Source organism: Corallococcus sp. CA047B, from assembly GCF_003612065.1.
In the GTDB taxonomy this organism is placed as follows: domain Bacteria; phylum Myxococcota; class Myxococcia; order Myxococcales; family Myxococcaceae; genus Corallococcus; species Corallococcus praedator.
The window spans coordinates 1-83,432 of sequence record NZ_RAWD01000007.1 but is presented as its reverse complement, the minus strand read 5'-3'; the positions used below and the strand labels follow the sequence as shown (position 1 = coordinate 83,432).

The following is an 83,432-nucleotide window of genomic DNA, read 5'->3' as shown; positions in this document are numbered from 1 at the left end:
GGGCGGTGGGGGTGACCGGGCGCGGATGGCAGGCGGCGAGCGTCAGGAGGAGCAGCAGGGCGGCGTGGCGCATGGGCAAGGGGAAACTCTACCTTGCACGGGTGATTGAGCGACGCGTAGATTGCCGCGCGCTCCATGGCCCGGGAAAAGGACAACATTGCTCTGTCCGATGAGCACAACACCCGCGGCATCGAGCTGGCGGACCGGGGCTGGCTGGACGAGGCCATCAAGGAGTTCCGGAAGGCCATCGACCTGGACCCCACGTCGGCGCACGCGCACGACAACCTGGCCACGGTCTACGCGGAGAAGAAGCAGTTCCGCGAGGCGCTGGGCGAGTACCTCACCGCGCTGAAGCTGGAGCCGGAGAGCGCCACCGCGCACTACAACCTGGCCTGCTTCCTCTCCACCCACGCCAGCGAGATGGCCGTGGAGGAGTACAAGGAGGCCATCGAGCTGGATCCGGAGTACCCGGACGCCCACCTCAACCTGGGCCTCACGTACGCGGATCAGGGCCGGGTGGAGGAGGCGATGCGAGAGCTCCAGTCCGCCATCGAACTGGATCCGCAGGATGCCTTCCCCCGGCATGAGCTGGCGGCGCTGATGATGGACGAGGGCGACTACCGCTCCTCCATCACGCAGCTGAAGGAAGTGGTGCGGCTGGAGCCGGACAACTTCGAGGCGCAGCTGGACCTGGGCATCTGCTACGCCCAGAAGGGCTTCTACGCCGAAGCGGAGCGCGCCTACGAGCGCGCCCGGGCGTTGAATGCGGAAGACCTGTTGCTCAACTACAACCTGGCGGCGCTGTACGCGCTGTGGGGCCGTCCGAAGGACTCCGTCCAGTACCTGCAGAAGGCGCTGGCGGCGGACCGTCAGAAGGTCCTGGGGTGGCTGTCCGCCGACCCCATGTTCGACGTGCTCAAGGGCGATCCGGACTTCGAAGCCCTCTTCTGAGGGAAACACAACATGGAATGGGTTTTCCTGGGGCTGGCGCTGCTGCTGGTCGTCGCGAACGGTTTCTTCGTCGCGACGGAGTTCGCCATCGTGAAGATACGCGCCACGCGCCTGCAGTCCCTGGTGGACGAGGGCACGCCCGGCGCCAGCCAGGCCCTGAAGATGGTCAGCGAGCTGGACGCGTACCTGTCCGCCACGCAGTTCGGCATCACGCTCGCGTCGCTGGGCCTGGGCTGGCTGGGTGAGCCCGCGTTCGCGCACCTGCTGGAGCCGGTGCTGACGCGCATCGTGCCGGAGGGCTCCGCGTCCACGCTCGCGCACAGCGCCGCGGTCGTCATCGCCTTCAGCATCATCACGTTCCTGCACATCGTGCTGGGGGAGCTGGCGCCCAAGAGCCTCGCCATCCAGCGCGCCGAGCAGACGACGCTCGCGGTCGCGCTGCCCATGCGCGCGTTCTACTTCCTGTTCTACCCGGCCATCCGGCTGCTCAACTGGCTGGCGTCGCTGGTGCTCAAGGCCTTCGGCCTGCACTCGGCCGGTGAAGCCCACGAGGCCACGAGCGAGGAGGAGCTGCGCGTCATCCTGCACTCCTCCGCGCAGGCGGGCGCCATCACCACGGCGCGCGCGGAGCTCCTGGAGCGCGCGCTGGAGATGGCGCAGAAGACGGCGCGGCAGGTGATGGTCCCCCGCAACCAGGTGCGCTACCTGGACGTGGAGGAGCCGCTGGACAAGAACGTGGTGGACGCGCGCGCGTCCGGCCACACGTGGCTGCCGGTGTGCCGGGGCAACCTCGACGCGGTCGAGGGCGTGGTCAACGTGAAGGACCTGTTCTTCCTCCTGTCGCGCGGGGAGCTGAGAAGCCTGTCCCAGGTGCAGCGGCCGGTGCTCTTCATCCCGGAGAACGCGACGCTGGAGCAGCTGCTGGCGGAGTTCCGGCGTCGGCGCCGGCAGATCGCCATGGTGGTGGACGAGCACGGCGGTACGTCCGGCCTCGTCACCATCGCGGACGTGGTGTCGGAGGTGGTGGGCGACGTGGCGGAGCTGGGGCGGCGCGTGGAGGAGGTCCGGGCGCTGCCGGGCGGCCGCTTCGAGCTGCCGGGCACCGCGCAGCTGGACGACCTGGAAGCGCAGCTGGACGTGGACTTCGACCTGAGCGACGAGGAGAAGGGCGAGGTCACCACCATCGCCGGCTACCTGATGACGAAGCTGGGCCGGGTGCCGGAGAAGGGCGACAGCCTCAAGCTCGACATGTGGCGCATCCTCGTGGAGGAGGTGGACGGGCCGCGCGTCGTGCGCGTGACGGTGGAGCCGCAGTCGCGCCCCGCCGCCACCGCGCCCGCGGGCAGCCGTCCGTCGGAGACCGCCTAGCGAGGCGGCTTTGGGGCCTCTCAGCCCTTGGTGGCCCGGGCCTTCTTCTTCGCGCCCTTCAGCGCGGCCGGCTGCACCTTGGCGCTGGGCCGGTCCACCTTGAGCAGCTCCAGGTTGGTTTCGCCGTCGGTCGTCAGCTTGATGATGCCGACGTCCGGCGCGAACCACATCAGGCTCTCCATGGAGCGCCCCTCCGAACCGGGGCGGCTGGCGCGGGCCGTGGTGATGTTCTTGATCTTCAGCGCCTTGAAGGTGCCACCCTGGACGGTGATCTCCTCCTCGCCCAGCACCGTGGCCTCCTTGTCGAAGGTGGTGGCGATGGTGGGGCGCAGGCCGCCCTTCTTCGCCGGCGGCTGGAGCTTCACCGACAGGCTGTTCTTCCACGTCCCGCCCGGCACCATCACCGAGGGAGCAGGCACGGCGGCGCCCTCCGCGCTCACCACCTGCACGTCCATGCCGGATGCGGACAGGAGCGTGCCCTCCAGGCCGCCCAGGCCGGTGCGCACGCCCGCGGCGTCACAGGTGAGGTCCGTCTGCCCGCTGCGGCCCTTGAGGCTCACCGCGAGCGTGGCCTTCACCGTCCCGTCCGGGGCCGGCGCGACGTCCTTCGTCGTCAGGACGAGCTCCGAGGACCGGCCGGCGCGGTAGGTCAGTGCCAGCCCCTCCTCCATGGGAAACCAGGGGTTCGGACAGGGGGCCGGCGTGGCCGCCACCACCATGTCAGACCGGGGTGCTACCTGGGACGTCGGGGACGCGCCCACGAGGAGCGACAGGGCTAGCAAGGGCTGAAACGTAGGACGCCTCCAGAAAGATGGAATGAAAGGTAGGGTGGGTCGGCTGCTTTGCAAGGGTGGTGCGAGGCTGCTCGCCCGCCAACCTGTAGCACTGGACGTAGGGTCACGCGGTGCAGTGTCACCCTTGATCACCGGTGGGGTGGCTGGTACTCCTGCCGATCGCTGCGGAGCCGATTTTCCGGCCCCGCGCGTGTTTTCACTCCGCCTCACCGTCGCCTCGTAGGGAGCTCGCTGGCATGCGAATCAAGCGCCTGGACATCACCGGCTTCAAGTCGTTCATGGAGCGGAGCGTCTTCTCGTTCGACGAAGGCGTCACCGGCGTCGTCGGCCCCAACGGGTGTGGCAAATCCAACGTCGTGGACGCCATCCGCTGGGTGATGGGCGAGCAGAGCGCGAAGAACCTGCGCGGCCGGGGCATGGAAGACGTCATCTTCAACGGCTCGGAGAACAAGCCGCCCCTGTCCATGGCGGAGGTGTCGCTCACCTTCCTGGTGGATGACACGGACACGCTGTCGCCGCAGTACCAGGGCTACTCCGAAATCACCGTCACGCGGCGCCTGTTCCGCAACGGCGACTCCGAATACCTCATCAACAAGACCGTCTGCCGCCTGCTGGACATCACGGAGCTGTTCCTGGGCACGGGCGTGGGCACCAAGGCCTACTCCATCATCGAGCAGGGCCGCGTGGGCCTCATCGTCTCCAGCAAGCCGGAGGACCGCCGGCACCTGTTGGAGGAGGCCGCGGGCGTCACCAAGTACAAGGCCCGCCGCAAGGCCGCCGAACGCAAGATGGAGGCCACCGAGGCCAACCTCCTGCGCGTCAACGACATCACGGGCGAGCTGGAGAAGCGGCTCGACACGCTGTCGAAGCAGGCGAAGAAGGCGGAGAAGTACCGCAAGCTCAAGGCGCGCATGCGGGAGATTGATCTGCACTCGGCCAGCCACCGCTCGCTGGAGCTGATGGCGGAGAAGCGCGTGCTCCAGTCGCGGCTGGAGAACCTGGGCGGCGAGGAGCGCGAGGGCCTGGACCGGGTCAAGGAGCTGGAGGAGGTCATCACCCGGCGCCGCGCGGAGCTGGACGCGGAAGGGGCGGCGCTCCAGCAGTTCGCGGGCGAGGTGCACGCGCTGGAGAGCGCCGCGCAGCGCGACGCGCAGGAACTGGCGTACGGCCGGCGCGACTTCGAGGAGACCAGCACCCGCGTGGCGCAGGCGCAGGCGGAGCTGGACGGACTGCTCGCGCGGCAGGCGGAGATGGTGGCGACCATGACGGCCCGCGAGGCGGAGCTGTCGGGCATCGCCGGGTCGTACAAGGAAGACGAAGTGGCCATGGCGGTGGCCCTGGAGGAGCAGCGCCGCGTCTCCGTGCTCCAGACGGAAATCTCGCTGCGCCTGGAGCAGGAGCGGGCGGGGCTGGTCGCCGTGGCCACGCGGCTGGCGAACCACGAGAGCAACCTGACCAACCTGGCGCGCCAGCGCACCGACCTGGAGGCCCGCCGCGCCAAGCTGTCCGGCGAGGTGGAGGCCCTGCGCGCCCAGGAGCAGGAACTGGACAGTGTGCGCACGCAGGCGGCCCGCCACGTGGAGGACACCCGCCACCTGGCGTCCGAACTGGCCGAGCGCCGGGGCCAGGAGGAGGAGGCCCTCACCCGCACGCGCGAGGCCTTCACGGAGAACGAGGTCCAGGTCATCGCGCTGCGCGAGGAGCTGAGCGACAAGCGCAGCCGCCTGTCCTCCCTGGAGGACATCCAGAAGAACTACGACGGCTTCGACCGGGGCGTGCGCGCCGTCATGGTGCGCGCGGCGGAAGCGGCCCGGGACCAGGGCATCTTCGGTCTGGTGGCCGACGTGCTCACGGTGACGTCGCCGCGCTACGAGCGCGCGGTGGAGGCCGCCCTGGGTGAGCGGCTCCAGCACGTCATCGTCGACAGCCGCGACAAGGGCCTGGAGCTGGTGGAGTACCTGAAGGGCCACGCGGAAGGGCGGGGCACCTTCCTGCCCGTGCCCACCGGCGACGCGCTGCGCGCCGTGGTGGAGCCGGACCTGTCGCGCCCGGGCGTCCTCGCGCACGCGCTGCGTGAGGTCTCCTGCGAGCCCGCGCTGGAGCCGGTGATGCGGCTGCTCCTGGGGGACGTGGTCATCGTCCAGGACCTGCTGGCCGCCCGCGAGTACGCGGAGGCCACCCCCGTGCCCTGCACGCTGGTGACGCTGGAGGGCGAAGTCTTCCGCGCCGACGGCACCATCACCGGCGGTGAGCGCGAGGGCGCTGCGGTGGGCGCGCTCCAGAAGAAGCGTGAGATCGCGGAGCTGGCGTCCGAAGTGGCCCGGGTGGAGGAGCGCTACAACGAGATTTTGACCCGCCACTACACGCTCCAGAAGCAGATGGGGCAGGCGGAGGCCGTCCTCAAGGGCCTGGGCAAGGAGCAGCACGCGGAGGAGGTCAACCTGGCCAGCCAGGAGAAGGACCTCCACAAGGCGAGCGAGGACCTGTCCAAGGTGCGCGAGCGGCTGCGCTCGCTGGAGGGCGAGGAGGGGCAGCTGGCCCAGAGCCACACCGCGCTCACCAACGAGGAGGAGTCCAGCCGGGGCGAGGTGGCCCACGGCCAGGCGGACCGCGAGGCGCGCGAGGAGCGCGTGCGCCAGTACGCCGGGGAGCTGGAGGGCCTGCGCCAGCGCGCGGACACGGCGTCCTCGGACCTGATGGGCCTGCGCGTGAAGGTGGCTGCCGGCAGCGAGCGCGGTGAGTCCGCGCGCAAGGAGCTGGAGAGCCTGGTCGCGCAGCGCCGGGACATGGAGGCGCGCACCAGCCGCCTCCAGGGCTCTTCCACGGAAGGCCGCGCCAAGGTGGAGGCCCTGGAGCGCCGGCTCGCGGAGCTGGAGTCCACCCGGGAGCAGCGGGCGGAGGAGCACCGCGTGGCCGCGGAGGCCCTGGAGACGCGCCGCACCGCGCACGCCAGCGCCACCACCGAGGTGCGCGAGCAGGACACCGCCTTCCGCGAGCTGCGCGGCCGGCTGGATGAGCTGATGCAGGGCCTGTCCCAGATTTCGCTGCGCGAGAAGGAGATCGCCCTGGAGCTGGAGCACCTGGCCGCCGGCATCCGCGAGCGCTACCAGCTGGAGCTGGCGACGGAGCTGCACCAGTACCACCTGCTGCCCACGCTCTCCGCGGAGGTGGAAGGGGAGCTCAAGGACCTGCGCGCCCAGGTGGAGAAGATGGGGGAGATCAACCTCACCGCCATCGACGAGCACGCGGAGCTGTCCAAGCGCTTCGACTTCCTGTCCGCGCAGCGCCAGGACCTCCAGGCGTCCATCAGCCAGCTGCGCGAGGCCATCGTCCGCATCGACGCGACGAGCCGCGAGCGCTTCAAGCAGACCTTCGACGTGGTGAACGAGAAGTTCCAGGCCATCTTCCCGCGCCTGTTCGGCGGCGGCCGGGCCAGCCTCATCCTCACCCAGGAAGGCCCCAACGGCGAGCCGGGCGTGGAGATCGTCGCCCAGCCCCCGGGCAAGAAGCTTCAGAGCGTCAACCTGCTGTCCGGCGGCGAGAAGGCGCTCACCGCCGTGGCGCTCATCTTCGGCATCTTCCTCATCAAGCCGACGCCCTTCTGCCTCCTGGACGAGGTCGACGCCCCGTTGGATGAAGGCAACGTGGGCCGCTACAACGACATGGTGAAGGAGATGAGCAGCCAGTCGCAGTTCATCCTCATCACCCACAACAAGCGCACCATGGAGATCGCCGACACGCTGTACGGCGTCACCATGGAGGAGCCCGGCATCTCCAAGCTCGTCAGCGTGAAGATGCGCGAGGCCTCCGCGCACAACGACGACAAGGTCCCCGCCGCCTCTTAAGCACCGGGCCGGCGAAGGCGGAAAGAAGACGGGCGCCCCGGGAAGTTCCCCGGAGCGCCCGTTTCATTTCCAGCCGCCCGCCTTCACGCGGGCGGCTGTCGCCTTGCGCGCCTACTTCTTCTTGGCGGGGGCGTTGTAGCTCTTCTTCGGGCACGCGCCCTGGTCCGCGGCCAGACGCTGCTGGGCGGCCGACAGGTCCTTCTGGGTGTTGGTGAGGGCCTCCTGGCTGGCCGTCTCCACCGGGGCCCAGCTCTCCTCCTTGGCCTTCAGCTCCTGCACCAGCGCGAGCGTCGTCTGGTCCACCGTCTCCTGCGCCTTGAGCGCCGTCACCCACGCGGTGGCGGACTCCACCAGCGCGGTGCACTTGGAGGACAGCTCGTCGAAGAGCCGGTAGTCCTTCGTCTTGGAATACTTCTGCACGACGGCGTCATACGTCTCCGCCGCGTTGGTGCGCGCGCCGAAGGTGATGGCGGACGCCGCGGCGGACTGGGTGCGCGCCAGCTCCAACTGGAAGAAGCGCAGCTCCGGCGGCAGGCTGGCGGCGGTCTCCACCGGGGCCTGCGAGTTGAAGAAGACGAAGCGGAAGGGGAACTTCAGCTCGCTGGAGGACTTCGCGGGCATCGCCGCGACCTTCGCCTGCAGACAGGAGGCGAGCTGGTCGCCCTCGGTGCTGCCGGAGGGCTTGAACTTCACCTCGGTGGGGTTCGGCTGGCCCTGCATGATGTGGATGTCGGCGGCCAGCACCGGCGGCGTGGTGGCCTTGAAGTTGTTGAAGCACTCGCACCAGCTCTTCTCCGCCAGACGCACCGTGCCGGAGAAGTCCGAGCCCTCGTTGATGCCCATGGTGACGGAGGGGTTGTTGGCGGTGGTGTGGTCGTAGGCGTACGTGGCCTCCACCGGCTTGGCGTCCGCCGCCAGCGGCGCGGGCTTCACGTGCGTGTCCAGCACCTGCTGGACGCACTGCGTGCCGGCCGGCGTGAGGTTCTCACCGGTGATGGCGTGCGTGCCGCCCTGGGCGTTGACGGTCGTCTTCACCGTCACCTTGGTGGCGGCCGCGGGGCCGCGGTGGGCCGGGTCCACCAGACATTCCAGCACGTCCGGGCGGACGCTCAGGAGCGCGCCCACGAGGACGCCCTCGTTGGCGGGCGCCGGCAGGGTCTGCTCGCGCGGGAAGCAGGACGCCAGGTCGAAGGGAGGCTGGTTGGTGATGCGCAGCCGCTCTTCCTTCGTCAGCTGCTTCTGACCTTCGGCGGGGGCGTCACCGGTCTTCTGCTGACCGGCACAGGCGGCGGTGAGGACGACGGAGGCAACGGCGAGATGTCTCAGCATGGTGAGGGGTTCTCCCGGTTGGAGTTTGAGGGGACTGGGGACTGCGGCGGGGCTCTTACTTCTCCAGGCCCTCGGCGTTCTTGAGGTCCTTGAGACGAAGCCCGTTCTTCTTCAACAGACGATAGAGGCTCTGCATGGAGAGGCCCGTGCGCTGCTCCGCGGCCTTCATGTCGAAGGCCACCTCGCGCATGATCTCCGCGAAGTACAGGCGCTCGAAGTCCGCGAGCACCCGGTCCTTCGCCTCGTGGTACGGCATGCCGCTGACGATGGCGGCCACGTTGGTGGCGGGCTCGGCCCCTTCCGTGCGCTTGGGCGTGTGCGCCAGGAAGTCCAGCCAGCTGGTGTTGCCCGTCTCCTGCATCAGGGCGCCGCGCTCCAGCACGTTGCGCAGCTCGCGCACGTTGCCCGGCCAGTCGTAGCCCTCGAAGAGCGCCAGCGTCTGGGGCGTCAACTCCAGCGACGCCTTCATGCCGCGCGACAGCGCCTGCGACAGGGTGGGGATGTCGTCGCGCCGGGTGCGCAGGGGCGGCAGCCGCACGCGCGCCACCGCGAGCCGGAAGTAGAGGTCCGCGCGGAAGCGGCCCTGGCGCACGTCCTCCTCCAGGTTGCGGTGCGTGGAGGCGATGACGCGCACGTCCACCGCCACCGGCTGGCCGTCCAGCGAGGGCACCTCGCGCGTCTCCAGCACGCGCAACAGCTTGCCCTGCACGGACAGGGGCAGCTCGCCCACTTCATCCAGGAAGAGGGTGCCGCCGCGCGCCGCCTCGAAGATGCCGCGCGCGCCCTTGTCCTCGTGCTCCCCGGCGCGCAGGCCGCCGAACAGCTCGCGCTCCGCCTTCTCCTCGGAGATGAGGTTGCAGTCGACGACCTTGAAGGCGCCGTGGCGGCGCAGCGAGTGCTGGTGCACCGCGCGGGCGGCCAGCTCCTTGCCGGTGCCTGTTTCGCCCTCGACGAGCAGGTTCATGTCCTCGCGCGCGATGCGGCGCAATTCCGTGAAGACCCAGCGCATCTTCTCCGAGCTGCCCACCAGTTGCCCGAAGGACTCCGTGCCGGTGACCTCCACCTCCGTCGCGCGGGCGGCCAGCTTTACCGCGAGCTTCGTCTTGCCCAGCTCCATCTTGTCGCCGCTGGTGACGAAGGCCTGGAGCACCCGGCGCCCGTCGAGGAACGTGCCGTTGCGGCTGCCCAGGTCGCGCAGCAGCAGGCCCTGCGGCAGCCGCTCCACTTCCAGGTGGCGGCGGCTCACCGTCGGATCGCTCAGGACCAGGTCGCCCGCGGCGTCGGAACCGACGCGCACCAGCGAGTCCCGGGTGGTCACCTTCTTGCCCTTGTCCGGACCCCCCACGACCTCCACCGTCCACTCGTGGAGGGGCACGCGCGTGGCCTGGCCTTCGCGCTCCGCCTGCACGGTTTCGGTGACATCCGGTCTGTCAATCATGGTCCTTCACCCCTCATCGCACGGGTCGCGGGGGGCAAAAGCACCCCTCCCCGCCCTCGTTCCGCCTGTTTAGGGGCGACTGGACACAGGGGGCAAGAGGAAGAAGTGGACTCGGAATCGTCCGTTGAAGGTGAAGACAGGACGACGACAGAAGGAGGCACGCCCACCCCAACCAGGGACGTCGTGCCCCTCTGCCTTCCTGGCCGTGCGCGTCAGTACTTCGAGGGTGCGTCGCTCGCGGGGAAGGACTCCATGGACTCCTCATCCCCCGGGTCGTCGCCTGGGCCGCCGCCGGACTTCACGCTGGCGTTCGTCGGGCCCTTCACCTCGCGCGTGGGCACCTGTTGATCCGCGGTGGTGCCCTTCGCCTTGCCCTTGCCCTTCGCGGGCGCCGCGCGGCCGGTGCCGGCCTGCGCGTTCATCATGCGCGCGCCCAGCAGGTTCTTCGCGCGCTCGGCCAGGTTGCGCTGCTCGTCCTGCCAGTCGCGGAACAACTGCGCCAGCTCCTGGTCGCCCGCGGTCTCCGCGTCACGCAGGTACTGCTCGCTCACCGACGCGCCCTTGAGCAGGTGGTAGAGCGTGCTGATGAGGTCGTGATGCTCGTCCCGGGTTCCCGTTACCGCCTGTCCGCCCGCCATGTGTTCCTCCCGTCAAAGGGGTGGATTCCAATGGGGAGAAAGTAGGCACGGCGGCAGGCGCGGGCGGGCCCGAACCCGGGGCCCGCTCGCCCGGCTGCCCTCAGGCGCTGAGCATCGGGTCCAGCTTCTTCTGCCGGTCCAACTCCGCCAGGTCGGAATAGCCGCCCACGTGCGTGTCCCCGATGAAGATCTGCGGCACGGTGCGCTGGCCGTTGCTCATCTCCACCAGCTTCGCGCGCTCCTCGTCGTTCCCGGTGACGTCCACTTCGGTGTAGTCCACGCCCTTGCGCTTGAGCAGGTCCTTCGCGCGCACGCAAAAGCCACAATAGGTCGTCGTGTAGATCTTCACGGGCTTCACGGAATCCTCCTTCAAGGGCTGTGAGTCCTACGTCGGTCCAGATGCCAAGAGTAAGGGCCGGTTGCGCGGCCTGCCACGGCGGCGTGCGCCTGGCCCCTTGAAACACGACGGCCCCCGGAACCCGAAAAGGGTGCCGGAGGCCACCGGGTTCAACCGATTCCCATCCCCGTGGAACGAAGGGGAGGGGAGGGCGACTACATGCCCATGCCGCCCATACCGCCCATGCCGCCCATGCCGCCCATGCCACCACCGCCGCCGCCCTTGTCGTCGTCCGCCTTCGGACGCTCGGCGACCATGGCCTCCGTGGTCAGCATCAGCGAGGCGACCGACGCGGCGTTCTGCAGCGCGGTGCGGCTCACCTTGGCCGGGTCGATGACGCCCGCGGCCAGCAGGTCCTCGTAGGTCCCGGTCGCGGCGTTGAAGCCGTAGGCGCCCGTGCCCTCCTTGACCTTGTTCACCACCACGCTGCCCTCCAGGCCGCCGTTGCCGACGATCTGACGCAGGGGCTCCTCGACGGAGCGGCGGATGATGTCCACGCCGGACTTCTCACCCTCCAGCAGCTTCAGGCCGTCCAGCGCCTTGAGGCAGCGGATGTAGGCGACGCCGCCGCCGGGCACCACGCCCTCCTCGACGGCCGCGCGGGTCGCGTTGAGCGCGTCCTCCACGCGGGCCTTCTTCTCCTTCATCTCCGTCTCGGTCGCGGCGCCCACGTTGATGACGGCCACGCCGCCCACGAGCTTCGCCAGACGCTCCTGGAGCTTCTCGCGGTCGTAGTCGCTGGACGTGTCCTCCACCTGCGTGCGGATCTGCTTCACGCGCGCTTCGATGGTCTCCTGCTTGCCCGCGCCGTCGACGATGGTCGTGTTGTCCTTGTCGATGGTGATGCGCTTGGCGCGGCCCAGCTGGTTGATGGTCAGCGTGTCCAGCTTGATGCCCAGGTCCTCGGCGATCATCTCACCGCCGGTGAGCGTCGCGATGTCCTCGAGCATGGCCTTGCGGCGGTCGCCGAAGCCGGGCGCCTTCACGGCGGCCACGTTCAGCACGCCACGGATCTTGTTCACCACCAGGGTGGCCAGGGCCTCGCCCTCCACTTCCTCGGCGATGATCAGCAGGGGCTTACCGGCGCGCGCCACCTGCTCCAGGATGGGGAGCAGGTCCTTCATCGACGAGATCTTCTTCTCGTGGATGAGGATGAGCGGGTCCTGCAGGACGACTTCCATGCGCTCCGGATCCGTCACGAAGTACGGGGACAGGTAGCCACGGTCGAACTGCATGCCCTCGACGACGTCCAGGGTCGTCTCAAGGCCCTTGGCCTCCTCGACCGTGATGACGCCCTCCTTGCCGACCTTCTCCATCGCGTCCGCGATGATCTGGCCGATGGTGGTGTCACCGTTCGCGGAGATGGTGCCAACCTGGGCGATCTCCTTGTTGCCCTTGGTCGGCTTCGCCAGCACCTTCAGCTCGGCGGTGATGGCGGCGACGGCCTTGTCGATGCCGCGCTTGATGTCCATCGGGTTGTGGCCCGCGGCGACCAGCTTCGCGCCCTCGCGGAAGATGGCCTGCGCCAGCACGGTGGCCGTCGTGGTGCCGTCACCGGCCACGTCGGAGGTCTTGGAGGCGACCTCCTTGACCATCTGGGCGCCCATGTTCTCGAACTTGTTCTCCAGTTCGATTTCCTTCGCCACCGTCACGCCGTCCTTCGTGATGGTGGGAGAGCCGAAGCTCTTCTCGATGACGACGTTGCGGCCCTTGGGCCCCAGGGTCACCTTGACCGCGTCGGCCAGGATGTTCACGCCGCGCAGGATGGCGTCGCGCGCGCGCACTTCGAAAATGATGTCTTTGGCCATGGTCTGAATCCTCTAGAAGTTGGGAGTGGAAAAGGGTGCGGCGGGCTTCACTTCTCGATGACGCCCAGCACGTCCTCTTCGCGCAGGATCAGGTGATCCTCGCCGTCCAGCTTGATCTCCGTGCCCGCGTACTTGCTGAAGAGGATGGTGTCGCCGGCCTTGATGTCCATGGCGCGCACCTTGCCGTCCTCCAGCACCTTGCCGTTACCGACGGCGACGACCTTGCCCTCGAGGGGCTTCTCCTTGGCCGTGTCGGGGATGAAGAGACCGCCCTTGGTCTTGGTCTCCTCGGCGACGCGCTTGATGATGAGCCGATCCTGCAGGGGACGAATCTTCATGGCTTGCTCCTGTGAACCACGGCCTGGCGGCCCGGATTGCGGTCCGGACCGGGATGCCGTTGGGGTTGAGAAAAGGGCCTGTTGGCCGGTGGTGTTGGCACTCGCACCTCGTGAGTGCTAACGCCAGGTCGCGGCGGATAATAACCAGGGACTTCACCTCGTCAAGCGACGTTGGTCCTTGGGTCGGTGTGCGGCTAAACACCCGTCCTGCCTGCGCTTTTCCCGGAAGATTCTTCGTTCGCCACGCCTGCCCGGCAGGCCGGTGTGAGTGTCGCCGCGTTGGCACTCCCCGGGCCCGAGTGCCAGCGTAAGTACTTGATAAGACTTGGGGGCGTTTTGCCGACGCCCTGCGACATGGCTACGCTTGGTCGTGGAGCCCCTGGAAGCGATGGGCGACTTCCAGGAACCCTCGGGAGGTGTGGTCGATGAGCGGACTTCTGACGTCCTCTTCCTCGCTGAAGGAGTTCTTCCGGGAGCTGCTGCTGGAAGTGACGACGCGGCAGCGGGTGGCGCTGAACGAGTCCACCGAGTTCTACCTGGTGAACCTGCTGGCGGAGTTCGCCGCGTCCGACAAGCTGTTCAGCCGGGATGCCGAAGGCCGGCGCGAGCATGAGCCCCTGGCGGAGCTGTACCACCGCGCGCTGCAGCAGGAGCGCGACGAGCGCATCCGCACGCTGCGGCGGCTGGGCGACGTGTCACTCTACAAGGTCGGCTTCTTCTCCGGCGCGTTGCAGCAGGGGATGGTCGGCCCGGACTACTACATCCAGATGGGCGGCGCGGCGTACGGCCAGGTCGCGGAGCTGGTGCCCGCGGGTGGCTTCACCGGCGTGTACCGGGAGCTGTGCGACAAGTTCCGGTCGCTGGTGGAGGTGCTGGAGGAGATCAGCGCCCGGGGGCTGGTGAGCGCGGGGCCCGCCGGGGCGCTGCGCGTCTACGAGTCCTGGGTGCGCACCGGCAGCGACAGGCTGGAGCGCGTGCTGGTGGACGCCGGATGGGTGCCGCGCAAGGGGCCGCTTGCGAACTGACCCCGCGCAGTCCCCGCTGCTGGTGGGACGGCTCCAGGCCCACCTGGAAGCCATCTACGGCTTCCGGTGCGAGGCGCGCGCGGAGGCCTTCGTGGTGGACGCGGAGGCGGCCGCGCTGCTGGGCGGCACCGGCCGCGCGCCGGAGGAATTGCTGGTGCTGGAGGCCCGGGGCGGCCTGGAGCTGGCGCTCTACCTGTCCCCGGCGCTGCTGGCCCGCCTGGAGCGCTACGACGCAAGCCCCCTGGGCTCCGTCCTGGATGGCGACCTGGACGGCTACTGCCAGGTGACGGAGGGCGTCAGCCACTTCCTCTATGTCGCGCACACGGCGCACTACGAGCGCACGGTGTCGCTCCTGGAGCTGGAGGCCCAGGCGGAGGTGGACAAGTTCGTGGTGTGCCTGCTGCACCGCTGGGGCGAGGGCGTCGTCGGGTGGGCCCGGGAGCTCCTCCAGCGCCTCTTCGACCGCGTGGCGTACCAGCCCCGGCTGTCGTTGGAGGAGCGCTGGCGCTACGAGGAGGCGAACCGGGTGTCGCGCCGCTTCTGCGCGCGGCTGATGGGGCACGTCGTGGCCCGGCGGTTGGACCGGCTCCTCGGCGACCTGCGTTATGCGTACCGGCTGGGAGCGGAGGCCAAGCTGCGCCACTTCGCGCACGGCGGTTGATGGCCCGGCGGGCCTCCGCTTCGGGTAGGGTGGGGGCATGCCGCGCGAGGCATCCTCAGGAGGCATCGTCATCCGGGCCAGCAGCGCCGGCACCTGGGAGGTGGCGGTCATCCGTCCGCACGGTCGCCACCTGTGGGCGCTGCCCAAGGGGCACGTGGACCCGGGTGAGACGCCGGAGCAGACCGCGCACCGGGAGGTGCGGGAGGAGACGGGGCTCTCCGTGGCGCTGCTCGCGCCCCTGGGGGAGATCCGCTACGTCTACCAGTTCCGGGGGCAGCGCATCTTCAAGCGCGTCCACTTCTTCCTCTTCCGCTACGAGGCGGGGGAACTGGGGCCGCTGCCGGGGCCGCGCGTGGAGGTGGACGAGGTGCGCTGGCTGCCCCTGGAGGGGCTGATTCCCGCGCTGGGCTACAAGGGGGAGAAGGCCGTCGCCGGCCGGGCGCTGCGGTGGATGCGCGCCCAGGGCCTGGCGTCCGCGCCTTCCGCCTCGCCCGGGGCCCCTCCCATCACGGGGGAGGGCGCCGGGCTGAAGAAGGAAGGCTAGCGCCTACTTCTTGGCTTCCTCGGCGGTGTACTTGCCGGAGAGCGCCTCGCGCACGTCGCGGTCGAACTTCACGCGCTGGGTGGCGACCTCGCGCAGCGCGAGCACCGGCGGCTTGTTCTTGGAGGTCTCCAGGATGGGCCGGGCGCCGGCCATCAGCTGGCGCGCGCGCTTGGCGCCCAGCAGCACCAGCGCGAACCGGTTGTCCACGTAGGGGAGGCAGTCTTCAACGGTAACGCGGGCCATGGAACATCCTTCTTGGCTTGGGAGCCGGTGGAAGCCTCTGAACCTAAAGAGCACCCCCGGGCGAGTCAAGGAAGGATGGTGGGCCCGCCCGCTGAGCTCCGGCCGACGCTCCAGGGCCTTCCCTGTTCGCTGCCTTACGTCTGATTCTCAGCCTCCGGAATTTGAGACGCAATCGCACAACGGATTCCCGGAGGTGCGTTTTCCGAAGGAGAAATGGGACGCCAGGGTGGGTCCCCGTCACCCCGCATCCCGGGATTCCCGGGGCGCGGTTCGCGAGAGGAGGTCCCGCATGAGCGCGGTGGAATCCTGCGGCGCCGGCCATCCCCGGTGCGTGTCGGGTGGGAGGGGGGCGTCATGGGAGGGGAGGCCGTGAGCGGACCGGTGCTGGTGACGGGCCCGACGGGCAACGTGGGCCGGGCGGTGGTGCGGGCCCTGCTGGCGGAAGGGGTGCCGGTGCGCGCGGCGGTGAAGTCGTCGGAGCACACCGCGGCGCTCCTCAAGGAGATGGATGGAGACGTGACGCCGGTGCCGCTGGACTTCCTGCGCCCGGAGACGTTCCTGCCCGCGCTGGAGGGCGTGCGGGGCGTGTTCCTGATGCGGCCCCCGGCCCTGGCCAACGCGGAGCTGACGCTCAACGCCTTCGTGGACGCGGCCGTCACGCAGGGCGTGAAGCAGGTGGTGTTCCTGTCCATGGCGGGCGCGGAGCGCAGCACGTGGGCGCCGCACCACGCGGTGGAGGAGCACCTGAAGCGCTCGTCGCTGGGGTGGACGCTCCTGCGCCCGGCCTTCTTCGCGCAGAACCTGGGGGATGCGTACCGCGAGGACATCCGCCAGGACGGCCGGCTCTACATGCCCGCGGGCCACGGCAAGGTGGCCTTCGTGGACGTGCGCGACGTGGGCGAGGTGGCGGCGCGGGCGATGCTGGACACGTCCCTGCGCGACCGCGCGTTCACGCTCACCGGCCTGGAGGCGGTGAGCTTCGAGGAGGTGGCCTCCGTGCTGTCGGAGGTGCTGGGCCGGCCCATCCGCTACGTGCCCGCGTCGGTGCCGGGCTACGTGCGCCACCTGCACCAGCGCCGGCTGTCCTGGGGCCAGTTGGGCATGCAGACGCTGATGCACGTGGGACTGCGCTTCGGCCATGCGGAGCAGGTGGACCCCACGCTCACCAACCTGCTCGGACGCCCCACGCGCACGGTGCGCCAGTACATCGAGGACCACGCGCCGCTGTGGCGCTGACGCGGCTCAGGTGTACCAGAGCGCCCACAGGATGAGGACGCCCTGCAGCGGCAGCCGCAGCCAGAGCAGGGCCTTGGGAATCTTCCGGAACTTCTCCGGGTGCCGAGCCATGTGCACGTTCGCGGGGAACACCGCCACGAACAGCGCGACGAGTCCCCAGGCCCCAAGCCGCGTCGTCTGCGGCACCACCAGCAGCACGCCGAGCAGCACCTCCGCCACGCCGCTCAGCAGCACCAGCTCCCGGGGGTACGGGAGGTAGGGCGGCATGATGCTCATGAACATGCGCGGCTTGCGGAAGTGCGTGACCCCCGCGACAACCATGATCAGCGCGAGCACGAACTGGAGGATGAGCTTCACGGACATGGGGGGTGGGACTCCTTGCGGCGGCATCGAAGCGCGGCCCGGAGCCCCCGTCCATGGCTACTTTCCGGCGAAGGCCTCACTGACGATGGCGCGCGCCTCCTGGACGAGGGTGTCCAGGTGCGCCTGGTCCCGGAAGCTCTCCGCGTAGATTTTGTAGACGTCCTCGGTGCCGGAGGGGCGCGCGGCGAACCAGCCGTTCTCCGCCGTCACCTTGAGGCCGCCCAGCTCCGCGTTGTTGCCCGGCGCGCGCGTGAGGCGCTGCTGGATGGGCTCACCGGCCAGCGACGTGGCCTTCACCGCGTCGGGGGACAGCTTCTTGAGCACGGCCTTCTGCTCGGACGTGGCCGGCGCATCGATGCGCGTGTACAGCGGCGCGCCGAACTTCTTCGCCAGCTCCTGGTAGTGCTCGCCGGGGTCCTTGCCGGTGCGCGCCAGGATTTCGGCCGCGAGCAGGTCCAGGATGATGCCGTCCTTGTCGGTGGTCCACACGGTGCCGTCGGTGCGCAGGAAGGACGCGCCCGCGCTCTCCTCGCCCCCGAAGCCCAGCGAGCCGTCCAGGAGCCCGTCCACGAACCACTTGAAGCCCACCGGCACCTCCACCACGCGGCGGCCCAGGTCCTTCGCCACGCGGTCGATGAGGCTGCTGCTCACCAGCGTCTTGCCCACCGCCGCGTCCTTCTTCCAGCCCGGACGGTTGCGGAACAGGTAGTCGATGGAGACGGCCAGGTAGTGGTTCGGGTTCATCAGCCCCTGGCTGCGGGTGACGATGCCGTGGCGGTCGGAGTCCGTGTCGTTGCCGAACGCGAGCGCGTACTTGTCCTTGAGGCCCACCAGGTTCGCCATCGCGTACGGCGACGAGCAGTCCATGCGGATCTTCCCGTCATGGTCCGCGGGCATGAAGCCGAACGTGGGGTCCACCTTGCGGTTCACCACGGAGATCGACAGCTTGTAGCGATCCGCGATGGGGTCCCAATAGTCCAGGTTGGAGCCACCCAGCGGATCCGCGCCCAGCTTCAGCTTCGCGTCCCGGATGACGTCCACGTCCACCACGTTCGCCAGGTCCTTGACGTACGGGGTGATGAAGTCGTGGGCCTTCACCGTGCTGCTGGCGAGCGCCTTCTCGTAGGTGACGCGGCGGACGTCCTTGTTGCCGGCGGCCATCAGCTCGTTGGCGCGGCGCTCCACCAGGGACGTGACGTTCGTATCGGCGGGGCCACCGTTGGGCGGGTTGTACTTGATGCCGCCGTCCTCCGGCGGGTTGTGGGACGGGGTGATGACGATGCCGTCCGCGAGCCCGCTCGTGCGGCCCCGGTTGTACGTGAGGATGGCGTGGGAGATGACCGGCGTGGGCGTGGCGCCGTCGGTGTAGCGGACCTCGACGCCGTGGGCGGCCAGCACCTCCAGCGTGGTGCGCTGGGCGGGTTCGGACAGGGCGTGGGTGTCCTTGCCCAGGAACAGCGGGCCGTCGTAGCCCTGCTGCTTGCGGTACTCGCACAGGGCCTGCGCCACCGCGAGGATGTGCGCTTCGTTGAAGCTCCGGCGCGCGGCGCTTCCGCGGTGGCCAGAGGTGCCGAAGGCGACGCGCTGCTCGGCGACGGACGCGTCCGGCACGTCGGAGGCGTACTGCCTGCGCAGCTTCTCGGGGTTGATCAGCAGGTCGCGCGAAAGGGGCTTGCCAGCGGAAGGATGGGCCATGACCGGGCCACACTAGCCGCGCGGACTGCTCCATGGGGAGGCGAAGTCACGCCCCCTGTCCATCCCCGCACCCGGCCTGACGCGCTCCGTCCAGTAGCGGGCGGGAGCGCGTATCGGCCGGGCGGTGGCGGCTGTCCGGAAGCCGTCAGCGCGCCACGGCGACGGAGGACGCGGGCGCCGCGGGCGGCAGGGCCCCCGGGGCGGGGGGGACATCCTCCAGGGGCTGGGCCGCGTGCTCGGGCAGGAACACCAGCAGCACCAGCGCGGGGATGGCCGCCGCCGCGGTGAAGGCGAAGAACGTGGGCCAGCCCATCCACGTGGCCAAGTAGCCGGACACGGAGCCGATGAGCCGGTTTGCGATGGTGCCCATCGTGGACAGCAGCGCGTACTGCGTGGCGCTGAAGCTCTTGTGGCACAGCGACATCACGAAGGCGGCGAACGCCGTCACGCCCAGGCCCGTGCACACGTTGTCCACGGTGATGGCGGCCGCGAGCATCAGGTCGTTCTTGCCCACGAGCGACAGCGCCAGGAAGGCCAGGTTGGTGAGCCCCTGCGCGGCGCCGAAGATGAACAGCGCGCGGCGCATGCTGAGCTTCACCATCAGCACGCCGCCCAGCAGGCCGCCGCCGATGGTGGCCAGCATGCCCAGCGTCTTGCTGAGCGCGCCAATCTCGGTGTTGGAGAACCCGAGCTCGATGTAGAACGGCGTCACCATGCTGGCGGCGATGGCATCCCCCAGCTTGTAGAGCACCAGGAACGCGAGCACCCCCAGCGCGTACTTCCGGCGGAAGTAGTCCACGAAGGGCTTCACCACCGCGTCCAGAAGGTTGCGCGGAGGCCGCACGCTCTGGGGCTCCGGGGCCAAGAGCGTGGCCACCACGCCCACGCTCATGAGCAGGCCCATCACGTAGTACGTCTTCGACCAGCCCAGGATGTCGGAGAGGATGAACGCCAGTCCGCCCGCGACGAGCATGCCCATCCGGTAGCCGGTGACGTACATGGAGTTGCCCAGCCCGCGCTCCTCCAGGGGGAGGATGTCCGTGCGCCACGCGTCCGCGACGATGTCCTGGCTGGCGGACAGGAACGTCACCACCACCGCCATGCACGCCATCGCGATGGGGGCGTCCTTCGGGTTGACGAGCCCCATGGCGGAGATGGCGCCCATGAGCAGCACCTGCGTGAGCAGCATCCACCCGCGCCGCCGGCCCAGGAAGGGCAGGGTGTAGCGGTCCATCAGCGGCGCCCACAGCACCTTGAACGTGTAGGGCAGCGCCACGAGGCTGAAGATGCCGATGGTCTTGAGGTTCACCCCCTCGTTCTTCATCCACGCGGACAGCGTGACGCCGGTCAGCCACAGGGGGAGGCCGGACGCGAAGCCGACGGCCATCAGGAGCCAGATGCGCCGGCTCTTCAAGACGGTGAGAAGCGAGGGATTGGTCATGGAGGGCGCGGGAGAACAGCCGCCAGCATAGAGAATCCCCCCCGCGCGTCACCTTCCAACGGCCAGGGAATGTCCGCCCGGCTGCTGTCCGGGCACCAACCCGGGCGGCTTTCGCTACGGCCCCAGCGCGGACACGTCCGGGCAGGAGGCCGCGCTTCCCTCGGTGGGGTTGATGAAATCCCAGTTGCGCTGCAGGAAGGTGATCCGCGTCTGCGCGTCCCAGCACTCGGTGTATTTCAGGCCCTTCGCGTCGCCTTCCAGGATGGTCAGCACCAGCTTGCCCCGTCCCTCGGGCGTCCAGCGCGACACGATGTCCAGCGTCTCCAGGAGCCCGCCGGGCACCAGGTCCTGGCCGGGCAGCCGGAACGTCATCTCCCCCAGCCCCTCCGGCACCTGGCGCGACGCATAGCGCGTCAGGGGCAGCGTGGCCCCCGCGCCCGTGAAGAGCAGCTCCACGCTCGTGGGCAGCGCCTTCGTCTGGTAGCGGATGTCCAGCCGGTCCAACCCGTCCGCCTCGCGCGTGTCGAAGCCGTTCGCGCGGGCCTCCTTCAGGTCCAGCGCGAGCGTGCCCGTGCCCTTGCGGATGCCGCCGTCCGCCTTGAAGGTGCCGGGCAGGTAGGTCCACCACCCGTCCTCGCCCGCGCCCCGGGGACGGAACTGGAGGCGGTAGGCGAAGTCGCCGCCCTGGCGCTCCATCACGAGGCGCAGCTCGTGCCCGGGATGGTCGTCCGCGGGGAAGGGGCCCCAGATGCGGCGGTCGGTCTCTCGCGTGGTGGGGGCCACGCCGCGGAACAGCTCCAGCAGGGTCAGCAGGGCGTCCACGCTGGCGTTGAACTGCGTGCCCACCTGATAGGACTGGACCGCCAGCTCCGACGTCGCGCCTGGCACCTGGAGGCCCAGTCGATCCTCGCGGGTGCCGGTTCCCTGGCCGGCGCGTCTGGCGGAGTCCGGCAGCATCGCGGCCAGGTCCTCGCGTTGGGGCAGGGCGTTCTGGAACTCCAGGTCGTCGTTGGAGAAGTCGCCGCCGCACGCGACCGCGAGGAGGCAGAGCAGGGCCGGGATCAGGTTTCGCATCGCGTGCGCTCTCATGGCTCGTACGTGAGGAGCGCCGCCAGTTCCCAGTAGCCCAGGGACCGCTGCGCATCGACGGTGTATTGGAGGTACTGCGCCCGGCCCCGCGCGGTGAGCTGGAGGCGGCGCATGAGCTGGAAGCGCGCGCCGGCCACCAGCCCCGGTGACACCATGGCGAAGCGCTGATCCGGGAACGCCGCGTCCTCGAACTGGCGGCCCAGGATGAGGTACGCCAGCCGGCCGCCCACGAACGGGGACACGCGGCCCAGGGGCCACTCGGTGGTGAGGCTCGTTCCCAGGTTCACCACCGAGTACCGGTACGACGGCCCCGCGAGCGTGGGCAGCGCCAGCACCCCGCGCGTGCCGCCCACGGACGCGTCGAAGCCCCACACCCAGTCGCGGCGGAAGTAGTCGTGCAACTCGGCCTCCGCGCCGAACAGCGGCACGGAGAGAAAGAGCGACTGGCGCGTGGCCGCGTCGAAGAAGGACTGGTAGCCGCCCGTGAGGCCGAAGGCCCACCACGCGTCCTGGCCCCTGCCCGCGCCCTTCACGGGGTCGTCGGAGAAGGGCGCGTCCTTGAGGCGCGGCTCCTCCAGCACGGTGGTCCGTCCGCGAGCAATCTCCACGTCCCCGATGCGCAGCCTGTCGCTGAGCCGGCGCTTCACGCGGTAGGTGCCGGGGGCCAGGGCCACGCGGCGCTCCATGTCCGCGGTCTTGTCCAGCTCCGCGACCACCAGTCCGCCTGGATCCACGAAGTAGTAGGAGCCCGCGGGCGCGCCTCCGGGGACCACGAGGCCCTCGGCGCTCGCGCGCAGGTCGGTGAGGACCAGGTCCCCGTTGCCCGCGAGGTCGTAGCTGAACGTGGGGTGCTGCGGGCCCGCGCTGCTGTCGGCGGTGTCCGCGACGGTGCGCGCGTAGGCGTGCGAATACGCCTCGAAGAGCGTCACGCGTCCGTCGCCGCTGCGGTCCGCGTCACCGAGCAGGCCGCTCGCCAGGTGGTGGGAGAAGTAGCTGCCGCCCAGTGCGTCCGACTCCTGCGAGTCCTCATCCGCCGCGCTGGAGGTGAGGATGACGACGCCCCGGGCATCGCGCGCGGCGCCGGCCTCCACGTCGAAGGCGGGCGCCTTGCGGGCCCCCTTGGTCCGCGTGAGCGCGCCGGAGCGGCACGAGTCCAGGATGGCGATGCGGATGTCCACGGGCGCGTCCGCCAGCCGGCGCTTGAGCGCATCGAAGGCGAGCCGCGAGTCACCCAGGCGCAGGGCTCCGTCCTTCGCGTGGCCGGAGTAGTAGACGAACAGCGCGGTGCGCTCCCCGCGCGTCTGGGCCGCGTGCGCCCGCTGCTCCAGCTCCGACAGGGCGGTGAGGAAGTCCTTCGCGTCATCGTCCAGGAGGAGCTTCGCGTCGGACGGGGCCACGCCGCCCAGGCGGGTGAGCAGGTCGTGCATCTTGCGCGCATCGTCGCGCGCGTAGCTCAAGGGCCGCGTGTCACTGCCCCCGGTGTCGTTGCCGGCGATGAGCGCGAAGCGGCGCAGCGTGTCCGCGTGCGCGGCGGTGGTCAGCAGCGCGCACGCGAGCGCGAGCCCAGGAGCCCATGCACGGGCCGGGACGATGACGGCGCGCAGCCGCGCCAGAGCGCGAAACCCCGCGAGCAGTGCCTGTTCCCGAGCGCCACGCTGCACGGGCAGGTCGCTCATGGCTTCAGCAGGATCCACTGCGTCTGCTCACCCGCGACATCCAGGGGCGCCATGCGCGTGACGTCCCGCCCCGCCGCCGCGAAGGACTTCCGCGCCGCGTCGCTCAGGACGTCCATCGACACCGGCGCATCCGTCAGCACCAGCACCACGCGCTCCGCCCCCGCGCCGGTGAACTCCACGCTCTCCGGCAACCAGTGCTGCCCCGCACCCGGCTCCACCGCGAGGCTGTCCCCCGACTCCGGATACAGCGGCGTCACCTCGCCTTGCGCATCCACCGACAGCGCCGCCACGTAGCGGTGCGCCTCTGGCGTGTAGCCCAGCCGCACGCGCTCACCGGGCCGCAGGGATTCCGGCGCGTCCACGCTGGCCACCCGCTGCGGTTCCACGCCGCCACCGATGCGAAGCTCCGCGCCCGCGCCACCCTTGAGCCGGTTGCCCGTCACGGGCCGCGTCACCGTGCCGGACTCCAGCAGCGGACGCGCCAGCACCAGCACGAACAGGGACGCCGCCACCACCATCAGCGGCCCTGCCCACGCGGGCCGCGTCGCGGGCCTGGCCGAAGTCCTGGCCTGCCGGGCCAGCGAGCGCTCCACGCCCGCCTCGAAGCGCTCGAAGGGAACCTCCGCCTCGAACGCGGTCTGCTCGTTCGTCAAGGACCGGAGCACGGCACCACACGCCTCGCACGCCTCGGCATGCTCACGCGCGCGCAGGGCCTCCGGGGCGAGCAGTTCGCCGACGTGCAGGCGGCGCAATGTCCAGTTCGACTCGTGCGCGCTCATCGGACGTTCAGCTCCTCTCCACCCAGCTGTGCGAACTGTTCCAGCCGCTTTCGCACCGTGGGCACCGAACGCCCCAGCACCACGGCCACCTCTTCCAGCGTCATCCCGTCCACGTGGTAGTGGATGGCCGCCGCCTGCGTCTCCGCGTCCACCCGGGCCAGCAGCTTGCGCACCAGGTCGCGCGTCTCCATCGCCTCCGCACCCCCGTGGCCCTCTGAGCGGGCCGCTTCGTCCCGGGCGAACCACCGCCGCCACGCCGCCCCTTCCGAGCGCAGCTGGTTGAGGCAGTGGTGCGTGGCGATCTTCATCAACCACGTGAGCGGGGAGGCCTCCGCGCGGAACGACTCTCCGTGCACCAGCGCACGGGCGAAGACGTCCTGCATCGCGTCCTCGGCCCGGCTGGCATCCTTCAGCAGGTAGCGGCAGCGCTCCCTCACGCTGCCGCCGTACTTCACATACAGGTCGCTCAGGACGGCCCGCCGGTCCTCGGAAGGACGGGGAGGCACCACCTTCAGGGCCAGCGGGGGAGGTCCGGTCACGTGCGGCTGGAGCCTACCCCGAGCGGGCTCACAGCGACGAGTACACCGCCGTGGTGAAGCCGCCGCAGCTCGTCTGCTCCTCGCCGTACCTCGGGTTCGGTTCCAGGTTGAGCTCCAGATAGGTGCTCAGGAAGTTGGGGTCCCAGCACTCGCTGTACAGAACCTCGAAGCCCAGGCTGCCTCCTGACACCTTGACGTCCGCGCGGCCCGCGCCCGTCAGCGTCCAGCGGCTCTTGATGCCCACCTTCTCCAGCGTGCCGTCCACAGGGGAGTCGACATCCTGGCGGAAGGCGTACTCGAGCTCCCCGCCCGTGGCCGTCGCCTTGAAGCGGTAGTCCGCGTCCGTGCGCTTCTCCGGATTCTTCTCGTCACGCACCTGGCGGAAGTCCGCCTCCACCGTGGTCTCCGCCGTGGCGTTCAGGCGCGAATACCGGATCTCCGCCGTGCCCACGTGCTTCGGATCGGCATCTGGCAGGCTGTGCGCTACGTCCCAGTCGATGTGCAGCTCGCCGGAACCGAAGCCCCGCTGGCGCTCGCCGTTCGCATCCACCGTCACCGTCTGCGAGCCGGACAGCACGGCCTTGAACGCGCTGTCCGCGTCCGCCTTCGCCTTGCCGTCCAGCACCCAGGAGAACGACGCGTCCCCCGACTTCGTCACCGTCAACCGCCACGTCGTCGGGCTGAGCGCGTCCGTGTGCGGACCCCACACGGCCTTGTTCTCCTCCAGCGTCGTCGGCGGATACTTGGCGATCTGCTCGATGAGGTTGAGCACCCACAGCGTGCCGCCGTTCACCGTCACCGTCGCGTCCACCGTCGCCTGGTAGTACTCGGACTTCTGCCCCTGGCCGGCCATCGCGGACGGGCCGCTCGACGTCAGGCCCTGGCCGTTCTCCTTGGGCGCCTTCACCTGCGTCATCTCCTTGGTGGGAAGGCCGTCGCGGAACGTGTCCTCGGAGGGCCCGGCGTCGTCGCCGCAACCGGAGGCGAACAGCAGGGAGGCGGCACACAGCAGGCTCTTGCGCAGCATGGTGAGGTGTCCTTTCGGGGCCCGTCGTGCGGGCCGTGCGGCGGGGAACTCGCTCCCATGGACACAGGCCGTGCGAAAAACAGAAAAGGCGCTCGCTTGAATCAAAAAGTTCCAATGAAACCGGTCGTTTGGAGTCTGCCTGCCTGCCCTCCTGCCGCCCACGCCCGCCTGCCTGACGGTTGAAATGGGGCATCCCTACATTTCGCCCATGGAAAAACGACACCCGAACCATCCCGGGGACATGGGTACGGACGCCTCGCTGGCTGAGCGTGAGCGCGCGCCGGACGAAATCAACGCCCGCGCCAGAGCCGTCGGCCTGCTCCATGAGGCTGGGGTGCCATTCGTGGTGGGCGGGGCCTATGCCTACGCCACCTATACGGGCATCTACCGCGACACCAAGGACCTGGACCTGTTCCCGCGCAAGGCGGACGCCGTCCGCGCGCTGGAGGTCCTGGAGAAGGATGGCTGGCGCACCGAACATCACGACGAGGTGTGGATCTACAAGGCGTACAAGGGCGACTACTTCGTCGACTTCATCTTCTCCTCCGGCAACGGCGTGGCGACGGTGGACGACGAGTGGTTCACGAACGCCAAGAAGGCCAACATCTTCGGCTACGAGTGTCTCATCGCGCCCGCCGAGGAGATGATCTGGTCCAAGGCCTTTGTCACCGAGCGCGAACGCTACGACGGCGCGGACATCAACCACCTCATCCTCAAGGCGGGGCGGGAGATGGACTGGGACCGCATCCTCCGGCGCTTTGATCGCTACTGGGAGGTGCTGCTCAGCCACCTGATGATGTTCCGCTTCGCCTATCCCAGCGAGCGCGACATCGTCCCCAACTACGTCATGACGGAGCTGATGAGCCGCACGCTCCAGACGGTGCGCGACGGCAGCTGGGATGAGCGCCTGTGTCGCGGCAACCTGGTGTCCAAGGTGAACTACCACGTGGACATCCACCACTGGGGCTTTGGGGACGGCAGGGCCTGGGACGAACAAGAACGACCCGAGGGGGACGTGCGTGGCGCGAGATCCGAGCTCGAAAATACGGCTGGCAGCGGTCGGTGACCTCCACTGTCGGGACGACCAGCACGGTCGCTTCCGTCAGCTCGTCAAGCAGGTGAACGCTTCCGCGGACCTGTTGCTGCTGTGCGGCGACCTGACGGATCGCGGCATGCTGGAAGAGGGGAAGGTGCTGGCCGAGGAGCTGTCGGCCCTGCGCGTTCCCTGCGCGGCGGTGCTGGGCAATCACGACTACGAACACGGGCAGGTGAAGGACATCTGCACGGAGCTGTCGAAGGTGGGCGTGCACATCCTCGACGGAGACCACTTCATCTTCGAGAAGGTGCTGGGCGTGGCGGGCGTGAAGGGCTTTGGCGGAGGCTTCGGCAACGCGACGTTGCAGGCCTTCGGCGAGGGGCAGACGAAGTCCTTCGTGCAGGAGGCCGTCACGGAGTCGCTCAAGCTGGAGGCGGCGCTCAGCCACCTGGACACGCCGAAGAAGGTCGTGATCATGCACTACGCGCCAATCCCGGAGACGCTGGAGGGGGAGAACATCGAGATCCGCCCCTTCCTCGGGACGAGCCGCCTGTCGATGCCCATTGACCACTACGGCGCGGCCTACGTCTTCCACGGCCACGCGCACCACGGTGCGCGCGAAGGCAAGACGAAGAGCGGCATCCCGGTGTTCAACGTGGCCATGCCCCTGCTCACCAAGTTCACGCCCGAGCAGCGCTTCGCCCTGATGGAGGTGTAGCGCTTCAGCCTCAGGGCGAAGGGGCCCCGCCGTCCGGACCTCCGGGCGGCGCGTCCTTCAGGTCCGCGGCGCTCGTGGGCAGAGCCGCCACGGCGCTCGCGGAGACCTCCACCAGATCGGGGCCGGAGCCGCGCGCGTAGAGCCGCTCGTCCTGCTCCGGCACGGCGTGGCCCAGCCACAACCGCGCCAGCTCCCGTCCGTCCGCGTCGCGCAGCACCACGCTCCGGGACGCCTCGCTGATGCCATAGCGCTCCCAGCGCTTCACGTTCGCTTCACCGAACGCGGCGGCCCTCAACGACTCCAGCGTGCCCAGCAGCTTCACCACGCGGAAGTGACGCGCGAGTCCGCCGTCGGGACCTTCGATGCGCCACGCGTCGGAGCCGCCATCCAGGGACGAACCGCGCGCCACCACCACGGGAGCGGCCTTGCCTCCGGGATGGAACTCCAACTGGCGCACGGCTTCGCGCGCGAACGCGAGCACGCGTCGGTCCTTCAGCTCCGGCACGCCCACGTCCAGCGTCGTCAGGGCCCGCGCATCCACCTCCGCCAGTGTGGAGCGCGCGCCCTGCTCTCGCAGCGCATGGACGACAGGGGCCCCGTCACGCGTCACCTGCGACAGCCGCACGCGGATGGGTTCGCCCGAGGCGGGGACGAAGCGCGCATCCACGAGGGGCGCGTCCAGGCCCAGGGCCTTCCGGGCGGCGGGGGTGTCCTCGGGGAACGACAGGGCCTGCTGTCCGGCGAACGCGGTGAGCAGGTCCGCCACGCGGCTGGCGTTCGCGCGCGTCGGTTCCGGCTTCACCATCCGCCACGTCTTGCCGTCGGCCTCGCGTGTCAGCAGGTACGCGTGGTCCTTCGCGGTGACTTCGATGGACTGGAGCGACGCGGCGTCCAGCGGCCCCAGGAACTCCTTGGAGCGAAGTTCAAAGGGGCCCTTGTCGAGCGACCACCGCACGGCACCCTCGGCCGCGTAGACGGTCGCGTCCCCGTCGCGGCGCACGTACACGGAGCCGTCGAAGGGATTCTCCTCTCCGCCCGACAGCGTCACGGTGCGCTGGCGGGACGGATCGTCCGCGCCGCCGCCGCTCGCGTCCGGGACATAGGCCCGCGCCGTCACGGTGAACTTCGGGGACGTCAGGCCGAACTTCTTCAGGTCCGCGTCCGACGGCGCCGCGTTCACCGTGGCCTTGAACTTCGCCGTGGTGAGCTGCTGCACCATCGCGTCGACGGCGTAGGGGTCTGCCTTCGCCTCCACGGGCGAGGTGATCCGCCAGCCCTCGGGCGTCCGCTCCAGCTCCGTGGTGGCGCCCCGGGCCTTCACCGTCAGGTGGGTGAAGACGGGGGCCGCCGGGGCCGGGGCGCCGCGCGTCGGCTCCGCGGTCTCCGTCGCGAAGAGCCTGGGCGGGGCCGGCGGCTTCTCCGACTCACGCGAACACGCCCACTGCCCCAGCACCGCGAGCCCGAGCACCACGAACGACGAAGTCCTCACCGGTTCCTCCGAGACAGCCAGACGGCAAGCCCCACGCCCAGAAGAGACAGCGGGAGCAGGTCGGTGGCGACGAAGCGCAGCGTCTGCATCTGGCTGGCGCTCAACTCCAGCGTGGAGGTCTCCCGGTCCGGAGGGCGCAGGGTGATCTTCTCCACCTGATGCGACGCCCAGCCCAGGGCGTTCATCACCAGGTTGCGGTTGGCCTCGTGGCCCCAGTTCGGATCCAACAGCAGCTCCGAATCGCCCAGGACCACCAGCCGTGCCTCATCGAAGCGCTTGTTGTCCGCGCCGCGAGTGTCCCGGGACGCGGCGGCCACGAGCGTGAGCTGTCCCATCTTCTCGCCATCGGATGGGGTGGCATCTTCCTGGGGCCGCGTCTCCACCCACGCATACGGCGAGGTGAGCAGCACGGGCTCCACCGTGACGCCGGGAAGGAAGCCCTCGCGGAACAGGGTGAGGCTGCGCGCGGTGGGAAGCTGCACGTTGAGCGCACGCTCCTGCAGCGGGCGGGTGATGACGTGCTTGCCGAAGAAGTTCGACACGAGGACGAACGGGTTGCCCGCGTTGAACTGCGAGTCCGCCGCCACGCCGTCGTCCACCTGCACGCCGTAGTCCGCCAGGAACAGGCCCAGCCCGTCCGCCGTGCCCACGTCGGTGAAGTACAGCAGCCGTCCGCCCTCACCCAGATAGGTGCGCAGGGCGGCCACTTCCGGAGCCGTGTAGTCCTCCTTGGCGCCCGCGATGATCAGCAGCCCCGCGTCGCGAGGCACTTCCTGCCTGCCCAGCAGGTTGAGGGGTTCGGGGCGGTAGCCTTCACGCAAGAGCTGACGGCGGAACTCCGACAGCCCATCACCGGGACCCTGCGGGCCCTGTGGCGTCTCCAGGGGCCACTCGCCATGCCCTTCGAGGAAGTACACCTTCTGCGCGCCCGCGGCGCCCAACTGGAGCAGGGCGTTGGTCAGCTCCTGCTCGGCGGGAATCGGCAGCAGGGTGTGGGGCGCGCTCTCGCCTTCGCCGCGCGAAACGACCACCAGCGTCTGGCCATCCTTGAGCTGGTACTTCGCGGCCAGGGAGGGCTCACGGCGCGGGTCCACGAAGGTGGCGTCGAACGTCTGGGGCGCGGCCTCGTGGTAGCGCCGGAACAGCTCCTCCAGGTCGCCGTAGGCCGGATGCGTGGGCGGGATGAGCGCCAGCACGTGCACCCGCTCCTTCAAACCGGCGAGCGTCTCGAGCGTCTGCGGCGCGAGCGAGAAGATGCGCGCCCGCGTCAGGTCCCAGCGCTGGTTCTTCCGGAACGCGAGGACGTTGAGCGCCACCAGCACGCCCAGCACGGCCAGCGTGGTGAGCACGGTGGACGCGAGGAACCGCCCCGTGCGGCGTGAGCCCGCGCGGCCAAGCTCCTGCCGGTGCGTGGCGACATAGGCCGCGATCATCGCCGTGCCCAGCACCGCCTTGCCCAGCGCGAGCCCCACGCTGCCGGAGGAGAGGAACAGCGTGAAGGGACTGGACAGCAGGAGCAGCAGGCCGAAGGCCCCCAGCACCCGGGTGACGTGGGTCGCTCTCATGGTCACGCGTAGCGCTGCGCTTCCACCGCGCGGTGGGTGAGCAGCAGCGAGAACAGGATGACGGACGCGAAGAACACCAGTGCCTGCACTTCCAGGACGCCCTGGATCATGCCCTGCAACTGGGTGTCGAAGGACAGGTAGTTCAGGAAGGAGCGCAGCGGCTCCGCCGTGGACTGGGCCACCCCGCGCAGCAGCATCCACGGCAGCAGCACGGTGAAGGTGAGGAAGGCCGCCAGCATCTGGCTCTCCGTCAGCGCGGAGATGAACAGGCCCACCGCCATGCAGGTGGCGCCCCACACGAGCACCGCCCCGTAGCCCAGCAGCACCGTGGGCCACTCCAGCGCGGGCCCGGACGCGCCCGAGCCCACCACCGACAGCAGCACCGGGAACACCAGCGTCAGCCCCAGCGTGACGAAGATGAGCCCGAGGCCGCCCAGGTACTTGCCCAGCACGATGTCCACCGGCCGCACCGGCGTCGTCAGCAGGAGCGCGAACGTCTTCTGGCGCTTCTCCTCCGCGAACAGCCGCATGGACAGGAAGGGCGCGACGAAGAGCGTGATGATCAGCACCACGCCCCACAGCTGCACCACCACGCCGTCGGTGAGGTTGCGGTAGACGATCGAGTCCGGCGGCAGCCGGCTCCAACCATGCTCGCGGGCCAGGGACTGCACCTGCTGGAACTGCTCCAGCAGGCTGACGAAGAAGAACGACGAGAGCGCCGCCATCGCGGTGAACACGGCGTAGGCCCACGGGGTGGTGAAGGCGACGGCCAGCTCCTTGCGGGCGATGGCCAGGGCGGTGCGCATGCGCGGGAGGTCCTCGAAGGGGGAAGGGGAGTGGCGCGCTTCAGGCGGCGGTCAGCTTGATGAAGACTTCTTCCAGCGAGGCGTGCTCCGCCTGGCCATGGGACTTCGCGAGCGTGTCGATGGCGTCGTGGGCCACCACGCGGCCCTGGTGGAGGATGAGCACCGTCTGGCACGTCACGGTGACCTCCGGGAGGATGTGCGTGGAAAGGAGCACGGTGTGCTTGCCCGCGAGGCTCCGGATCAACGCGCGCAGCTCGGCGCGCTGCGCGGGGTCCAGCCCTTCGGTGGGCTCGTCCAGGATGAGCACCGGGGGCGAACCGAGCAGCGCCTGCGCGATGCCCACGCGCTGCTGGAAGCCCTTGGACAGGTTCTGGAGCACGCGGCCCAGCACGTCGCTCACGCCGGTGAGGCCCGCCACGCGCTCCACCTCCGCACGCACCGCGCGGCCGGGCAACTGCTTGAGCGCCGCGACGAACGTCAGGTAGCCGTGCACCGTCAGCTCCGGATACAGCGGAGGCGTCTCCGGCAGGTAGCCGATGCGCCGTTTGACCTCCATCGGGTGCGTGGACACGTCGAAGCCGGCCACCTTCGCGATGCCCTCGGAAGGGGGCAGGAAGCCGGTGAGGATCTTCATCGTGGTGGACTTGCCTGCTCCGTTTGGCCCGAGGAAGCCGAGGATCTCTCCCTCACCCACGGTGAAGGACAGGTCCTGGATGGCCACGCGATCGCGGTAGCGCCGGGTGAGGTTGCGCACCTCGATGATGGGATTCTCGGTGATTGGCATGCGCGGGGGCGGACTTTACACTGCCCGGGAAGCGAGGCGTGGATGCCAATCGTGGTGCAGAAGTACGGCGGCTCATCGGTCGCTGACGCGGAGAAGCTCGGCAAGGTCGCCCGTCGCGTGAAGGAGAAGCGCGACGCGGGGTACCAGGTGGTGGTGGTGGTCAGCGCCATGGGCGACACCACGGACGACCTGCTGGCGCTCGCCAAGGGCGTGTCCGCGGACCCGCCCCGGCGGGAGCTGGACATGCTCCTCACCTGTGGCGAGCGCATCTCCATGGCGCTCCTGTCCATGGCGCTGCAGGAGCACGGCGTGCCGGCCATCAGCTTCACCGGCAGCCAGAGCGGCATCATCACCAACGACGCGCACGCGCAGGCGCGCATCGTGGAGGTGCGCCCCTACCGCATCCAGGACGAGCTGGCGAACGGCAAGGTCGTCATCGTCGCGGGCTACCAGGGCGTGTCCTACAAGAAGGAAGTGACGACGCTGGGGCGCGGCGGCTCGGACACCACGGCGGTCGCGCTGGCGGCGGCGCTGGAGGCGGAGGCGTGTGAAATCTACTCGGACGTGGATGGCGTCTTCAGCGCGGATCCGCGCGTGGTGCCGGACGCCCGCAAGCTGGAGTCCCTGAGCTACGACGAGATGCAGGAGCTGGCGAGCGCCGGCGCCAAGGTGCTCAACGCCCAGGCGGTGGAGTGGGCCAAGGCGCGCGGCATCACCATCCTCGCGCGCACCGCGCACGGCCAGGGCACCGGCACCGCCGTGCAGGAGCTGGCCGTGCCCACCGACAGCCGCGTCAAGGGCGTGACGGCGGACGCGGAGATGGCCGTGCTCGTCGCCAACGCCAGCGTGCCCCTGCAGGAGCTGCTGGAGTTCCTGGACGCTCGCGCCGTGCGCGGCCGCACGCTCGCACATGACGGGCTGCCGGGGGCCCCGGGGCGTACGTTCCTGGCCATTCCGCTCGCGGACGTGCACGGCCCGGAAGCGCTCCAGCGCGAGCTGACCACGCGCTTCGGGCCCGCGGTGGAGTGGAGGGACGGGTGGGGTACCGTGACGTGCGTGGGCGTGGGCCTCAACGCGGACTGGGTGCCGCTCCGGAAGGCCTTGTCGGCCGCCGAGGGCCTGTCTGCTCGGGTGCATGCCGTGAGCACCTCTCCGCTGCAGGTGACGCTGCTGGTGGACAAGGCCCACCTGAAGCCGCTGACGGCCCGCCTGCATCGGGAACTGCTGGGAAGCTGACAGTGCCTTGCGTGGTGGACCTGCGTTGATCCGGTGACTTGCACGACCCCCCGGGGTGCCGACGGGGGTGGAGTGTCGAACTTTTGTTCCCATCCGGGGTAGGGCGCTTCCCTCCCTGAAGTCGATGCCTACCCTCCGCTCGTGAACACCCTGGGTGGAGGGTAGAGGGCATGGGGCAGGGGCATCGTTGGACGAGGCTGGGGGTGGTGTTGGCGCTCCTGGTGACGGGCGCCACCGGGTGCAAGGACACGGGTCCCGCACCGGGCACGCCGCCTCCTGGCGACCGCCACGACGAGCCCCCTCTCAACACCAACGACGGAGGCGTGACGCCTGATTCGGATGGTGGCTTGGTCGTGCCGGAATACGACGCGGGCCTCCCAGACGACGAACCGGACGCTGGCACGCTTCCGGATGGAGGCTCTTCGCTGCCCGCGCGCGACGCGGACGCGGTGCACCGGGAGAACCAGAAGAAGGGCACCTCCAACTGGCGCATCACCAAGAACGCCAACCAGCGCGAAATCGAGGGCTATCCCCTCCAGGCGACCGTCACGCAGGGGGAGTCCCTGCGCGTGGCGGTGTCCCTGTCCGAAGCGAAGAACTTCACCTGGTTCGTCTACCGCATGGGCTACTACGGCGGCGTGGGCGCGCGCGAGGTCGCGCGGGGCGGCCCCGTGAAGGGCACGCGCCAGGCGGACTGCCCGGCGGATCCGACGACCGGCATCATCGCGTGTGCGTGGTCCCCCACGCTGGACATCCCCATCCAGAAGGACTGGGTGCGCGGCGTGTACGTGGTGAAGCTCGTGCGCGAGGATCAACCGTCGCGCTACGTGCCCTTCTTCGTGCGTGACGCGAACCCGCGCTCCGAGGTGGCGGTGCTCATCCCGACCTCGACCTGGGCGGCGTACAACACCTGGGGCGGCACCAGCCTCTACGACGACCAGAAGGGCGTGATGAAGTCGCACGGCGTCGCGCGCGCCTTCCAGTCCTCGTATGACCGGCCCTACTACCGGGGCCAGGGCTCCGGGCACCTGATGCTGGACGACCTGAGCCTCGTGATGTGGCTGGAGGCGCAGGACCTGGACGTGGGCTACTTCACCGACGAGGACATGGACTCCAGCTACGACTTCCTGCGTGGCGCGAAGGTGTTCGTGATGTCCGGGCACGATGAGTACTGGTCGTCAAAGCAGCGGGACTCCGCGGACCGCTCGCTGGCGGACGGCCGGTCGCTCTTGAACCTGGGCGCGAACAACGCCTACTGGCAGGTGCGCTACGAGCCCGCGGCGGACGGCCGCGAGCGCCGGATCGTCACCTGCTACAAGGGCCACGCGGAGGATCCATACAAGGACCAGCGCAAGACGGCGAAGTTCCGCGACCTGCCCGCGCCCCGTCCGGAGAACGCGCTGCTGGGCGTGCAGTTCGCGGCGCGCTGGCACCAGTGGCCCTTCCCGACGGTCATCACGGAGCCGAACCACTGGGTCTTCGCCGGCACGGGGCTCAAGGCGGGCGACACGCTGTGGATGGCCAACGGCTACGAAGTGGATCAGCTGGTGAACAACGGCCGTCAGCCGGCCGGCGTGGAGGTGCTCGCCGAGTCTCCCTCGCTGTCGCTCCAGGGCGGGTTCGGCTTCGCGCACATGGTGGTGCGCAAGCAGGGCGACGCGTACGTGTTCTCCTCGGGCGGCATCGACTTCGTGCAGAAGCTGGCCGGGGTGGGGGACCGCGTGGCGGATCCTCGCGCGGGCCGCATCGTGGCCAACGTGCTCTACAAGGCGCTGGGCAGGAAGGTGCCGGACGACCTGGTGAAGTTCCAGCCGCCGGCGGCGTCCCCGGCCGTGGGCCCGTTCGCGCAGGCCGTGCACACGGTGGCGGGCGAGCCGGGCAAGCGCTGCCACTCGGACGGCAAGGTGGCGTCGGATGCGCTGGGCGCGCCGCTCGCGGTCGCGGTGCTGCCGGACGGTGGCTGGGCGGTGGCGGACTCGCTGGGCAACAGCGTCAAGCGCGTGTCGCCGGACGGGAAGATCCGCACGGTGCTCACCGGGCTCATCGGCCCCATGGGCATCGCCGCTGACGCGCAGGGGAACATCTACGTGGCGGACACGGAGAACGCGGTCATCCGCCGCATCCCCGTGGAGGGCAAGGCGGAGGTGTTCGCGGGCACGAGCCCTGGCTACCAGGACGGCCTCGCCCTGGCGTCGGCCTTCAACCAGCCGGCGGGCCTGTCCTTCACGCCGGATGGGACGGGGCTGCTCGTCGCGGACCTGAACAACGGCGTCATCCGCCGCATCGACATGGTGCTGCCGGGCAATCCGGTGACGACGTTGCAGGGCGATTGGATCTACCGGCCCTCCGCGGCGGTCCAGACGGCGGACGGCACCACGTACGTGGTGGAGAGCGGCATGGCGCGGGTGATTCGCGTGCGCAACGGCGTCACCTCCGTGGTGGCCGGCTCGACGCCCGGCTTCCGCGATGGGGACCCTTCGGGCGGGCAGTTGCTGCCGTACCTGGGGCTGGCGCTGCTGCCGGACGGTTCGCTCGCGGTGTCCGACCCCGGCAACTACCGGGTGCGCCGCCTCGTGTTCAACGCGGCGGGGGAGCCGGAGAAGCTGACCACGCTCGCGGGCAGTGGCCGCTACGGCTTCGCGGACGGTCCGGGCAAGGAGGCCCAGCTGGTGCTGCCGGCGGGGCTCGCGGTGGGACCGGACGGCACCCTGTACGTGGCGGATGCCGGCAACTCGCTGGTGCGCGCCATCACGCCGTGAGGGGCTGAGCCTCGCGGGCCGGCGTCAACCCGGCTCGCCCTGGGAGTGGAGTTGCGCCGCCGCCTCCGGGGGCTGATCAGCGTCCGGGGTTGCGCATCCCACCCATCGGAGGAGGCGCATCCATCTCCTGCCGCGTGCGCCGCCGGTCCGGGGTGTCGCGCGGCAGCTCCACGAAGCTGCACATCTCGCACAGGCGGCTGTAGATGCGCTCGCCCACGCGCTCGCGCAGCAGCTCCGCGTCCTTCATCGCCGTGCGCGCGTCCTCGGTGGTGCGGTAGCCCGTCGGCGCGGTGCTGCGCGCGCCCTTGCGCTCCGGCTCCAGCGAATAGTTCGTCGCGAAGAGCGTGGTGCGCCCCGCGTTGTAGCGCCGGGCGATCAGCTCATCGAGCGTCTCCATCTCGAAGGGACTGCCGCGCCCCTTGCCCAGCTCGTCGATGGCCAGCACCTCGACCTCCGACAGCGGCCCGATGATCTCTCCGCCGCTCTTGCCGTCCTGGAACCCGCGCCGGATGGTCGCGTACAGGAGCGAGATCTCCACGTACCGGGACCGCACGCCCATCTCCAGCACCAGGTGCCCGAGCGTCGCCGCCAGCAGGTGCGTCTTGCCCGTGCCCACCGGCCCGCTGAGCACGTAGCCCTTGTTCTTCGCGGTGTCGCCCTTCACGTACTGGTGGGCGAAGTGCATCGCCACGCCCCGGCCCCGGTCCTGGGCCTCGTTGAAGGGGCGGTAGTTGTCGAACGACGCGTGCGCCATGACCCCCGGCATCTGCACGTCGTTGAAGAGCGCCACCCGCTTGCGCCGCAGCGTGCACATGCACGGCTGGAGCACTTCGTAGGTGCGCGCACCCACCTTCTTGCTGAAGGTGCCTTCCTTCTCCACCAGGATGTGCCCGCGCCCGCCACACACCGGGCACGCCTCCGAGCACGTACACACCCGCGCTGACGCGAGATCCCCGCGCCGCTCGATGAGGTACGTCCGCCCGCCGCACTCCCCGCACGCCTCGCCGTTCGCCTTGGCCGCCATCTGGGGTCCAGCCATACCACCGCCCGCCTTGCCCGTCAGTACGCTGAACCTGCGTTCAGGCGTGCGACCATGACCCAACCCTTCAGGTCTCCTTCATGTCCAGCCGCCGGCGCACGGCCGCCTGAAGCCGGAACCTCCGCGACACCCGCCGCGCCCGCGCCGTCATCAGCTGCTGCTCGCCCGTGCGCGCATCGCGCCACACCGTGCGCCGCTCCGAGAAGGGCAGGGCCCGCAGCAGCACGAGCAGCGCCCACGCCTCCTGCTGATCCATGGCCGCGGGCTCCCGGGGCACGCACGCGAGCACCGTGTCCAGCAGCCGGTGCACCCGGGGCGCCAGGGCGGACTCCCGCTCCGTGAGGGCCCGGAGCGCCGTGCACAGCCGCGCGTGGCGCACCTCCTCCCAGGAGCGGGCCGGCTTCTTCTTCACCTCCGGGACGGCCTCCTCGCCCTGGCCCGCGGACAGATCGCGGTACTTGCGGATCTCCGTCTCCACCTGACGCCGGCACGCCCGGAGCGAGCGCAGCACCGGCTCCCCGGGCCGCGCGTCCCACAGGGCCTTCTCCGCTGATCGCGAGATGCCGCGCGCCACGACTTCGAAGGGGACCCCCTCCTGTGCCCACGCCGTGACGAGTTGGGTATCCAACGCGGACAACATCAGCCCCGCGCCACGCACCGCGAGGTAGTAGTCCTGCACCAGTTCTTCAAAGCTGGCGCTCTCCGGCAGAAGGCTCATGATCCGCGAACGGCTCCAGGCAGGGCGGCCAGTCTTCCGACCGTCCGCTTCCCATACTCCCTGAAGCCCTCATCGCAACCTTCCGGCCACTGTTCAACCCCCGGCTGGCCGCTCCCCGAGCACAACGAAATTGAAGTTTTCTCGCCTGCTTTCCAACGGACCGTCCGTCCGTCCGTCCAAGTTGACCCGCCTTGCGGAAACCGCGCATAGTGCGAGTCCCCTCATGGAAATTCCCGAAGATTCCCGGACACTTGCCAAGCAGGCAGGCCATCGGGGATGCCGGTCCCTCGCTCCTAGGAAGACCATGCGCCGCTCGTTACTCGTTTGCCTCGTTCTCCTGACTTCCATGGCTTCGGCCCAGGAGAAGAAAGCACTGCGCGACGCTGACCTGGGCAAGAAGTCCACGACCACCGTGGACAAGTCCCTCGCTGGCGACATCACGCGCCCGAAGGAAGCCCAGCAGGCCGCTCCCACGCTGCAATATGATCAGTTCCGCCTGGGCGTGGAGGTGCAGGTCGCCTCCAAGCGCCGCGAACAGATCGAATCGCTGCGGAAGATCATCTCCCTGTCTCCTGATCAGAAGGAGGCCCCCAGCTTGTTGTTCCGCCTGGGTGAGCTCTACTGGGAGGAGTCGAAGTTCTTCTTCTTCGAAGCCAACCGGAAGGACGACGAGCTCATCGTCGCCATGAACCGCAACGACGCCGCGGGCCAGCAGAAGGCCAAGGCGGAGAAGGCGGAGTTGATGGCGAAGGTGAAGGAGAACGGCAAGTACGCCGTCGAGCAGTACACGAAGATCGTCCAGGAGTTCCCGAAGTTCGAGCGCACGGACGAAGTGCTCTTCTTCCTCGGCCAGTACCTGATGGAGGACGGCCAGGACAAGAAGGCGCTCGTCGCGTTCAAGCGCCTCATCGAGAAGCACCCCACGTCCAAGTACATCCCGGACGCGTACTTCGCCTTCGGCGAGTACTACTTCAACAACTCCAAGGGAAAGCGCCCGGAGCTGGAGAAGGCGCTCGTCGCCTACAAGAAGGCCGCCGAGTTCCCGGAGAACCAAGTCTACGCCTTCGCCCTCTACAAGCAGGGCTGGTGCTACTTCAACATGGGCGAGTACGAGTCCGCGAAGGACAAGTACAAGACCGTGGTCCTCTACGGCGAGCTGGCGGGTGCCGCCGCGGTGGAGAAGGACGGCAAGGCCAAGGCCAAGGGGTCGCTCGTGCGTGAAGCGCGCGCCGACTACGTGCGCTCCTTCGCCCGCGAGGGTGACGTCACGCAGGCCCGCGCGGACTTCGGCAAGGTCGCCACCAATCCGGAAGACCGCTTCGCGATGATGAAGCAGCTCGCGAACCTGTACTACGGCGACGGCAAGGACCGCGAAGCGGCCATCACGTACAACGCCCTGATCAAGGAGAAGCCGCTGTCGCCCGAGTCGCCCGGCTTCCAGGGCAAGATCGTCGACTGCATCCTTCGCATGGGCAACAAGGAGCGCACCGTGGCCCAGGTGCGCCGGCTCGTGAAGATCATGAAGGACGTGGAGTCCTCCGGCGTCATCAAGGACGACAAGGACAAGAAGGCGCTCGCGGAGGCGAAGGAGCTGTCCGAGCGCACGCTCTCCAACCTCGCCGTCACCTGGCACAACGAGGGCAAGAAGACGCGCAACGAGGAGACCTTCAAGTACGCGGACGCCGTGTACAGCGACTACCTCACGCTCTTCCCGGAGAACCCCAAGGCGTACGACCTGCGCTTCTTCTGGGCGGAGCTCCTCAACGACAACCTGCAGAACTTCGACAAGGCCGCCGCCAACTACACCCTCGTCGTCCTCCAGGACGCCAAGGTGCTGGAGGCCAAGGACGACAAGGGCAAGCCCAAGCCGGGCAAGCCGGGCAAGTGGCTGAGCAACGCCTCCTACAACGCCGTGCTCGCGTACGACGAGGTCGTCAAGTCCGCGGAAGCGCGCGGCGAGGCGAAGAGCGAGTCCGCCGGTACGGACATCACCAAGAAGATCAGCATCCCCACGCTGAAGAAGTCGCTGCTGGACGCGTGCGAGCGCTACCTCAAGTACGTCCCCAAGGGCGACAAGCGCGTGGAGATCGCCTTCAAGGCGGCGAACATCTACTACCGCCACAACCACTTCGACGAAGCGGTGCTGCGCTTCAGCGAGATCGCGCTCGGCTACCCCGAGTACAAGTTCGAGGACGGCCAGCGCGCGGGTGAGATCGCCGCGAACCTCATCCTGGACTCGTACAACCTGCTGCAGGACTTCGCGAAGGTGAACGAGTGGGCGCGCCGCTTCTACGCGAACGACAAGCTCGCGGTCGGCAAGTTCCGCGACGACCTGGCGAAGCTGATTGAACAGTCGTCGTTCAAGCTGGTCAGCCAGCTGGAGGAGAAGAAGGAGTTCTCCAAGGCGGCCGAGGCGTACCTGAACTTCGTCCACGACTTCCCGCAGACGGAGATCGCGGACCTGGCGCTCTACAATGCGTCCGTCGACTATTACAAGGCGAAGAGCCTGGACAAGGCCATCGAGGTCCGCAAGCGCCTGTTCGCGGAGTACCCGCGGTCCAAGTACGTGCCGGACTCCATCTACGCGAACGCGGAGGCGCTGGAGGCCATCGGTGACTTCGAGGACGCGGCCTCCACCTACGAGCTCTACGTGCGCGGCTACGAGCGCAACCTGAGCGAGAAGGGCGGCGCCCCCGCCGCGAAGGCCAAGGCGAAGGCCAAGGCCAAGGCCAAGGCGAAGCAGGCCTCCAACGACGACGCCCCCGCGAAGCCCGCGGTGGTGCAGAAGTGGGACGAGTCCAAGGCGCAGATCGCCCTGTTCAACGCCTCCACCTACCGCGAGGGCCTGGGCCAGCTGAAGGCCGCGCTGAAGAACCGCGAGCACTACCTGGAGCTGTGGCCCAAGTCGAAGGACGCCGAGGGTGTGTTCCTCTCCATCGTGGACCTCCACGTGAAGCAGGGGGCATACATGAAGGCCATCAAGCTGTTGGAGGAGTACGAGCGCGACAACATGCGTTCGTCCAGCAAGTTCCTCAACGCGGAAGGCCGCATCGTCGCCATCTACGAGAAGATGAAGAAGCCGCGCGACGTGTCGCGCATGAACAAGCGCATCTACGAGTACTTCGACCAGCTGGGCCGCAACCAGAAGGCCTCGCTGGAGAAGCCCGCCCTGGCCGCCGCCGCGCAGGCGAACCTGCTGGCCATCGAGCCGGACTGGGTGGAGTACAAGCGGCTGAAGCTGTACTGGGGCGTGCCGCCGTCGCCGGAGCGCTTCAAGGGCTCGCTGGCCGACAAGGGCCGCGCGCTGGAGGTCGTCCAGAAGAAGTACGTGCAGACGGTGGCCCTGGGCGCCCCGGAGCCCGCCATCTGCGCGCTGCAGCGCATTGGCATGGCGTACGACCACATGGCGGACCTCGTGGTGAACGCGCCCATGCCGCGCGGTCTGGATGAGGAGTCGCAGCAGGCCCTGCGCGACGAGTTCTCCAACCAGGCGCAGCCGCTCAAGGACAAGGCCACGGAGGCCTTCTCCGGCGCGGTCGCCAAGAGCCGTGAGCTGGGCGTGTTCAACGAGTGCGCCGCGGCGAGCCTGAAGATCCTCCGCACCACCTACGCTCCGGACAAGTACCCGGAGGTGCTGGAGGAGAAGCTGGCGCTGAAGAACAAGGAGTTCGTGCTCGCAGGCGACCTGCTCGCCGCCGTGCAGGACATCCCGCCCCCGACGGCGAAGCCCGAGCCGGAGAAGCTGGCCAAGAGCGAGGCGCTCAACGAGGACCTGTCCACGCTGACCAACCAGCTGCGCCAGCAGACCGAGTCGGAGATCGCCAAGCCCGCCGCCTCCAAGGACGGCAGCGCGCCCAAGAAGACCGTTGATGATCAGGAGCCGGAGGACTTCCTCTAATGAATCGCACGCACCCGTTCCGTCCCGCCCTCCTGCTGGCCTCGCTGGCCCTCACCGCCGTCGGTTGCACGTCGTCCCAGCCGGCCGTGAAGCCGGTGGTGGACAAGCCCGTCGCCGCGCCCACCGGGCCGGTGTCCATCTCCAACCGCGCCATGCTGCTGTTCGATGACGCGGTGAAGTCCTTCGACGCGCAGAAGAAGGCCAAGGCGTTCGACTACCCGTCGCTGGAGCGCAAGTTCAAGGCCGCGGCCGAGGCGGATCAGAACCTGGCGGAGGCCGAGTACAACCTGGGCGTCATCGCCGAGCGCATGGGCAAGCCCGACGAGGCGAAGGCCCGCTACCAGGCGGCCCTCACCAAGAAGCCGTCCCTGCGGCAGGCGTCGGACAACCTGGCCATCATGCGCCAGAACTCCGGCGACGTGGCCGGCGCGGTGGCGCTCTACCAGGACGTGCTCACCCGCTACCCGGACGACGCCGGCTCGCGCGCCCGTCTGGCGGAGATCTACCGGCAGAACAACGACCACGACAAGGCGATGGAGCTGTCGCGCGCCGCGCTCATGCGCGACCCGGCGAACACCAACGCGCTGAAGGTGATGATCCGCAGCTACCTGGAGCGCAAGCAGCTGGCCATGGCGAAGCTCGTGGCGCTGCGCGCGGTGAAGCTGGACGGCGCGGATCCGGAGCTGCACCACGCCGTGGGCCTCATCCTCCAGAAGGAAGGCGACGTCGCGGGCGCGCGCTTGCAGTTCAAGAGCGCGCTGGAGGCCAAGGCGGACTACGTGCCGTCGCATGTGGCGCTGGCGCAGCTGGCGCTGGACGCGGAGGACTTCCCCGGCGCGGAGGAGCACCTGCGCCGCATCCTGCAGGCGGATGGCAAGAACGCCGCCGCGCACGTGGACCTGGGCATCGCGCTCAAGGGCCAGGGCCAGTACGACAAGGCCATGCAGGAGTACGACGAGGCGGAGAAGCTCAACCCGGAGCTGGGCGCCACGTACCTCAACCGCGGCATCATCCTTCACAAGGTGAAGGACGCCCCCGAGCGCGCGGTGGAGCTGTACCGCAAGTACGTCGCCCTGGCGGGCGGCGAGGTCGCGCTCAACGGCGAGGCCCCCGTCTTCGGGCTGCTGCGCGAGGCGGAGAGCATCGTGCAGGCCAAGCGCGAGGCGAAGTCCGCGGAGGAGCAGGCCAAGCAGATGGAGGCGCTCCAGGCCCAGCAGCAGGCCGCGATGAAGGCGGAAGAGGCCAAGCAGAAGGGCCAGCCCGCGCCCAACGCCGCGACCCCCGTGTCCGGTGATGGCACCGCGCCCAAGGCCACCCCGGCCGCCGGAACCGGCAACCCGCCGGCCGCGGCGACCCCGGCGGGCGGCACTCCGGCCGCGCCTGCCCAGAAGAATGCAGCCCCGGCGGACTCGGACGAGCCCACCGACGACCTGCTGTGATGTGGGAGAAGCCCGCCAGTGGCTTCACGCTGGCGGCGCGACTCCGGATGATGCGAACCTTGTGAACCCCCGGCATTTCGCGGGGGTTGCCGTGCGGAACAAGCGGGCCCGGGAAGGGGCCCCTCGTGGAGGCAGGATGCGGAAGTGGCTGATGCTGTGCGTGACGCTGTCGGTGGCTCCGGCCTTCGCCCAGGACGAGGGCGGGGACAAGGCGAGCGGTGGTGGCGCCAAGATGCAGAAGACGTCCACGGTCGACTTCGAGGACGACACCATCGAGGGCGATCTCACGAAGCCGGATGGTGAGTACGTCGAGGCTCGCAAGTCCGTGAAGCACTCGAACCTCATCCGCATTCGCGAGGACTTCGAGGACAAGGTCATGCAGTCCGTGGGTGAGCTGTAATTCCCCACGAATTGCCGGCGGGAACCTTCCGCCAGTGCCGTTGTCCAACGAGAGCCAAAGCGAACCGGGAGCCCCCTTCATGGCCGTACCCCTGACACTCAAGGTCTTCAAGGGCGACACGCTGGTCGCCTCCAAGGACTACGAGCGCGACATCATCAAGATTGGTCGTCTCTCCTCCGCGCACCTGTGCCTGGAGGACGACAAGGTCAGCCGCATCCACTCCGTCATCGAAGTGGCCGGCGACGGCTCCATGTCCATCATCGACATGGGCAGCGTCGAAGGCACCTACGTCAACGGCAAGCGCGTCAACAAGGGGCAGGTCTCCTTCGGTGACGAGGTCCGCGTGGGTGGCACCACCATCCGCCTGGAGAACCCGGCCGCTGTCGCCGCGGTGAACCTGGCCGCCGCCGTCGCGCAGGCGGACGCGCCCACCGACAAGAACACCACCGTGGCCCCCGTGGCCGGCGCTTCCGCCGCCGCCATCGCGCAGGCCGTGGCCGCGCCGGTCGCCGCCCCCGTGGCGGCCCCCGTCGCCGCGCCGACGCCGCCCCCCGCCGCGCTGGATGCGTCGGTCGCGCCCACGCAGAAGAACAAGGTCGTGGCGCCCGCCGCTCCGGTCGAGGAGGCCCCTTCGGACGAGGAGGAGGCGCCGCGCGTGCGCACCGTGCGCCGCACCAAGTCCAACGGTCCGCAGGGCGTGTCGCTGCGCCTGCTCTGGGGCGATCAGCGCGTGGGCGAGTTCTTCGTGCCCCCGGGCGTGAAGAAGGGCTTCACGGTCGGCAGCGCCAAGGGCGTGGACTTCGTGATGGGCGACGCCAAGCTGGGCGGCCCGTCCTTCGAGGTGCTGCGCACCGACGGCCAGTCCTTCTCCGTGCGCTTCGCGCGCAAGATGAAGGGCGAGCTGACCCGCAAGGGCGAGACGCTCGACCTGGAAGCGGTCATCGAGTCGGGCAAGGCCTCCAACGAGGGCGAGTCCTACGCGGTGACGCTGGAGGCCGACGACTTCTTCTGGGTGGACCTGGGCGGCCTCACGCTGGAGGCGCAGTTCCAGGCGGTGCCCAAGCGCGTCGTCGTGCCGTTGGGCGAGAACCTGGACTACACGGCGCTCAACATCTTCCTGGTGATGTTCTTCATCGCCACCGCGTTCGTTATCCACTCGATGAACAGCAGCGGCGAAGGGGATGAGTACGCGGATGAGCTCGCGGGCAATGACGCGCGCATCGCGAAGCTCATCATCAAGGCGCCGGAGACGCAGAAGAACAAGTTCCTGGAGAAGCTGAACCAGCAGAAGGAGAAGAAGTCGGGCGAGATGGCCCAGAAGTCCCGCGGTGACGAAGGCCAGATGGGCAAGAAGGACGCGCCCAAGGCCAACAACCGCACCGCGCCCAAGGGCGACCCGAACAAGAAGGACGAGGCGCGCGCCCTCACCGCGAAGATCTTCGGCGGTGGCAAGGGCGGCATCTCCACCATCTTCGGCAAGGCGGGCCTGGGCGGCGAGCTCAAGAGCGCCATGGGCAACATGTTCGGCGCCAAGGCGGGCGACGCGGGCGGCTTCGGCGGCCTGGGCCTGCGCGGCAGCGGCGGTGGCGGCGGCGGCACCGGTGACAGCATCGGTATCGGCGGCATCGGCACCAAGGGCCGTGGCGGCGGCAGCGGCAGCTACGGCACCGGCGTGGGCACGCTCGGCGGCAAGCAGAGCGTGGACGTGGGCATCACGTCCTCGGATCCGGAGGTCATGGGTTCGCTGGACAAGGAGCTCATCCGCCAGGTCATCCAGCGCAACCGCGGGCAGATCCGCTACTGCTACGAGAGCCTGCTCAACCGCTTCCCGAAGCTGGGCGGCAAGGTCTCCGTGAAGTTCATCATCAGCGCCACGGGCTCGGTGGCCACGTCCAACGTCGCGCAGTCCACGGCGGGCAACTCGGACCTGGAGACCTGCGTCGCGGGCCGCGTGCGCACCTGGAAGTTCCCGGAGCCCAAGGGTGGCGGCTCCGTGATCGTGACGTACCCGTTCATCTTCAAGCAGGCCGGCGACTAGCCTAGACTCGATTTCATCCGTGTCCGCGCGGGCGGCCCTGGCGACAGGGCTGCCCGCTTCTTCACTTCCTCCTCCCGTTCCCCGCGGGAGTCCTGCCCCCCCAGGCTGCCTTCCATGCAGAAAGTCCTTGCTCCTCTCGCCCTGTGCGCCGCCTTCCTCCTTCCCGGGGTGTCGGCCGCTCAGGAGACTCCCAGCGCCGGTTCCGCCGCCCAGGACCGGCCCGCGGTGACCTTCGACGAGGTCGAGCGCGGTGTGTACTTCGCGGTGTACGGCGGCCCGTCATGGATCGCCAACCCTCCCGCGTCGCAGGGCCCCCGGCCCTTCTCGTCCGGACAGATGGCCCAGGTGGAGCTGGGCATCGACCTGGGGGAGCGCCTGTCGCTGGGCGTCTTCTTCATGGGCTCCGCGAACACGGCGGGCGCCGAGTACATCGGCTACTCGCAGGGCGCCGCCTCCGGTGACTTCACCATGCTGGTGCCGGGCGCAGTCCTGCGCGCCAGGCTGGTGGGCTTCGCCGACAGCCAGGAGGTCAAGCGCACGTGGATCTACGCCCGCGCCGGCGCGGGGTACGCGATGTTCTCTCCCAAGAAGCTCCTCCCGGATTCCGACATTCTTGTGTTTGCCGGGCCCGGAGTGGAGTACTACACGCGGCTGCGCCACTTCTCGGTGGGGCTGGAGGTCACGGGGAACTACCTCGCCTCCAAGGGCGCTTTCGGGTTCGCGGTGGCGCCCAACATTCGCTACGCGTTCTAGCGGGAGATTCACGTGGCTCAGGAGAATGGAAGCGGTGGATCGCGTCCGGGTGGACGCGGTCCGAACGGGGGCGCGCCGGGTCAGGGGCCTCGCCGTGACGGGCCGGGTGGTTTCGGCGGTCGTGGTGGCGGTCCTGGCGGCGGTGGCCATGGTGAAGGGCGCGGGCGGGGCGAAGGCCGTGGCCGCGACCGTGATGCGGGTCCGGTGGGTCCGGGCCAGCGCGTCATCGCCGAGCTGAGCGTGCTGGAGAAGGCGCTCTCCAAGAATGATTTTGGCGCGGAGAAGGGTCCGCTGGAGGCCATTGTCCGCTCGCTGCGGCCCATGAACCTCAAGTCGCTGGACGACCTGGACCTGAACACGCGCGGTCGCCTCATCACCACGCTCCTGCGAGTGCAGCGTCAGCCCAAGCCGGCCCTGCCGGAAGAGGGCGCCGCGGCTCCGGAAGCGGCGGCGACGACGGAAGGCACCGAGGCGGCGGCTCCGGCCGAAGCGTCCTCGGAGGCTCCGGCCGCCGAAGGCGCTGGCGAAGGTGCCGCTCCCGCCGAAGCTGCTCCCGCGGCTCCGGCCGTGGATCCCGCGAAGGAGAAGCACGGGGCCTGGCTGGACGTGATGACCCTGGTGGGCCGCGTCTGGCGCGCCGCGGGTGACCGCGAGCGTTCGCAGGCGGCCTTCGCGCTGAGCGGTCGCGAGCCGACGCCGGAGCCCGAGGCGCCTGCCCGGAGCGAGGCGCCGCGCGAGCGGTCCGAGCGTCCGGAGCGGGGCGGTCCTGGCGAGCGCCGGGAGCGTTCCGAGCGTCCTCCTCGTGGCGACCGTCCGGAGCGTGGCGCCGCCGGTGCCGGCGAGCGTCGTGAGCGTCCGCCCCGGGCCGAGCGTCCGGAGCGTGGCGAGCGTCCGGCCCGCGGTGAGCGCCCCGAGCGCGCGCCGATGCCAGAGCTGACGGGCGACTGGAAGGAGCAGGCGACCCAGCTGGAAGGCCTGGGCCGCACGCGCGACGCGGCGCGACTGCACGAGCGCAACAACGGCTTCGCGGACGCCACCCGCCTGTTCGAGGCGGGCGGGGACCTGAAGAGCGCGCTGCGCACGGCGCTGGCCGGACAGGACAACGACGCGGCCCGCCGCCTCGTGGGCACGCTGCCTCCGGATCAGATTGGCCCCACGCTGGAGAAGGCGGGCGCGTACGAGCTCCTCATGGAGCACTACGTCGCCAAGGCCGACTTCGAGAAGGTCGCCGGCCTGTACGAGCGCGCGCGCCAGTTCGACCAGGCGGCGCTCGCGTACGAGCGCGCCAACAAGCTGACCCTGGCGCGCAAGGCGTACGAGCGCGCCCGGGACCTGCCGAGCGCCAACCGCATCCGGGGCCTGGAAGTGAAGGCCCTGGTGGAGCGTGGCGACCGGCTGGGCGCGGCGACCCTGCTGGTGGCCGTGGGCCAGCGGCGCGAGGCGGTGGAGGTGCTGAGCCCCCTGCCTCCGCCCAAGGCGTTCCATTTCATGCAGCGGCTCACCCTCGAGGACGAGGCCAAGGAGCTGGCGCAGCGTGAGCTGGCGCGTGCCGAACAGGAGCAGAAGCCCGCCGGCCGTGCCCGGTGGCTGGAGCTCCTGGGCGACACGGCCGCCGCCGCGGAGACGTGGACGCAGGCGGGCCGCAAGGACAAGGCGCTGCCCCTCTACGAGAAGCTGGGCGACCTGCCCCGCGCCGCGCAGATAGCCGAAGAGCTGCAGCAGAAGGACAAGGCCGTGGCGCTGTACACGCAGCTCAACGACAGCGCGGGTCTGGAGCGGGCCAAGGCCCTTCCCGACGCCCCGGCCACGCCCCCTGCGGCGGACAAGTCGGAAGCCGGCGACGACGCGGATGGCGCGGCGGCGACGACGGAAAATGCTTCCTCGGCTGGCGAGCAAGAAAGCCAATAAATCCCATCGGTTGACGGGTTTTGCGCGATTGCCCGGGGGCGCCCGCGGCCGGTACACTCCGGCCGCTGGCGCCCCTGTTTCATTCACCCCCCTGGCCCCCGAGCATCATGGAACTGCCTTCCACCCCTGCGCGTCCCACGCTGCGTGTGACCGATGACCGCTCCTTCGTCGAGACCGAAGCGGCCCTGGAGAAATCAGGCCGGGTCGAGGAGCTGATCCGCCTGTACGAGGGACGCTCGAGGGATGTCCCCACGGAAGAGGCGGCACGCCTGCTGTGCCGCGCGGCGGAGCTCGCGCACGAGCGGCAGCGCAATGCCCCGCGCGCGGAGGATCTGCTCAAGCGCGCGTTGCTGGTGGCGAAGGATCCGATGCCCGCGCTGCGCGGGCTCAAGCGACTGCATGAGATCCGCCAGGACTCGGCATCGCTGGTGGAAGTGCTGGAGCGGCTGGGCGCCGCCACCCAGGGCGACGAGAGCGCGGGCCACTACCTGAAGGCCGCGGACCTGTACGAGCAGAAGCTCTTCCGGCGCGACCGCGCGGTGCTGTGCCTGCAGCGCGCGGCGCGGGTGAAGCCGGACCGGGCGACGTTCCGGCGCGTGCGGCAGTTGCTGCTCAGCGAGGAGCGCTTCCAGCCGGCCTTCGAGGCGCTGCAGCGGGAGCGCGCGGCGCTGGGTGACGCGGGCATGGCGGAGGAGTACGCCGGGCTCGCGGAGCGGCTGGTGGATGATCCCACCGAGCATGCGCTGGCGCAGCAGGTGCTGGACGTGGCGCGGGAGCTGGATCCGCAGAACGCGCGCGCGGAGAAGGCCACCCGCGCGATGCAGCGCTTCGAGCAGGTGTGGCGCGACAAGGTGCGCATGCTGCGAGGCATGTCGCTGGAGGAGCGCGACCGCAAGAGCGCGGCGCGGCTGTCGCTGCTCGTGGCGAAGCTGTTCGCCTGGTACGAGCCGACCGCCACCGGGAAGGTGAAGGAAGCGTTGGATCGCTGCTTCCTGCTGTGGCCGGGCATGCCCGAAGCGCTCACGCTCATCGAGCGGATGGCGGCGCGCGCGGGCGACCATGGTCCGGCCATCGTGCAACTGGAGGCGATGGCGGGCGAGGCGCGCGACCGCACGGCGCAGGTGGACCTGTGGCTGCGCGTGGGCACGCTCAAGCTGGGGCGGATGAACGACGCGGCCGGAGCGCTGGTCGCCTTCGAGAAGGCCGTGGCGGCGGATCCGTCGCGCGCGGACGCGGCCAGCCTGGCCGCGGAGCTGATGCTGGGCCAGGAGCGCTACCTGGAAGCGGTGGCCACGCTGGAGCGCTACCTGGGCACGGTGAAGGACCGCGCGCAGCAGGCGAGCCTCCGGCTGCGGCTGGCGGACCTGTGCATGCAGCAGTTGAAGGACTCCGACGCGGCGCGGGAGCACCTGGAAGCGGCCCTGAAGCTGGAGCCCACCAACGCGCTGGCGGCCTTCCAGCTGTCGCGCCTGCTGGCGGAAGACGAGAAGCTGGACGAAGTGCTGCCGCTGCTGGAGCTGGCCATGCTCGCGCCGCGTCCGCGCGCCGAGCGCGTGGCGTTCTGCGAAGCGCTGGCGCTGATGTTCGAGGAGCAGGAGAACGAGCGCGGCGCCTTCGAAGTGCTGGCGCGAGCGCTGGAGCTGGAGCCCGGACGTCCGCTGCTGCTCAACACGGTGGTGGAGCACGCGGAGAAGGCCAACGCGCAGCCCGCGCTGGCGCACGCGCTCCTGCGGGCCGCGCAGGCGGCGACGCCCCCGGCGGTGGCGGTGGCGCTGTGGCGGCACCTGGCGCAACTGCTCCAAGGCCCGCTGGCGGATCCCGTGCGCGCGGAGGCCGCGTGGCGCGAGGTGCTCTCGCGCGTGCCGGGAGACTCGGCGGCGAGCGAGGCCGTGAAGTCGCTGCAGGCGGTCGCGGCGCTGGCGGATGATCCGAAGACGCGGCTGGAGACGGACATCGCGCGGCGCGAGGCGTCCGGCGCGCCCCCGGAGGAGCTGGAAGCGTTGGTGCGTCAGTGGGTGCAGCTGGCGCCCGAGGATGCCCAGGCGGTGCAGCGGCTCCAGGCGCTGTGTGTCGCGCTGTCGAAGTTCGAGGAGGCCGCGTCCCTGGCCGCGAAGCTCGCGACGCTGGCCGAGTCGCAGCTCGAGCGCAACGAGTGGACCGCGCGGCAGGCGAAGCTGTACGCGGAGCGGCTCAACCGCCAGGAGGACGCGGCGGACCTGTTCCTGTCGCTGCTCGCGGAGAATGTGTCCACGGGCGTGGTGGTGGGCGGCCTGGAGCGACTGGCCGCGGGCGGCGTGCGCACGGTCGCGCTGACCGAGGCGCTGGCGAACCACTACGGCCGCACGGGCGACCATCAGCGGCAGGTGGCGGCGCTCCAGCAGCAACTGGACTCCACGACGGACGCGGCGACGCGCAAGCGCCTGCTGACGGTGCTGGCGAGCATCCACGAGAAGCAGCTCGCGGACAGCCGGGCCGCCTTCGACACGCGGCTGCGCATGGTGCGCGAGGAGCCCAAGGACGAAGCGGGGCGCGCGGAGACGGCGCGCCTTGCGCGCGACCTGTCCGCCCACGCGGAGCTGGGACGCGTGCTGCGCACGCTCGCGACGGAGGCCGAGGACCCGGCCCTGGCCGTGCAGTTGCTCTCCGAGGCGTCGGTGCTGGCGGAGGAGGGCGGGATGGCGGCGGAGGCCATCACCGCGCTGGAGGCCGCGCTGTCGCGTGCGCCCGAGGCCCCGCAGGTGCTCCAGCGCCTCGTCAGGCTGTACGGCCGCGCGGGCCGCTCGGCGGACGCGGAGACGCTGCTGCGCAAGCGCATCCACGCCACGCGAGGGCCGGAGCGCTTGGAGTTGTTGCTGCGCCTGGTGGACCTCAACGTGGAGCTGGGCCGTCCGTTGCAGGCCGCGGAGGCGCTCCAGTCCGCCATCACCCACGGGGCGGAGGAGGGGCGGCACCTGCCGCGCCTCGCCGAGCTCTATGAGAAGGCGGGTATGGACCGCGAGCTGGGGGACACCCTGGCGCGGATGATTGGCCTCGCGGAGACGGCCGGCGACGCGGACCACGTGTCGCGGCTGAAGCTGCGTCGCGCGCAGTTGCTGCAGGGCTCCCAGGACGGCAGCGCGGAGGCGGTGCAGAGCTACGCGGACCTGCTGCGGCAGCGTCCGTCGGATCCGGACGCGCTCGCGGCGCTCGAAGCGATGCTGGCCTCGGGCCCGTCGCGCGAGGCGGCGGCGCGCGCGCTGATTCCCGCGTACGAGCGCACGAAGGAACACCGCAAGCTGGTGGCGACGCTGGACGTGCTCGCGGAAGTGGCGCGCGACGACGCCGGCCGGGTGCAGGCGCTGCGCTCTGCGGCCCAGGTGCACCTGGCGCATCTGCGGCAGCCGGAGCTGGCCTTCGCCTCCCTTGCCCGGGCGCTGCGCATGGCCCCGGCGGACGCGGGCCTGCGGGCCGCCGCGCGTCAGGCCGCGGAGGACGCGGACTCGCTCGACAGCTTCGCGGAGATCATCAGCGAGCTGACGGAAGAGGGGGATGTCGGCCCTGCGCGCGCGGCGCTGCTGCGCGAGCTGGCGGAGGTGCAGGAGAAGAAGCTCGACGATCGGCCCGGGGCGGTGAAGGCCCTGCGTGCGCTGCTGGTGCTGGAGCCGGGCAACCTGGACAGCCTGCGGGCCCTGCAGCGGTTGCACCGCGCGGGCGAGGAGTGGGCGGCGCTGGCGGAGGTGCTGGAGAAGCTGGCGGTGGCCACGCAGGAGCCCGCGGATCAGCTCGTGTGCCTGCGCGAGGCCGCGCTGCTGCATGAGACGAAGCTCACCGACAAGGAGAGCGCCGCCGCCGCATGGCGCGCCATCGCGGAGCGTGACCCCGCGCAGCGCGAGGCCGCCACCGCGTTGGACCGGCTCTACACGGACCTCAACCGGTCCAAGGACCTGGCGTGGACGCTCGCGCTGCGGCGCAACCAGGAGGGACAGAGCCCGCAGGGCCGCGAGGTGTCCTTCCGGCTGGCGGAGCTGCTGCGCACGGAGCTGGACGACGCCAACGCGGCGCTGGGCCTCTACAAGCGCATCCTGACCGAGGACCCCGGCCATCCGGGCGCGCGCGCCGCGCTGGAGGCCTGGGTGAAGGCGGCGGTGCCCACGAGCGGGGCGGCGCTGGAGGTGCTGGACAAGGTGCTGGCGCAGGTGGGCGACCATGCCCGCCGGGTGGCGCTGCGCGAGACGCGGATGGAGTCCGCGCTCACGGTGGAGAAGATCATCCTCGCGGGGGAGATCCGCCGCATCTACGAGCGCGACATGCAGCAGCCGTCGCTCGCGTTCATGGCGTCGGTGAAGGCGTTCGCCAACGGGCTGGACCGCGACGGCGTGCGGCCGGACCTGGAGCGGCTGGCGCGCGAGACGGGCAGCCACGAGGTGCTGGCGGAGATCTACGAGAGCGCCGCGGTGGACCTGACCTCCGGCGACCCGGCGGCCCTGGACCTGCTGCGCCGCGCGGCGGAGCTGCGCGAGGGCCTGGATCAGCCCGAGGAGGCCACGCGCCTCTGGAAGAACCTGCTGGCGGATGCGCCGCAGGACCGGCAGGCGCTGGAGGCGCTGTCCCGGCTGTACGAGAAGGGGCAGAACGCGAAGAGCCTGTCGGAGGTCTACGCCCGTCAGGCGCAGCTCGCCACGGATCCGGAGACGCGCCTGGGCCTGCTGCTCAAGGCCGGCGAGGCCTACGCGAGCTCGGGTGAGGACGCGAAGGCCATCGAGATCCTCCGCTCCGCGCTGGCGCTGAGCAAGGTGCCGGAAGGGCTGCTCGCGCTCGACAAGCTGTACGCCAAGACGCGCCGCTTCGTGGAGCAGGCGGACGTGTTGGATCAGCTCGCCGAGATCACGCCGGACGAGCCGGGACGGCGTGCGTACCTGCTGCGCCGCGCGCAGTTGCTGGAGAAGGAGGTCGGTCCCTCCGAGGCGCTGCCCGTGTACCGGCGGCTGCTGGAGCTGTCGCCGGGCGACGGTCAGGTGGTGGCGGGCCTGGAGCGCCTGCTCGCGCACGACGGCCCCCGGCTGGAGGCCGCGCGACTGTTGGAGCCCGTCTACCGCGGACTCAACGACACGCGGAAGCTGGTGGACGTGCTGGAGGTGCTCCTGCCCGGGGTGCCGCCGGAGAAGCGGCTGGAGCGTCTGCAGGAGATCGCCATCCTGCGCGAGGGCCTGGGCCAGACGTCGCTCGCCTTCGTCGCGCGCCTGCGCGCCTTCAACGAGCAGCCGGCGGAAGCCACCGTGCGCGACGAGCTGGAGCGGCTCGCGGCGGACTCGGGTTCGTTCGAGGAGGTGGCGGCGGCCTACGAGGATCAGCTGGAGCGCGACCCCGCGGAGCCCCTCGCGGGCGACCTGTGGCGGCGGCTGGCGGCCATCTACGACAACCGCCTGAAGCGCTACGACCTGGCGGTGCGCGCGTGGGAGCAGGTGAGCCGGCGCGACCCGATGAACAAGACGGTGCTGGAGGCCATCGCCCGCGTGCACCGGCGCACGGCCGCGCACCGGGAGCTGGCGCTCGTCATGCGCCGGCAGGTGGCCGCGGAGGGCAACCCCGCCTCGCAGGTGAACCTGCTCTTCGAGCTGGCGCATCTGGCCGAGGAGACGCTGGCGGACAAGTCGCTCGCGGCGCAGACGTACCGCGAGGTGCTGGAGCGCCGGCCGGAGAACGCCAACGCGCTGAAGCTGCTGGGCCGCGTGCTCGCGGACATGGAGCGCTGGGCGGAGCTCGCGCAGCACGTCGAGCGTGAAATCCAGATGGCGGATGCACGCGACGCGCAGGAAGAGGCGTCCGACCTGCGGGTGCGCCTGGGCCGTCTGAAGGTCTCCCGCCTGGATGATCCGCGAGGCGCCCTGGAGCTGTACCAGGCGGTCCTCGCGCGGCGCGCGGGCCACCCGGGAGCGGTGGGCGCGCTGGAGGAGCTGGCGCGCTCGGAGAGTCCGCTGCGAGGCGCGGCGGCCAGCGCCCTGGAGCCCGTCTTCGCGTCGGTGGGCAACCACCTGAAGCAGGTGGAGATGCTGGAGTCGCGTGCCTCCGCGGAGGCCGTGCCGCAGGAGCGCGCCGCGCTGCTGCGCCGCATCTCGGAGATCTACGCCACCGCGCTGGAGAACGCGGAGATGGCGTTCCTGTCCGCCACGCGCGCGCTGCGCGAGCTGCCGGAGGACCCGCGTTCGCTGGAGCTGTGCGTCTCGCTGGTGGACAAGGCGGAGGCGCCGGAGGAGCTGTGCGCGGTGCTGATGGAGGTCGCGCCCAAGGCGGGCGACGCCGCCCGTGCGGAGCTGTACCGCGCGCTCGCGAGGCTCCAGGTGGACCTGGGCGAGCCAGCCGAGGCGCTGGCGTCATGGAAGCGCGTCCTGGAGCTGAAGCCCACGGACAACGAAGCGCTGGATGGCACCGCGCGGCTGGTGGCGTCGCAGGGCCGTCCGTCGGAGCTGCTGGAAGTGCTGCGCCGTCAGCTCGCGCTGTCGGAGGAGCCGGCGCGTCGCGCCACGGTGCTTTTCCAGATTGGCGCGTTGCAGGAGGAGCAGCTCAAGGACACGCTGGGCGCGCTGGCCACGTTCCGGCGCCTGCTGGAGCTCAAGCCGGATGACGCCGCCGCGCTCGCGCGGATGGAAGCGCTCTGCGAGAAGCAGGAGCGCTGGCCGGAGCTCGCGGACGTCCTCGCGCGGCGCATCGCGCTGATGCCGCCGGAGGAGGGACTGGAGCTGAAGTTCCGCCTCGCGACGGTGCGCGAGTCCAAGCTGCTCGACAAGGTGGGCGCGCTGTCGCTGTACGGCGAGGTGCTGTCGGTGCAGCCCAACCACCCGGGCGCGGTGGGCCGCATGGAAGCGCTGGTGGCGCGCGAGCCCCAGAACCTGCTGGCGGTGGAGACGCTGCTGCGCGCCTTCCGCGCGAGCGGCGACGTCACGCGGCTTGCGCAGCTGATTGAAACGCGCGTCGGCGTGTCCCCGGACGCGGTCGAGCGCAAGCGGCTGCTCGGCGAGCTGGCCACGCTGCGCGAGACGCAGGGGGAGAGCGAGCTGGCCTTCCTCGCGCTCTACCGTGGCTTCAAGGAGGATCCGAACGACGGCGAGGTGCGCCGCCGGCTGGAGAACGCCACCGACGTCGCGGGCAGCTACGACGAGCTGGTGGTGCTCTACGAAGAGGCCCTGCCGCGCATCGCCGAGGCCGCCGACGCGGCCCAGGTGTGCCTCAAGCTGGGGCAGGTCCTGGAAACGCGCCTGCGCGACCCGGACCGCGCGGTGTCCTACTTCGAGCGTGCGCGCACGTTGCACGCCTCGGTGCAGGAGCGCTCGCTGGTCGCGTTGGACCGGCTCTACCTGCACCTGGAGGCGTGGCCGGAACTGGCCGGCGTGCTGGAAGCGCTGGCGACCGGGGCGGCCACCCCGGCGGACAAGCTGGGCTTCCTCTTCCGCCTGGGGCAGCTCTACCAGGAGCGGCTGGACAGCCCGGACCGCGCGGCGAGCGCCTACGAGGCCATCCTCGCGCTGGAGCCGGGACACCTCGCCTCGGCTCGGCTGCTGGAAGGCATCTACGAGGGCGCGGGTGCGTCCGAGAAGCTCTACGGCATCCTGAAGCTCCAGGCGGACAAGGTCGTCGGCAGCGAGCGCGACCGCGTGCTCGGCAAGATGGCGCAGGTGTCGGCCGAGGGGCTGTCGGACCTGTCCCGCTCCATCGAGCTGTACCGCGAGCTGCTGGCGAAGAACCCGCGCAACGAGCAGGTCTTCTCCGCGCTGGAGTCGCTGTACGAGCGCGCCGACCGTCCGCAGGACCTGCGCGAGCTGCTCGAGGGCCGTCTGGCCATCACGTTGGATCCGCGCGAGGTGGTGCGGCTCAACGAGCGGCTGGGCCGCGTGGTGTACCGCCTGCTCAAGCAGCCGGACGCGGCGGTGCCGTACTTCAAGGCCGCGCTGGACCGCGACGCGCGTCACCGGGGCGTGCTGGACACGCTGCGCGAGCTCTACGACGAGACGGGCCAGCGCGAGGAGCTGGTGGGCGTGCTGCGCCGCCTGGTCCCGCTGCAGGAGAACAGCGAGGGCGTGAAGGCGCTGCGCCTGCGCCTCGCGGAAGTGCTCGCGGGCATGGGCCGGCGCGAGGAGTCGCTGGACGCGGCCCGCCGAGCGCTGGAGGTCGAGCCGCACGTGGTCTCCGACCTGGAGCGCGTGTACGCGCTGTCCGTGTCGCTGCGCGCGTGGAACGACGCGGTGCGCGCCCTGGAGCTCAAGGTCCAGGTGCACCTGCAGACCGAGGAGCGCGACCCCGCCATCGCCGCGTACTTCACCGTCGCGGAGCTGTGGGAAGGGCAGGGCGGCAAGCCCGAGCTCTCCGCGGGTGCGCTGGAGAAGGTGCTGGAGCTGGATCCGGCCAACCGCACCGCCTACGAGCGCGTGTGCACGCTGTACCGGACGCACAACGACTGGCGTGCGTACGCGACGGTGATGGACCGCTACATGCCCCACCTCGTCACCGACGAGGAGAAGCTGGCGGCCCTGCGGGAGATCGCCCGCGTGCAGGAAGAGCGCCTGGGCCAGAAGGACGTGGCCTTCCTGGCGCTGTGCCGCGCGCTGCAACTGGACGCGACGGAGGACGGCCTGCGCGAGGAGGTCGAGCGCCTCGCGGACGAGACGGGCAGCCACGAGGAGCTGGCGGCTGTCTACGAGGAGGTCGCGGACGAGCTGCCCCGCGGCCCGCTCGCGGAGCGGCTGTACGCCACGCTGGCGCGCATCCACGACACGCGCCTGGATGATCCGCAGGCCGCCGAAGCGGCGTTCCGGAAGATCCTCGAGTTCGACCCGACCAACGCCACCGCGCTGGACGGTCTGGCGGCGGTGTTCCAGCGGCGCGGCCGCGACCGCGAGTACGTCGTCGCGCTGGAGCAGAAGCTGGAAGCGGCGGGCTCCATCGAGGCGCGCAAGGGCATCCTCAAGGAGATCGCCCGCGTCTGGGACGAGACGCTGGAAGACCCCATCGAAGCGGCCAGCGCCCTGCTGCGCGCGCTGGAGCTGGAGCCGGATCAGGAGACGCTCGGCGTCCTCACGAAGCTCTACCGGCGTGGAGGGGCCCACCGCGACGTGGCCACCACGCTGCTGCGGGCGCGCGACCTCGCGTCGTCCGCGGAGGAGCGTGCGCGCATCCAGGTGGAGGTGGCGACCGTCTACGAGCGCGACCTGAAGGACGACGAGTCCGCGGTCTCCGCGTTCCGGATGGCGTTGGAGTTCGACCCCGTCAACCGCGAGGCGCTGGAATCGCTGGAGCGGCTGCACATCCGGTTGGATCAGCCGGCGGACCTGCTCGCCATCTACGAGCGGATGCTGGAGCTGAGCCAGGACTACCGCGAGAAGGTGCGCGTCCTCTTCCGCAGCGCGACCATCTGGGAGGACACGTACCAGAACCCGGCGAACGCCGACGCGTGCGTGGAGGGTGTGCTCTCCATCGACCCGCAGAACGTGCCGGCCATCAAGTCTCTCATCCGGCTGCGCCGCGCGCAGGCCCGGTGGGAGGACCTCATCTCCGCGTACGAGCGCCAGCTCGCGCTCGCCACCAGTCCGCAGGAGCAGGCGGAGCTGTACGTGGAGATCGGCAACGTCCAGTACCAGCAGCTCAAGGTGGTGGACCGCGCGGTGAACAGCTACCACGCGGCGCTCGCAACGGACCCCGAGTCCCGTCAGGCCCTGCACGCCCTGGGCAACCTCTACGAGCGCAGCGGCAACTGGCCCTTCGCGCTGGAGATGCTGCAGAAGGAAGCGCAGGTCGTGGGCAACAACCCGGTGGCGGTGGAGCTGTGGCACCGCCTGGGGAAGATCAACGAGGACATGCTGTCGGACATGTCCAGCGCCCGGAACGCGTACCAGCAGGCGCTCGCCATCGACCCGGGCCACCTGCCCACCATCCGCGCCCTCAAGGGCATCCAGGAGCAGGAGAAGGACTGGGGCGGCTACGAGCAGACGCTGCTGCAGGAGGCGCAGCAGACGGATGATCCGGCCGCCAAGGGCCGCGCCCTGCTGGACGTCGCGCGCTACCACGCGGAGACGCGCGAGGACCGCGAGACGGCCACCCACTACTGGGAAGAGGCTCTCAAGAACATCCCGGACAGCCTGGAGGCGGCGCGCCCGCTGGCGGACGTCTACATCGCGCGCGAGGACTGGGCGTCGGCGGAGCGGATGCTCGACATCGTCACGCGCAAGATGGCGGAGAAGGCCATGGCGGAGAAGGACGCCGCCGTCGCGCAGGACCTCTGCCGTCAGCTGTACCGGCTGGGCTACGTGACGGAGAAGCTGGGCCGGCGCGACAAGGCGCTCAGCTCGTACGAGAAGGCCTACGGCCTGGATGCCACGTACCTGCCCGCGCTGGAGGGCTACGGAAATCTGTTGGTGCAGGCGAAGCGGTACGAGGACGCGCTCAAGGTCTTCCAGACCATCCTCATCCACCATCGCGAGGAGCTGACGGACCTGGAGGTGGTGGAGGTCTACTGGCAGCTGGGTGACGTGCACGCCGCGCTGGGCCAGGCGGACCGCGCGCAGAACCACTTCGAGAAGGCGATCGCCATCGACCCGCAGCACGAGCCGACGCTGCGTGCGCTGGTGACGCTGATGGACAAGGCGGGCCGCTACGAGAAGTCCGCGGAGCTGCGCCAGGACCTCGTCAACAGCCTGGAGGGCGAGGCGAAGGTCAAGGTGTACCTGGAGTTGGGCCGCATCGCGCGCGACGAGCTGCACGACCCGTACATGGCCATCGACGCGTTCAGCGGCGCCCTCAAGACGCAGCCGGAGGCGCCGGAGGTGATGGACGCGCTCTACCGCCTGCTGCGCGAGACGCGTCAGGGTCAGAAGGCCGCGGACGTGCTGGGCCGCATGCTGTCACTGCCCGAACTCGCGTCCGAGCCGCACAAGGCCAAGCGCGTGTGGTTCGCGCTCGGGGAGATCCGCCGCGACGAGCTGAAGGACGTGGAGGGTGCGACGCAGGCCTTCAACGCCGCGCTCGACCTGGATCACCGCTTCGTGGAGGCCTTCAGCGCGCTGGAGGCGCTGCTCGGTGGCGCGCGTCAGTGGAAGGTGCTGGAGGAGAACTACACGCGCATGCTCTCGCGTCTGCCCAAGACGCCGGACACGCACCCGGCGCGCATGACGCTGTGGCGCGCGCTGGGCGACCTGTACCTCCAGGTGCTCAAGCACCCGGAAGGCGCGGTGGCCGCCTACGGCGTCGCGGCGAAGGGCCTGCCGGACGACGCGGCCATGCAGGAGACGTTCGCGGAGGTCGCCGGTCAGATGCCGGGCCGCGAGGAAGAGGCCATCGTGGCGCTGCGCCGCGCGCTGCCGAACACGGAGAACCCGCGCAAGGTGGTGGGCCATCTGGTGCGGCTGTCCGCGGTGCGCAAGGACTACGACGCCGCGTGGCTCGCGGCGCAGGCCGTGTCGGGGCTCCTGGGCGAAGCGGGGGAGGACGAGCAGGAGATCCTCACCAAGTTGGGGCCCTACGCGAAGAAGAAGGAACTGGCCCAGCGTCCGCTGACGGACCGGCTGTGGCAGACGGCGCTCTTCCATCCGAAGGTGCGCGGGCCGCTGTCGGAGCTGCTGGGGCTGCTCTTCGAGAAGGCGGGACACCTGTACGCGGTGCCCTTCCCGCAGTACCAGCTCGTCCCGAAGCGCCACCGCATCGACGTGGCGACGGCGCAGGAGTACCACGTCAACCACTACCGCTACGTCGCGCGGCTCTTCAACATGGAGGCGGTGGAGCTGTACTCGCCGTTCCTCGTGGCCACGCGCGAGCGGCTGGCGAAGCGCTCCAACGAACCGGCCCCCGAGCCGCTCGTGAACGTGGACCTGCTCCAGACGCATCCCGCGTGCGTGCGTGTGGGCGGCAAGTACTTCGCGGAGCAGGGTCAGAAGGAGGTGTACTACCTCCTGGGGCGGACGCTGGCCCTGGCCCGTCCGGAGCTGGCGTTCAGCCAGCGCGTCGCGCCCGAGCGGCTGGAGGCGGTGGTGCAGGCCGCGCTCAGCCTGGTGGTGGGCAACGTGCGCTTCACGGTGGATCCGCGGCTGGTGGACGTGGAGCGGCAGCTGCTCCACAAGAGCCTGAGCGAGCCGGACCGGGCCGCCCTGGCGAAGGTCGCGCGGGCCTACCTGCCCACGGCGACGCCGCAGGATGTGCGCACCTGGCTGGAAGGCGCGGAGCTCACGGCTTCGCGCGCGGGCCTCTTCGCCGCGGGCGAGCTGGAGCCCGTGCGCCGCATGGTACAGGGGGAGACGGGGTCGTCCTTCCGCGTCCCGTCCCGCACCAAGCTGCGGGAGTTGTTGGTGTTTGCGACGTCCGAGGACCTGCAGGAGCTGCGTGTGGCTGTTGGCACACACGTGGAAGTGCAAGCACGAAAATAGTGGCCCCAGACCGGCGCGAGGGTTCACGCGTTGAAAGCAGGCGGGCGTTCAAGGCGGGTGTCCTTGATCTCACCCGGTGGCCACTTCTACGATTCCGACGGGATTTCGCCCGTCATTTCTGAGGCTTACGGGAACGATGCGTTTCGTCTGCGACAGCTGCCGCGCGCAGTACATGATCAGCGACGACAAGATTGGCCCGAAGGGGGTCAAGCTTCGTTGCAAGAAGTGTGGTCACACCATCCTGGTGAGGCCCGCCGGAGCATCGGCGGGGAAGGAGGGAGGGGCGGACACCCCCGCGTCCACGGAAGCCAAGAGCGGCGCCGCGGACTCCAATGCGCCGCGCATCGTGGAGCAGTCCGGCACCGGGCTGCCCGCCACGCTGGGCACGCCGCCGGAAGGTGGCCTCTTCACCGACGTGGAAGAGGATGAGATTGGCGCCGTCTTCGACCAGGTGCTGAGCACCGGTTCGCAGAAGGCGCAGGCCCGCGACGCGGAAGCCGAAGCCGTGAAGGCCGCGAAGGCCGAGACGGTGCGCAAGCTCGCCGAAGCCGAGGCCGCCGAGCCCTCGCTGGACGACGCGAAGGCCGCGACGTCGCACGAGTGGTACGTCGCCATCGACGAGAAGCAGGTGGGCCCCTGGTCGGTGGAGAAGGTGAAGGACGCCTGGGACCGGGGCGAGGTGGGCCCCGACAACCTCTGCTGGCGTTCGGGCTTCAGCGACTGGATTCCCCTGTCGGAGACGGCGGAGCTGGCGTCGGTGCTGGCGCCGCGTCCGGCGAAGCCCGTCATCGTCGCTCCCGCGCCGGTGTCCACGTCGTCGCCGACGATCGCCGCGGGTCCGGTGGAGTCCGCCTTCAGCGCGGGCAGCAACCGTCCGGGCCTGGGCGGAGGTTCCACCGCGCCGGATGACCCGGTGGGCTGGAAGCCCTCGGCCGCGAGCGTGCTGGCCTCGTTGGTGAAGGAGGAGAACGACGCCCTCACCAAGCCGCCTCCGCGTCCGGCGCCCTCGCTGGAGCGCGAGCCGGTGTCCCAGGCGCGCCTGCTGGACGTGCCCATGCCGCCCCCGGAGCCGAAGTCGTCTCCGGCGATGCCCGTGGCCATGATGGGCGCCGCGCCGGGAATGGCCGCGCCCCAGGCCTATCCGCAGCAGCCGCAGCAGGGCTACGCGCCGCAGCAGCCGGTGCAGCAGTACGCGCCGCAGCCCCAGGCCTATCCGCAGCAGCAGGCGCAGATGCCCTACGGGCAGCAGCCCCAGGGCTATCCGCCCCCGGGCTATCCCGCGGCCTATCCGCCGCCCGCGGCGCCGCCCACGAGCGGCAAGGGCCGCACGGGGATGCTGGTCGCGGTGACGGCGGGGGTGCTCGTCATCGCGGGTGCCGCGGTCGTCTACGTCGCGCGCGGCAATTCGTCCGAACGCCCCGTGGATCCGCCGACCCAGGTCGCGGTGGCGCCGACGCGCCCGGCGGACCTGCCGCCCATGCCGCCGCCCCCCGCGGCGGTGCAGCCTGCTCCCGTGGCGACCGCGCCCGCCACCCCACCGGCGGACAGCGCTCCGGCGGCCGCGGCGGGAACCCCTGCCGCGGGCGCGCCCGTGGCGGCGGGGACGCCTCCTGCGACCGCGCCCGCCGTGGCGGCGGCTCCGGCGGCGGTGACGCCGCCTCCCGCGGCGGTGACGCCTCCTCCGACGACCGCGCCCAACATGGGGACGGCGGTGGCGAAGGTGGAACCGCGCACCCAGCAGCGTCGTTCGGGCTCCGGCCACAGCACCAGCCGTGGTGGCTCGCGTGAGGATGACGAAGAGGCCATCACGGTGTCGAAGCCCACGGCGGCGGCCTCGTCCTCGAATTCAGGTGGCGGGGACGACGACTTCGACGAGCTGTTCGGCACGAAGAAGGCGCCGGCCAGCACGAAGCCCGCGGGCAAGACGACGGCCACGGCCTACATCCCGCCCGAGCCGGGCGGCGGCACGCTGGAGCGCCTCCAGCAGTCGGACATCATGCAGGTGGTGCTGAACAACAAGCCCTCCATCGTGAAGTGCGTGAACGAGCAGAAGGCGAAGGATCCGTCCCTCAGCGGCAAGCTGGTGATGCGCTGGACGGTCCAGACGAGTGGCAAGACGAGCAGCGTGTCGTGCCGCACCGACGAGTTCAGCAAGAGCTACATGGCGACCTGCATCACGGGTCTCATCAAGGGGTGGTCCTTCCCGAAGCACCAGAAGCAGGGCGACCCCATCGACTTCCCTTTCACGTTCTGAAACGCAACAGCGACATCGCCGCCAGATATGACGGCGATGTCGTTGTGAGGTGCGGCGGGATTGTGCGCTTTCGTGAACAGTGAATTTCCCCTGGGCGGTGTCGTTGGAAGGTCGGTCGACACTCGTTGACACGTCTGGAGCGAGGGGACTAAAGCCCGCTCGACTTCAATACCCGGTGCCTGGAGTCGTGGCCGGAGGCACCGGGTGACGCACCAATCCAGGAGGAAGTTCCGAATGCAGCTTCGCAAGATGATGGTGATGCTCGCCGCGGTGAGCACGATGAGCTTTGCGCTGACCGCCTGTGGTGATGACGCGACGACGCCTGAGTCGTGTTCGTCCGACACCGACTGTGCCTCCGGCTTCTGCAACACGGCCGCTAGCGTGTGCATGGACACCTGCGAGAGCGCCGCGGACTGCCCGGACACCGAGAAGGAGTGCGCTGCGCTCGCCGGTGCGACCAACACGGCGAAGGTCTGCCAGTGCAAGACCAACCAGCTGTGCAACGAGGATGACTCCACGTCCCTGGTCTGCGGCGCGGTGTCCAAGCGCTGCGAAGAGCCCGGCACCAACACCGGCTGCACCAAGAACAGCGACTGCGGCACGGGCGAGACCTGCGACACGGCCACCGGTCAGTGCGTTGGCGGCACCACGACGTGCTCCGGCGAGGGTCGCGCGACCTGCGCGTACGGCTCGGCCTGCTACAGCGGCACCTGCCAGGCGCCCACGGCTCCGACCTGCGAGAACTACACCAACTTCTCCAACAAGGCGGCGCTGGGCACCACGGGTCCGATCATCTTCAAGGTCGCGACCACGAGCGCCGCGACGGACAGCTTCTGCCCGGCGTCTGCCCCCAAGCGCGTGAAGATCACCATTTCCGCGTACTCCAGCACGCCCTTCCCGGCCACGTCCGCCGAGCTGAACGGCCTGTTCTACGTTCTGGTGAACGGCACCGCGCAGGCGCCTTCCATCAGCTCGTCCTCGGGTAACTACGTGGTCACGGGCACCAACCGGGATCGCGCGGACATCGTGGCCAACCTCTGCGTCGCGGCCTCCTCCAACACGGCCTCCCTCGGGTACTACTTCACGGGTGGCAACTTCTTCTGCTTCCAGTCCACCTACTAGTCAGGACCGGATGAGGGGCACCTGAGTCCCGGGGCCCTGAGCAGCAGTGGTTGTTTGGAGCCCCGCCCGGGAATCATGGGGCGGGGCTCTTCGTTTGGGCCCATCACAGCCTCCCGGGTTCGGCTTCGGTGAGAGCTGCGGGGGGCGCGGCTGAGGCCCATGAATTTCATTTAGCGCTTCCTCGTCTTGTCGGGTGTGCGCACGGGCATTCCGGCGACTTCACAAGGAGACTTCATGCAGTCACAGAAGCTGATGCGGATGTTCACCCTGGGGTTGGCTCTCGCTTCTCCTGTCGCTTTCGCTGGAGAGACCACGACCCAGGTGACCTGCCCTGAAGGGACCAAGCAGACCGGCTCGAAGGCGGACGGACTGTTCTGCCGGAAGCAGGACCTCGCGGGGGGCAACTTCGTCGCTCACGGCCCCTACCGCTCGTTCCACGCCAACGGGAAGAAGGCGGCGGTGGGCCAGTATGCGAACGGCTTCAAGACCGGCACCTGGTCGTTCTTCGACGAGGCTGGCAACGAGTACGGCAAGACGGAGTTCCGTGAGAACAACTACCACGGGAAGCGGTTCCTCTACTTCGCCAGCGGCAAGCCCCACTTCATCGAGGAGTACCAGAACGGGCTGAAGAACGGCGTGGTGCAGGAGCTGAGCGAGGACGGCAAGATCGTCCACCAGGCCCGCTTCGAGAACGGCAAGGAAGTCGCGGTCAAGTAGTCCAGGAGCACGTGGAAACGAGGGCCCTTGCCTGCTCCCAGGCTGGGGCCCTTCGCATTGCGGGGCTTTCCCTTGGGGCTCCAGCCAGCTAGGAACAGCATCGTGAAGGCCCCTTCCCTCGTTCCCGTCCTCTCCGCCATTCCTGTCTGCCCGGTGCCGCAGATGGGATTGCGTGAACTTGAGCGCATCCGGCTCATCCTGCGAGGCGGCTCCGTCATCGACTGGCGGCGCATGCACTTCCAGTCACGGGATGAGGTGGACCGGTTCCTTCGTCTCTGTCAGCTGGACGTGTCGCGCTCCTTCGACGACGCCTGGGCACGAACGGTGCTCGCGGATGCAGTGGAGTACCTGCGTAAGACCTTCGACTACAGGGTCGCGGACGCGGTGGCCCAGCCGGAGGAGATCCACGACCTCTTCCTCTTCGCCTCGGGAGCGAAGGGCCTCGCGCGCTACCGGCGGATCGCCTGCATCGTTTTGAAGGTGATGCACGTCATCCAGCACATCGAGGGCCGCGATCTGCTCTTCCGGTTGGCTGCCTCCGAAGCCGAGCTGGCGGAGATGGTCACGGAGAAGGTGCTGGGCGTTGCTCGTGAGATGCAGGAGCTGGGGCTGCCCATCGTGGAGTTCGCGCACTCCATCAAGACGCGCGACTCCCTGGTGACGAAGCTGATTGCCAAGAAGGAGACCGTGGCGGCCCAGGTGTATGACCGCACGCGGTTCCGGGTCATCACCCGCACCCGCGCCGACCTGCTTCCGGTGCTCTACTTCCTCACGCAGCGCCTGTTCCCCTTCAACTTCGTCGTTCCGGGCCAGACGGAGAACACGCTGCTGCCGTTCAAGGGGCTCCTCGCGGAGAACCCCCATTTCGAGCAGTTCATCCCCCAGCTCCATCTGGACCGGGACTTTGAAGACCGCGAGGACCGGACGGGGAATACCTTCTCGGGAAGCTCCTACCAGGTCCTCAACTTCGTCGTGGATCTCCCCCTGCGGATGGATCCGTACCTCCCTCCGCCGGAGAGCGACACCCGCCTTCGAAAGGGGCGGGTCACCTTCGCATTGGTGGAGTTCCAGATCGCGGATGAGGAAACGGCCCGCCGCAATGAGATCGGGGACAATGCCCACGAGAGCTACAAGCGCCGGCAGAAGCGACGGGTCCTCAACCGACTGAGCCGAGGACTGGTCGTGCCGAAGCGCCAGGGGTGATTCGTACGCTCAGGGTTTCCCGTGCAGCCACGTCCTCGACTGCCAGGCCTGCCCGGTAGGGAGCTTGCTGCCGCTAATGGTTGAGGCGGTAAACGTAGACACTCGCGGACAGTGCACTTTCTTCGGTCCAGGCGACCACGGGCTGTCCGTCTGAATCCATGGCGATTGACGGAGCGAAAGCAGGAGTCGCCGTTTCAGTCAGGGCATTGAGCGGCTGGCCAATACTCTGCCACTGATTGGAAGTCCAACGCCTGACATGAATGCTTCTCTCGGAGTTGATGATTCCGCTCCAGGCGAGGACATGGGGGGACCCGATGCTCATGCTCAAGACGGGGAGAAGATCGCCAGTCGCTGCTCCGCTCACAGCGGCCGGAGAGGTCCAGGCGTTGCCCTCCCATCGTGTCCAATAGGCCAACCCTTCTGACGACGGTTTGCCTGTGGGCACCTCAATCCAGGTGACCCAGGGGCGCCCATTGCTGTCGACGGCGATCGACGGTGAGAAAGCAAGCCGGCCAATCAGCTGATTGCCCAAAGGAAGGGAGCCATTCCTGGCAACGCCGATGCCTCGGGTTCCATCGCCAGGTCCAGAGAGATCGAGAATGCTATAGGCGACGTATGCGTCGCTGTTGGCGATGGATGCGGAGGGAGTTTCAGCTCGGATGTAGTTGCTGGGGACGGGCAATACCGAGGCGCTCCAGGACGGACCTCCCGCTACCAGTTCGTAGGCCCTGATTTCTCCGAGGCCTTCATTTTGATGGTTTGCATAGAGCCGCAGTGTACCGGTTTCATCCAGTGCGAGCGCAGGCCAGCCCAGATAGTCGCTACCTCCGCTCTTTGGAATGGAAATGGTGGGTAGGGCTTCCCAGGAAGCCCCCATCCATCTCCGCGAGAAGATATCTCGTGTCATTCCATCTCCAGCGGCCTCCTGCCAGGAAACAACCGGCCTGTTGGAAGAGTCGATGACCAATGTCGGGTGCGTCGCATCCGTGCCTATGGGGAGCAACCCACTCAAGGGGGCCCCCAAGGTGTTCCAGACGTTTCCAGTCCAGCGTGCAACGTAGACGCTTTTGGTGTTTCCGTCCGACTCAGACCAGGCGACCACAGGTTGGTTGTTGCGGTCCATCTTCAACACAACATCCTCTGCAGAGGTCTTGCCTTCGTTTGCGCTGATGGCTCCTCCCAGGGGCAGCCACGCAGGCACCGAGAACGACCACGTTGGTGTGTCGAGCAAGATGTTGCCCGCGAGGTCCTCGAAGACGAGGCCCGTCCCAGGATCCAGGGTGACGTCGACGGTTTCCGGGGCCACCACGGGCTCCAGGGGCTTGAGGGTCAGTGTCCTTCCATCCGCGGAGACGCTGGCGGACTTTTGAATATAGGCGCCGCCGCTCGTCGTCACGTACACCGCGTTCTCCCTCATGGAGCGCGGATCCATGGGCTCGCTGAACGTGACCTGGATCGACTCGTTCACTCCAACGTTCGTGGCGTTCCTGGCTGGCAGGAAGGAACTCACCGTCGGAGCCGTCCGGTCGACGATGACCGTCCGAGCAGCGCTGGTGAAGGAGACGCCGCCACGGGTCGCGCGGACTGACACCTGGTAGGTGCCTTCCGCCTCCTGGGTCGTGTCCCATGTGAATGCGTAGGGTGTTCCCGTGGGCTCCGCCAGCACACTGGCGTCCTTCAGGATCTCCACGGCCTCCGCGGAGCCTCCCTCCACCGTGAACTGGAGCAGCAGCGTTCCACGGGTGTACGCCGTGCCGGGCGTCGGCACGACCCAGTTCACGACCAGATCGCCAGCCTCCTTGATGGTCACCCCCAGGGTGGCCTGCTTCGTGACCGCACCGCTCCGGCCTTGGATCGTCAGCGAATAGGTCCCTGCCGCAGTGGACGTCCCGACGCCGATGCTCAACTGCGCACGCGTTTCCCCCGACGACAGGGTGGCTGGCTGGAGTTGGATGCCGGCGGGAGGGTTGAGGAGGCTCAACGTGACATCTCCTCCCTTCACCCCCGCCCATGCCAAGTGGACCTCACAATCCAGTGTTCCACCGGGAAGGACCTGTTTCTGCGTGGACATCACGGAGAGGGTGAAGTCCGCGTTGGGATCCGGCTGGGAGTCGCCCACCGGGTCTTCAATGGGCGGAATTTCGATGCATGCGGGGGCCAAGCCAACGCAGCTCAACAACATCAGGAGTTTCAGACGGGGCATGGGGGGCGCTTTGTGCAAGGGATGTTCCGGTCAGTCCCGACGCGGCACCTTGCCATGGGTATCCAGGGGGAGGGATCTCCATCCCACCTGAGAGATGGCCGTGTGCTCTGCCCCTGGAAATGCGTCTGCCCGCCGGCCCCCGGGATTCGGTGGGGACGGGCGGGCAGGGGAACATCCGGAGCCGCTGAAGCGGACTACTTCTTCTTGCGGTTCTTCTTCTTGTTCTCCTTCTCCTTCTTGCGCCGCTCCTTGAGCGCGTCGCGATCCTCCGTCTTGCCCACCGCCGGCGGCGCGTAGCCCATCAGGCGGGCCTTGGCCATCGCGGCCTGGCCCATGGGGGGCGTGTAGCCCGGGGCAATCTGGGGCAGCTGCATGGGCATGCCGCCCATGCCGCCCATCCCGCCTCCCAGCCCCGCCATGGCCTTCTCCAGCGCCTTCGGGTCCTTCCCGAACATGCTGCCCAGGTCCATGTTCTTCATCTGGCCCAGCTGCCCCAACTGCTTGAAGCCGGGGATACGGCCCAGCAGGCCCGGGTTCTGGCCGATGGTGCCCATCACCTGCTGCATCATCCCGAACTTCTGCAGCAGCTCCTTCACCTCTTCCGGCTTGCGCCCGCTGCCCTTCGAGATGCGGTTGATGCGGCTGGCATTGATGAGGTCCGGACGCAGGCGCTCCTTCTGCGTCATCGAGTCGTACATCGCCTCGATCTTCGTGAGCTCCTTCTCATCCGGGTTCAGGTGCTCGGTGAGGTCCCCGAAGAGCGGGAACTTCTCCAGCAGGTCCTTGAGCGGCCCCATCTTGCGGACCATGCGGATCTGCTCGACGAAGTCCTTCATCGAGAACTGGCCGGACAGCAGCTTGCGCGCGTCGTCCTCGGCCTTCTTCTCGTCGACGACCTTCTCGAAGTCCTTCATCAGGCCGACGATGTCGCCGAAGCCCAGGATGCGGCCCGCGAGGCCCTCCGGACGGAACTCCTCCAGCTTGTCCATCGACTCGCCCATGCCGAGGAACTTGATGGGCTTGCCCGTCACCTCCTTGATGGACAACGCCGCGCCACCACGCGCGTCACCGTCCAGCTTCGTCAGGATGAAGCCGTCCAGCGTCAGGCGCCGGTCGAACTCGGCCGCCGTGCGCACCGAGTCCTGGCCAATCATCGCGTCGCACACCAGCAGGATGGTGTCCGGCTGCACGTTGGACTTGATGGCCTCCAGCTCCGTCATCAGCGTCTCATCGATGGCGAGCCGACCGGCGGTGTCGATGAGCACCACGTCGCACTTCTGCTCGCGCGCGGCCGCGTAGCCCCGCTTCGCCAGCTCCGGGGGCTGGATGCCGGGCTCGAAGTACACGGGGACCTTCAGCCGCTCGCCCAGCACCTTGAGTTGGTCGACGGCGGCCGGACGGTAGATGTCCGCGGCGACGAGCAACGGCTTGCGCCCTTCCTGGAGGAGCCGGCTGGCGAGCTTGCCCGTCGTCGTCGTCTTACCGGAGCCCTGGAGGCCCACCATCATGATGCCGGACAGCTGACCCTTGGGCTTCAGGTGGAGGCTGGTGTCCACCGGCCCCATCAGGGCTTCCAGCTCGTCGTGGCAGATCTTGATGAAGTGGTCCATCGCGCTCACGCGGCGCTTCTGGCCCCCGGCGTCCGTGACGGTGGTCTGCACCACCTCGCCCACGGCCTTCTCGCGGACGCGGGCGACGAACTTCTTCACCACGTCGAAGGCGACGTCGGCCTCCAACAGGGAAACGCGGATGTCTCGCAGCGACTCGTCCACCAGGTCGGGGGTGAGTTCGCTCTTGCCGGCGAGGCGGTTCTTGGCGGCCCGGAAGCCCTTGGTGACGGTCTCAAGCATGGGGGGCGCTTTATAACAGGGCCTCGCAGGATGCGACGCCCACGGAAGCCCCGGCCGTCCAGCAGTGGAGGAATCAAGGGACCCCCCGGGGCCTCACGGGCCCCGCCCCCTCAGGGGGCCCCGAGGAGGCCCTCCACCGCCTCCACTCCCCGGTCCGAACCGTCCAGGGCGAGGAAGGCCTTCCGCATCGCGTCCACCCGGGTCCGGACGCCCGGGTCCCCCACCACCGCGTCCAGCAGGGCGGACAGCGTGTCGGGGGTGGCCCGCCGGATGTCGCCCTGGCGCCCCAACCCGTGGTGCACCACCCGGGCGGCATTGCCGGGCTGGTCCAGGCCCGTGGGGAACACCAGCATGGGGACGCCCAGGCAGAGGCATTCCTTCACGCTGTTGAGGCCCCCGTGGGTCACCATCACCGACGCCTTGCGCAGCGCCGCGAGCTGGGGCGCGAAGGGCACCACCGTGGCGTTGGCGGGGATCCGGAAGTCCGCCGCCGCCAAGTTCGCTCCCACCGCCATCAGCAGCCGCCAGTCCTGCCGGCGGGCCACCATGTCCAGCACCGCCTGGAAGAAGGGCCGGTGCGCCGCGGCACGGTGCCCCAGGCTTCCCAGCGAGCAGTAGAGGAGGGGGCGCGGGTCCTGCTCCACCTCTGGCGGCAGGGACGCACCGGCGCGCTCCAGGTCCACTCCCGGCCCGATGTAGTGGAGGTTCTTCGTCGACGCGCGCGGGAAGTCGAAGGCCTCCGCGCAGGCAATCAGCGTGGGAAGCTCCACGTGCGGCCCGTGCTGGAGGTGGGTGCGGAAGTCGCAAAGCGCCCCCACCTCCGGGTGGCGCTGCGTCAGGACCTGGACCTGCTCCCTCAGGAACCGCCCGTAGCCGGCCCGGCCGGCCTGCGCCTGGAGCGTCCAGGCCGCGCGCACCTTGAACCGGGACCAGGCGCCCGTGGGCGGCGGAGCGGTGCTGGTCAGCGGGGGCACGCCAGCGTCGGCGCGCAGCGGCAGCGTGGTGCTGAAGAGGGCCGTGCCGAGGCCCAGCCGGCGAGCGGCGAGCGCGGGCAGGGGATAGGTGCTGTCGACCAGCAACAGGTCGGGACGCAGCTCGCGCAGGTGCGCCTCGAAGGCCGGCCCGAAGAGCAGCTCCGAGGCGTAGGCCTGCAGCCGGCGCTGCATCTCCTGGGCGACCTGCTGCTTCTTCTCCCGGGGCGCGTCCGAGCCCAGCGTGGACTCCGAGGCGTCCCGGAAGCCCCTGGGGAACAGCGCTTCGCTCACCGGCGTGAAGGGCCAGCCCTGGGCTCGCACCGGCTCCTCGGCGTCGGAGAGCGACAGGTAGTGCACGTCGTGGCCTCTCGCGCGGAGCCTCCGGGCGAGGTGGAAGGTCGCGTGGATGTGGCCGACCTGGGCGAGGGGAAAGAAGGCGATTCGGGCCATGGGGTGTGTGCTCGGCGCGTCAGGCGGACTGTTTGGGGGGGAGGGCTTCGTCGCTCGGGGCTTCCGCCCACCGGGCCTTCAAGTGGGCCGCGAGCGTCTGGACGTGGGGGGCTCTGAGCAGCGAGTAGTGGTCTCCCGGCACGTCCTGGACCTCCAGGTGGTCGGGCGCCACCTGACGCCAGCTGTGCTCCTGCTCCAGCGGATCCTTCCCCGGATCGCTGGAACGGAACAACACGAGGGAGCCCGTATAGCGCTGGGGCCGGTAGGCGGTGTTTGCCCGGAGGTTGCTTTCGAAGACCTGTCGCAGGGCTCGCAGCCGGGGCAGCTCCGTGTCCGGCGGGACGGCGGCGCTCCGGCGGCCTTCCTCCAGGAGCTGCTGGAGCAGCGCGTCCGGTTCCAGGTTCGCCAGCGCCTCATCCGACGTGGGGGGCGGCTCACCGGAGATGGCCGCGAGGTCCCGGGCGAAGAGGGCGGTCATGATCGCGGTGGTCTCCTCGGCGGGCAGGGGGCTTTCGGGGGCTCCCGCGTGGCCGTCGATGATGGCCAGCAGCGCCACCTTCTCGCCCTGACGCTGGAGCTGCTGGGCCATCTCGAGCGCGATGTTGCCGCCCAGGGACCAGCCTCCCAGGAGGTAGGGACCGTGGGGCTGGAGGCTCCGCACCGCGGCCACGTAGGTCGTCGCCAGCGCCTCCACGGTGTCCAGCGGCGGCTGTTCTCCGTCCAGCCCCGGCGCCTGCAGTCCGTGGAAGGGTTGATCCGGTCCGAGGGCGCGCGCCAGCTCCGTGTAGCAGAGGACACTGCCGCCCACCGGGTGCACGCAGAAGAAGGGACGCTGGCCGCCACCCCGGCCCAGCGTGACGAGCGGAGACCAGGGCCGGGGCTCCTGCCGCAGCAGGCGCGCCAGGTGTTCCACCGTGGCGTCCTCGAAGAGCGCCGACATGGGCAGCGCGTTTCCCAGCTCCTTTTCAATCCGCCGCAGCAGCTTGACCGCGAGCAGCGAGTGGCCTCCCAGGTCGAAGAAGCTGCTCGTCACACCCACCGGTCCCTGGCCGAGCGTCTCCTCGAAGAGCGCCGCCAGCTGGTGCTCCAGCGCATCTCGGGGAGGGACGAAGGTGCTCGCGCTGGACGCGGTCGCATCCGGTGACGGGAGCGCCTGGAGGTCCACCTTGCCATGCGCCGTGAGGGGCAGTTGCTCCAGCACGACGATGTGGGACGGGATCATGAAGGGGGGCAGGAGCGTGCCCAGCCAGGTCCGCGTTTCGGAGGCCTCCAACCGGTGTCCGTCCCGGGCCGTGACGTAGGCCACGAGCCGCTTGTCGTCCGCGGCGTCCTCCCGCACCCGTACGGCGGCCTGACGCACGCCGGGATGTTGCTCCAGGGCGGCCTCCAGCTCGCCCAGTTCGATGCGGAAGCCCCGCACCTTGACCTGGGTGTCCGAGCGGCCCAGGAACTCCAGCTCACCGTTCGCGAGGAAGCGCGCGCGGTCCCCGGTCCGGTACAGCCGGGCCCCGGGCTCTTGCGCGAAGGGATGCGGGATGAAGCGCTCGGCGGTCAGCCCGGGCCGGTTCAAGTAGCCGCGCGCGAGTCCAGGCCCTCCCACGAACAGCTCCCCGGGGACTCCCCTGGGAACGGGATGCAGTCGCCGGTCCAGGACGTAGACCTGGACGTTCGCCAGCGGGCGCCCGATGGACGGGCGGGTGGTGTCCACGTCCTCGCTGACCGTCGCGCAGACCGTCACCTCGGTGGGGCCGTAGGCATTGAGGAAGCGGCGTCCCGGCTTCCACCGCTTCGCGAGCTCCGGCGTGCAGGCCTCGCCCGCGGAGGTCACCGTCTGGAGCGTGGGAAGCGCGTCCGGGTCGAGCTGCGCCAGGGCGGAGGGCGTGAGCGTCGCGGTGGTGATGGCCTGGGCCTGGAGCAGGCCCTGGAGCGGCGCTCCGGGCAACAGGGCGTCCCTGGGCGCGAGGCACAGCGCGGCCCCGGACAGGAGCGCGGAGAAGATCTCCCAGATGGCCGCGTCGAAGCCGGTGGCCGCGAACTGCAGGGCCCGCTGGCCGGGGCCCAGGTGCTGCACCCGTGCTGCCTCCAGCGCCGTGTTGCACAGGCCCCGGTGCGACAGCAGCGTGCCCTTGGGCCGCCCCGTGGAGCCCGAGGTGTAGATGACGTAGGCCAGGTGTTCGGGATGCGTGACGGTGGGCAGGGGACTCCGGGGCCTGCGCGCCACCTGGCTCCATTCCGAATCCAGGCAGAGCAACAGCTCTCCCTGCGCGGGGAGTTCGTCGGCGAGCGCTTCCTGGGTGAGCACCAGGGGAAGCACGGCGTCGCGCATCATGAAGGCGAGCCGTTCGCTCGGATAGGCCGGATCCAGGGGGACGAAGGCGCCTCCTGCCTTGAGCACGCCCAGCGCTCCGATGATCAACTCCGGCGAGCGCTCCAGGCACAGACCGACGCGGCCCTCCGGCCCGATGCCCAGGGCGCGCAGGTGGTGCGCGAGCTGGTTCGCCCGGGCATCCAGCTCCTGATACGTGAGCTGTTCTCCTCCAATGACAACCGCCGGGGCCTCCGGAGTGCTTCGGGCCTGGGCCTCGAAGAGGACGTCCGCGCGGGTGTCGGGCAGGGGCCGGGGCGGCGTGGAACGCCCGTCCGCCAGGATTCGCCGCTGGGTTTCCTCGGACAGGAGGGGGAGTTCGCAGACGCGGGTGTCTGGGTTTGACGCGGCGGCGTCCAGGAGCACCCTCAGGGCTTCGAGGAGCTGATCGATGCCCTGGGCGGTGAAGAGGTCCGTGGCGTATTCACATACGAAGGACAGACCCTTCGCCTGCTCCGCGACCACCAGCGTGAGGTCCAGCTTGGCGGAAGCGGCTTCTTCCTCCGTGCCCAGACCCCTGAGCGTCAGGCCGGGCAACTCCATCACGCCGCCCTGGGGCGTGGACTGGTAGGTGAGCTTCACCTGGAACAGCGGGGCGTGCCGCAGGCTCCGCTCGGGGTTGAGGACCCGGACCAGCTCCTCGAAGGGCAGGTCCTGGTGGGCCTGGGCGTCGAGCACGCCATCCCGTGTCTGACGCAGCAGCTCCCGGAAGGTGGGGGCTCCCTCCAGCCGGCTTCGCAGGGCGAGCTGGTTGACGAAGAAGCCCATCAACCCTTCGACTTCGCCGTGATGGCGGTTGGCCACGTCCGTGCCGATGATCAGGTCGTCCTGTCCGGAGTAGCGGTGCAGCAGGACCTGGAACGCCGTCAGCACCAGCATGAAGGGCGTGACGCCTTCTGCGCGGGCCCGCTCGCGCAGGGCCTCCGCGTCGGGCAGGCGCAAGGTTCGCGTGGCCCCGTGATGCGAGCGCACCGCGGGCCTCGGGTGCTCCGTGGGCAGGCTCAAGACCTGGGGCGCTCCCGCGAGGTGCTGACGCCACCAGGTGAGCTGGGCTTCGAGGACGTCCCCCTTCAGCCATCCCTGCTGCCAGGCGGCGTAGTCCGCGTACTGGACCGGGAGCGGGGGCAGCGGTGAAGGACGCTGTTCGCGGAACGCCGTGTAGAGCAGGCCCAGCTCGCGGATCAGCAGCGACATGGACCAGCCGTCCGAGATGATGTGGTGCACCGTCACGAGCAACAGGTGCGCGCGCGCGTCCAGGCGGTACAGGCGCGTGCGCAGCAGCGGACCCCGCGCGAGATCAAAGGGACGTTGCGCTTCCTCCAGGGCCAGTCGCTTCGCTTCGGCGGTGCGCTCTTCCACGGACGCCCCGGAGGTCTGCTCCACGGCAAGCGACCATCGCGCGGGCGGCGAGACGCGCTGCACCGCCCCGTCCGCGTCCGCGTGGAAGGTGGTCCGCAGCGATTCGTGGCGCTGGACGAGTTCGTCGAAACATCGCTCCATCGCCGAGACATCCAGGTCCCCGTCCAGAACGACGGCCGTGGGGATGTTGTAGGCGGGATTGAGGGGTTCGAGCTGGTCGAGGAAGAAGAGGCGCTGCTGGGCGAAGGAGAGCGGGAGCCGGCCCGTGCGAGGAACGGGAAGCAGCGGAGCCGCGACCGGACCCGAAATCGCCAGGAGGGCTGCGTGGATGCGAAGGGAGAGGGAGGCGACGGTGGGTGAGTCGAAGAGGTCGCGAAGCGGCAGGTCGATGCCGAAGGCGGAGCGGATGCGGGAGAGGGCCTGGGTGGCGAGGAGGGAGTGGCCGCCGAGGGCGAAAAAGTTGTCGTGGATGCCGACGCGCTGGAGGTGGAGGACGGAGGCCCAGAGGGAGGCGAGGAGGGACTCGACGTCATCGCGAGGGGCGACGAAGTCCTGGGAGAGCGAAGGCCTGGAGTCAGGGGCGGGAAGGGCCTTGCGGTCGAGCTTGGCGTTGGCGGTGAGGGGGAGTGCCGCGAGGTGAAGGAAGGCGGCGGGCAGCATGTAGTCCGGCAGCCGCGAGGCGAGGAAGGAGCGAAGGGCCTCGGTGGAGGGCGGGGCGTCGGAGGTGAAGTAGGCGACGAGGCGCTTGAGGCCCGGAGAGTCCTCGCGGGCGATGACAACGGCCTCGCGCACGTCGGGGTGGGCGAGGAGGGAGGATTCGACTTCGGCGATTTCGACGCGGAATCCGCGCACCTTCACCTGGGAGTCGAGGCGGCCGAGGAAGTCGAGGGTGCCGTCGAGGCGGTGCCGGGCCAAATCGCCGGTGCGGTACATGCGAGCGCCGGGCGAGGAGGAGAAGGGGTTGGGGAGGAAGCGCTCGGCGGAAAGAGAGGGATTGGCGAGGTAGCCACGCGCGAGGCCGTCACCGGCGAGGAAGACTTCGCCTGGGAGGCCGGGAGGGACGGGCTGGAGGTAGGCGTCGAGGAGGAAGAGCTGGGTATTGGCGAGAGGCCTGCCAATGGGGACGGAGGGCCCGACGGAAGCAGGGGGCGAGGCCGTCCAGGTGGAGGCGAAGAGGGTGGACTCGGTGGGCCCGTAGCAAGCGGTGATGGGGATGCGGAGGGCGTCGAGAGCGCGCTGGAAGTGGGCGGAGGAGACGACGTCGCCGCCGGTGAGGAGCTGGCGCAGGTGGCTCAGGCCGTCGAGGTGGGAGTCGATGACTTGAGAGAAGAGGCCGGCGGTGAGGTGGAGGGTGGAGACGCGGTGGTGGTTGAGGACGCGGACCAGCTCCGGGACATCACTGGGGGAGTGGGGCGGGAAGACGACGAGGCGGGAGCCGTTGAGGAGAGGGCCCCAGACTTCGAGGGTGGAGGCGTCGAAGGAGATGGGGGCGATGAGGAGGAAGGACTCGCCGGGGCCGAGGCGTGCGTAGTCGACACCGCGCACGGTGCGCAGGACGGCGCGGTGGGTGGTGCCGACAGGCTTGGGGCGGCCGGTGGAGCCGGAGGTGAAGTCGATATACGCGAGGTGCTCCGGGTGAATACCGACGCGGAGCGGGGCCTCGGACTGAAGCGGAAGCGTTGGGGCGACGTCCTCGATGAGGAGCACTTCAATGCCTTCGGTGGGCAGTGAAGGCAGCAGCTCTCGGGAGGTGAGGAGGAGCTGGGGCGGGACGTCCTCCAGCATGAAGGCGAGGCGCTGACGCGGATAGGACGCGTCGAGGGGCAGGTAGGCGCCGCCGGCCTTGAGGATGGCGACGAGGGAGACGACGAGCTCCAGGGAGCGCTCCAGGCAGAGCGCCACGGGCGAGTCGGGGCCGACGCCACGCTGCACCAGCACCCGCGCGAGCTGATTGGAGAGCGTGTCGAGCTGGCGGTACGTCAATCGCTGCTCACCGAATTCGACGGCGACGGCGTCCGGGAAGAGGGCAACCTGGGCGGCGAAGACTTCGGGGATGGAAGCGTCGCTGGGGTAGGGCCGCGCGGTGTCGTTCCACTCCACGAGGACGCGGTGCTTGTCCTCGGCGGAGAGCATCGACACCTCGAACACACGCTGTTCGGGGCGTGCGCGCAGGCTCTCCAATGCGGTGGCCCAGTGGCGCAGCAGTTGTTCGATGGTGCCCGCGTCGTAGCGCTCGGTGTCGAACGTGAGGTGCAGGCCAATCGTGGGGCCCAGCGTCACGGCCGCGTCGAGCGGGAAGTTGTTGTGTTCGAAGGTTTCAATGTCACGCACATCGAAGCGTGAGCCCCTTTCGCGCACGGCCCCGTCCACCGGGTAGTTCTCGAAGACGAGCAGGCTGTCGAACAGCGCGGCGCCTCGCGGCACGTCACTCCAGCGCTGGAGCTGGAGCAGCGGCGTGTGCTCGAACTGGGTCCTTTCCGTCTGCTGGGTCTGGAGTTGCTGGAGCCAGGACAGCAGCGGTGCGTTGGGTGTCAGGCGCACCCGCACCGGGACGGAGTTGATGAACAGCCCGATCATCTGCTCGACGCCGGGCAGTTCGGGTGGACGGCCGGAGACGATGGTCCCGAAGAGCACGTCCTCCACTCCGGCGTATCGGCCGAGCAGCAGGGCCCAGGTTCCCTGCACCAGCGTGTTCAGCGTGAGTTGGTGCTGACGCGCGAAGCCCTGGAGCGCCGCCGATTCCTCCTGCGAGAGGAACAGCTTGCGACGATCCTTCCGCCTCGACGGATTGCCGGCGGGGACGGGCTTCGCCGCGGGCAGGGGCGTCGGCGTGGTGAAGCCTTCGAGCGCCTGTCGCCACCAGGCCTCCGCGCGCTCCTGCGGCTGCTTCTGGAGCCATTCGATGTAGTCACGGAACGGCGGCTGCCGCGTCGCGTGCTGCTGGCCCGCGAGCAGCTCGTCGTTGCGCGCGAACAGCGCGTTCAACATCAGGCCAATGCTCCAGCCGTCCATCAACAGGTGATGGTGACTCCAGACGAACTGGAGCACGTCGTTCGCCAGCCGCATCACCGCCAGCCGCATCAGCGGGGGCTTGCGCAAATCGAAGCCACGGGCCCGGTCCGCCGCGAGGAAGGCGGTGAGGCGCTCCTGCTGTTCGGTGGAGGGCAGGCCCCGCCAGTCGTGCTCCTCGTACGGCAGGACCGCCTGCGTGGTGACGACCTGGAGGGGTTCGGTCAATCCCTCCCAATGGAAGCCCGTGCGCAGGATGGCGTACTGCTCCACCATCGAATCCCACGCGCGATGGAAGGTGCCCAGGTCCACGGGCGAGTGGAACCTCCACGTGAGCTGTTCGAAGTAGAAGCCCGCGTCGGGCGTGAGCAGCGTGTGGAACAACATTCCCTGCTGCATCGGGGAGAGCGGGTAGATGTCCTCGATGGGCGTCGCGGGCGGGAGGACGCGGTCAAGCACCGCCTGCTCCGTGAGCCGGGCCAGCGGGAAGTCCACCGGCGTGTAGCGAAGCGCGTCGGAGGTGGTCCTCGCGGCGATGAGCGCCCGCAGCGAAGCGACGAAGGCCGCGACGAGGCGCTGGACCGTAGCCTCGGTGTGGAGTTCCCGGCTGTAGGCGAAAGACAGCCGGAGCTGGCTGTCGATGACGACCGCGCTCGCATCAAAGACATACGCGCGTTGATCACCCGGGTCCCGGTCGGGTCCGGCGGATTCCCTCGCCAGCCCGAAGAGTCGGGAGCTGTTCGCCGCGGCGTCCAGTTGCCCCAGGTAGTTGAAGGCCACCTGGGGACGGGGAAGCGCCGCCAGTCGTTCCACGACGTCCTTGCGTCCCAGGTGCCGCAGCAGGCCCTGGCCAATGCCACTTCCTGGCATCGCACGCAGCCCGTCGCGCACGGCGCGGAGCGCATCACCCGGACTGGCCGCGTCAGGCACCTCCAGGAGCACCGGCGTCACGGAGGTGAACCACCCCACCGTGCGGGACAGGTCCACGTCGTCGAAGAGGTCTTCCCGGCCGTGGCCCTCCAGCTCCACCAGCAGACGGGGCTGGCCCGTCCAGGCGGTGAAGGCCTGCGCGAGCGCTGTCAGCAGCACGTCGTTGATGCGCACCCGGTACGCGGACGGCACCTCCTGGAGCAGCAGCCGCGTCTCCGCCGCGTCCAGCGCCGCGGTCACGTTGCTCGCTGACGTGAGGGAGTTGGTTCCTCCTGTCAGGTCGAGCGGCAGGTCGCGCACCTGCTGGCGCGACTCGGAGAGCCAGTAGGGCAGCTCCTCCTCCAGGGCCTGCGACTTCGCGTGGACCGCGAGCCGCTCCGCCCAGGACTTGAAGGACGTCGACTTGGCGGGAAGGGCGGGCTCCCGGCCCTGTGCCAGGGCCCGGTACGCGGTGTCCAGGTCCTCCAGCAGCGTGCGCCAGGACACCGTGTCCACGACGAGGTGGTGCGCGACGAGCAGCAGTCTTCCCGTGCGTCGCGGACCCCGGTGGAAGAGGACCGCGCGCAACAGGAGTCCTTCGGAGAGTTGGAAGCCCTCCTGGACGCGGGTGGCGTGGGCTTCCAGCGCGGCGCCGTGCTCGGCTTCATGCAGTGCGGACAGATCGAACTGGAGCACGCCGGGCACCTGCTCCAGCCCGGTGTTGTGCTGTTTCCAGACTCCGTCTTCCTGCACGAAACGCATGCGCAGGGCGTCATGGTGCCGCACAAGCTTGCGTAGGGCCCGCTCCAGCAACGCGGCGTCGACGGGTTCCTTCGTCTCCAGCAGGAGGGATTGGTTGAAGTGATGGGGCCGGGGCGGGGGCGCTTCGAAGAACGCGTGCTGGAGGGGCGTCAGGGGAACAGGGCCCGTGACCGTGCCCTGCTCGGCGTCCACGGTCCGCGCTTCGGTGGCCTGCGGTGCCAGCTCCGCGACGGTCTGCCGCTGGAAGAGCTGCTTGGGCGTCAGGTGCAACCCCACCTGCCGGGCCCGGGAGATGACCTGGAGGCTGGAGATGGAGTCGCCTCCCAGCTCGAAGAAGTTGTCGTGGATGCCCACGCGCTTCAGGCCCAGCACCTGCTCCCAGATGGCGGCCAGCTTCCGTTCCACCGCGTCGCGGGGCGCGACGTAGGCCTGTTTCAGCTCGGGGCGGGCATCGGGTGCCGGCAGCGCGGCGCGGTCGAGCTTGCCGCTGGAGGTGAGCGGGAGGGAGGCGAGGGGGACGAAGACGGCGGGGACCAGGTGCTCCGGGAGCCGGTCCTTGAGGAAGGCGCGGAGGGCCTCGGGGGAGAGGGCCTGGGTGTCGTCCCCAGCGACGTAGGCGACGAGGCGCTTGAGGCCCGGGGAGTCCTCGCGAACGAGGACGACGGTCTCGCGCACGGCGGGGTGGAGCAGGAGCGCGGCTTCGACTTCACCGGGCTCGATGCGGAAGCCGCGCAGCTTCACCTGGTCATCGGAACGGCCGAGGAAGACCAGCTCACCGTTAGAGAGGAAGCGGACGCGGTCCCCGGTGCGGTAGAGGCGCTCGCCGGGAGAAGAAGCGAAGGGGTGGGGGAGGAAGCGCTCGGCGGTGAGGCCAGGGCGGGAGAGGTAGCCGCGAGCGAGGCCCGTGCCCCCGACGTACAGCTCGCCGGGAGCCCCGAGCGGAACGGGCTGGAGGCGTGAGTCGAGGACGTAGAGCTGGACGTTGGGGAAGGGCCGTCCGAGGGAGATGCGCTGGGAGTCGACGGGCCCGGAGATGGAGGCGCAGACGGTGACTTCGGTGGGGCCGTAGGCGTTGAGCAGGGTGCGTCCCTGGCTCCAGCGCTGCGCAATGGCGGGAGGAAGGGCTTCCCCCGCGGAGACGAGGCTTTCGAGACGCGGCAGTCCGGCCTCGGAGAGCTGGGCGAGGACGGAGGGCGTCAGGGTGGCGGCGGTGACGGCCTGGGATTCGAGCAGCTGACGCAGGGGCTGCTCGGGTAGCAGTTCGTCGCGCGCGGCGAGCACGAGGCAGGCACCGGCCAGCAGTGTGGAGAAGACCTCCCAGACAGAGGCATCGAATGACGGGGAGGCGAATTGCAGGACGCGGCTGTTCGCGTGGAAGTGCTGGGCGCGTGCGGCGGCGAGCGCGGTGTTGGCGAGGCCCTTGTGCAGGAGCAGGGCTCCCTTGGGCATGCCGGTGGAGCCAGAGGTGTAGATGACGTAGGCGAGCTGGTCCTCACCCACTTCGACGTCGGGCGCGGTGTCTGGCTTCTGGGCGATCGCCTCGGCGTCCGCCGTGAGACACAGGCGACGCAGCCCTTCCTTCGCGGGCGGCACGGTGTCCCCTCGCGTGATGACGAGAGGGATTGCCGCGTCCTCCAGGAGGAAGGCGAGCCGCGCGGGGGGATGGGACGGCTCCATCGGAACGAACGCGCCCCCCGCCTTGAGGATGGCGAGCATCGCGATGGGCACGTCGAGCGACCGCTCCAGGAAGATGCCGACGCGGGTCTCCGCCTGGACCCCGAGGGCTCGCAGGTGGTGCGCGAGGCGGTTGGCCCGGGCATTCAGCTCCCGGTAGGTGAGGTGCTGATCTCCGAAGGTCGCGGCCGGTGCTTCAGGCGTGCGCTCCACCTGCTCCTCGAAGAGCCGGTGGACGTTGGGCGCGTGATGCAATTGCTCGCGGGTGTCATTCCAGGTGACGAGCAGCTGCTTTCGCTCTTCGCTGGAGATCAGCGCGGCCTCTCCGACGGCCCGCGTGGGGTTCGCCACCAGCTCCGCGAGGAGCGACTCCAGGTGCTCCATCATCCTCGCGATGGTGGCCCTGTCGAACAGGTCGGTGCTGTAGTCCACGGTTCCCGTAAAGCCTTCCGGTCCGTCCGTGAACGAGAGGCTGAGGTCGAACTTCGACGCGGTGGTCTCCACCTCCACGCCTCGCAGGGTGAGGCCCGGCTGGCTCACCTGCGGCATGGGCGCGTTCTGGAGCGTGAACAACACCTGGAAGAGCGGGGACCGGCTCAGGTCCCGCTCCGTCTGGAGCGTGTCCGCCAGCTTCTCGAAGGGCAGGTCCTGGTGGGCGTAGGCCTTCACCGTGGTGGCCTTCACCTGCGCGATCAGCTCCTGGAAGGACGTGGCGTTCTCCGGACGTACGCGCAGGACCAGGGTGTTGACGAAGAAGCCGATCAAGCCCTCCAGCTCGGCGCGGTTGCGTCCGGCGATGGGCGTGCCGATACAGAAGTCGTCCTGTCCCGAATACCGCTGGAGCAGCGCCGCGAAGCCCGCGAGCAACACCATGAACGGCGTGGCCCCGGTGGTCTTGCCGAGCGCCTTGAGGGCTTCGGAGACATCGCGCGGCAGCCGCACCGGGTGACTCGCGCCCCGGAAGGACTGGATGGGCGGGCGGGGGCGGTCGGTGGGCAGTTCGAGGATGCGCGGCACGCCTTCGAGCTGCGCCTTCCAGTGCGTGAGCTGGGTTTCCAGCACCTCCCCCTTGAGCCAGTCGCGCTGCCAGCGGGCGAAGTCCGCGTACTGGAGCACCGGTTCGGGAAGCGGGGAGGGCAGGCCCCGGGAGAAGGCCGCGTAGAGCAGCGTCAGCTCGCGGATGAGGACGCCCATGGACCAGCCGTCGGAGACGCTGTGATGCATCGACAGCACGAGCAGGTGCTCGGTGTCGCCCAGCTTCGCGAGCGTGGCGCGCAGCAGGGGGCCGGTGGAGAGTTCGAAGGGCTTGCGCAGCTCCGTGACGGCGAGCTGTCGGGCTTCGTGCTCCCGCTGTCCGGAGGGGACCCCGGTCAGGTCCACCTGCTCCAGGACCTGCGTGGAGGCTCCGGCGATGACCTGGACTCCCGCACCGTCCGCTCCGGGCTCGAAGGTCGTGCGCAGCGATTCGTGGCGTCGCGCCAGCTCCGCGAAGCCGCGTTCCAGCGCGGCCACGTCGAGCGCGCCCTCCAGCCGCACCGCAGCCGGCAGGTTGTACGTCGTGCTGCCGGGATCCATCTGGTCCAGGAACCACAGCCGCTGCTGGGCGAAGGACAGGGGTTCGGAAGCAGCCCCCTTCGGGCGTGGAGGGATGGCCTGCTGCCGGGTCTGCGCGTTCTTCTCGCGCAGCTTCCGCATCAGTTCATCCTGCTGCTCGGGGGACAGTGACGCGAGTCGGTCGCGTGCCTTGCTCATGTGTTGCTTCCTCGTCGACTCAAGTGGCGTCGCCGTCCAGATCCAGGCCGGCCATCAGTTGTTCCAGCTCCGCGTCGTCCACCTGCGCGGCCTGCGCTTCCATCAACAGCACGGCGAGCGAGGCGATGGTGGGCTTTTCGAAGAGCCGGCCCAGGTCCACGTCCGTGTCGAAGGAGACGCGGACCCGGGAGATGAGCTGGGTGGCGAGCAGCGAATGCCCTCCCAGCTCGAAGAAGTTGTCGTGGATGCCGATGCGCTCGACGCCCAGCAATTCCGTCCATATCGCCGCCAGCGACTGTTCCAACTCGTTGCGCGGTGGCGTGAACTCCGGCCCGGAGTCCGGACGGACGCCTTCCGGAAGGGGCAGCGCGGCGCGGTCGAGCTTGCCGCTGGAGGTGAGCGGGAGGGAGGCGAGGGGGACGAAGACGGCGGGGACCAGGTGCTCCGGGAGCCGGTCCTTGAGGAAGGCGCGGAGGGCCTCTGGGGAGAGGGCCTGGGTGTCTTCACCCGCGACGTAGGCGACGAGGCGCTTGAGGCCCGGGGAGTCCTCGCGAACGAGGACGACGGTCTCGCGCACGGCGGGGTGGAGCAGGAGCGCGGCTTCGACTTCACCGGGCTCGATGCGGAAGCCGCGCA

The 83,432-nt window shown here is 69.6% G+C and carries 50 protein-coding genes; 23 read left to right on the top strand and 27 right to left on the bottom strand.

Annotated elements, in window-relative coordinates:
- Nucleotides 1-135: 135 nt before the first annotated feature.
- Together D7X74_RS02715 and D7X74_RS02710 are read left to right on the top strand one after the other, a co-directional pair.
- Nucleotides 136-951, top strand: a complete 816-nt coding sequence (locus D7X74_RS02715; protein WP_120531330.1) for a lipopolysaccharide assembly protein LapB — start codon at nt 136-138, stop codon at nt 949-951.
- A 12-nt stretch (nt 952-963) separates the two neighbouring features.
- Entirely contained in the window at nt 964-2,319 is a 1,356-nt protein-coding gene (locus D7X74_RS02710; protein ID WP_120531329.1) for a hemolysin family protein, read from the top strand.
- A 20-nt stretch (nt 2,320-2,339) separates the two neighbouring features.
- Here the strand turns inward: D7X74_RS02710 and D7X74_RS02705 are convergent, their stop codons facing one another.
- Entirely contained in the window at nt 2,340-3,038 is a 699-nt protein-coding gene (locus tag D7X74_RS02705; RefSeq protein WP_120531328.1) for a hypothetical protein, read from the bottom strand.
- Nucleotides 3,039-3,349: 311 nt separating this feature from the next.
- Between D7X74_RS02705 and smc the strand changes: the two genes are divergently transcribed.
- Nucleotides 3,350-6,958 (top strand): chromosome segregation protein SMC, encoded by a 3,609-nt coding sequence (gene smc / locus D7X74_RS02700; RefSeq protein WP_120531327.1) that lies wholly within the window; start codon nt 3,350-3,352, stop codon nt 6,956-6,958.
- 111 nt (nt 6,959-7,069) lie between these two features.
- On the opposite strand, the gene D7X74_RS02695 is transcribed toward smc, so the two are convergent.
- From D7X74_RS02695 to groES, 6 genes are all read right to left on the bottom strand, one after another.
- Complete coding sequence (locus tag D7X74_RS02695; protein WP_120531326.1) at nt 7,070-8,287, bottom strand: hypothetical protein; 1,218 nt, start codon at nt 8,285-8,287, stop codon at nt 7,070-7,072.
- Between the two features lie 55 nt (nt 8,288-8,342).
- Entirely contained in the window at nt 8,343-9,725 is a 1,383-nt protein-coding gene (locus tag D7X74_RS02690; RefSeq protein WP_120531325.1) for a sigma 54-interacting transcriptional regulator, read from the bottom strand.
- A gap of 212 nt (nt 9,726-9,937) precedes the next feature.
- Entirely contained in the window at nt 9,938-10,363 is a 426-nt protein-coding gene (locus tag D7X74_RS02685) for a hypothetical protein (RefSeq protein ID WP_120531324.1), read from the bottom strand.
- A 100-nt stretch (nt 10,364-10,463) separates the two neighbouring features.
- Nucleotides 10,464-10,721: a glutaredoxin 3 gene (grxC, locus tag D7X74_RS02680; RefSeq protein WP_120531338.1), complete on the bottom strand. Its 258-nt coding sequence runs from the start codon at nt 10,719-10,721 to the stop codon at nt 10,464-10,466.
- A gap of 194 nt (nt 10,722-10,915) precedes the next feature.
- Complete coding sequence (gene groL / locus D7X74_RS02675; RefSeq protein ID WP_120531323.1) at nt 10,916-12,568, bottom strand: chaperonin GroEL; 1,653 nt, start codon at nt 12,566-12,568, stop codon at nt 10,916-10,918.
- A gap of 47 nt (nt 12,569-12,615) precedes the next feature.
- Nucleotides 12,616-12,906 carry a co-chaperone GroES gene (gene groES / locus D7X74_RS02670; RefSeq protein WP_120531322.1) on the bottom strand — a complete coding sequence of 97 codons (291 nt, stop codon included), beginning with the start codon at nt 12,904-12,906 and terminating at the stop codon, nt 12,616-12,618.
- A 425-nt stretch (nt 12,907-13,331) separates the two neighbouring features.
- Between groES and D7X74_RS02665 the strand changes: the two genes are divergently transcribed.
- Genes D7X74_RS02665 through D7X74_RS02655 form a run of 3 tightly spaced genes read left to right on the top strand, consistent with a single transcriptional unit; the run spans nt 13,332 to nt 15,136 of the window.
- Nucleotides 13,332-13,931, top strand: a complete 600-nt coding sequence (locus D7X74_RS02665) for a hypothetical protein (RefSeq protein WP_120531321.1) — start codon at nt 13,332-13,334, stop codon at nt 13,929-13,931.
- Between the two features lie 19 nt (nt 13,932-13,950).
- Entirely contained in the window at nt 13,951-14,592 is a 642-nt protein-coding gene (locus tag D7X74_RS02660; RefSeq protein WP_120531337.1) for a hypothetical protein, read from the top strand.
- A gap of 37 nt (nt 14,593-14,629) precedes the next feature.
- Nucleotides 14,630-15,136: an NUDIX hydrolase gene (locus D7X74_RS02655; protein WP_120531320.1), complete on the top strand. Its 507-nt coding sequence runs from the start codon at nt 14,630-14,632 to the stop codon at nt 15,134-15,136.
- A gap of 3 nt (nt 15,137-15,139) precedes the next feature.
- On the opposite strand, the gene rpoZ is transcribed toward D7X74_RS02655, so the two are convergent.
- A complete protein-coding gene (gene rpoZ, locus D7X74_RS02650) occupies nt 15,140-15,379 on the bottom strand; it encodes a DNA-directed RNA polymerase subunit omega (RefSeq protein ID WP_120531319.1) in 240 nt (79 codons plus the stop codon).
- Nucleotides 15,380-15,748: 369 nt separating this feature from the next.
- Between rpoZ and D7X74_RS02645 the strand changes: the two genes are divergently transcribed.
- Nucleotides 15,749-16,615, top strand: coding sequence for an SDR family oxidoreductase (locus D7X74_RS02645; protein ID WP_120531336.1), 867 nt, complete (start codon nt 15,749-15,751; stop codon nt 16,613-16,615).
- A gap of 6 nt (nt 16,616-16,621) precedes the next feature.
- Here the strand turns inward: D7X74_RS02645 and D7X74_RS02640 are convergent, their stop codons facing one another.
- The 8 genes from D7X74_RS02640 to D7X74_RS02605 form a co-directional block, all read right to left on the bottom strand.
- Nucleotides 16,622-16,978, bottom strand: a complete 357-nt coding sequence (locus tag D7X74_RS02640; protein ID WP_120531318.1) for a DoxX family protein — start codon at nt 16,976-16,978, stop codon at nt 16,622-16,624.
- 57 nt (nt 16,979-17,035) lie between these two features.
- Nucleotides 17,036-18,673, bottom strand: coding sequence for a phosphoglucomutase (alpha-D-glucose-1,6-bisphosphate-dependent) (gene pgm / locus D7X74_RS02635; RefSeq protein WP_120531317.1), 1,638 nt, complete (start codon nt 18,671-18,673; stop codon nt 17,036-17,038).
- A 145-nt stretch (nt 18,674-18,818) separates the two neighbouring features.
- Nucleotides 18,819-20,114, bottom strand: a complete 1,296-nt coding sequence (locus D7X74_RS02630; RefSeq protein ID WP_120531316.1) for an AmpG family muropeptide MFS transporter — start codon at nt 20,112-20,114, stop codon at nt 18,819-18,821.
- A 114-nt stretch (nt 20,115-20,228) separates the two neighbouring features.
- Nucleotides 20,229-21,188 (bottom strand): hypothetical protein, encoded by a 960-nt coding sequence (locus D7X74_RS02625; RefSeq protein ID WP_233595217.1) that lies wholly within the window; start codon nt 21,186-21,188, stop codon nt 20,229-20,231.
- A gap of 11 nt (nt 21,189-21,199) precedes the next feature.
- Nucleotides 21,200-22,879, bottom strand: a complete 1,680-nt coding sequence (locus D7X74_RS02620; protein WP_233601933.1) for a caspase family protein — start codon at nt 22,877-22,879, stop codon at nt 21,200-21,202.
- Nucleotides 22,876-23,658, bottom strand: coding sequence for a DUF4384 domain-containing protein (locus D7X74_RS02615; RefSeq protein WP_120531314.1), 783 nt, complete (start codon nt 23,656-23,658; stop codon nt 22,876-22,878). Before D7X74_RS02615 ends, D7X74_RS02620 begins: the two co-directional genes overlap by 4 nt.
- The gene (locus tag D7X74_RS02610) at nt 23,655-24,197 is read right to left on the bottom strand and encodes an RNA polymerase sigma factor (protein WP_233601932.1); all 543 of its coding nucleotides are present in this window, start codon (nt 24,195-24,197) and stop codon (nt 23,655-23,657) included. Before D7X74_RS02610 ends, D7X74_RS02615 begins: the two co-directional genes overlap by 4 nt.
- A gap of 28 nt (nt 24,198-24,225) precedes the next feature.
- Entirely contained in the window at nt 24,226-25,224 is a 999-nt protein-coding gene (locus D7X74_RS02605; RefSeq protein ID WP_120531313.1) for a hypothetical protein, read from the bottom strand.
- A gap of 241 nt (nt 25,225-25,465) precedes the next feature.
- Between D7X74_RS02605 and D7X74_RS02600 the strand changes: the two genes are divergently transcribed.
- Together D7X74_RS02600 and D7X74_RS02595 are read left to right on the top strand one after the other, a co-directional pair.
- Complete coding sequence (locus D7X74_RS02600; RefSeq protein WP_120531312.1) at nt 25,466-26,290, top strand: nucleotidyltransferase; 825 nt, start codon at nt 25,466-25,468, stop codon at nt 26,288-26,290.
- The gene (locus D7X74_RS02595) at nt 26,274-26,978 is read left to right on the top strand and encodes a metallophosphoesterase (RefSeq protein WP_120531333.1); all 705 of its coding nucleotides are present in this window, start codon (nt 26,274-26,276) and stop codon (nt 26,976-26,978) included. Before D7X74_RS02600 ends, D7X74_RS02595 begins: the two co-directional genes overlap by 17 nt.
- 10 nt (nt 26,979-26,988) lie before the next feature.
- Here the strand turns inward: D7X74_RS02595 and D7X74_RS02590 are convergent, their stop codons facing one another.
- Genes D7X74_RS02590 through D7X74_RS02575 form a run of 4 tightly spaced genes read right to left on the bottom strand, consistent with a single transcriptional unit; the run spans nt 26,989 to nt 31,622 of the window.
- Complete coding sequence (locus D7X74_RS02590) at nt 26,989-28,467, bottom strand: DUF4340 domain-containing protein (protein WP_120531311.1); 1,479 nt, start codon at nt 28,465-28,467, stop codon at nt 26,989-26,991.
- The gene (locus D7X74_RS02585; RefSeq protein WP_120531310.1) at nt 28,464-30,032 is read right to left on the bottom strand and encodes a GldG family protein; all 1,569 of its coding nucleotides are present in this window, start codon (nt 30,030-30,032) and stop codon (nt 28,464-28,466) included. Before D7X74_RS02585 ends, D7X74_RS02590 begins: the two co-directional genes overlap by 4 nt.
- A gap of 2 nt (nt 30,033-30,034) precedes the next feature.
- A complete protein-coding gene (locus tag D7X74_RS02580; RefSeq protein WP_120531309.1) occupies nt 30,035-30,838 on the bottom strand; it encodes an ABC transporter permease in 804 nt (267 codons plus the stop codon).
- 40 nt (nt 30,839-30,878) lie between these two features.
- Nucleotides 30,879-31,622 carry an ABC transporter ATP-binding protein gene (locus tag D7X74_RS02575; protein WP_199732636.1) on the bottom strand — a complete coding sequence of 248 codons (744 nt, stop codon included), beginning with the start codon at nt 31,620-31,622 and terminating at the stop codon, nt 30,879-30,881.
- A gap of 42 nt (nt 31,623-31,664) precedes the next feature.
- Between D7X74_RS02575 and D7X74_RS02570 the strand changes: the two genes are divergently transcribed.
- Together D7X74_RS02570 and D7X74_RS02565 are read left to right on the top strand one after the other, a co-directional pair.
- Nucleotides 31,665-32,858, top strand: a complete 1,194-nt coding sequence (locus D7X74_RS02570) for an aspartate kinase (RefSeq protein WP_120531308.1) — start codon at nt 31,665-31,667, stop codon at nt 32,856-32,858.
- A gap of 170 nt (nt 32,859-33,028) precedes the next feature.
- Nucleotides 33,029-35,617: a N,N-dimethylformamidase beta subunit family domain-containing protein gene (locus tag D7X74_RS02565; RefSeq protein WP_120531307.1), complete on the top strand. Its 2,589-nt coding sequence runs from the start codon at nt 33,029-33,031 to the stop codon at nt 35,615-35,617.
- Nucleotides 35,618-35,693: 76 nt separating this feature from the next.
- Here D7X74_RS02565 and D7X74_RS02560 read toward each other — a convergent pair whose 3' ends face one another.
- Both D7X74_RS02560 and D7X74_RS02555 read right to left on the bottom strand, forming a co-directional pair.
- Nucleotides 35,694-36,656 (bottom strand): ATP-binding protein, encoded by a 963-nt coding sequence (locus tag D7X74_RS02560; RefSeq protein WP_120531306.1) that lies wholly within the window; start codon nt 36,654-36,656, stop codon nt 35,694-35,696.
- 67 nt (nt 36,657-36,723) lie between these two features.
- The gene (locus D7X74_RS02555; RefSeq protein ID WP_120531305.1) at nt 36,724-37,374 is read right to left on the bottom strand and encodes a hypothetical protein; all 651 of its coding nucleotides are present in this window, start codon (nt 37,372-37,374) and stop codon (nt 36,724-36,726) included.
- A gap of 304 nt (nt 37,375-37,678) precedes the next feature.
- On the opposite strand from D7X74_RS02555, the gene D7X74_RS02550 reads away from it, so the two are divergent.
- The 12 genes from D7X74_RS02550 (at nt 37,679) to D7X74_RS02500 (ending at nt 65,489) form a co-directional block, all read left to right on the top strand.
- On the top strand, nt 37,679-41,272 hold the full coding sequence (locus D7X74_RS02550; protein ID WP_199732637.1) for a tetratricopeptide repeat protein: 3,594 nt from the start codon (nt 37,679-37,681) through the stop codon (nt 41,270-41,272).
- Nucleotides 41,272-42,711: an adventurous gliding motility TPR repeat lipoprotein GltE gene (gltE, locus tag D7X74_RS02545; RefSeq protein ID WP_120531303.1), complete on the top strand. Its 1,440-nt coding sequence runs from the start codon at nt 41,272-41,274 to the stop codon at nt 42,709-42,711. The genes D7X74_RS02550 and gltE overlap by 1 nt, the downstream gene beginning before the upstream one ends.
- A 136-nt stretch (nt 42,712-42,847) precedes the next feature.
- Nucleotides 42,848-43,111 carry an adventurous gliding motility protein CglF gene (cglF, locus tag D7X74_RS02540; RefSeq protein ID WP_120531302.1) on the top strand — a complete coding sequence of 88 codons (264 nt, stop codon included), beginning with the start codon at nt 42,848-42,850 and terminating at the stop codon, nt 43,109-43,111.
- Nucleotides 43,112-43,190: 79 nt separating this feature from the next.
- Nucleotides 43,191-45,149 (top strand): adventurous gliding motility protein GltG, encoded by a 1,959-nt coding sequence (gene gltG / locus D7X74_RS02535; RefSeq protein WP_120531301.1) that lies wholly within the window; start codon nt 43,191-43,193, stop codon nt 45,147-45,149.
- Nucleotides 45,150-45,263: 114 nt separating this feature from the next.
- A complete protein-coding gene (gene cglE, locus D7X74_RS02530; RefSeq protein ID WP_120531300.1) occupies nt 45,264-45,902 on the top strand; it encodes an adventurous gliding motility protein CglE in 639 nt (212 codons plus the stop codon).
- A gap of 34 nt (nt 45,903-45,936) precedes the next feature.
- Nucleotides 45,937-46,140, top strand: a complete 204-nt coding sequence (locus tag D7X74_RS43570) for a hypothetical protein (protein WP_199741749.1) — start codon at nt 45,937-45,939, stop codon at nt 46,138-46,140.
- Nucleotides 46,107-47,810: a DEAD/DEAH box helicase gene (locus tag D7X74_RS02525; RefSeq protein WP_199741748.1), complete on the top strand. Its 1,704-nt coding sequence runs from the start codon at nt 46,107-46,109 to the stop codon at nt 47,808-47,810. The genes D7X74_RS43570 and D7X74_RS02525 overlap by 34 nt, the downstream gene beginning before the upstream one ends.
- Nucleotides 47,811-47,917: 107 nt before the next feature.
- Nucleotides 47,918-60,193 carry a tetratricopeptide repeat protein gene (locus tag D7X74_RS02520; protein ID WP_120531298.1) on the top strand — a complete coding sequence of 4,092 codons (12,276 nt, stop codon included), beginning with the start codon at nt 47,918-47,920 and terminating at the stop codon, nt 60,191-60,193.
- A 136-nt stretch (nt 60,194-60,329) separates the two neighbouring features.
- Complete coding sequence (gene gltJ, locus D7X74_RS02515) at nt 60,330-62,447, top strand: adventurous gliding motility protein GltJ (protein WP_120531297.1); 2,118 nt, start codon at nt 60,330-60,332, stop codon at nt 62,445-62,447.
- 234 nt (nt 62,448-62,681) lie between these two features.
- Nucleotides 62,682-63,569 (top strand): hypothetical protein, encoded by an 888-nt coding sequence (locus tag D7X74_RS02510; protein ID WP_120531296.1) that lies wholly within the window; start codon nt 62,682-62,684, stop codon nt 63,567-63,569.
- A 234-nt stretch (nt 63,570-63,803) separates the two neighbouring features.
- Nucleotides 63,804-64,286 (top strand): toxin-antitoxin system YwqK family antitoxin, encoded by a 483-nt coding sequence (locus D7X74_RS02505; RefSeq protein ID WP_120531295.1) that lies wholly within the window; start codon nt 63,804-63,806, stop codon nt 64,284-64,286.
- A gap of 102 nt (nt 64,287-64,388) precedes the next feature.
- Entirely contained in the window at nt 64,389-65,489 is a 1,101-nt protein-coding gene (locus D7X74_RS02500) for a TIGR04552 family protein (RefSeq protein ID WP_199741747.1), read from the top strand.
- Nucleotides 65,490-65,562: 73 nt separating this feature from the next.
- Here D7X74_RS02500 and D7X74_RS02495 read toward each other — a convergent pair whose 3' ends face one another.
- The 5 genes from D7X74_RS02495 to D7X74_RS02475 all read right to left on the bottom strand — a co-directional run.
- Nucleotides 65,563-67,692 (bottom strand): Ig-like domain-containing protein, encoded by a 2,130-nt coding sequence (locus D7X74_RS02495; protein WP_120531294.1) that lies wholly within the window; start codon nt 67,690-67,692, stop codon nt 65,563-65,565.
- Nucleotides 67,693-67,886: 194 nt separating this feature from the next.
- A complete protein-coding gene (gene ffh / locus D7X74_RS02490; protein ID WP_120531293.1) occupies nt 67,887-69,542 on the bottom strand; it encodes a signal recognition particle protein in 1,656 nt (551 codons plus the stop codon).
- A gap of 110 nt (nt 69,543-69,652) precedes the next feature.
- Nucleotides 69,653-70,966, bottom strand: coding sequence for a glycosyltransferase (locus tag D7X74_RS02485; RefSeq protein ID WP_120531292.1), 1,314 nt, complete (start codon nt 70,964-70,966; stop codon nt 69,653-69,655).
- 19 nt (nt 70,967-70,985) lie between these two features.
- Nucleotides 70,986-82,796: an amino acid adenylation domain-containing protein gene (locus tag D7X74_RS02480; RefSeq protein WP_120531291.1), complete on the bottom strand. Its 11,811-nt coding sequence runs from the start codon at nt 82,794-82,796 to the stop codon at nt 70,986-70,988.
- Nucleotides 82,797-82,815: 19 nt separating this feature from the next.
- The coding region (locus D7X74_RS02475) for a phosphopantetheine-binding protein (protein WP_199741746.1) at nt 82,816-83,432 on the bottom strand (617 nt) is incomplete at its 5' end.

Coding starts and splice junctions, on each gene's coding strand:
- D7X74_RS02615 (WP_120531314.1), bottom strand. CDS start 23,658: ATGAGCGCGCACGAGTCGAACTGGACATTGCGCCGCCTGCACGTCGGC.
- ffh (WP_120531293.1), bottom strand. CDS start 69,542: ATGCTTGAGACCGTCACCAAGGGCTTCCGGGCCGCCAAGAACCGCCTC.
- D7X74_RS02600 (WP_120531312.1), top strand. CDS start 25,466: ATGGGTACGGACGCCTCGCTGGCTGAGCGTGAGCGCGCGCCGGACGAA.
- D7X74_RS02630 (WP_120531316.1), bottom strand. CDS start 20,114: ATGACCAATCCCTCGCTTCTCACCGTCTTGAAGAGCCGGCGCATCTGG.
- D7X74_RS02580 (WP_120531309.1), bottom strand. CDS start 30,838: ATGCGCACCGCCCTGGCCATCGCCCGCAAGGAGCTGGCCGTCGCCTTC.
- D7X74_RS02695 (WP_120531326.1), bottom strand. CDS start 8,287: ATGCTGAGACATCTCGCCGTTGCCTCCGTCGTCCTCACCGCCGCCTGT.
- pgm (WP_120531317.1), bottom strand. CDS start 18,673: ATGGCCCATCCTTCCGCTGGCAAGCCCCTTTCGCGCGACCTGCTGATC.
- cglE (WP_120531300.1), top strand. CDS start 45,264: ATGCAGAAAGTCCTTGCTCCTCTCGCCCTGTGCGCCGCCTTCCTCCTT.
- D7X74_RS02495 (WP_120531294.1), bottom strand. CDS start 67,692: ATGCCCCGTCTGAAACTCCTGATGTTGTTGAGCTGCGTTGGCTTGGCC.
- D7X74_RS02655 (WP_120531320.1), top strand. CDS start 14,630: ATGCCGCGCGAGGCATCCTCAGGAGGCATCGTCATCCGGGCCAGCAGC.
- D7X74_RS02565 (WP_120531307.1), top strand. CDS start 33,029: ATGGGGCAGGGGCATCGTTGGACGAGGCTGGGGGTGGTGTTGGCGCTC.
- smc (WP_120531327.1), top strand. CDS start 3,350: ATGCGAATCAAGCGCCTGGACATCACCGGCTTCAAGTCGTTCATGGAG.
- groES (WP_120531322.1), bottom strand. CDS start 12,906: ATGAAGATTCGTCCCCTGCAGGATCGGCTCATCATCAAGCGCGTCGCC.
- D7X74_RS02640 (WP_120531318.1), bottom strand. CDS start 16,978: ATGTCCGTGAAGCTCATCCTCCAGTTCGTGCTCGCGCTGATCATGGTT.
- D7X74_RS02605 (WP_120531313.1), bottom strand. CDS start 25,224: ATGCTGCGCAAGAGCCTGCTGTGTGCCGCCTCCCTGCTGTTCGCCTCC.
- D7X74_RS02710 (WP_120531329.1), top strand. CDS start 964: ATGGAATGGGTTTTCCTGGGGCTGGCGCTGCTGCTGGTCGTCGCGAAC.
- D7X74_RS02560 (WP_120531306.1), bottom strand. CDS start 36,656: ATGGCTGGACCCCAGATGGCGGCCAAGGCGAACGGCGAGGCGTGCGGG.
- D7X74_RS02505 (WP_120531295.1), top strand. CDS start 63,804: ATGCAGTCACAGAAGCTGATGCGGATGTTCACCCTGGGGTTGGCTCTC.
- D7X74_RS02685 (WP_120531324.1), bottom strand. CDS start 10,363: ATGGCGGGCGGACAGGCGGTAACGGGAACCCGGGACGAGCATCACGAC.
- D7X74_RS02570 (WP_120531308.1), top strand. CDS start 31,665: ATGCCAATCGTGGTGCAGAAGTACGGCGGCTCATCGGTCGCTGACGCG.
- gltE (WP_120531303.1), top strand. CDS start 41,272: ATGAATCGCACGCACCCGTTCCGTCCCGCCCTCCTGCTGGCCTCGCTG.
- gltJ (WP_120531297.1), top strand. CDS start 60,330: ATGCGTTTCGTCTGCGACAGCTGCCGCGCGCAGTACATGATCAGCGAC.
- D7X74_RS02485 (WP_120531292.1), bottom strand. CDS start 70,966: ATGGCCCGAATCGCCTTCTTTCCCCTCGCCCAGGTCGGCCACATCCAC.
- D7X74_RS02705 (WP_120531328.1), bottom strand. CDS start 3,038: ATGGTGGTGGCGGCCACGCCGGCCCCCTGTCCGAACCCCTGGTTTCCC.
- rpoZ (WP_120531319.1), bottom strand. CDS start 15,379: ATGGCCCGCGTTACCGTTGAAGACTGCCTCCCCTACGTGGACAACCGG.
- D7X74_RS02510 (WP_120531296.1), top strand. CDS start 62,682: ATGCAGCTTCGCAAGATGATGGTGATGCTCGCCGCGGTGAGCACGATG.
- D7X74_RS02690 (WP_120531325.1), bottom strand. CDS start 9,725: ATGATTGACAGACCGGATGTCACCGAAACCGTGCAGGCGGAGCGCGAA.
- gltG (WP_120531301.1), top strand. CDS start 43,191: ATGGCCGTACCCCTGACACTCAAGGTCTTCAAGGGCGACACGCTGGTC.
- D7X74_RS02550 (WP_199732637.1), top strand. CDS start 37,679: ATGCGCCGCTCGTTACTCGTTTGCCTCGTTCTCCTGACTTCCATGGCT.
- groL (WP_120531323.1), bottom strand. CDS start 12,568: ATGGCCAAAGACATCATTTTCGAAGTGCGCGCGCGCGACGCCATCCTG.
- D7X74_RS02555 (WP_120531305.1), bottom strand. CDS start 37,374: ATGAGCCTTCTGCCGGAGAGCGCCAGCTTTGAAGAACTGGTGCAGGAC.
- D7X74_RS02575 (WP_199732636.1), bottom strand. CDS start 31,622: ATGCCAATCACCGAGAATCCCATCATCGAGGTGCGCAACCTCACCCGG.
- D7X74_RS02620 (WP_233601933.1), bottom strand. CDS start 22,879: ATGAGCGACCTGCCCGTGCAGCGTGGCGCTCGGGAACAGGCACTGCTC.
- D7X74_RS02625 (WP_233595217.1), bottom strand. CDS start 21,188: ATGCGAAACCTGATCCCGGCCCTGCTCTGCCTCCTCGCGGTCGCGTGC.
- D7X74_RS02520 (WP_120531298.1), top strand. CDS start 47,918: ATGGAACTGCCTTCCACCCCTGCGCGTCCCACGCTGCGTGTGACCGAT.
- cglF (WP_120531302.1), top strand. CDS start 42,848: ATGCGGAAGTGGCTGATGCTGTGCGTGACGCTGTCGGTGGCTCCGGCC.
- D7X74_RS02585 (WP_120531310.1), bottom strand. CDS start 30,032: ATGAGAGCGACCCACGTCACCCGGGTGCTGGGGGCCTTCGGCCTGCTG.
- D7X74_RS02665 (WP_120531321.1), top strand. CDS start 13,332: ATGAGCGGACTTCTGACGTCCTCTTCCTCGCTGAAGGAGTTCTTCCGG.
- D7X74_RS02480 (WP_120531291.1), bottom strand. CDS start 82,796: ATGAGCAAGGCACGCGACCGACTCGCGTCACTGTCCCCCGAGCAGCAG.
- D7X74_RS02715 (WP_120531330.1), top strand. CDS start 136: ATGGCCCGGGAAAAGGACAACATTGCTCTGTCCGATGAGCACAACACC.